Origin of the sequence: Pseudoclavibacter chungangensis (genome assembly GCF_013410545.1) — a bacterium.
In the GTDB taxonomy this organism is placed as follows: domain Bacteria; phylum Actinomycetota; class Actinomycetes; order Actinomycetales; family Microbacteriaceae; genus Pseudoclavibacter; species Pseudoclavibacter chungangensis.
Genome location: NZ_JACCFV010000001.1, coordinates 3,903,425 through 3,985,007 on the forward strand (window position 1 = coordinate 3,903,425; position 81,583 = coordinate 3,985,007).

70 protein-coding genes, 3 tRNA genes and 8 pseudogenes (1 of these 81 only partly in view) are annotated in these 81,583 nt (G+C 70.0%); 47 read left to right on the plus strand and 34 right to left on the minus strand.

From position 1 onward, the window contains the following. The 6 genes from HNR16_RS17330 to HNR16_RS17355 form a co-directional block, all read left to right on the plus strand. Nucleotides 1–255, plus strand: the final stretch of a protein-coding gene (locus tag HNR16_RS17330; protein ID WP_179558335.1) for an LLM class flavin-dependent oxidoreductase. The gene continues 846 nt to the left of window position 1, outside the view; 255 of the gene's 1,101 nt are visible here — the last part of the coding sequence; its start codon lies beyond the left edge, outside the window; its stop codon occupies nucleotides 253–255. Beyond that, nucleotides 252–1,412, plus strand: coding sequence for an LLM class flavin-dependent oxidoreductase (locus HNR16_RS17335; RefSeq protein WP_158041721.1), 1,161 nt, complete (start codon nucleotides 252–254; stop codon nucleotides 1,410–1,412). The genes HNR16_RS17330 and HNR16_RS17335 overlap by 4 nt, the downstream gene beginning before the upstream one ends. 149 nt (nucleotides 1,413–1,561) lie before the next feature. After that, nucleotides 1,562–3,316: an ABC transporter substrate-binding protein gene (locus HNR16_RS17340; protein WP_158041722.1), complete on the plus strand. Its 1,755-nt coding sequence runs from the start codon at nucleotides 1,562–1,564 to the stop codon at nucleotides 3,314–3,316. 43 nt (nucleotides 3,317–3,359) lie between these two features. Then, nucleotides 3,360–4,358, plus strand: a complete 999-nt coding sequence (locus HNR16_RS17345) for an ABC transporter permease (RefSeq protein WP_158041723.1) — start codon at nucleotides 3,360–3,362, stop codon at nucleotides 4,356–4,358. After that, entirely contained in the window at nucleotides 4,355–5,305 is a 951-nt protein-coding gene (locus tag HNR16_RS18475; protein ID WP_158041724.1) for an ABC transporter permease, read from the plus strand. Before HNR16_RS17345 ends, HNR16_RS18475 begins: the two co-directional genes overlap by 4 nt. Further along, complete coding sequence (locus HNR16_RS17355; protein ID WP_179558336.1) at nucleotides 5,302–6,990, plus strand: ATP-binding cassette domain-containing protein; 1,689 nt, start codon at nucleotides 5,302–5,304, stop codon at nucleotides 6,988–6,990. The genes HNR16_RS18475 and HNR16_RS17355 overlap by 4 nt, the downstream gene beginning before the upstream one ends. Here HNR16_RS17355 and HNR16_RS17360 read toward each other — a convergent pair. The 12 genes from HNR16_RS17360 to HNR16_RS17415 form a co-directional block, all read right to left on the minus strand. After that, complete coding sequence (locus HNR16_RS17360) at nucleotides 6,917–8,029, minus strand: DMT family transporter (RefSeq protein WP_338109176.1); 1,113 nt, start codon at nucleotides 8,027–8,029, stop codon at nucleotides 6,917–6,919. The genes HNR16_RS17355 and HNR16_RS17360 overlap by 74 nt on opposite strands. Beyond that, nucleotides 8,026–8,592, minus strand: a complete 567-nt coding sequence (locus HNR16_RS17365; protein WP_158041725.1) for a TetR/AcrR family transcriptional regulator — start codon at nucleotides 8,590–8,592, stop codon at nucleotides 8,026–8,028. Before HNR16_RS17365 ends, HNR16_RS17360 begins: the two co-directional genes overlap by 4 nt. Before the next feature lie 203 nt (nucleotides 8,593–8,795). Further along, complete coding sequence (locus HNR16_RS17370) at nucleotides 8,796–9,377, minus strand: NADPH-dependent FMN reductase (protein WP_158041726.1); 582 nt, start codon at nucleotides 9,375–9,377, stop codon at nucleotides 8,796–8,798. Nucleotides 9,378–9,438: 61 nt separating this feature from the next. Then, nucleotides 9,439–10,620: an MFS transporter gene (locus HNR16_RS17375; protein WP_218868479.1), complete on the minus strand. Its 1,182-nt coding sequence runs from the start codon at nucleotides 10,618–10,620 to the stop codon at nucleotides 9,439–9,441. A 275-nt stretch (nucleotides 10,621–10,895) separates the two neighbouring features. After that, complete coding sequence (locus tag HNR16_RS17380; protein ID WP_179558013.1) at nucleotides 10,896–11,042, minus strand: hypothetical protein; 147 nt, start codon at nucleotides 11,040–11,042, stop codon at nucleotides 10,896–10,898. Continuing rightward, nucleotides 11,039–11,689 carry a LysR family transcriptional regulator gene (locus HNR16_RS17385; protein ID WP_158041728.1) on the minus strand — a complete coding sequence of 217 codons (651 nt, stop codon included), beginning with the start codon at nucleotides 11,687–11,689 and terminating at the stop codon, nucleotides 11,039–11,041. The genes HNR16_RS17380 and HNR16_RS17385 overlap by 4 nt, the downstream gene beginning before the upstream one ends. Before the next feature lie 66 nt (nucleotides 11,690–11,755). After that, nucleotides 11,756–12,094, minus strand: coding sequence for a DUF2004 domain-containing protein (locus HNR16_RS17390; RefSeq protein WP_158041729.1), 339 nt, complete (start codon nucleotides 12,092–12,094; stop codon nucleotides 11,756–11,758). A gap of 399 nt (nucleotides 12,095–12,493) precedes the next feature. After that, entirely contained in the window at nucleotides 12,494–13,108 is a 615-nt protein-coding gene (locus HNR16_RS17395) for a hypothetical protein (protein ID WP_158041730.1), read from the minus strand. Between the two features lie 2 nt (nucleotides 13,109–13,110). After that, nucleotides 13,111–13,680 carry an Asp23/Gls24 family envelope stress response protein gene (locus HNR16_RS17400; RefSeq protein ID WP_158041731.1) on the minus strand — a complete coding sequence of 190 codons (570 nt, stop codon included), beginning with the start codon at nucleotides 13,678–13,680 and terminating at the stop codon, nucleotides 13,111–13,113. Then, the gene (locus HNR16_RS17405) at nucleotides 13,677–14,069 is read right to left on the minus strand and encodes a hypothetical protein (RefSeq protein ID WP_158041732.1); all 393 of its coding nucleotides are present in this window, start codon (nucleotides 14,067–14,069) and stop codon (nucleotides 13,677–13,679) included. Before HNR16_RS17405 ends, HNR16_RS17400 begins: the two co-directional genes overlap by 4 nt. Next, entirely contained in the window at nucleotides 14,069–14,257 is a 189-nt protein-coding gene (locus tag HNR16_RS17410; protein ID WP_158041733.1) for a DUF2273 domain-containing protein, read from the minus strand. Before HNR16_RS17410 ends, HNR16_RS17405 begins: the two co-directional genes overlap by 1 nt. Further along, a complete protein-coding gene (locus HNR16_RS17415) occupies nucleotides 14,254–14,769 on the minus strand; it encodes an Asp23/Gls24 family envelope stress response protein (RefSeq protein ID WP_158041734.1) in 516 nt (171 codons plus the stop codon). Before HNR16_RS17415 ends, HNR16_RS17410 begins: the two co-directional genes overlap by 4 nt. Before the next feature lie 144 nt (nucleotides 14,770–14,913). On the opposite strand from HNR16_RS17415, the gene HNR16_RS17420 reads away from it, so the two are divergent. The 6 genes and pseudogenes from HNR16_RS17420 to HNR16_RS17445 form a co-directional block, all read left to right on the plus strand. Then, the gene (locus tag HNR16_RS17420) at nucleotides 14,914–15,486 is read left to right on the plus strand and encodes an RNA polymerase sigma factor (protein ID WP_225737964.1); all 573 of its coding nucleotides are present in this window, start codon (nucleotides 14,914–14,916) and stop codon (nucleotides 15,484–15,486) included. After that, the gene (locus HNR16_RS17425; protein WP_225737965.1) at nucleotides 15,483–16,091 is read left to right on the plus strand and encodes an Asp23/Gls24 family envelope stress response protein; all 609 of its coding nucleotides are present in this window, start codon (nucleotides 15,483–15,485) and stop codon (nucleotides 16,089–16,091) included. The genes HNR16_RS17420 and HNR16_RS17425 overlap by 4 nt, the downstream gene beginning before the upstream one ends. Next, on the plus strand, nucleotides 16,088–16,396 hold the full coding sequence (locus HNR16_RS17430; protein ID WP_158041736.1) for a hypothetical protein: 309 nt from the start codon (nucleotides 16,088–16,090) through the stop codon (nucleotides 16,394–16,396). The genes HNR16_RS17425 and HNR16_RS17430 overlap by 4 nt, the downstream gene beginning before the upstream one ends. 218 nt (nucleotides 16,397–16,614) lie before the next feature. After that, nucleotides 16,615–17,670 carry a LacI family DNA-binding transcriptional regulator gene (locus tag HNR16_RS17435; protein WP_158041737.1) on the plus strand — a complete coding sequence of 352 codons (1,056 nt, stop codon included), beginning with the start codon at nucleotides 16,615–16,617 and terminating at the stop codon, nucleotides 17,668–17,670. A gap of 610 nt (nucleotides 17,671–18,280) precedes the next feature. Next, nucleotides 18,281–19,270, plus strand: a complete 990-nt coding sequence (locus HNR16_RS17440; RefSeq protein ID WP_158041738.1) for an ABC transporter substrate-binding protein — start codon at nucleotides 18,281–18,283, stop codon at nucleotides 19,268–19,270. Between the two features lie 99 nt (nucleotides 19,271–19,369). Next, a pseudogene (locus HNR16_RS17445) lies at nucleotides 19,370–20,890 on the plus strand (sugar ABC transporter ATP-binding protein); the annotation flags it as partial. Here HNR16_RS17445 and HNR16_RS17920 read toward each other — a convergent pair. Next, nucleotides 20,809–21,048: a hypothetical protein gene (locus HNR16_RS17920; protein ID WP_192498257.1), complete on the minus strand. Its 240-nt coding sequence runs from the start codon at nucleotides 21,046–21,048 to the stop codon at nucleotides 20,809–20,811. The pseudogene HNR16_RS17445 and the gene HNR16_RS17920 overlap by 82 nt on opposite strands. On the opposite strand from HNR16_RS17920, the gene HNR16_RS18480 reads away from it, so the two are divergent. The 4 genes from HNR16_RS18480 to araA are packed head-to-tail and all read left to right on the plus strand — an operon-like array spanning nucleotide 21,036 to nucleotide 27,128. Then, the gene (locus tag HNR16_RS18480; RefSeq protein ID WP_225737966.1) at nucleotides 21,036–23,201 is read left to right on the plus strand and encodes an ABC transporter permease; all 2,166 of its coding nucleotides are present in this window, start codon (nucleotides 21,036–21,038) and stop codon (nucleotides 23,199–23,201) included. The two genes, HNR16_RS17920 and HNR16_RS18480, sit on opposite strands and share 13 nt — an antisense overlap. Next, the gene (locus tag HNR16_RS17460) at nucleotides 23,201–24,013 is read left to right on the plus strand and encodes an L-ribulose-5-phosphate 4-epimerase (RefSeq protein ID WP_158041739.1); all 813 of its coding nucleotides are present in this window, start codon (nucleotides 23,201–23,203) and stop codon (nucleotides 24,011–24,013) included. Before HNR16_RS18480 ends, HNR16_RS17460 begins: the two co-directional genes overlap by 1 nt. Further along, nucleotides 24,010–25,620 (plus strand): xylulokinase, encoded by a 1,611-nt coding sequence (locus HNR16_RS17465; RefSeq protein ID WP_158041740.1) that lies wholly within the window; start codon nucleotides 24,010–24,012, stop codon nucleotides 25,618–25,620. Before HNR16_RS17460 ends, HNR16_RS17465 begins: the two co-directional genes overlap by 4 nt. Then, nucleotides 25,617–27,128 carry an L-arabinose isomerase gene (araA, locus tag HNR16_RS17470; RefSeq protein WP_158041741.1) on the plus strand — a complete coding sequence of 504 codons (1,512 nt, stop codon included), beginning with the start codon at nucleotides 25,617–25,619 and terminating at the stop codon, nucleotides 27,126–27,128. Before HNR16_RS17465 ends, araA begins: the two co-directional genes overlap by 4 nt. 118 nt (nucleotides 27,129–27,246) lie before the next feature. On the opposite strand, the gene HNR16_RS17475 is transcribed toward araA, so the two are convergent. The 6 genes from HNR16_RS17475 to HNR16_RS17500 form a co-directional block, all read right to left on the minus strand. Further along, nucleotides 27,247–27,723: a cysteine hydrolase family protein gene (locus tag HNR16_RS17475; protein WP_158041742.1), complete on the minus strand. Its 477-nt coding sequence runs from the start codon at nucleotides 27,721–27,723 to the stop codon at nucleotides 27,247–27,249. Then, nucleotides 27,723–28,721: an aldo/keto reductase gene (locus HNR16_RS17480; protein WP_158041743.1), complete on the minus strand. Its 999-nt coding sequence runs from the start codon at nucleotides 28,719–28,721 to the stop codon at nucleotides 27,723–27,725. The genes HNR16_RS17475 and HNR16_RS17480 overlap by 1 nt, the downstream gene beginning before the upstream one ends. Then, nucleotides 28,718–29,335 (minus strand): MerR family transcriptional regulator, encoded by a 618-nt coding sequence (locus tag HNR16_RS17485; RefSeq protein WP_218868480.1) that lies wholly within the window; start codon nucleotides 29,333–29,335, stop codon nucleotides 28,718–28,720. Before HNR16_RS17485 ends, HNR16_RS17480 begins: the two co-directional genes overlap by 4 nt. Before the next feature lie 199 nt (nucleotides 29,336–29,534). After that, nucleotides 29,535–29,607, minus strand: a tRNA-Phe gene (locus tag HNR16_RS17490). Between the two features lie 75 nt (nucleotides 29,608–29,682). Further along, nucleotides 29,683–29,756, minus strand: a tRNA-Asp gene (locus HNR16_RS17495). Nucleotides 29,757–29,821: 65 nt separating this feature from the next. Further along, nucleotides 29,822–29,894 (minus strand) — tRNA-Glu (locus HNR16_RS17500). Between the two features lie 624 nt (nucleotides 29,895–30,518). Here HNR16_RS17500 and HNR16_RS17505 point away from each other — a divergent pair. Then, entirely contained in the window at nucleotides 30,519–32,135 is a 1,617-nt protein-coding gene (locus HNR16_RS17505) for a M23 family metallopeptidase (protein ID WP_158041744.1), read from the plus strand. Between the two features lie 110 nt (nucleotides 32,136–32,245). Here the strand turns inward: HNR16_RS17505 and HNR16_RS17510 are convergent, their stop codons facing one another. Then, a complete protein-coding gene (locus HNR16_RS17510) occupies nucleotides 32,246–32,734 on the minus strand; it encodes an inorganic diphosphatase (RefSeq protein ID WP_158041745.1) in 489 nt (162 codons plus the stop codon). A 163-nt stretch (nucleotides 32,735–32,897) separates the two neighbouring features. Here HNR16_RS17510 and HNR16_RS17515 point away from each other — a divergent pair, with 163 nt between their 5' ends. The 4 genes from HNR16_RS17515 to HNR16_RS17530 all read left to right on the plus strand — a co-directional run bounded on the left by HNR16_RS17515 (nucleotide 32,898) and on the right by HNR16_RS17530 (nucleotide 35,270). Beyond that, nucleotides 32,898–33,128, plus strand: coding sequence for a PLDc N-terminal domain-containing protein (locus HNR16_RS17515; RefSeq protein WP_179558337.1), 231 nt, complete (start codon nucleotides 32,898–32,900; stop codon nucleotides 33,126–33,128). A 42-nt stretch (nucleotides 33,129–33,170) separates the two neighbouring features. Next, nucleotides 33,171–34,220 carry a tRNA lysidine(34) synthetase TilS gene (tilS, locus tag HNR16_RS17520; protein WP_218868754.1) on the plus strand — a complete coding sequence of 350 codons (1,050 nt, stop codon included), beginning with the start codon at nucleotides 33,171–33,173 and terminating at the stop codon, nucleotides 34,218–34,220. A gap of 51 nt (nucleotides 34,221–34,271) precedes the next feature. Then, nucleotides 34,272–34,874: a hypoxanthine phosphoribosyltransferase gene (gene hpt, locus HNR16_RS17525; RefSeq protein ID WP_158041748.1), complete on the plus strand. Its 603-nt coding sequence runs from the start codon at nucleotides 34,272–34,274 to the stop codon at nucleotides 34,872–34,874. Between the two features lie 180 nt (nucleotides 34,875–35,054). Then, nucleotides 35,055–35,270: a hypothetical protein gene (locus HNR16_RS17530; protein WP_158041749.1), complete on the plus strand. Its 216-nt coding sequence runs from the start codon at nucleotides 35,055–35,057 to the stop codon at nucleotides 35,268–35,270. A 130-nt stretch (nucleotides 35,271–35,400) separates the two neighbouring features. Here the strand turns inward: HNR16_RS17530 and HNR16_RS17535 are convergent, their stop codons facing one another. Continuing rightward, on the minus strand, nucleotides 35,401–37,047 hold the full coding sequence (locus HNR16_RS17535) for an RNB domain-containing ribonuclease (RefSeq protein ID WP_158041750.1): 1,647 nt from the start codon (nucleotides 37,045–37,047) through the stop codon (nucleotides 35,401–35,403). 151 nt (nucleotides 37,048–37,198) lie between these two features. On the opposite strand from HNR16_RS17535, the gene ftsH reads away from it, so the two are divergent. The 18 genes from ftsH to HNR16_RS17625 all read left to right on the plus strand — a co-directional run bounded on the left by ftsH (nucleotide 37,199) and on the right by HNR16_RS17625 (nucleotide 56,955). Further along, nucleotides 37,199–39,166, plus strand: coding sequence for an ATP-dependent zinc metalloprotease FtsH (gene ftsH, locus HNR16_RS17540; RefSeq protein ID WP_158041751.1), 1,968 nt, complete (start codon nucleotides 37,199–37,201; stop codon nucleotides 39,164–39,166). 28 nt (nucleotides 39,167–39,194) lie between these two features. Continuing rightward, entirely contained in the window at nucleotides 39,195–39,932 is a 738-nt protein-coding gene (folE, locus tag HNR16_RS17545; protein ID WP_158041752.1) for a GTP cyclohydrolase I, read from the plus strand. A 96-nt stretch (nucleotides 39,933–40,028) separates the two neighbouring features. After that, nucleotides 40,029–40,946: a dihydropteroate synthase gene (gene folP / locus HNR16_RS17550; RefSeq protein WP_338109177.1), complete on the plus strand. Its 918-nt coding sequence runs from the start codon at nucleotides 40,029–40,031 to the stop codon at nucleotides 40,944–40,946. Next, nucleotides 40,936–41,589 carry a dihydroneopterin aldolase gene (gene folB, locus HNR16_RS18935; RefSeq protein WP_338109178.1) on the plus strand — a complete coding sequence of 218 codons (654 nt, stop codon included), beginning with the start codon at nucleotides 40,936–40,938 and terminating at the stop codon, nucleotides 41,587–41,589. Before folP ends, folB begins: the two co-directional genes overlap by 11 nt. Next, the gene (gene folK / locus HNR16_RS17560; RefSeq protein WP_158041753.1) at nucleotides 41,586–42,191 is read left to right on the plus strand and encodes a 2-amino-4-hydroxy-6-hydroxymethyldihydropteridine diphosphokinase; all 606 of its coding nucleotides are present in this window, start codon (nucleotides 41,586–41,588) and stop codon (nucleotides 42,189–42,191) included. Before folB ends, folK begins: the two co-directional genes overlap by 4 nt. Beyond that, entirely contained in the window at nucleotides 42,191–42,763 is a 573-nt protein-coding gene (locus HNR16_RS17565; RefSeq protein WP_158041754.1) for a DUF3180 domain-containing protein, read from the plus strand. The genes folK and HNR16_RS17565 overlap by 1 nt, the downstream gene beginning before the upstream one ends. A gap of 99 nt (nucleotides 42,764–42,862) precedes the next feature. Beyond that, nucleotides 42,863–43,339 carry a PH domain-containing protein gene (locus HNR16_RS17570; RefSeq protein ID WP_158041755.1) on the plus strand — a complete coding sequence of 159 codons (477 nt, stop codon included), beginning with the start codon at nucleotides 42,863–42,865 and terminating at the stop codon, nucleotides 43,337–43,339. Beyond that, on the plus strand, nucleotides 43,336–45,318 hold the full coding sequence (locus tag HNR16_RS17575) for a PH domain-containing protein (protein WP_158041756.1): 1,983 nt from the start codon (nucleotides 43,336–43,338) through the stop codon (nucleotides 45,316–45,318). Before HNR16_RS17570 ends, HNR16_RS17575 begins: the two co-directional genes overlap by 4 nt. Then, nucleotides 45,315–45,923 carry a PH domain-containing protein gene (locus HNR16_RS18485; RefSeq protein ID WP_158041757.1) on the plus strand — a complete coding sequence of 203 codons (609 nt, stop codon included), beginning with the start codon at nucleotides 45,315–45,317 and terminating at the stop codon, nucleotides 45,921–45,923. The genes HNR16_RS17575 and HNR16_RS18485 overlap by 4 nt, the downstream gene beginning before the upstream one ends. Next, complete coding sequence (locus HNR16_RS17585) at nucleotides 45,920–46,648, plus strand: Rossmann-like and DUF2520 domain-containing protein (RefSeq protein ID WP_158041758.1); 729 nt, start codon at nucleotides 45,920–45,922, stop codon at nucleotides 46,646–46,648. Before HNR16_RS18485 ends, HNR16_RS17585 begins: the two co-directional genes overlap by 4 nt. Continuing rightward, complete coding sequence (gene panC, locus HNR16_RS17590) at nucleotides 46,645–47,502, plus strand: pantoate--beta-alanine ligase (RefSeq protein WP_158041759.1); 858 nt, start codon at nucleotides 46,645–46,647, stop codon at nucleotides 47,500–47,502. Before HNR16_RS17585 ends, panC begins: the two co-directional genes overlap by 4 nt. A gap of 15 nt (nucleotides 47,503–47,517) precedes the next feature. Next, on the plus strand, nucleotides 47,518–49,020 hold the full coding sequence (lysS, locus tag HNR16_RS17595) for a lysine--tRNA ligase (RefSeq protein WP_158041760.1): 1,503 nt from the start codon (nucleotides 47,518–47,520) through the stop codon (nucleotides 49,018–49,020). 78 nt (nucleotides 49,021–49,098) lie between these two features. Next, complete coding sequence (locus HNR16_RS17600; RefSeq protein WP_158041761.1) at nucleotides 49,099–49,296, plus strand: hypothetical protein; 198 nt, start codon at nucleotides 49,099–49,101, stop codon at nucleotides 49,294–49,296. Nucleotides 49,297–49,329: 33 nt separating this feature from the next. Beyond that, nucleotides 49,330–50,724 carry an MFS transporter gene (locus HNR16_RS17605; protein ID WP_158041762.1) on the plus strand — a complete coding sequence of 465 codons (1,395 nt, stop codon included), beginning with the start codon at nucleotides 49,330–49,332 and terminating at the stop codon, nucleotides 50,722–50,724. Nucleotides 50,725–50,839: 115 nt separating this feature from the next. Next, entirely contained in the window at nucleotides 50,840–51,955 is a 1,116-nt protein-coding gene (locus HNR16_RS17610) for a hypothetical protein (RefSeq protein WP_158041763.1), read from the plus strand. A 142-nt stretch (nucleotides 51,956–52,097) separates the two neighbouring features. Beyond that, nucleotides 52,098–52,355, plus strand: a complete 258-nt coding sequence (locus tag HNR16_RS17615; RefSeq protein WP_158041772.1) for a Clp protease N-terminal domain-containing protein — start codon at nucleotides 52,098–52,100, stop codon at nucleotides 52,353–52,355. 384 nt (nucleotides 52,356–52,739) lie between these two features. Continuing rightward, on the plus strand, nucleotides 52,740–55,307 hold the full coding sequence (locus tag HNR16_RS17620) for an ATP-dependent Clp protease ATP-binding subunit (protein WP_158041773.1): 2,568 nt from the start codon (nucleotides 52,740–52,742) through the stop codon (nucleotides 55,305–55,307). Between the two features lie 475 nt (nucleotides 55,308–55,782). After that, nucleotides 55,783–56,955, plus strand: coding sequence for an EamA family transporter (locus HNR16_RS17625; protein WP_179558338.1), 1,173 nt, complete (start codon nucleotides 55,783–55,785; stop codon nucleotides 56,953–56,955). 16 nt (nucleotides 56,956–56,971) lie between these two features. Here HNR16_RS17625 and HNR16_RS17630 read toward each other — a convergent pair whose 3' ends face one another. Then, nucleotides 56,972–57,178, minus strand: coding sequence for a hypothetical protein (locus HNR16_RS17630; RefSeq protein WP_179558339.1), 207 nt, complete (start codon nucleotides 57,176–57,178; stop codon nucleotides 56,972–56,974). 57 nt (nucleotides 57,179–57,235) lie between these two features. On the opposite strand from HNR16_RS17630, the gene HNR16_RS18490 reads away from it, so the two are divergent. From HNR16_RS18490 to HNR16_RS17650, 4 genes and pseudogenes are all read left to right on the plus strand, one after another. Beyond that, nucleotides 57,236–57,460 (plus strand): alcohol dehydrogenase catalytic domain-containing protein, encoded by a 225-nt coding sequence (locus tag HNR16_RS18490; RefSeq protein WP_420850451.1) that lies wholly within the window; start codon nucleotides 57,236–57,238, stop codon nucleotides 57,458–57,460. 350 nt (nucleotides 57,461–57,810) lie between these two features. Next, complete coding sequence (locus tag HNR16_RS17640) at nucleotides 57,811–58,395, plus strand: FAD-binding protein (protein ID WP_179558341.1); 585 nt, start codon at nucleotides 57,811–57,813, stop codon at nucleotides 58,393–58,395. Between the two features lie 107 nt (nucleotides 58,396–58,502). After that, nucleotides 58,503–59,696, plus strand: a pseudogene (locus tag HNR16_RS17645) (IS3 family transposase). 78 nt (nucleotides 59,697–59,774) lie between these two features. Further along, nucleotides 59,775–60,779, plus strand: coding sequence for a Gfo/Idh/MocA family protein (locus HNR16_RS17650; RefSeq protein WP_158042199.1), 1,005 nt, complete (start codon nucleotides 59,775–59,777; stop codon nucleotides 60,777–60,779). 506 nt (nucleotides 60,780–61,285) lie between these two features. Here the strand turns inward: HNR16_RS17650 and HNR16_RS17655 are convergent. The 3 genes from HNR16_RS17655 to HNR16_RS18495 form a co-directional block, all read right to left on the minus strand. Next, entirely contained in the window at nucleotides 61,286–61,525 is a 240-nt protein-coding gene (locus HNR16_RS17655; RefSeq protein WP_158042198.1) for a hypothetical protein, read from the minus strand. A 438-nt stretch (nucleotides 61,526–61,963) separates the two neighbouring features. Beyond that, entirely contained in the window at nucleotides 61,964–62,434 is a 471-nt protein-coding gene (locus tag HNR16_RS17660; RefSeq protein ID WP_225738013.1) for an IS5 family transposase, read from the minus strand. A gap of 7 nt (nucleotides 62,435–62,441) precedes the next feature. Next, complete coding sequence (locus HNR16_RS18495; protein WP_225738014.1) at nucleotides 62,442–62,603, minus strand: hypothetical protein; 162 nt, start codon at nucleotides 62,601–62,603, stop codon at nucleotides 62,442–62,444. A 70-nt stretch (nucleotides 62,604–62,673) separates the two neighbouring features. Here HNR16_RS18495 and HNR16_RS17665 point away from each other — a divergent pair. Continuing rightward, nucleotides 62,674–62,913: pseudogene (locus HNR16_RS17665) on the plus strand (transposase); the annotation flags it as partial. Between the two features lie 22 nt (nucleotides 62,914–62,935). On the opposite strand, the pseudogene HNR16_RS17670 reads toward HNR16_RS17665, so the two are convergent. After that, a pseudogene (locus HNR16_RS17670) lies at nucleotides 62,936–63,727 on the minus strand (ISL3 family transposase); the annotation flags it as partial. An 84-nt stretch (nucleotides 63,728–63,811) separates the two neighbouring features. On the opposite strand from HNR16_RS17670, the pseudogene HNR16_RS17675 reads away from it, so the two are divergent. Further along, a pseudogene (locus HNR16_RS17675) lies at nucleotides 63,812–64,988 on the plus strand (IS3 family transposase). A gap of 13 nt (nucleotides 64,989–65,001) precedes the next feature. On the opposite strand, the pseudogene HNR16_RS18940 reads toward HNR16_RS17675, so the two are convergent. Together HNR16_RS18940 and HNR16_RS17685 are read right to left on the minus strand one after the other, a co-directional pair. Beyond that, nucleotides 65,002–65,532, minus strand: a pseudogene (locus tag HNR16_RS18940) (helix-turn-helix domain-containing protein); the annotation flags it as partial. 143 nt (nucleotides 65,533–65,675) lie between these two features. After that, nucleotides 65,676–66,995 carry an ISL3 family transposase gene (locus HNR16_RS17685; protein ID WP_420850449.1) on the minus strand — a complete coding sequence of 440 codons (1,320 nt, stop codon included), beginning with the start codon at nucleotides 66,993–66,995 and terminating at the stop codon, nucleotides 65,676–65,678. Nucleotides 66,996–67,226: 231 nt separating this feature from the next. Between HNR16_RS17685 and HNR16_RS17690 the strand changes: the two are divergent. Continuing rightward, nucleotides 67,227–68,246, plus strand: a pseudogene (locus HNR16_RS17690) (ISL3 family transposase); the annotation flags it as partial. 25 nt (nucleotides 68,247–68,271) lie between these two features. Here HNR16_RS17690 and HNR16_RS17695 read toward each other — a convergent pair. Next, complete coding sequence (locus HNR16_RS17695; RefSeq protein ID WP_420850437.1) at nucleotides 68,272–69,591, minus strand: ISL3 family transposase; 1,320 nt, start codon at nucleotides 69,589–69,591, stop codon at nucleotides 68,272–68,274. 111 nt (nucleotides 69,592–69,702) lie between these two features. Between HNR16_RS17695 and HNR16_RS17700 the strand changes: the two are divergent. Then, nucleotides 69,703–70,002, plus strand: a pseudogene (locus HNR16_RS17700) (transposase); the annotation flags it as partial. A 124-nt stretch (nucleotides 70,003–70,126) separates the two neighbouring features. Here HNR16_RS17700 and HNR16_RS17705 read toward each other — a convergent pair. The 5 genes from HNR16_RS17705 to HNR16_RS17725 are packed head-to-tail and all read right to left on the minus strand — an operon-like array spanning nucleotide 70,127 to nucleotide 79,393. Further along, nucleotides 70,127–72,187 carry a DUF262 domain-containing protein gene (locus HNR16_RS17705; protein ID WP_158042166.1) on the minus strand — a complete coding sequence of 687 codons (2,061 nt, stop codon included), beginning with the start codon at nucleotides 72,185–72,187 and terminating at the stop codon, nucleotides 70,127–70,129. Next, nucleotides 72,184–75,408: a type I restriction endonuclease subunit R gene (locus HNR16_RS17710; RefSeq protein ID WP_218868758.1), complete on the minus strand. Its 3,225-nt coding sequence runs from the start codon at nucleotides 75,406–75,408 to the stop codon at nucleotides 72,184–72,186. Before HNR16_RS17710 ends, HNR16_RS17705 begins: the two co-directional genes overlap by 4 nt. A gap of 19 nt (nucleotides 75,409–75,427) precedes the next feature. Next, nucleotides 75,428–76,594 (minus strand): GTPase, encoded by a 1,167-nt coding sequence (locus HNR16_RS17715; RefSeq protein ID WP_158042164.1) that lies wholly within the window; start codon nucleotides 76,592–76,594, stop codon nucleotides 75,428–75,430. 52 nt (nucleotides 76,595–76,646) lie between these two features. Beyond that, nucleotides 76,647–77,834 (minus strand): restriction endonuclease subunit S, encoded by a 1,188-nt coding sequence (locus HNR16_RS17720; RefSeq protein WP_158042163.1) that lies wholly within the window; start codon nucleotides 77,832–77,834, stop codon nucleotides 76,647–76,649. Continuing rightward, nucleotides 77,831–79,393: a class I SAM-dependent DNA methyltransferase gene (locus HNR16_RS17725; RefSeq protein ID WP_158042162.1), complete on the minus strand. Its 1,563-nt coding sequence runs from the start codon at nucleotides 79,391–79,393 to the stop codon at nucleotides 77,831–77,833. The genes HNR16_RS17720 and HNR16_RS17725 overlap by 4 nt, the downstream gene beginning before the upstream one ends. Between the last annotated feature and the right edge of the window lie 2,190 nt (nucleotides 79,394–81,583).

The window sequence follows — 81,583 nt, forward strand, 5'->3', positions numbered from 1 at the left end:
CTGCGCATCGCCGAACGTGGCGCGGTGCACGACACCGCGCTCTGGACCGAGCCGGCGCAGGCGACGGGCGCGATCGGCTCCTCCGCCGCGCTCGTCGGCGGCTATGACACCGTCGCGAGCGCCGTCGCGGCGTACGCCGATCTCGGCATCCGCCGGTTCTCGTTCTCCGCGTACGGCGGGCTCGACGACTACATCGAGATGGGCACGCAACTGTTGCCGCGGATTCGCGCGCTCCTCGACGGGCACGGCGCATGAGCTACCGCGAGCCGTACACCGGGCTCGACGAACGCGATCTCGACGCGCGAAGGGCGATCTTCGACGATCCAGCGCACGCGGCGGTTCGGCGCACGGGCGGCATCCGGCTCGGGTTCCTCACGTTCGTCGGTGGCGAGGCGCAGTCGATCGGTGACGCGCACCGCTCGATCATCCGGTTGTTCCACGAGGCCGAACAGCTCGGCTACAGCGCGGGCATGCTGCGCACGCGGCACTTCCAGCCCTACCTGTCCGGCCCCGTCTCGGTGCTCGCCGCGGCCTCGCAGCACACGAGCACGATGCACCTCGGCACGGCCGTCATCTCGTTCCACAGCCAGGAGCCGATCCGGCTGCTCGAAGAACTCCAGACCCTCGACCTCGTCTCCGGCGAACGGCTCGAGATCGGCATCGCCACCGGGCCCGTCGACCGGCGGATCGCCTCGGGTTGGGAGCGTCGCTACCCCGACCGCGCGAGCATCGACGCCGGTTTCGAGGAGTTCCTCCGGCTCCTCGACGGTGGTGCGCTCGAGGCCGCACCGGATCGCATGCTGCCCGGCGTCGCGTCGGACGAACCGGTCATCGTCCACCCGAGGAGTCCCGGGCTGCGCGAGCGCATCTGGCTCGGGGCGGGGAGTGACGCGAGCGTCGACCGTGCGGCACGACTCGGCCTCAAACTGCAGTTGTCGAACCTCGTCGCCGAGCCCCGGGCGCTCGATCTGCCCGTCGAGATCGCGCAGTACCGGCAGATCGAGCGCTACCTGTCGGCGGTCGCGGGCGGGCGGCGCACGCCACCCGAGACGAGCATCAGTCGCACGGTGCTGCCGCTCACGGGCTCGCGCATCGACGCGAAGACGCGCGAGAACATCGCCGAGTGGGAGAGCTTCCTTCGTCCCGATGCGCCGGGCGAACCGCAGCACGCGTTCAAACTCCGGAGTCGGGTCGCCCACAACGCGATCGGTGACCCGGCGCACGTCGTCGAGTTCCTCCGCACCGATCTCGCGCTCGCGGCGGCCGATGTCGTGCTCGTCCACCTGCCGTCGAACTACCTGCTCGACGAGCAGGTGGCGTTCCTCGCGACGGTCCGGGATCTCGTCGACGAGGCGATCGGCGTCGCGTTCCCCGCCACAGTGTCGGATCGAGCCGCGGAACATGTTTCATGAACTGCGTACAAGAAAGCGTGAATCGGACTAGGCTCGTCGATCGGCACGGACCGTCCGTCGCGCGGTGACGCGGGACGCACGGCCGGACACCGACCAGGGGCGCGCCGGGGAGAACCCCCGTGCGGGCCCAGACGACATGAGGAGCAGCAGTGACCAGAAGCCGGTCCACGGCGTCGGACGCGACGTCCGCCACGAGCACCGACCACCCCGGCGGCCCGAACCGACGCACCCGGCGCCGTGGCCTCGCGGTGGTCGCCACCGCGCTCGCGATCGCGCTCGGCGCGAGCGCCTGCACGTCGACCGGGGCCGACGGCGCAGGCTCGGGCGAGCCGGTCGACGGCGGCACGCTCTCGTTCGCCATCGCGAGCGACCTCGAGGGACTGCTCGACCCGCACTCGAGCCAGTTCGATGCCACGTCGACCGCGCTGCGGAACGTCTTCGACTCGCTCGTCGCGGTCACGCCCGACGGCGAGGTGCACCCGTGGCTCGCGAGCTCGTGGACGATCTCCGAGGACGGGCTCGAGTACGTCTTCCAGCTGCGTGACGACGTCACGTTCCATGACGGCGAGCCGTTCGACGCGGCGGCCGCGGTCGCGAACTTCGACCACATCTTCGCGCCCGAGACGGCGTCGGCGAAGATCGCGAGCGACCTCGGCGGTGACCGCTTCGCGGGCGCCGAGGCCACGGGCGACCACGAGCTGACCATCCGCCTGTCCGAGCCGTTCGCCCCGCTCCTTTCCGCACTCAGCACGACCTACGCGGGCATGTACTCACCCGCCGCGCTCGCGGGACACTCGCAGGACGAGTTACGTGCGGGCGGCGCGGGCATCACGGTCGGGAGCGGGCCCTTCTCGGTCGCCGACCTCCTCGTCGGGCAGGAACTCGCGCTCACGAAGAACCCCGACTACGCGTGGCCGAGCGACATCTCCGCGAACCCCGGCGCCGCGCACCTCGACGGCGTCACGATCCGGTTCATCCCCGAGGAGGCGGGCCGCGTCGGCGCCGTGCAGAGCGGCGAGACGCTCGTCGCGACCGACCTCACCCCGAAGGCCCTCGAGCAGATCGGGCGGGACGCCGTCACGACGCAGCTCACGACCGCGCCCGGCCTGCCCTGGTCGGCGATCCTCAACTGGGACCGCAACGCCCTCCACCCCGAGAGCGGCCCCGGCGTCTTCGCCGATGTGCGCGTCCGGCAGGCGTTCCAACTCGGCATCGACCTCGACGCCGCCGTGCAGGCCGCGTTCGGTGGTGGTCTCGAGCGGCCCTGGAGCATCCTCAGCCCCACCACGCCCAACGCGTACGACCCCGCCGTCGAGGGCACGTGGGCGCACGACCCGGCCCGCGCCGAAGCCCTCCTCGACGAGGCCGGCTGGACCGAGCGCGACGCCGAGGGGTACCGCGTGAAGGACGGGCAGCGGCTGCACATCGACTGGCTCAAGTGGATCGACGGCAACGAGGACAAGGTCGCGCTCGTCAACTTCCTCATCGAGGACCTCAAGCAGATCGGCATCGAACTCGTCTACGAGGAGACCGACGCCTACGCCGACCGTTGGCGCGTCGACGGCGTCAACGTCTACGACTGGGACATCACCGACTGGAGCTTCTCGTCGATCTCCGCCGACGGCGCCCTGCGTAGCCACCTCTCCACCGAGGGGTTCCAGAACGCGAGCCGCGTCGCGGACCCCGAGATCGACCGGCTCCTCGACGAGGCCGTCGCGACGACCGACCCCGCGGAGCAGGCCGCGATCTACGCGAAGATCCAGGAGTGGAACGTGCAGAACGTCGCGATCGTGCCGCTGTTCCCGCTCCAGACCGCGGTCGTCATGGCCCCGAGCGTGCAGGGGGTGCAGTTCGACAGCTTCGGACGCCCCGACTTCCAGGGCGCCTGGATCACCTCGGCATGACGTCGCACGCGTCGCGCCCCTCGGCGACACTCCCGTCGGTCGGGTGAGGGACGTGTGGGTCGTCCGGGCACTCGGCCGCTGGATCTCGCAGGGTGCGCTCGTCATGTGGGGCGCGGTCACGCTCGCGTTCCTCCTGCTGAAGGCCGTGCCGGGCGACCCCGTCGACACGATCCTCGGTACCTCCGCGTCGGTTCCGGCCGAGACGCGGCAGGCGCTGCGGACGGACCTCGGGCTCGACCTGCCGCTGTGGCAGCAGTACCTCGCGGCGCTCGTCCGCCCCCTCACGGGTGACTTCGGGGTGTCGTATCGCGCGCGCCGCCCCGTGCTCGATCTGCTCGCCTCCCACGCCCTCCCCACGCTGTGGCTCACGCTGGCTGCGCTCGCCCTCGCCCTCGGCCTCGCGTACCTGCTTGCCGCCGTCACGCGGCGGGGCGTGTCGCGTCGCGTGGCCGACGTCGTCGAGCTCGTCGCGATCTCGAGCCCGACGTTCTGGATCGCGCTCGCGCTCGCACAGTGGTTCGCCTACCGCCTGAAGTGGCTGCCCGTGACTGGCGGCAACGAGGCGACACGGCTCATCCTGCCCGCGATCGCCCTCGCGATTCCGATGGCCGGGTACTTCGCGCAGCTCCTGCGCGACGGGCTCGACCGCGCCGAGCGGGAACCGTTCGCCGAGACCGCCCGGGCCCGCGGGCTCAGTCGAGGCGGCCTGTTCGCGCGGCACACGCTCCGGCACTCGAGCGCGAGCCTGCTCACCGTCGTCGCGTTCAGCCTCGGCGGCCTGCTCGGCGGCACGGTGCTCGTCGAGAACGTGTTCGCGCGGCAGGGGCTCGGGCGCGTGACGCTCGACGCGATCATCAACCGCGACCTGCCCGTCGTGCTCGCCGTCACGATGCTCTCCGCACTCGTGTTCGTCGTCGTCAACGCGCTCGTCGACCTCATCGCGATGTTCGTCGATCCACGCCTGCGGACGATCGAGGGGCGGCGGCGCTCCGTCCGCGAGGCGGCCGAGACCGTCGACCCCGTGCGGACGGCAGCGGCATGAGCGGCACGAACGGCGTGAACAGCGCGAACGGCGCGAACGGCGCGAACGAGGGCACGCGAACCGGTTCGGCGCGAGCGAACGACGGTCCGGATGCGGGCACGACGGGGACGAAACGTCCGGGACCACCGGCACGTCGTTCGCGCATCCGGCCCGCCGATCTCGGCCTGTGGCTGTGCATCGCGTTCCTCGCCCTCGTACTCACGGCGGTGCTCGCGCCCTCCCTGCTCGCCCCGGGCGACCCGATCGCGGCCGACAGCGGTGCCGTGTTGCTCGCACCGAGCGCCGACCATCCGCTCGGCACCGACGCTTCGGGCCGTGACGTCTACACACGGATCGTGCACGGGGCGCGCGCCTCGCTCGTCGTCGGGGTCACCGCGACCCTCGCGGCGCTCGTCGTCGGTCTCTGCATCGGCCTGATCGCGGGCGCACGACCCGTCGACACGGTCATCGCCCGGGGGACCGACGTGCTCCTCGCCTTCCCGTCGCTGCTCGTCGCGCTCGCGATCGTCGCCGTGTTCGGTGCGGGCATCCAACAGGTGACGCTCGGCATCGCGATCGGCATGATCCCCCTCTACGTGCGCATGGGACGCGTACAGGCGAAGCTCGTGCGCCGCTCCGGCTACATGACCGCCGCGCGCGTGCTCGGTGTGCCCGCGTGGCGCGCCGCGCTCGTCCACATGCTGCCGAACATGGCGGGCCCGCTCGTGCTCATGGCCATGATCGGCTTCGGGAGCGCCGTCTCGGCGGCCGCGGGCCTCAGCTTCCTCGGACTCGGGCTGCAACCGCCCGAACCCGAATGGGGACTCATCATCGGCGAGGGTCGCAACCGGCTCGCCGACGCGTGGTGGGTGAGCACGTTCGCGGGCCTCGCGCTCATCGCGACCGTCGTCGCCGTCACGGTCGTCGGACGGCGCCTGCAATTGCGCTGGGACAGGGGGCGATCGTGATCGAGATCGACGGACTGACGATCCGGTTCGGGCGACGGACGGTCGTCGAGGACATCGGGTTCACGTTGGAGCCGGGCCGGTGCGTCGCGCTCGTCGGGGAATCGGGCGCGGGCAAGAGCCTGAGCGCGCGCGCCGCGATCGGGCTCGTGCCCGAGGAGGCGACGGTGCACGCGACGACCCTGCGCATCGGCGACCGCGAGCTGCGTGCTGCCGACGACCGCGCCTGGCAGCACGTCCGCGGACGCACCGTCGCGCTCGTCACGCAGGACTCGCAGAACGCCCTCGACCCGCTCCGGCGGGTGGGGGACGAGATCGCCGAGCCGCTGCGCATCCACGAGCCCGGCCTCACGGTCGACGAACGTCGCGAACGCGTCCTCGAACTCATGACGCGCGTCGGCATCCCCGCACCCGGGACGCGTGCGCTGCAGTTCCCCGGCGAACTCTCCGGCGGCCTGCGCCAGCGCGCCCTCATCGCCTCGGCGCTCGCGGCGGAGCCGAGCTTCATCATCGCCGACGAGCCCACGACCGCGCTCGACACGATCACGCGACGCCTCGTCCTCGACCTCCTCGCCGCACGTAAGCGGGAGGGGATCGGTCTGCTCGTCGTCAGCCACGACCTCGGCGTCGTCGCGGAGCTCGCCGACGAGGTGCTCGTGCTGCGCGACGGTCGCGTCGTCGAACGCGGTGCGGCCGACGACGTCCTCCGCGCGCCCGCCCACGAGGAGACGCGCGCACTCCTCGCCGCGGTACCCGACGGCAGGCGCATCACGGTCCACGACGTCGCCGATGCGGTGGACGACCCCGCGTCCGGGGCCGACGACACGACGTCCGACACCGAGCCGGTGCTCGTCGCCCGCGGCCTGCGCAAGGGCTACGCGCTCCCCGGCGGCGGGGCGGTCGACGCGGTCGCCGACGTCTACCTCGAACTGCGGCGCGGCACGACCCTCGGCGTCGTCGGCGAGTCCGGCTCGGGCAAGAGCACGCTCGCCCGCCTGCTGCTCGCGATCGAGGAGCCCGACGCGGGCACCGTCCACCTCGGTGGCGAGCCCTGGCTCGGCCGGCTCGGTGCGGCGGACGTCGGCACCGCGACGTCCGGGCGCGGTCAGGGGAGGGGCCGCGTGCGTGCCGTGCGGGAGCGCGATCGGCACCGACGGCGCGGTGCGATCCAGCTCGTTCAGCAGGACGCGTTCGGCAGCTTCGACCCGCGCTGGACGGTGCGTCGGATCGTGCGCGAGTCACCCGCGCGCCCGGACGATCGGCGCATCGACGAGCTGCTCCGGCTCGTCGATCTCGATCCCGCGCTCGGCTCGCGACGGCCCTGGCAACTGTCGGGCGGGCAGCGCCAGCGCGTCGCGATCGCGCGCGCCATCGCCTCGGACCCGAGCGTGCTCGTCGCCGACGAACCCGTCTCGGCGCTCGACGCGACGGTTCAGCGCACCGTGCTGGAGCTGTTCGTCCGACTCCGGGAGCGTCTCGGCGTGGCGATCGTGTTCATCAGCCACGACCTCGGCGTCGTCGAGTCGATCAGCGACGAGATCCTCGTCATGCAGGACGGCGAGGTCGTCGAGCGTGGCCCCGTCGATCGCGTCGTCGGCGCGCCGGAGCACGAGTTCACCCGTCGGCTGCTCGCCGCTCGCTCGACCGAGCTCGGCGTTCCCTCCCGCGTGTGCGTTCCGGGGGAGTGACCGGCGCCCTGCCGCTCGGGGGAGCGGGGCCCGTCGGAATCGTGAGGGTCGAGTGAGTCGGCGGCGATGACGTCGGCGGGGACGAGCCCGCCCCCGGCCCGTCGGCGATGCGGCGGTCGACGGCCTCGTCCGCCGATGTCGCGGCGCGCGAGCCCGGCAGGGGCACCACGAGCACGACGAGCGCGAGGCCGATCACGGCGAGGCCGATCCACGCGACGGGCGCGAGTCGCTCCCCGACGACCGCGACGGCGAGGACCGTCGCGACGGCCGGCTCGGTCAGCGTGATCGTCGTGGCCGTGCTCGCGGGGACGCGCGTGAGGCCGAAGCCGAACAGGAGGTAGCCGCAGAACATCGGCACGAGCGCCATGTATCCGGCGACGAGCAGGAAGTCGCGCGAGCCGACGAGCGGCGCGGCCGTGATGCACAGCACCGGCACGAGCAGCGCGCCGCCCGCGCCGAACACGGCCCCCATCGCCGCGGCACGACCCGCGCCCGCCGCGAGGAGGCGACGCACGCACCACGAGTAGCCCGCGTAGGTGATGCCCGCGACGAGCCCGAGCCCGATGCCGAGCAGGGTCGTGCCGGCGGCCGCCTCGGCGGGGTCGCGCAGTTTCGCGATGCACAGCAGGCCGCTGCCCACGATGCCGAGGGCGGCGGCGATCGTCCAGCGGCGCCCGAGCCTGCGTCGGTCGAGGAACCGTTCGAGCAATCCGGAGGCGAGCGGAGCGGAGGCGAGTGAGACGACCGAGCCGATCGCGACACCGGCCGCGGCCATCGACGCGTAGAACGCGAGCGGGTAGACGGCGACACCGAGCGCCCCGATGAGCACCGTCGCCGCGTTCGCCCGCAGGACGTCGCGCGACGCGCGGAGCGCCGGGATCGCGACGAGCGCCTGCAGCAGGCCGCCGATGCCGAGTGCCGCGGCACCGATCGCGAGCGGCCCCGCGTCCGGTGCGAACGTGGCCGCGGTGCCCGTCGTCCCCCACAGCACGGACGTGACCAGGATCGCACCGGTGCCGACGAGGGCACCCCGCGTCACGAGGCGTCCAGGACGGTCACCGCGAGGCGTCGTGCCGATTCGAGCCGACGCGGATCGCCCTCCAGCCCGGCGCGCTCAACCGCCCCCTCCAGCAGGAGGGCGAGGTGCTCGGCGGTCGCCGCCGCGTCGTCCACCGCTGCCTCGTGGAGGTGCGAGGCGAGGATCGACTCGACCTCCTCCTTGTGGCGTCGCACCGCACGCCTGCCCGCGCTTCCCGTCGATAGCTCGGCCGCGGCGTTCAGCAGGCCGCACCCGCGGAAGCCGCCCGATGCGGCGGCGTGATCGAGGTACGCGTCGAACACGGCGAGCACGCTGGCGGTGGGGGTGGCGGCGCCCGCGAGGCGCGCGCGGTACAGCGCGAGCCACTCCTCGTGCCGGCGGTCGAGGTAGGCCGAGACGAGTTCGTCCTTCGAGGCGAAGTTGTTGTAGAGGCTCATCTTCGCGACACCGGCCTCGCGCGTGATCGTGTCGATGCCCGTCGCGTGGATGCCGCGCTCGTAGAACAAGCGGGCCGCGGCGACGAGGAGGCGCTCGCGGGCGGACGTCGTACCGGGCGTCGTCATGTTCGGTCCCGTCCGTCCCGTGAGGCTGTTTCGATGCTCGCGCCCGATATTAGGTAGATCAGTCTACCTCGACGGCGAAGCGTCAGGTGCGGTGCGGCGAACGCTACGACAGCCTCCGCCTCGCGGCGGTCCCACGACGAACGCCGCACGGGAGCGGACGCCCGCTCGGCGTCCGCTCCCGTTCGGAGCGGAGTGTGCGGTGGTCAGGCTTCCCGGTGGCCGACGTGCAGCACGAGGTGCGCGTGGAACGCCTGGAGCGCCGAACGCAGGAAGTCGCGCGTCGCTTCGTTCGTGATCTCACCCTCGTCGTTGATGAGCCCGTCCGTGTAGCGCAGGAACACCTCGGGCTGCGCGAGCTGCGGCGAGGCGAGGAAGAACAGCGGCGAGCGCAGGTGCTGCTGCGCGAGTGCGGTGCCGATCGAGCCGCGCGACGTCCCGACGACGTAACTCGGCTTGCCGCCCATGGGGGCATCGGTCTTCGGGCGGCTGACCCAGTCGATCGCGTTCTTCAGTACGCCCGGCACCGAGCGGTTGTACTCCGTGGTGACGAACAGGATGCCGTCGGCGGCCGCGATTCGCTCACGGAACTCGGTCGCGGCGGCGGGGTAGCTCGCGCCCTCCTCCTCGTAGTCGCGGTTGTAGAACGGCAGGGGCTCGATCGGGATCTCCCGCAGCTCGAGCCCCACCTCGGGCCCGAGCTTCTCGAGCGCGAGCGCGAGGCGACGGTTGATCGAGGTCTTGGAGATGCTGCCGACGACGGTTCCGACGGCAAAGGTTTCGGGCATGGGGTTCCTTCCGGACATGGGTGTGGACCTGGTGCTGGAGCGAGGGGGCGCGCGGGCGGGATCAACCGCGGTCGCGGGAGAACCGGCCGAGGAACGGCAGCGCGAGGAGTGTGGCGACGCCGATCGCGCCGGCGCACAAGAGGCCCGTGGTCGTGAGGGAGAGCACCTGCGTGAGGAGTCCGGCCGTGACGATCGGCACGGAGATCGCGACGTAGGCGACGAGGAAGAACGAGGTCGTCGCCTCCGTCCGCGACTCGGCGGGCGTGCGCGAGGTGACGGCCCGCATGCCGCCCATGAAGAGACTGCCCTGGCCGATGCCCGCGAGGACGGCCGCCGCGATGAGCACCCACAGGAGCGAGGTGAGCAGCGCGGTCGCCATGAGCGCCATGCCGATCACGAGCGAGATGCAGCCGATCGTGATGAGCGTGCGCTCGCTGCGCGAGCGGAACAGGATCTGTGCGGTCGCGGAGGCGCCGAACAGGAGGAACGCGACGAATCCGATCGTGGCGGGGTCGTGCACGTCGAGCAGTTCGGTCATGAACGCCGGCACGATCGACGTGTAGATGCCGCACGACGCGAAGCCCGTGAGTGCGCCGATCGCCGATGCCCGGAAGACGGGGCGTGCCTCGCGGGGAACGCGGGGCAGCCGGACGACGGGCGCGTCGGGGCGCCGCTCGATCGTCTCGCGCACGACGAACATCGCGAGGCCCGCGATCACGAGCAGCCCCGCGTGCACGATGTACGGCGTGCGCAGGGGTGTCGCCGCCGTCGCCGCGAGGACGCCCGCGAGCAGCACGCCGAGGCCGAGCCCGCCGATGTTCGCGGCCGTCGCGAGCGCGGAGGCGAGCATCGTGCGGCCCTTCGGGGCGTTCTCCATGACCGCGGCCGTGCCGGTCGCGGTGAAGATCCCCGCGGAGACACCCGAGACGATGCGGGCGACGTAGAGCACCCACATGGCGTCCGCCGTGATGAACAGGATCGCCGAGAGGAGCGAGACGACGACCCCCGCGACGAGCACCGGGCGCCGCCCGAACCGGTTGGAGGCCTGCCCGAACAGCACGAGCGCGCCGATGACGCCGACCGCGTAGACGGCGAACAGGATCGTCGTCGTGAGGCTGCCGAAGTGATACTGCGCCTCGTAGGCCGGGTACAGGGGCGTCGGGAGTGTCGTGCCCATCATGACCGTCGTGAAGGCGTACGTCACGGCCGCGAGCGACCAGCCGCTCGGTGCCCGACGATTCATCGGCCCGGTCGCCCCGCTCGTTCCGGTGGAGTCCGGCGTGCGCGTCATCGAGGATCGACCGGACGGGGGACTCGGGGTGTGGACGCGGAACTCACCCGTTCATCATTCGGGATCCGCCGTGCGCCGTCCAACATCGCTTCGCGTTCGCTGCGATCGCGAGCCGCGATCGTTCGCGCCGACGCGTGCCTCGACGAGTTCGACGAACGCGGATGCCGCGGCCGAGCGGCGACCGGGTGCCGACACGAGGCCCGACGGATGCACGGCCTGTGCGTCGGTCAGGTGTCGGATCGCGCGTCCGGGCCGTCCGACGGGTGCCATGCGCGCGCCGCGGCGAGCGGGGCGACGGTCACGCCCAGCCCGCGCGCGGCGAGGCGCATCATGTCCGGGATCTGGCTGAGTTCGAACGCGCGATCGGGGGTCACCCCGGCGCGCGCGAACGCCGCCTCGACGCGCCTCCGGATGCCCGAGCCCGGCGCGAAGTGCACGAACGGGCCAGCGGCCGCGACGTCGCGAGCGCTTCCGGGTCGGTGCCGTCGAGCACACCGTCCGCCGCGGTGACCGCGACGAGCGGTTCGACCGCGAGCGGGACGTAGTCGAGGTCGGCGGGCACCTCGTCGTGCGCGAGCCCGACGATGGCGAGGTCGAGATCGCCGGACGCGACCCGCGCGGTCATGACCTCGGACGGCGCGTCCGTGACGTGCAGTTCGATGCCGGGGTGGGCGTCCCTGAACGTGCCGAGGAGGTCCACGATGTCGAACACGGGTGTCGGGGTCTGCAGCAGGCCGATGAGGAGTGTGCCGCGTTCGAGCCCGGCGAGCGCGTCCATCTCGGCGCGGATCCGCTCCGTCCGCCTGAGCAGGTCGCGGGCGAGCGGTACGAGCGCGGTGCCCGCCTCGGTGAGCGTCACAGAGCGCGAGGTCCGGTGGAAGAGGCGGACGCCGAGGTCGCGTTCGAGGAGCGAGATCTGCTGGCTCAGCGCCGATTGCGCGAGGTGGATGCGCGCGGCCGCGCGCGTGAAGTTGCGGGTCTCGGCGACCTCGAGGAAAGAGCGGAAGAGGCGAAGGTCCATGGGGTCCGGTTCCGGAGACGGTCGATGCGGCCGGGGTGGGCACTCGCCGCCACGCCTCGGGGTGCGTCAGTTCTCGACGGTCACATCGCCCGCCGCGCCGTCGCGGTCGAAGTTCACGACGAGGATCTGCTCGCTCGCGTCGTCGGGGAGGGCGAAGTCGACGGAGTGCCAGATCTCCTCGTCCTCCTCGTCGGTGCGGGCCCAGCCCATCTCGAGACCTGCGACGACGGCCTCGGCGGTCGGTGCGGGCGTGCCGAAGTGTTCGACCCAATAGTCGGCGTCGAGCTCGTCGAGGTGCGAACGCACGAAGCGTGCGACGTCGGCGTCTTCGTCGAGTTCGGCGAGGATGGCGGCGCGGGCCTGTGACTCGTAGGCGGTTGCGGTCGTGTCGAGCTCGTCGGTCATGGTCGCCCTCCGTTCGGCGGCCGGTTCACGCGGAACGGCACGCTGGCTGCGCCGGACGGCGGGTTCGCCGCGGCGCAGCCCATCGTACGAGCACGGCCCGCGACGCCCCGCGAGTCCCACCCGCGACGCCCCGCGAGTCCCGCCCGCGACGCCCCGCGAGTCCCGCCCGCGACGCCCCGCGAGTCCCGCCCGCGACGCCCCGCGCTGGACCCGCGAGTCCCTCCCCGAGCCGCAGCTGCGAGGGCTCCCCGCGACCCTTGTCCGGCGATAGAAAGCCGGGTTGTTGCTACCGGGCCCCGGGCCCGGTAGCAACAACCCGGCCTTTTTCGTGTCGATCTCACTCGTCGTGGCGAAGGACGGGTGTGGTTCGTCCCCCTGGAGTTGCGGCGCGGCGCCGGTTCAGTCGACCCGGCGCTGCTCGCTTGCGAACTTCGTCCGCAAGCTCGAGTGGATCGTGATGATCGCCGGCGCGCCCGGGCCCGTGAGCTTCTCGAGCCCGTCGAGCAACCGGTCGAGCGTGCCGACGACCTCGTCGGGCGGGGTCGACTGCCGTGGCGTGACCGCGACCTGCAGCACCTCCGTCCCGCGCACGTCGCGGAGCCCCACGTGGGATGACAGGATCTCGTCGCGCGACCCGAGCGCCTGCCGCAGCGCATCGGACGAGAACGCGTCCGAGACGACGACCCGGCCCAGCGGATTGTCGTACCCGACACCGCGTTCGCGCGGCCGCGAACTCCTCGTCACGACCCGGATCGGGAGCGCGAGCAGGAGCACCACGAGCACGACGATCACGGCGAACAGCCCGACCTCGAGCCACGTCACGGCCGAGTCGCCGATGCGGGACGCCGACTCGGCAGCGGCGAGCCAATCGCGCGCGGCCGTCGTGCCCTGCGTCCAGAGACGACCGAACTCGGGAACGTACAGCGCGGCGAGCGTGGCCGCCCCGCCGGCGAGCAGCGCGAGTCCGAAGACCCCCACGAGCAGGCGGTTGAGCCCACGGTTCGTGTTGTTCATCGTCACTCCCCCTTCTCTGCGACGCGCACCGAGGTGCGCGGGCGTGGCGTGACGCCGTAGCGCGACAACTCGCCCTCGGCGATCTTCCGCACCACCGCTCGGTCCACGGGCAAACCCGCCTCGGGGCTCACCCGCACGTCGACCGTGCGGTGCCCGACCCCGACGACGACCGAGGACGGTTCGAGCGAGAGCTCCTCCGCCAGGTGCCGAGCGAGTGCCGACGCGATGACGCCGTTGTCGGCGATCACGCCGCGCGTCCCGCACGTGAGCGCGTGACGCGGACGCTTCCCCGGCGTCACCGCCAGGACGACGAACACGAGACCGATCACGACGGCCGCCACGGCGACGCCGGGTACCCACGGTGCGGGTTCGGTGGGCAGTGCCACGATGCCGTCGAGGACCGGTCCGGGCGACCCGAGGAGCGCCGTGCGACCGAGGATGCGGAGCACGAGCTCGACCGCGACCCACACGAGGGCGGCGACGAGCAGCACGACGACGACGGTCATCGCGACGCTCCGCGGCGAGGTCAGCTCCCGGCGGACGACGCGTCGGACGGAACCTTCGGTGCTCATCTGACCCTCCTCCGTGTGCTGACCTTCGCGCCGTCGATGCGGATCTCGACGCGGCCGATGCCCCGTCCGAGGAGCGTCTCGAGGCGGTCACGGAGCTCGATCTGGATCGCCGCGGCCCGCTCGGCGACGGGAACGGCTGCCGCGACGGCGGCCTCGTCGTCGAGATCCGGGACCGGGAACGGCGAGCGGATCTGCAGCGCGAGATCCCCCCGATAGCGCCCGAGTCGGGCCGTCACATCGCCGATGCCGACGCCGATGGCCTCGGCGGACGCCGCTTCGGCGACCCGACGGAGCACACGCTCCTGGACGGTGGTGCGACCGGCGGGCTCGGCCCGGCCGTCCGCCTTCGGGACGGCGTCGGCGGGCGGGACGCCCTGACGCGCGTCCATTACGACGTACGCCGACCGGTGAACGCGTTCACGATCGCACGCAGGTCGAGCTTGCCGGAGGCGAAGCGTCCGACGAGCCCGCCGATGATCGCGAACACGGCCGCGAGGAGGAATCCCCAGAACCCGAACTGGAGCGCGGCGAGGGCGAGGAGGACGCCGACGAGCGTCCCGAAGGCGGTCGTGCTCATGAGACGCGCGACTCGTTGTGGTCGTTGTCGTCGTCGACGTTGGGCAGGTGCACGTCGTCGACGGCGATGTTGACCTCGACGACCTCGAGGCCGACGAGCTGCGTGATCGCGCGGGTGACGGCGGCACGGACCTCGGCCGCGACGGCCTGGATGGGCGCCGGGTACTCCACCACGAGGGTGATGTCGACCGCCGCCTGCGTCTCGCCGACCTCGACCTTGACGCCCTGCGTGAGGTCGGTCGCGTTGATCGCGTCGCGGATCGCGCCGAGGGTCCGTGCGCCGCCGCCGCCGAGGGCGTAGACGCCGTTGACCTCGCGCGCGGCGATGCCGGCGACCTTCGCGACGACCCCCTCGGCGATCGTCGTGCTGCCGGTCCCGTCGGCACGGCTCGCGTCGGTCACGGTGACCCGCGATCCGCGGTCGACCCGGTCGACGCGCGAGGCGGGTGCCGCCGGGGTGTGGGTGCCGGCTTCGACGCCGGCGTTGCTCGTGGTGAGATCCTGCTCGGTCATGATGACTCCCTCAGGTCGTGACGTGGATTCCGACGCGGGACTCAGTGCGGTCCCGCACGGGAGCGTTATGGTCGCTCACACATAAGACGCCCGGAGGGGCGCATTCGTCACGAAGAAGTTTCGGGAGATGTTTCGGGAGGCATCGTGACGTCGACGGACGAGCTCGGAGCGGGCACCGAGGTGCCCGTGAGCGACGCGATCCTCGTCGCTCGTTCTCTCGATCAGGATCCGGATGCGTTCGGGGAACTCGTGCGACGCCACGCCCCGCTCATGCGCGCGTACGTCGCCCGCATCGTCGGCTCGAGGGCCGACGCGGACGACGTCGTGCAGAACGCGTTCATCGTCGCGTGGCGAAAACTCGACACCCTCCGCGACCCGTCGGCCGTGCGCGCGTGGTTCATGCGGATCGCGAGCCACGAGGCGACGACGTTCGTGCGGCGGCGGCCCGTGCCCGTCCCGCTCGACACCGTCGAACCCGTCGCGCCCGCAGCCGCCTCGCCCGACGACTCGGCGATCCGTTCCGCGCAGCTCGAAGCCCTCGCACGGGCCCTCGACTCGTTGCCCGAGACGCAGCGGCGGTGCTGGCTGCTGCGGGAGGGTGCGGGGCTCAGCTACGACGAGATCGGGCAGGAGCTCGGGCTCCCCGCGAGCACCGTGCGCGGGAGTCTCGCGCGGGCACGAACCAGCATCACCGTCCGGATGGAGGAATGGCGATGACCACCGAACAGCCGCAACTCGAGTGCGGCGCGACCCTCGAGGAGCTCAGCGAGTACCTCGAATCGGGTCGGACGCCGAGGGACGAACGCATCGAGTCGTGTCCCGAGTGCCTCAACGCGCTCGACTCGCTCGAGAACGTCTTGAGGCTCTCACAGGAGCTCTTGGAGTCGGATGCGGAGCAACTGCCCGAGCCGTCGCGCGCGTGGTTCGACGACATCCGCGACACGATCGTGCGGGAGTTGCGCCCGGGCCGGGAGCTGCCGCTGCATCACCCGGATCCGCGCGTCGAGCTGTCGATCTCGGAGGGTGCGGTGCACGCGATGCTGCGTGCGACGGGCGATGCGGTCGACGGGGTGTTCGTGGCACGCAGCGACCTCGTCGGCGACGTCGAGACGCCCGGCGCGCCGATCCGCGTCGAATTGACGGCGAGTGTCGTGTGGCCGAGCGACGTGCGGGCGATCACCGAGCGTCTGCGCGCGGCGGTCTTCGCCGCGCTCGAGCAGCACACCGAGCTGCGGGTCGAGGCCGTCGACATCGTGATCGCCGACGTGCACGGCCCGGTGTCACGGCCCGGCGGGTCGATCGTGGAGGAGGGGGAGCGATGACGATTCCGGGAACGCCGCAGGTGCGGCTGGACGAACTGCTCGTGACCGTGCCGGGCGTGGTCGCGGTGTATCCGCAGGCGGGCGTGCGCGCCGTGGTCGCCTCCGTCACATGGCTCGCCGCGACCGTCACGGGACGCGACGTGCGCGAGGAGGACGCGGTCACGCGATCACCCGAGGCCGTGAGCGCGACGATCGCGACGAGCCGGGGCGCGCGCAGCCCCGACGTCGCTCGCGCGGCCGCCGACGCGCTGCTCGCCGCGGCACCGTCGGAGCGCGTGAAGCTCAGGGTCGCTCGCATCACGTGACGCGGCGGCCGCGAGCCGCCGCGAGTTCGCGCAGGCCGATCTCACGCAGGCCGCGTTCCGGGTGGTTCTCGGGGTTCCGGGGCACCCGGAACCCCGAGAACCACCCGGAACGCGGCGAGCGGGGGCTGTGACGTCCTCGCGGGGCGGGCGGTAGCCTGAGCCCGTGACGACGACGTCGTCCCCGACCGAGGCGTCGGTACGAGCGCGGAAGGGGCACCATGCGCACGACCGATGCCGGGGGTCGCGAGGCCGGACGTCGTGAGGGCGGGCGCCCCAGCATCTACGACGTCGCGGAGGTCGCAGGCGTTTCGCACCAGACCGTCTCCCGCGTGCTCAACGGGCACTCGAACATCCGCGAGTCGACGCGTGAGCGCGTGCAGCGCGCGATCGAGGAGGTCGGCTACACGCGCAACTCGATCGCACGCGCCCTCGCGACGAGTCGGACGAAGCGCATCGGGGTGCTCGTCGACAGCGCCGTCGAGTTCGGCCCCGGCAGCACCGTCCGCGGCGTCGAGGCCGCTGCGCGGGCCGCGGGCTACACCGTGACGACCGCCTCCGTCGGCGAGGACGCGCGCAGCGGGGTGGGTGACGGGGTCGAGTACCTCATGACCCAGGGGGTCGAGGCGATGTGCGTCATCGCGCCGCGCTCGTCGTCGCTCGCCGCGCTCCGAGAGAGCTCACCGCGCGTGCCGACGCTCGTCGTCGCGGCGGATGCGGGGGACGGCATCCTCTCCGTCTCGGTCGACCAGCGCAAGGGCGCGAGCGAGGCCGTGCAACACCTCGTCGACCAGGGGCACACACGCATCCGCCACCTCGCGGGCCCGCTCGATTGGCTCGATGCTCGCGAACGCGAACGTGCGTGGCGTTCGACGCTCGAGCGCGCGGGCCTCGAGATCGTCGAACCGGGTGTGGGTGACTGGTCGAGCGACGCAGGCTACCGCTACGCACTCGAGTCGCCCGACCTCGGGACGGGGACGGCCGTGTTCGTCGCGAACGACCAGATGGCGCTCGGGGTCATCCACGGCCTGCACGACCGTGGCCTGCGGGTGCCCGAGGACGTGAGCGTCGTCGGTTTCGACGATCTGCCCGACGCCCGCCACTTCCTGCCACCGCTGACGACCGTCCGGCAGGACTTCCACGCACTCGGCGCGACGATCCTCCGCCTGCTCGTGCGCGCCCTCGAACGCGACGGATCCGTCGACGGGGCGACGACGCCCGCGGAGCTCGTGGTCCGGGAGTCGACGGCGCCGCCGCGGGGGAGTACCCCGGACTGAGGGCGGGGCCGGCCGCGACGCCGGCCTCGGTGGCGGCCCGTCGTGATCGGTCGGGTGGGTGTGTCCCGGGGCGGGGTGGGAGAGGACACGACACTCGTCGTGTTGGTGGATCCGCGGGATGCGTCGGGTGGGGCGTCCTCAGCCGAGGGCAGGGCGGCCGCGACGCGCGTCGACGCGTCGGGCCTGCGTGTCCTGTCGCGCACGTGCACCCCCGACCGAGGCGGGGCACGCCGCAACGCTCGTCGCGACGGCGGGACCCACCGCACGGTGACACCTCCCGCCGACGTCGGAGCCCTCGCCGGCCCCCGGATGCCCGCCGCGCGGTGTCCGGAGCGCGCGACGCCGGTGCCCGCCTTCCTCGGGGCGCGTCTGAGCCGTCGGCTCCCGACGGCTGTGCGGGCCGGTCGGTCGCCCGCTGGTCGCTCGCGGGACCGAGGCGACCGGCGTGACGGCTGCGAGCCGGGGCAAGATTCGAAACGGCTCTTGTTACCGGTAACATCATCGTGGGCAACACGTTCGGTCCTGCGCCGACACCGCGCACACCCTGACCGGTGCCGCGCGGCACGGCCCGTTCGGGCGACACGACCCGAGATCTCAAGGAGGAGATGGCATGGCACACAGGAATCGGATCCGATCGCTCATCGGTCTCGCCGCGGCAGGCGCGATGGCGCTCACACTCGGCGCGTGCGCGAGCGGTGGCGACGGCGGTGGCGGCGACACGATCACCGTCGGATTCGTCGCCGTCGGTCCCGAGGGCAACTGGCGCGCGGCGAACGAGGCGAACATCCAAGAGACGTTCTCGGCCGACGCCGGCTTCGACCTCAAGTACGCACCCGCGGCGAACCTCGACCAGAAGTCGCAGATCGATGCCTTCACGTCGTTCGTCGACGAGGGCGTCGACGTGATCCTGCTCTCGGCAACCGAAGCCACCGGCTGGGAGGATTCGCTCAAGCGCGCGCAGGAGGCGGAGATCCCCCTGGTCCTCATCGACCGCGGTATCGAGCCGGACGACCCGAGCCTCTATGTCACACGAATCGCGCCCGACAACGTCACGGTCGCCGAGTCCGTCGCGACCTGGGCGGTCGACGAGTTCCCGGACGGCGCGAAGTACTTCGTGCTCGAGGGTCCCTCGGGCGTCGGCGTCGTGAACGAGCGCAACCAGGGCTGGGACAACGTCGCCGGTGCGGCGACGAAGCTGGAGAAGGTCGGCTCCCAGACCGCGGACTGGTCGACCGAGGAGGCGAAGAGCGTCTTCGAGACGGTCCTCAAGGACAACGGCAACGACATCCAACTCGTCATCGCCCAGAACGACGAGATGGGCCTCGGGGCCGTGCAGGCCGTCGAGGAGGCAGGACTCGTGCCCGGTGTGGACGTGAAGATCGCGACGATCGACGGGACGACCCCGGCACTCGAGGCACTCGCCGCGGGCAAGCTGAGCTTCGTCGCCGAGTACAACCCGCTGTTCGGCCCGACCGCGCTCGAAGCCGTCCAGCAGGTGCTCGCGGGCGAGACCGTCGAGCCCGACATCACGGTCCCGAGCGTGGTGTTCGCCACCCCCGAGGACGCACAGAAGGCACTCGACGAGGGCCGCGAGTACTGATCCGACACCGACGGCCGGGCGTCGCCGCCCACCGGGTTCCTTCGGCGAGCCCGCACGACCGCGACGCCCGGCCCGTCGGCCCCACACAACGGAGTGATCATGGACGCACGCACGCCCGTCGTCGAGATGACGGGCATCACCATCGCCTTCCCGGGCGTGAAGGCGCTCGACGGTGTCGACTTCCGCCTGCTGCCGGGCGAGGTCCACACCCTCATGGGCGAGAACGGCGCCGGCAAGTCGACGCTCATCAAGGCCCTCACCGGGGTCTACCCGATCGATGCGGGCACGATCTCGGTGCTCGGCGAGCCGCGCAGTTTCCGCACGACCGCCGACGCGCAGGCCGCGGGCATCTCGACCGTGTACCAGGAGGTCAATCTCTGCACGAATCTCGACATCGGCGAGAACCTCATGCTCGGCCACGAGGTGCGCGGCTGGTTCGGCATCGACTGGCGGGCGACCTACGCCGCCGCGAGGGACGTCCTCGAGGGGATGGGCCTCGGGCACCTCGACCCGCGCGCACCGCTGTCGAGCATCTCCATCGCGATGCAGCATCTCGTCGCGATCAGCCGCGCGACGGTGACCGACTCCCGTGTGCTCATCCTCGACGAGCCCACGTCGAGCCTCGACGCGGGCGAGGTCGCGGCACTCTTCGACGTCATGCGCGATCGCCGCGACCGAGGCGTCGCGATCCTCTTCGTCTCACACTTCCTCGATCAGGTGTACGAGATCAGCGACCGCATCACGGTGCTCCGCAACGGCACGTTCGTCGGCGAATACCCGACCGCGGATCTCGACCGGTCGACCCTCATCTCGCTCATGATCGGCAAGGAGCTCGCGGTCCTCGACTCGATCGATCGGGAGGCGAGCGAGCTCGCCGACCACGAGCCGCGGCGCGTGCTCCTCGAGGCGAACGGCATCGCACGGAAGGGGCGCGTCGAGCCGACCGATCTCGTCGTCCGGCGCGGTGAGGTGCTCGGTGTCGCCGGGCTCCTCGGATCGGGCCGCACCGAACTCGCACGGCTCCTCTCCGGAGCCGATCGCGCAGACGCCGGGTCGATCGACATCGACGGGCGGACCGTGACCCTCGCGACACCCGACGCCGGGCTCCGGCACGGCATCGCGTACTCGACCGAGAACCGGCGCGACGAGGGCATCGTCGGCGACCTCACGGTGCGCGAGAACCTCATCCTCGCCGTGCAGGCCAGGCGCGGCTGGGCACGGCCCATCCCGAAGGCCGAGAAGGAACGGATCGTGCAGACCTACATGACCGAACTCGGGGTACGGCCCGCCGACCCCGACCGACCGATCCGCAACCTCTCCGGCGGCAATCAACAGAAGGTGCTGCTCGGCCGCTGGCTCGCGACGGGTCCCGAGCTGCTCATCCTCGACGAGCCCACGCGCGGCATCGACATCGGGGCCAAGGCCGAGATCCAGGAGGCCGTCGTCGAGCTCGCGAAGCAGGGCACCTCCGTCGTCTTCATCTCCTCGGAACTGGAGGAGGTCGTACGGCTGAGCGAGCGGATCGTCGTCATGAAGGATCACCGCAAGATCGGCGAGATCGAGGTGGATGCGACGACGACGGCGCAGTCGATCGTCGACGCGATCGCGTCGGACGGGAGATTGCGGACGGGGACGTGGCCGACGACGGCGGCGAACCCGCCGGACGGATGCCGCGCGACGAGCCGGGCGCCGAGGGCGAGCCTGACGCCGAGGTCGCTTCCGACATCCCCGACGAACGCGGTGACGACGAACGGGAGACGAGCGCATGACGACCCCACCACCCGTGCTCGCGGCTCCGGCGCCACCGAAGCCGCTCGAACGCGGCCGAGATCTGCTCCGGGCGCCGTGGTTCTGGGCCCTCGTCGCGATCGCGCTGCTGCTCGTCGTGAACCTCGTCAAGGATCCCGGCTACCTCGCGCTGTCGATCAACCCGCAGAACGGGAACCTCGTCGGCAACCTCATCGACATCCTGCGCGTGAGCGCACCCGTCATCATGATCGCGGTCGGCATGTCGCTCGTCGTCGCGACGCGGGGCATCGACCTGTCGGTCGGTTCGATCATGGTCGTCTCGGGCGCCGTGTCGATGGAGTTCCTGAAGAGCGCCGCCGCGGCCGACTCGGTCGGTGCGGCACTCGCGGCCGTGGGCCTCGCGCTCCTCGTCAGCACCCTCATCGGTGCCGTCAACGGCGTCCTCATCACGACGCTCGGACTGCAGCCGTTCATCAGCACACTCATCATGATGCTCGCCGGGCGCGGTATCGCGAAGGTCATCACGGCCGGGCAGAACACGAACGCCGCGAACGCACCGTTCCAGTGGATCGCGAACGGCTACGTCGTCGGCCTGCCCGTCGTGTTCCTCCTCGCGGTCGGCATCACCGTGCTCGTCGCGCTCATCGTGCGGCGCTCCGCGTTCGGACTCATGATCGAGGCGATCGGCATCAACCCCGCCGCGAGCCGCATGGCGGGTATCCGCCCCGCGGGGTTCGTCGTCGCGGTCTACACGCTGAGCGGCCTGCTCGCGGGCATCGCCGGCATCTTCGCCGTCGGCTCGGTCATGACCGTCGACATCTCCCGCACGGGGTACCAGCTCGAACTCGACGCGATCCTCGCCGTCGTCATCGGCGGCACCTCGCTCGCCGGCGGACGGTTCTCGATCGGCGGTGCGTTCGTCGGGGCACTGCTCATCGCGACGCTCGACAAGACGATCGTGTTCCTCGGCATCCCGGCCTCGGCGACGCCCGCATTCAAAGGCCGCCGTGATCGTCCTGCTGTGCCTGCTGCAGTCGCAGCGGGTCCGCGCCCTGTTCGCGCGACGCCGAGCGGCGACACCGTCCGTCCCGGGCGTCCCGCCCGCCGAGGGCGTCTCACCCACCACCGAAGGGAGCAGCGCATGACCGCGACACCGATCGCGAGCCGCATTCCCGCGGCACAGCGACTCGTCGAGCGGACGAGGACCGCGTTCCGCTCCAACCCGTCCGTGCTGCCGACGCTCGCGGCCGTCGTCATCACGATCGCGATGATCGTATACGGCGAGATCGCGTACGGCCGCATCCTGCAGTACAACACGCTGTCGAACCTGCTCATCAACAACGCACACGTCATCATCCTCGCGGTCGGCATGACGTTCGTGATCCTCACAGGCGGCATCGACCTCTCGGTCGGCGCGGTCATCGCCGTGTCCTCCGTCGCGGGCGTCATGCTCGCGAACGCCGGCTGGAACCCCTGGCTCGCCGTGCTCGTGATGATCCTCATCGGGACCGCGACCGGCGCGGTGTCCGGCGTCCTCATCCAGTACTTCGATGTGCAACCGTTCATCGCGACGCTCGCGATGATGTTCCTTGGCCGCGGCCTCGCGTCCATCCTCAGCACCGAGCCCCAGCGGCTCGCCGACGACTCCCCGATGCGCGCGCTCGGTGCGCCGATCACGATCATCGACGGGCCGAAGGTGAACGATCTCGTCGTGACGGGCGGTGTCGTCATCGCGGTCGCCCTCGTGCTCGCCGCCCTGTTCGTCCTGCACCGCACGCGCCTCGGGCGCACCGTGTACGCGATCGGCGGGTCGGAGGCGTCGGCGAAGCTTATGGGCCTGCCCGTGCACCGCACGAAGCTCACCGTCTACCTCGTGAGCGGCACGCTCGCGGGCGTCGCCGCCGTGGTCTACACGGCGCGGCTCGGCATCGGGCAGAACATCACGGGCATCGGTTGGGAGCTCGACGCGATCGCCGCGACGGTCATCGGCGGCACCCTGCTCACCGGCGGCGCGGGCTTCGTGCTCGGCTCGGTCGTCGGGGCGATCGTGCTCGGCCTCATGAACGTGCTCATCACGCGCGACGGCACGATCAAGCCGGAGACGGTGACGATCATCACGGGCGGCATCCTGCTCGTGTTCGTGCTGCTCCAGCGTGCGGTGACGCGACGGAAGGACGAATGATGGACGAGCGCACGGACGACGTCGCCGACGGCACCACTACGGACGCGGACCTCGCCGGCGCCCGCCCGGCGGCAGCCGACCGCGACGAGCGCGACCTCGTCGACGACAGAGCCGGGCACGACGACCTGGACGCGCGCATCGACGCGGTGCGGCGCGACGTCGCGGCGTTGCACGCCGAGCTCGTCCGCTACGGCCTCGTCGTGTGGACCGGCGGCAACGTGTCCGGACGCGTTCCGGGCGCCGAGCTGTTCGTCATCAAGCCCTCGGGGGTGTCGTACGACGAACTCGCGCCCGAGAACATGATCGTCTGCGACCTGGACGGCCGGGCCGTGCCCGGATCGCCGGGCAGCGAGCGCAGTCCGTCGAGCGACACAGCGGCGCACGCGTACGTGTACCGGCACATGCCCGAGGTCGGTGGCGTCGTCCACACGCACTCGACGTTCGCGGTCGCCTGGGCGGCGCGCGGCGAGGAGATCCCGTGCGTCATCACGGCGATGGCCGACGAGTTCGGTGGTCCCGTGCCCGTCGGACCGTTCGCGATCATCGGCGACGACTCGATCGGGCGGGGCATCGTCGAGACGCTGTCCGGCCACCGGAGCCGTGCCGTGCTCATGCGCGGCCACGGGCCGTTCACGATCGGTGTGTCGCCGCGCGACGCGGTGAAGGCGGCCGTCATGGTCGAGGACGTCGCGCGCTCCGTGCACCACGCGCTCGAGGCGGGGCCCGTCGAACCGCTCCCCGTCGACGCGATCGACCGGCTGTACGAGCGCTACCAGCACGTGTACGGCCAGGCGGGGGACGAGCGACGATGAGCGCCGCCGATCTCGTCAGCGACGGCCGTGCGACGCTCGGCATCGAGCTCGGCTCGACGCGCATCAAGGCGTGCCTCGTCGGCGAGGATCCGCACGACGTCCTCGCGGTCGGCGTGCACGCGTGGGAGAACGAGTTCGTCGACGGCATCTGGACGTACGCACTCGACGCCGTGCACGAGGGGCTCCGGCTCGCCTACGCGGATCTCGTGCGGGACGTGCAGGGCCGGTACGGGGTCGTCCCCACCGCGTTCGCGGCGATGGGCGTGTCCGCCATGATGCACGGCTACCTCGCGTTCGATACCGCGGGCCGTCAGCTCGTGCCGTTCCGGACGTGGCGCAACACGTCCACGAGGGTCGCGTCCGCGCAACTCGGGGACGCGCTCGGGCTCGACATCCCGCTGCGCTGGTCGATCGCGCACGTCCACCAGGCGGTGCTCGACGAGGAGGCACACGTTCCCGAACTCGACGCCGTCACGACGCTCGCCGGATACGTCCACGAGCGGCTCACGGGGCGCCGAGTGCTCGGGATCGGCGATGCCTCCGGCATGTTCCCGATCGACACCGCGCGCGGCGACTACGACGCCGCGGCGCTCGACGCGTACGAACGCCTCGCGGCGGGCCAGCTGCCGCGACCGCTCCGGCACCTGCTGCCCGAGGTGCTCCCGGCCGGGCGACCCGCGGGCGTCCTCACCGCGGCGGGCGCCGTGCTGCTCGATCCGAGCGGCACGCTGCGGCCCGGCGTCCCACTCTGCCCGCCCGAGGGCGATGCGGGCACGGGCATGGTCGCGACGAACGCGATCACGCCGCGCACCGCGAACGTGAGCGTCGGGACGAGCGTGTTCGCGATGGTCGTCCTCGACCGTCCGCTCACGGCCCGCCACGAGGAACTCGATCTCGTCACGACGCCCGACGGCGAACCCGTTGCGATGGTGCACTGCAACAACGGGGCGAGCGAACTCGCCGCGTGGGTCGGACTGTTCGCGCGCTTCGCATCGGCCGCGGGCCTCGCGCTCGAGCCGGACGTGGCGTTCGCCGTGCTCCTCCGCGAGGCCCTCGACGGGGACGCCGACGCGGGCGGGCTCCTCGCGTACAACCACCTCGCGGGCGAGCCCGTCGTCGGCCTCGACGAGGGGCGCCCGCTGTTCGTGCGGACCCCGGACAGCTCGTTCACCCTCGCGAACACCGTGCGCGCACAGCTGTACGGCGTGTTCGCGGGACTCGCGATCGGCATGCGCGTGCTCACGGACGAGGGCGTCACCCTCGAACGCGTGCTCGCCCACGGCGGGCTGTTCCGCACCGAGGGCGTCGCGCAGCGCACCCTCGCCGCCGCGCTCGAGGCGCCCGTCGCGGTCTCCTCGAACGCCTCCGAGGGCGGCGCATGGGGCATCGCGGTGCTCGCCTCGTATCTCGCCCACGCGCAACGCACATCGTTGCGCGACTACCTCGACGACGTGTTCCGCGCCACCGCGACGAACGTCGTCGACCCCGATGCCGGCGACGCCGCCGGCTTCGGCAGCTATCTCGAGCGGTACCGGGCGGGACTCGCGGTCGAGGCCGCGGCGACGCGTGCGCTGCCGATCACCGACCGACCAAAGGGAGCAGCATGAGCCGCAGTCCACTCACCACCACGCTCGACGGCTACGAGGTGTGGTTCGTCACCGGCAGCCAGAGCCTCTACGGCGAGGAGACGCTGCGGCAGGTGGCCGAGCAATCGCGCACCGTCGTCGAGGGGCTCGCCGAGCTTCCCGTGCGCGTCGTGTGGAAGCCCGTCCTGACCGATCCCGACGCGATCCGGCGCCTCGCCCTCGAGGCGAACGCCGACGACACCGTCATCGGCGTCATCGCCTGGATGCACACGTTCAGCCCCGCGAAGATGTGGATCGCGGGCCTCGAACGGCTCGCGAAGCCGCTGCTCCACCTGCACACGCAGGCCAACGTCGAGCTGCCCTGGGACGAGATCGACTTCGACTTCATGAACCTCAACCAGGCCGCGCACGGCGACCGCGAGTTCGGGTACATCCAGACGCGGCTGGGTGTGCCGCGCAAGACGGTCGTCGGGCACGTACACAACGCCGCCGTGCGCTCGTCGATCGAGACGTGGCAGCGGGCCGCCGCCGGACGCCAGGCCGCGCAGACGCTGAAACTCGCGCGCTTCGGCGACAACATGCGCTTCGTCGCCGTGACCGAGGGCGACAAGACGGAGGCCGAGATCCGCTTCGGCGTGCAGGTCAACACGTGGGGTGTGAACGATCTCGCGGCGGCCGTCGACGCGGCGACGGCCGCCGAGGTCGACGCGCTCGTCGAGGAGTACCTGGACCGCTACGACGTCGCACCCGAGCTGCTCCCCGGTGCCGAGCGGCACGCCTCGCTGCGGGACGGCGCGGCGATCGAACTCGGCCTGCGCTCCTTCCTCGAGGAGGGTGGCTTCGGGGCCTTCACGACGTCGTTCGAGGACCTCGGGGCGCTCCGGCAGCTTCCGGGGCTCGCGGTGCAGCGACTCATGGCCGAGGGGTACGGCTTCGGCGCGGAGGGCGATTGGAAGACCGCGATCCTCGTGCGCGTCGCGAACGTCATGGGTGCCGGCCTGCCGGGCGGCGCGAGCCTCATGGAGGACTACACCTACGACCTCGTCGAGGGCGAGGAGCGCATCCTCGGCGCCCACATGCTGGAGGTCTCGCCGTCGCTCACGACCGCACGGCCCCGCCTCGAGGTGCACCCGCTCGGTATCGGCGGCAAGGACGATCCGGTGCGGCTCGTCTTCACCGCCGATCCGGGCCCGGCTGTCGTCGTCGCGCTGAGCGATCTGCGCGAGCGCTTCCGTCTCGTTGCGAACGTCGTCGAGAACGTCGAGTCGCCGGAACTGCCAAAGCTCCCCGTCGGGCGGGCCGTGTGGCGGCCGGCACCGGATCTTGCGACGTCGGCAGCGTGCTGGCTCACGGCGGGCGCGGCGCACCACACGGTCATGTCGACGGCCGTCGGGATCGAGGCGTTCCAGGACTTCGCGGACATGACGCGCACGGAGCTCGTCGTGATCGACGAGTCGACGACCGTCCGCGGCTTCGCCGACGCGCTCCGTTGGAACCAGGCCTACTGGCGACTGGCCCAGGGCCTGTAACGAGACGCCCTGCAGCGCGCGCCACAGCCGAGCGCGCCGCCGCCGGGTTCCGGGTGGTTCTCGGGGTTCCGGGTGCCCCGGAACCCCGAGAACCACCCGGAACGCGAATGGGCGCGGCTCAGCGCACGTGTGCGCCGAGTGATGTGAGTGCGCGGAGGCCCGCGTCGTGATTCGCCGCGGTGTCGGATCGACAGGCATCGGCGATCACCGTGACCTCGAAGCCCAGTCGGTGCGCCGATCTCGCGGCGTGGAGGACGCCGTGATCGGTGAGCAGGCCCGTCAGCACCACGTGCGCGACGCCCCGAATGCGCAGGTTCGTCTCGAGATCGGGGTCGTCGAACGCATCGCGGCCCGACTTGCTGAGCACGAGCGCGTCCGCCGGCGGCGCGAGCGCGGGGATGAACCGGGCTTCCGCGGACCGCGGGTCACCGCGCTCGCCGCCGTCCGCGTCGAGGTAGCGGAGGCAGAACAGGTGGGCGCCGCGCGCACGCTGCGCGACGCGCACCCGCTCCGCACGGGTGACGACCGCCGGATCGTCGACGAGCGCGACGATCCACCCCTGGAAGTCGATCTCGAGCAGCGCGGTGCCGGGCATCAGTAGCGCGATCCCGCGGCGGCGGGCAGGCCGTCGAGGATCGACAGGTCGTCCGCACCGAGTTCGAGCGTCGTAGCGCCGAGATTCTCGTCGAGTCGTGTGATGCGTGTCGTGCCGGGGATCGGGATGACCTCGGGCCCCCGCGCGAGGACCCACGCGAGCGCCACCTGTGCGGGGGTCGCGCCGTGGCGCTCGGCGATCTCGCGAACCGTCTCGACGAGCCGCAGATTGGTGCGTGCGGCGTCGCCGGTGAAGCGGGGGAGGTGCGCGCGGAAGTCGGAGTCGGGGAGCGTCCCGGGGTCGAGTGCGCCCGTCAGGAAGCCGCGGCCGAGGGGAGAGAACGGGACGAAGATCGCCTCGTGGGCGGCGCACCAGCCCACGAGGTCGCCAGCCGCCGCACCGTCGGAGTTCGTGCCGACCCCGAGCGCATCACGCGTCCACAGCGACAGCTCCGACTGGATCGCGGCGACCGGGTGGATCCCGTGCGCGGTGTCGGCCTGTTCGGTCGTGACCTCACTGAGACCGATGGCGCGCACCTTGCCCGCCCGGACAGCCTCGGCGAGCGTGCCCCAGCTCTCCTCGACGGGCACCTGCGGGTCGATCCGGTGCAGGTAGTACAGGTCGATCACGTCGACGCCGAGCCGGCGGAGACTCGCGTCGACGGCCTCGCGCAGGTGTTTCGGGCGGCCATCGCGCTCGAGCGTCGGACGCCCGTCGACGACGTGCCCGACGAGGCCGCCCTTCGTGGCGATGATCGCCTCGTCACGACGACCGCTGATCGCTCGTCCGACGAGCTCCTCGTTGGTGCCGGCGGCGTAGGCGTCGCTCGTGTCGAGGAGGGTGATGCCGCGGTCGAGGGCGGCGCGGATGACGTCGACGCCGTCGACCGAGTATGCGTCGGCGCGTGATGTGTAGGCCCACGACATGCCCATGCAGCCGAGGCCGATCGGTGCCGTGGTGCGGCCGAGTGCGGGGATGGTTCTGGTGGGGGTGCTCATTCGTGCTCCGTTCCGTGGGTCGTTCCGAGCGTCGTGGCCCGGGGCGCTGCGTGCGCCGTCGCGTTCGTGTGGGAGGTGCCGTCGGTGATCCGGTCGCCGATCGGCTCGGAGGCCCGCTGCGCCTTTCGCTGCGCCGCGGGCACCGGCGCGCCGTCGCAGCCGAGGCCGGCGGCGATGAGTGCGCGGTAGTGGTCGATCTTCGTGTCGAGTGCGTCGACGGCGGCGTCGATCTCGTGCCTGCGCCGCTCGAGCAGTTCGCGTGTGCGTTCGAGGACGGCGATGCGCCGGCCGTGCGTGGTCGCGCCACCGTCGAGGAGGGCGACGAACTCGCGCATCGAGGAGGTCGGCATGCCGGTCGCTCGCAACGACGCGAGCAGACGGACGAGACCCTGTTCGCGGACGTCGTAGCGACGGGTGCCGTTGCTCGAACGGTGCACGCGGGGGAGCATGCCCTCGCGCTCGTACCAGCGGAGTGTGTCGATGCTCAGCCCGGAGCGCACGGCCATCTCGGCGATGCCGATAGGGGCGGTGCCGTCGGTGTCCCGGGAATCGGCGGGGGCCGGTGAACGCCGATGCGTGACGACGGCGGGGCGGCGGGCCGAAGTGATCTCCATGCCGGGCACGTTAGGCGCTGGAGTGCACTCGAGCGCAAGAGCCGCCCGAGTTCCGGGTGGTTTTCGGGGTTCCGGGTGCCCCGCAACCCCGAAAACCACCCGGAACGCTGCTGCGGACCGAGTTGGGGCGGCAGGGCCGCGGGGGTGCGAGAGTGGGGGAGAAACAAGAGAACCCCCGCAGTGGAGTGCGGGGGTTCAGTGGCTCCGACGGGCGTCGATCCCGTGACCTCACGATTTTCAGTCGTGCGCTCTACCAACTGAGCTACAGAGCCGAGAGGGCGAACCCTCCGGGCGAACATGTCGCCTGAAACGGAACGCCCGCTCCGAAGAACGGGCGTTCCGACTCGCGACCCTGACGGGACTTGAACCCGCGACCTCCGCCGTGACAGGGCGGCACGCTAACCAACTGCGCCACAGGGCCTTGCGTATTGAATTGCGACAGTTCACTCTACACGACCCGGCGACCGGATCGTGACCCACCAATCGTGACCCCAACGGGATTCGAACCCGTGTTAGCGCCGTGAAAGGGCGCCGTCCTAGGCCACTAGACGATGGGGCCAAGCGGCTGAGCACTTGACTGCCGAGATGAAAGCATACGGATCCCCGCGCAGATTTCCAAACTCGGCCGTCAGGGGGCCCTTCTTCGGCGTGTCGTGGGTCGAGTGGTTACCGGCGGTGATGCGGATGCGGATGCGGGTGTGGAGGTGGGTCCGGGCTCGGGTCGGGCGTTGGTGTTGGTGATGTCGCCGTCGCCGTCGCCGTCGCCGTCGCCGTCGCCGTCGCCGTCGCAGGTGTCGGTGCTGGTGGCACAGGTGTCAGGTGCCAGGTGCCGGGTGCCGGGTGCCGGGTGCCGGAGTCGAGTCGAGTCGAGCCGAGTGGTCGGGATTGCGATCGGGCCGGTGCTGGGTGTCGGGCATCGGGTCTCCGGGCGGTTCGGGTGTGGCGTGACGGCGCCGCGGGGTGGGGTGTTCGGCGGATGCCGCCTCGACGGGGAAAGTTGTGCCGACTCGGTCGCGGTGTGCCGTGTGTCACTAGGCAAAGCGACACGGAGTTGTTACTGTTTCCAGTGTTGTTTGTGTGACTTGAGTGCATTCGAGTGCCTGGAGTGCTTGAAGACGCCCGTGTTGTGGACGGTGATGGGGCGACGAGCGATCTGCCGATCGCGTCCCGATGAGGAGGAGAGATGGCGTACGCCACGAAGTCGGAGCGGCGCTCCGGGCGCAGGGGGCGCGTGCCCCTCGGGCTCGGCGCACTTGCGGCCGCGGTCCTCGTCGCCACCGGACTCGCTGCCCCGGCCTTCGCCGACGAGACGTACGCCACCTGGGAGGACGTCGTCGCCGCCCAGGGCAACGTCGACCGCGCCCAGGCGCTCATCACCGAGATCCAGAACCAGATCAGCTCCCTCGACGCGGACGTCGCCACCGCGGACGAGGCCTCGCGCGTGGCGGGCGACGCCTACGGCGACGCCATGACGGCGTCGGCCGAGAAGTCCGCCGAAGTGCAGATGCTGCAGCAGCAGGCGGACGAGGCGACGGCCACGGCCGAGGCGTCGGCCGAACAGGCCGGTCGACTCGCTGCCGCGATGGCCACTCGCAGCGGCGGCAACCCCGAGCTCACGCTCCTCAGCCAGCCGCAGAACGCCGACAACCTGCTGTACCAGCTCGGCACGATCTCCAAGCTCTCGGCGCAGACCGACGGGATCTACCAGGAGGCCGTCACCCAGAAGAACACCGCGACGTCGCTCGGCGAGCAGGCGCAGGCCGCCCTCGACGAGCTCCAGGTGCTCGAGACCGATGCGAAGACGAAGTTCGATGCCGCACAACGCACGCAGCTGCAACTCCAGGCGCAGAAGAGCGCGGCGAACACGCAGCGAGCCGAACTCCAGGCGATGCTCGGGCCGCTCACCGAACAGCGGGACGTCACGGCCGCGGACTACCAGAACGGCCAGCGCTTCCAGCAGGAACAGCTCGAGCGCGAGAACCGCGAGCGTGCGGAGGCCGCCGCGGCGGCGCAGGAGAAGGCCTACGAGGAGGCCGTCGCCGACGCCGAGCGCGCCGGTGTCGAGCCGCCGGCCAAGCCGGACATCCAGACCGAGGCGCCGCCGGTGGTCGTGCCGGACGCCCCCCAGGTGGATTCCGACGGGACGCTCGTCGACCCCGAGACGGTGCCCGAGCCCGCCCAGTCCGAGACGCCGACACCGGCCCCGACGACCACCGAGCCGGTCGCCACGGACGCCCCCCAGCCGACCGTGGACCCGGTCCCGGCTCCCCAGCCCAAGCCCAGCATCGACCCGTTCGTACCGCCCACGAAGCCCGACATCGAGGTGGTCCCGGAGCCCACCCCCGAGCCCGAGCCGCAACCGGCAGACGGCGTCGCCGCGGGCTACGCGGGCCCCATCGACAATGCGGTCGTGACCGACGAGTACGGCATGCGCTACCACCCGATCTCCGGCGAGTACCGGATGCACTGGGGCCTCGACCTCGGCGTGAACGGCGGGACGTGCGGCGCGCCGCTCAAGGCGGTGCACGCGGGGACGGTCACGTACGCCGGCTACAACGGCGGCTACGGGAACCACATCGTGCTCGACATCGGCGGTGGCGTCACCGTGTCCTACTCGCACATCATGGAGGGCGGCATCAACGTCGTCGTCGGCCAGTGGGTGAACGCGGGCGACGTGCTCGCCTATGCGGGCACCACCGGTTCGTCGACCGGTTGCCACCTGCACTTCGAGGTCATGAACTTCGGGGAGAACATCGACCCGAAGCCCTGGCTCGCCGGTCTCGGTATCTACTACTACTGACACCGGCCTCCCGGTCGCGACCGTTCTTCCCCGGTGACGGACGCGACCGAACGAAGGGCGTCGCTCCTGCAGGAGCGACGCCCTTCGCGTGCGTTCGGACGATCGTGTCGCTACTCGGCGGGCACGTAGGCCGCGATCGAGGCCTCGACGATCTTCTCGGCGTCCGCGGCCGAACCCCAGCTGTCGACCTTGACCCACTTGCCGGGCTCGAGGTCCTTGTAGTGCTCGAAGAAGTGCTTGAGCTGGTCCTTCGTCGACTGGTCGACGTCGTCGAGATCCTGGATGTGGGCCCAGCGCGGGTCCTTGTAGGGCACGCAGAGGATCTTGTCGTCGCCGCCGGCCTCGTCCGACATGTGCAGGACGCCGACGGGGCGCACCTTCAGCCCGACACCGGGGAACAGCGGGTACTCGAGCAGCACGAGTGCGTCGAGCGGGTCACCGTCGTCGGCGAGCGTGTGCTCGAAGAACCCGTAGTCGACCGGATAGACGAACGGCGTGAACAGGACGCGGTCGAGGTACACGCGACCGGTCTCGTGGTCCACCTCGTACTTGTTCTTGCTCCCTCGCGGGATCTCGATGACGACGTCATAGGTGCCCATTGGGACGCTCCTTGTGGTGGAAAGCCGACCCGGCGCCGACGACGGGGCGCGGGCAGCGAACGAAGCGGTCGACCCCGCACACGGCGTGAGCGACCGCGCGGGCCCTGCGACCCGCGTCATCAGGCTAATGGATGCTCTCGGGGTCCCGTGGCAGTCTGGGGACATGAACGCACACCTCTCGTCGGGCGAGGCCCGCCCCTCCCGCGCCGCTCGCGGATTCCTGCTCGTGTCCGGCACCATTCGTCTCGCGCTCCAGGCCGCGGCGGTCGTGAGCATCGTCCGTCGTCGCCCCGAGGCGATCAACGGTCCGAAGTGGCTGTGGCTGTTGATCAGCTGCATCGGCTTCGCCGGCCCGATCGCATATCTCCTCGGTGGGCGGAAGATCGGCAGGTGAGCCGGATGGAGACGCGTGCTCCGGCCGCCGAAGGCCAGTAGGCTGGTGCCCGTGTCCGACCGTCCTCGCCTCACGCCGCCCGTCGCCGACATCCGTCGTGCCGTCCGCGGTGTCCTCAAGGGCTCGACGGCGCCGGGCGATCTCGTGCTCGTCGCATTGAGCGGCGGCCCCGACTCCCTTGCCCTCGCCGCAGCCACCGCGTTCGAAGCGCCGCGGGCCGGACGCCGCGCGGGTGCCGTGATCATCGACCACGGACTCCAACCGGATTCGGCGGCGGTCGCGGAGCGCGCCGCCTCGCAGGCGCGCGAACTCGGGCTCGACCCGGTCATCGTCGTGCGCGTCACCGTGACCGAGACGGACGGCGAGGGGCCGGAGGCCGCGGCACGCACGGCCCGCTACGAGGCGATCGAGGCGACCCGCAAGGAACTCGGCGCGAGCGCCGTGCTGCTCGGTCACACCCTCGACGACCAGGCCGAGACGGTGCTGCTCGGGCTCGCGCGCGGGTCGGGCGGGAAGAGCCTGCACGGTATGGCGATCGAAACGGGGGCGCTCCTACGCCCGCTCCTCGGGGTCCGTCGGGCCGACACGGTGCAGGCGTGTGCCGACCAGGGACTCGAGCCGTGGATCGATCCGCACAACTCCGACCCCGCGTACACGCGGGTCCGCGTCCGTGAGCGGGTGTTGCCGATGCTCGAGGAGGAACTCGGCCCCGGGATCTCGGAGGCACTCGCGCGCACCGCGACGACGCTCCGCGAGGACTCCGAGACGCTCGACGCCCTCGCGCTCGAGTGGGCGCACGAGGTCGTCTCGACCGACGCGGACGGGCGCATCTCGCTCGATGTCGGCGGCATCGTGACGCAGCCGCCCGCACTTCGTCAGCGCATCTGCCGCATCGTCGCCGAGCAGGGCTTCGGCGTCTCGCTCTCGCGGCGGCACACGATGGCGGTCGCGGCGCTCGCGACGGAGTGGCGGGGCCAGGGGCCGGTCGATCTGCCGGGCATCCGCGTGGAACGTCGTCAGAACCAGATCCTGTTCGGGGCGACCGAGCCGCAGGGGAGCGCGGGCGACGCCGCGGCCGCCGACACCGAATAGCCGAGAACGCAACACCAACCCGAACCCCCCCCCAGGGAAGGAACCCGCTTCGTGCGAGCCGAGGACATCGCGAACGACATCCGAGAGGTACTGCTGCCCGAGGAGCGGATCCGGCAGCGCATCGCCGAGCTGGCACGCGAGATCGAGCAGGACTACGGCGACGACGAGCCGCTGCTCGTGGGTGTGCTGAAGGGCGCCGTCATGGTCGTGTCGGACCTCGCGCGGGAGCTCCGGATCCCCGTCACGATGGACTGGATGGCCGTGTCCTCGTACGGTTCGGGCACCGAGTCGACGGGTGTCGTGCGCATCCTCAAGGACCTCGACACCGATCTGTCGGGCCGGCGGGTGCTCATCGTCGAGGACATCATCGACTCGGGTCTCACCCTCTCGTGGTTGAAGGCGAATCTCGAGTCGCGTGGCCCGGCGTCGGTCGAGATCTGTGCGCTGCTGCGCAAACCCGAGCGGCTCGTGAGCGACGTGCCCGTCCGCTACGTCGGGTTCGACGTGCCGAACGAGTTCGTCATCGGCTACGGGCTCGACTACGACGAGAAGTACCGCCACCTGCGTGACATCGCGGTGATGCAGCCGCACGCCTACGGTGCGTCCTGCCACTGCGGCTCGGCGGACGACGCGGCGACGCCCGCGACACACTGACCTCCGTTTCCGTGCAGGCCGACTCACGATGATCGGGTCGGGTACGCCGGGGCGTGCTCCGTGCGTGGTCGGTGTGCGCGTGCGCGTTCGGTGAGCGCCGAGGTGGGCTCCGGTAGCGTCGATCGCGTCGGTCACGCGCCGGCGTGGACCGTCCCCTGCACGACATCCCGGAGACATCGCATGAAGACCAGTACCCGAGTGCTCGCCGTGACCGCCATCGCCCTCAGCGGATTCGCTCTCGCCGGTTGCGGTGGCGAGTCGGACGACGAGCCCGAGAACTCCTCGAACGTCCAGTGGTCGAACAGCAACCAGGAGGGTGACGACCAGCAGGGGGACGACGAGGGCGACGACGATCAGGGCGACGACGGCCAGGACGACGACGGGCAGGACGACTGATCACGTGGGTCGACGGGGCCATCGGACCCCTGGCCGCCTGACGCGAGTACGGCGCGGACGACTGATCACGTGGGTCGACGGGGCCGCGGTCGGACCCGCGACCGCCTGACGCGAGAACGGCCCCGACGACTCAGTCGGTGACCGCCTCGAAACGGACCGTCCGCGTGGACGCGTCGGCCGTCACGAGACGAGCGCGAACGCGGGAACCCGAGGCGGGTTCGCCGCCGCACGCGGCGATGACGGGTGGATCGAGCACGAAGATCTCGGCGTCGTGCTTCTCCGTGGCGGGCCGGAGCACGGCCGCATCGAACACGTCGCCCACGTGTGGTGCCAGCACGACGGCCTCGGCCTCGTCGAGGCAGGCCGCCTCGACCGCATTGGCGAGGCGTGACGACTCGGTCATCCTCGCGGGGATCTCCGGGAGGGCCGCCACGAGCCCGGGCTCGGGTTCGATGTGCGCCTGTGCGGCGAGACAGAGTTCGATGGCGTAGCGGTCCGCGAGCCGTCGGAGGGGTGCGGTCGCGTGCGCGTACTCCGTCGCGACGCCGGCGTGCCAGCGTGCCGTCGGATCGGGGAGCGTGTGGAACCGGCGGCTCGCCGCGCTACCGGAGCCGTTCGTCGCGCTGCCGGAGCCGTTCGTCGCGCTGCCGGAGCCGTTCGTCGCGCTGCCGGAGCCGTTCGCCGCGCTGCCGGAGCCGTTGGTCGTGCTGCCCGGTTCGTCGGCCGCGCCGTGCGGTGGGTTCGCCGGTGTGTCCGGGGCGTCCGCCGGTATGCCCTGGGAGCCCGTCGGGCCGTCGTCGTCCCTGACGTCGCGCGCGTCGAAGGCGAGGTAGCCGGATCCGCGGAGCAGCTTGGTGGCCGCCGACATGAGCGCGAGCGTGCGCACGTCGGCGTCGTCGAGCGACGCCAGGAAAGCGCCCGGCGACACGTTCGGCGGCCAGCTCAGCCCGAGCGCTGCCGCGGCCGCGCGGAATGCGGCGTCGGCCTTGGCATCCGCCGCCGGAAGGGTGCGGAGGATGCCGATGCGGGCCTCGATCATGATCGACGCCGCGGCCTGCCCGGTCACGAGCGAGCACTCGGCGTTCCACGCGTCGACGACCGTGCGGGGCTCGAGTCGGAGCTGCCAGCCCGATCCGTCGTTCGTGAGGTCCTGTGCCGGCAGGCGCAGCTCGACGGCGCCGCGCTCGATCGCGAGCCGCTGCCGGGCCGCCCCGAACGCGGGGAGCGCCGCGATCGCGGCCGGTACCTCGCTGCCCTCGTCGAACGCCCGCTGGACGTGCTCGTACTCGAGCTGCGCGCGCGAACGCACGACCGCGCGCTCGACCGTGCGCCGCCGGACGACGCCGTGTTCGTCCGTCTCGATCGTCCACAGCGCGCAGGGACGGTCCTGCTCGGGCAACAGGCTCGCCGCGCCCTCGGAGAGCGAGCGCGGGTGCAGTGGCACGCTCCCGTCCGGGACGTAGACGGTCTGGCCGCGCCGCCTCGCCTCGAGGTCGAGCGCCGAATCCGGTACGACGAACGCGCCGACGTCGGCGATCGCGTAGTGGAGAAGGAAGCCGTCCGATGTGCGCTCGAGGTGCACGGCCTGATCGAGGTCGCGGGATCCGGGCGGGTCGATCGTCACGAACGGGATGTCGCGCGCGTCGCGTCGGTCGGCGGCGAACCGGTCCGTCGCCTCGGCGGCCTCGCGCTCGACCTCCGCCGGGAACGCATCAGGGAGTTCGAACTCACGGCGTACCCCGTCGAACTGCAGGCCCTCGGCGTTGACTCCTCGCACCCGCTCACCCTAGCCCGCCGAGTCCGCGCCGACAGCGAACACGCGTCTGCGCAGGGAGGGGCTCCGGTACGCTCGACCCGACCACACGCGCGCGTGCCGGCGCAGCGGTTTCGACCCACCGGAAGGCTTCGAGTTCGCGACTCGCTCGTCCATGAAAAATCTCGCCAAGATCTTCAAGAACCCTCTCGTCATCGTCGCGCTCGCGGTGCTCGTGATCGGTATCGGATTCAGCTTCGTGAACGGCCAGGGCGTCCGAACGGTCACGACCGAGGAGGGCCTGACCCTCATCACCCAGGGACGCGCCGACGAGGTGAAGATCGTCGACGGTGAGAACCGCGTCGATGTGAAGCTCACGGAGCCCGACGCCGAGTACGGCCAGAACGTGCAGTTCTACTTCGTGCAGGCGCGCGCCGACGCGGTGGTCGACGCCGTCAACACGGCTGCACCGGCCGGCGGGTTCGACGACGAGGTGCCGCAGCCGAGCTGGTTCATGTCGGCGATCTCGATCCTCCTGCCGCTCCTGCTCATCGGCTTCTTCATCTGGATCATGTTCTCCGGCATGGCGGGTGGCGGCGGCGGTCGCATCATGCAGTTCGGCAAGTCGCGCGCGAAGCTCGTCTCCAAGGAGTCGCCGCAGGTGACGTTCGCCGACGTCGCGGGCGCCGACGAGGCGCTCGAGGAGTTGCAGGAGATCAAGGAGTTCCTCAAGGAGCCCGACAAGTTCCTCGCCGTCGGCGCGAAGATCCCGAAGGGCGTCCTGCTCTACGGCCCTCCCGGAACGGGAAAGACGCTCCTCGCGAAGGCCGTCGCGGGCGAGGCCGGGGTCCCCTTCTACTCCATCTCGGGCTCCGACTTCGTCGAGATGTTCGTCGGTGTCGGTGCGAGCCGCGTGCGCGACCTGTTCGAGCAGGCGAAGCAGAACTCGCCCGCCATCATCTTCGTCGACGAGATCGACGCCGTCGGCCGCCACCGCGGCGTGGGTGTCGGCGGCGGCAACGACGAGCGCGAACAGACCCTCAACCAGCTGCTCGTCGAGATGGACGGCTTCGACTCCACGACGAACGTCATCCTCATCGCGGCGACGAACCGCCCCGACGTGCTCGACCCCGCACTGCTGCGTCCCGGCCGGTTCGACCGTCAGATCGGCGTCGACGCTCCCGATCTGCAGGGCCGCAAGCGCATCCTCGAGGTGCACGCGAAGGGCAAGCCGCTCTCGCCGGACGTCGACCTCGCGGTCATCGCCCGGAAGACGCCGGGGTTCACGGGCGCCGATCTCGCGAACGTCCTCAACGAGGCCGCGCTGCTCACGGCGCGCTCCGACGCGCAGATCATCGACAACCGCGCGCTCGACGAGGCCGTCGACCGCGTCATCGCCGGGCCGCAGCGACGGAGCCGCGTCATGAACGATCAGGAGAAGCTCATCACCGCGTACCACGAGGGCGGCCACGCCCTCGCGGCGGCCGCGATGCGCCACACCGATCCCGTGACGAAGATCACGATCCTGCCGCGCGGTCGCGCGCTCGGCTACACGATGGTGCTGCCGCTCGAGGACAAGTACTCGGTGACCCGCAACGAACTGCTCGACCAGCTCGCGTACGCCATGGGCGGCCGCGTCGCGGAGGAGATCGTGTTCCACGATCCGACGACGGGCGCCTCGAACGACATCGAGAAGGCCACGAAGACGGCGCGGAAGATGGTGACCGAGTACGGCATGACCTCGTCGGTCGGCTCCGTGAAGCTCGGCGACTCGTCGAGCGAGCAGGTCTACGGCCAGCAGACCGGCGCCACGCGCAACTACTCCGAGAAGGTCGCGGAGGACATCGATCGCGAGGTGCGCGGCTTCATCGAGCAGGCGCACGACGAGGCCTGGACGGTGCTCAACGAGAACCGCGACATCCTCGACCAGCTCGCGCGCGAGCTCCTCGAACACGAGACGCTCGATCACGTCCGACTCGAGCAGATCTTCGCCGACGTCCGCAAGCTCCCCGAGCGGCCGACGTGGCTCTCGAGCCCCGAGCGTCCCGTCTCGGAGCTGCCCCCCGTGTCGCTCAAGCCGAGCCACCCGGTCGACGAGATCGGCCGCGAGGGCGGCGCGCTCGGCGACTACGACAAGTCGTAGCGGTACCCACACGGACGGGGGAGCGAGCATGGGCGACGGGACGGACGCGGGCGCGTCGATCGACGGGCCCGCGGTCGAGGCCGCGGTCGCCGCGTTCCTGCGGGCGATCGGGGAGGACCCGACACGCCAGGGGCTCGCACGGACACCCGCACGCGTCGCGGAGGCGTCGCGCGAACTGCTCGGCGGCATCGGCGTCGACCCGGTGCCCGCGCTCCGGGCCGGACGATTCGCGATCCCCCTCGTGCCCGACGGCACGTACCCGGTCGCGTCGGGCACGACGCAGCCCGCCGCGGACGCGTCGGGCGACGTGCCGCTGACCGGTCCCGACCAGCCCGTCCTCCTCCGCGGCGCACGATTCCGTTCGATGTGCGAGCACCATCTGCTGCCGTTCACGGGCACGATCAGCCTCGCGTACGTGCCGGGCGACGACATCGTCGGCTTCGGCCGGCTGCACGATCTCGTCGAGACCGTCACGACGCGCCTCACGTTGCAGGAACGCATCGGGGATGACATCGTCGACGCCCTCATGGCCGGACTCGACGCGCGCGGCGCGCTCGCCGTCATCGACGCCGTCCACGGCTGCGTGTCGCTGCGCGGATCACGACAGGAACACGGTGACGCCGTGACCGTCGCGGCGCGCGGCGTCCTCGCCCGGCCCGAGTCGAGGCACGAGGTGATGGCGCTCATCGCGGCCGGCCCGGTTCCGGCGGGCGCGGACGCGACGAGCGACGGCACGCGGGTTCGCGGGCGGTTCCGGCCCTCGTGACCGCGGACGCGTCGCGCGCGCGAGCCACACGTCGTCCGGCCGGTGCCCTCGACGGGCACGGCTCCGTGAGCGCCCGCACGGTACCGTAGGAGGCACATGAACGCCGCACCGAGCGAGACCCTGGACGCCGCGTCGCACCCGAACGAGCGAGCGGACGATCAGGCGCGTGCCGCCCGGCACCACACGCGCCCGCACATCATGGGGATCCTCAACGTCACGCCAGACTCGTTCTCCGACGGGGGCGCGTTCGAGCGGGACGATCGGACGGAACGCACGCGAGCGGCGGTCCGCGCGGCGGAACGTCTCGCGGCCGACGGCGCGACGATCGTCGACGTCGGTGGCGAGTCCACCCGCCCCGGAGCGCGTCGCGTGCCGCAGGGCGAGGAGGCGCAGCGCGTCGTCCCCGTCGTCCGGGCGCTCGCCGAGCGGGGCATCGCGGTGAGCGTCGACACCATGAACGCGACGACCGCGGCCGCGGCCCTCGACGCCGGCGCGACCTGGATCAACGACGTGTCCGGCGGGCGGGCGGACGAGGCGATGCTGCCGCTCGTCGCCGACCGGGACACACCCTTCGTGCTGAGCCACTGGCGAGGGCACTCGATCGGCATGAACGCACTCGCCGACTACGCCGATCCGGCGCGCGAGATCCTCGACGAACTCGCTCGCGCCCGCGACGCCGCCGTCGCGGCGGGGCTCGCCGCCGAGCGCATCGTGCTCGACCCCGGACTCGGGTTCGCGAAGCGCGCCGCCGACAACTGGGCGGTGTTGCACGCGCTGCCCTCGTTCGTCGCACTGGGGCACCCGCTGCTCGTCGGGGCCTCCCGCAAACGATTCACGGCCGACCTGCTCGCCGCGGACGCGCCCGTCACGGACCGCGACCTGCCGACGGCCATCATTTCCGCACTGTGCGCCCGCGAGGGCGTCTGGGGCCTCCGCGTCCACGACGCGGCCGTGACGCGCATCGCGCTCGACGTCGTCGACGCGTGGACGAGAGGAGCCGATCATGTCGATTGAGAGCGACCACGCGGCCGCGGCACCCGACCGGTCGGGCGAGCCCGTGCCCGACGCCGCCGCCACGCAGCGGAGCGCGCGACGCGGCCGACCCGACACGCACCCCGCGACCGCGGCCGTCCGCCTCATGCCGTCGAGGCCGGGCCCCGCGGCACACCCCGCACTGCCGCAGCCCCAACTGGACGTCATCCACATCCACCGGCTGCACGTCCGAGGGTTCCACGGCGTCCACGACCACGAGCGCGCCGAGGGACAGGACTTCTACATCGATGCCGATGTCTGGATTGACACGCGGGCCGCCGCCGCGAGCGACGACGTCGCCGACACCCTGCACTACGGGCACCTCATGATCGCCCTCGCCGACATCGCGGGCGGCGAGCCCGTCGACCTGCTCGAGACGCTCGCGGAACGACTCGCCGCCGTGACGCTCGCCTTCGCCGGGCCGCAGGCGGTCCGTATCACGGTGCACAAGCCACAGGCACCCGTCAATCTCGACTTCGAGGACGTCACGGTCTCGATCCTCCGGTTCCGGCCCGACGACGACGGCCCGGTCTCGACGGCGACGGGCGTCGGGACACCCGATCAGGACGCGCGCGTCGGCGATCCGGAGGCACACGGCGACGACAGGAACGGGGAACCGACATGAGCGGCGAACGACGGCGAGCGGTCATCGCGCTCGGCGGCAACATGGGCGACCGGACCGAGATCCTCCGGCGGGGCATGTCCGACATCGACGAACTCGACGGCACGCGCGTCGTCATCGCCTCGAGCCTCTACGAGACGCCCGCACTCACGATGCACGGGATCGACGAGACCGTGCGGCCCTACCTCAATGCCGTCGTCATCGTCACGACCGACCGGAACCCGCACGAACTGCTCTCCCTCCTCCAGACGATCGAGGACCGTCACGGCCGACGCCGGGGCGAGCGGTGGGGGAGTCGCACGCTCGATCTCGACATCATCAGCATGGACGGCATCGAGCTCGCGACCGAGACGCTCGAGATCCCGCACCCCGCCGCCTGGCAACGGGCGTTCGTCCTCGCCCCCTGGCACGAGATCGATCCCGACGCGCAGATCCCGGGCCGGGGCAGCGTCGAACAGCTGCTGTCGGTCGCGACCGATCGCGTGCTGCTCTACGCCGAATCGGGCCTCGGGGCCCGAGGGCGCGAGGGCGTCTCGACCGACCGCGGGCTCCCGCTGCGCTGTCCCACGGAGGGCGGCGACGCGGGCACCGCCACGGAGCGCTGATGCGTCGTACGTCGCCCGGCGTCCTCGCCCTGCTCGCCTTCATCGTCGCCGTCTCGACGTGGACGTTGGAGACGTGGCTCGTGTCAAGTGGCCGCGCCATGTTCACGCCACCGATCACCCTCGCGATCACGCTCGTCGTCCTCGCGATCGTGCTGCTCGTGCTCGCGTGGCCGATTCGTCGCTACACGGGTGAACTCGGTTCGACGCCGCGCGAGGGACGCGCCACGGACGCGACGGAGGAGGAACACGCGGAGCGCAGCGACGCGGAGCAGCGCCGCGCCGAAGCTGCGGGTCGACGACGCGTCGACCCGCAGCACGCCGTCCGCGTGCTCGCCCTCGCGAAGGCGTCGTCGCTCACGGCATCGGTCCTCGGCGGACTCGCGCTCGCCGTCGTGGTCTTCGTCGTGACGCGACCCGTCGTCGCCGCCGGGAGCACCGTCGACGCGCTCGCCTCGCTCGTCGGAGCGATCGTGCTGCTCGTCGCTGGACTCCTCGCCGAGTCGTGGTGCGCACTGCCGCCCGACGACGGTGCGCACGGGACCCGGCCGCAGCGCGCCGCGCCGACGGCCTGAGACACCGCACGCGGCTCGGCGTCCGCGGCACCCCCTACGCTTGGGGGAGTGGGCGGAACGAGCCGCCCGCGCGAACCACCGGAGCAGAGGGGCGGATCCGTGCTCGATCACCCGGACATCCGATGGCGGCGGGTCTCACCTCGATACGTCGTCGTGACGCTGCTCGGTGACGTGATCTGGGCGGTGGTCTTCGTGGCCGCGGCCGTGGTCGCGTTCACGGTGGGCGAGCTGCCGTGGGTCGCGGGCGGCCTCGCCGTGCTTGCGCTCGGATCGCTCGTCGGCGCGCTCCTCGCCCTCCGGCGGGCTCGGTCGATCGGGTACGCGCTGCGCGACGACGACCTCCTCTTCCGGCGTGGTCTGCTCGTCAGCCGCATGGTCGCCGTGCCTTACGGGCGCCTGCAACTCGTGACGGTCCAGTCCGGTCCCATCGCCCGGCTCCTCGGCTTCGCGTCGCTGCGCGTCGTGACGGCGACGGCGGCCACGGGCGTGGTCCTCCCCGGCATCGTCGCGGCCGAGGCCGCCGACGTGCGCGACCGTCTCATCGCGCTCGCCGAACGACGGCGGGTCGCCGCGTGAGCGGGGACGCCCCGCAGCCCGTCCCGGGCGGCGCGCCGACGACACCGTCGGCCGACGGCGGCGGCTGGCGCCGGCTGCACCCCGCCTCGCCGCTCCTCCGTGGCGGGCTCGTCGCCGTCATCGTCCTCGGCTGGGTGCTCTCGCAGACGTGGAACCGACTCCTCGACTTCCTCACGAGCGGGGCGTGGCGGGGCGAACCGCTCGACCTCACCGATCCGTCGGCCGACTGGATGCAGGACGTGACCGGCATCCCGATCCTCGTGCTCGTCGGTGCGGGCATCGTGGTCGTCGCGCTCCTCGTCGTTCTCGCCTTCTACCTGCAGTGGCGCATGCTCACGTATCGCGTGACCGACGACGTGGTCGAACTCCGTGAGGGGCTCATCCGGCGCCGCCACCGGCAGGCGCGGCTCGACCGCATCCAGTCGATCAACGTCGTGCGCCCCGCACTCGCGCGGCTCTTCGGCGCCGTCGTCCTCGACATCGAGGGGGCCGGCGACGGCACCGGCATCAAGCTGCAGTACGTGCGTGCGAGCGAGGCCGACGAGCTCCGCGCGGAGATCCTCGAACGTGCGTCCGGTGCTCGTGTGCGGAGCAGCGCGGCGCGTCCCGCACCCCTCGCCGACGGTGATGAGGGCGCGCGCGACACCGCAACCGGCGGCGGCACCGGGGCAATCGGGGGCGACCTGACGCCGACCGCGCACGCGCCTGCCCGCGGGTCCCTCTCCGACCTCATCTCCTCGCGCGTCGACGATCTCGTCCACGCGGACGACATCGCGAACGAGCCCAGCACCCTCGTGCAATTGAGCAAGGGCCGACTCGTCGGTACCGTCCTCGTCGATCTCGTCGTCACCGCGTTCTTCGTCGGGCTCGTGGTCGTGTTCGTCGTCGCCGTCCCGATGGCGATCGCGCGGATCGTCCTCGGTCCCGAGAGCGACCTCGCGGTGCCGTCGTGGCTGCCGTTCGTCCTGCTCGGATTCCTGCCGCCCCTCTTCTTCGTGTGCATCGGTTCGATCGCGGGTCGCCTCATCCCGTTCCTGCGGTACGACATCCACGGCACCGTCGACGGGGTCCGTCTCGTCCGCGGCCTGTTCACCACCACGACCGAGACGCTGCCGCCGGGTCGTATCCATGCGATCGAGGTGCGTCAGCCGCTCCTCTGGCGGCCGTTCGGCTGGTGGGAGGTTCGCGTGACGCGTGCGGGCGGCCAGGCGCCGGCGGCGCAGTCGAGCGGACAGCGTCAGGCGCAGTTGCGCAACGTCGTGCTGCCCGTCGGCACGCGCGACGACGTGCAGCGCGTCATCGCCCTGTTCCTGCCGACCCGGGTCGGCGCGGGCGCCGAACGCATGATCGACGACGGACTCGTGAAGCCCGCCCAGGGTGACGGCTACGTGCCGGCCCCACGCCGTGCACGCTGGACGCACCCCTTCTCGTTCCGCCGCATCGGGCACGTGCTCGCGACGGACGTCTTCGCAGTCCGGACCGGTGCGCTCACGCGACGGCTCGCGATCGTCCCGCTCGAACGGGTGCAGTCGATCCGCGCCGTGCAGGGACCGATCCAGAACTGGTTCCGGCTGGCTGCGGTCGCTCCCGACACGGTCGCGGGCGTCGTCGACACGCGCGTCCCGGCGGTCGACGCGAGGCAGGCGGTGCAGCTCCTCGACCGACTCGCCGCCGCCGCGATCGCGGCCGCGGCCCACGATTCGTCGCACCGGTGGGCCGAGCTCTCGGCCCGCTCCGCTGTCGTCTCCGCCCGTCTCCGGATCGCCGACGCCGCGGAGCGTGGCGTCGCGCCGGATCGTCGCTCGGTCGCGATCATGGCGGCAGCCGACGAGTTCCGCGCCACGCGGGACGGGCGGACGGCGTCGGACGCCACACCGCCGCCCGCGGGCCCCGTTCCGTGGCCCGACGTGCACGGCGGTCCGGTGCAGGGTGGCCCTGCACACGAGCGGCCGGCGAACGGCGAGGGAGGGACGACATGAGCGACGGAACCGGCGCCGGTGACGCCACGGCCCCGCGGCGGCCCGACGGTGGCGAGCCGGGGTTCGAGGTTCGTGCTGCATCGCGGCGCGGGCCCGACAGCAGACCCGGCGGTGGCACGGCCCCGTCGGGAGGCACGTTCGGGGACGACGGGGCCTGGCAGCGGGTCTCCCGGAAGTACGTGATCGTCGAACTCGTGCCCGCGCTCGTGCTGAGCGCCGTGCTCGCGGCCGCCGTGGCGTTCCTCATCGCGATCGACGTTCCCTGGGGGGCCGCGATCGCGGGCTTCGCGCTCTTCTGGTGCCTGCTCGGTGCCGTCCTCGCGGTGCCGACCGCCCGGGCGATCGGCTACCGCCTGCGCGACGACGACCTCGTGTTCCGCCGAGGTCTCGTGTGGCGGAGCGAGGTCGCCGTCCCGTACGGTCGCATGCAGCTCGTCGACATCCGCCAGGGGCCGCTCGAACGCGTCCTCGGGCTCGCATCACTCAGGCTCGTCACGGCGGCACCCGCCGGGACCGTCGTCGTCGTCGGATTCACGCGCGAACAGATCGAATCGCTGCGAGCCGGGCTCGTGGAGCTCGCCGAGTCGCGACGGGCCGGGCTGTGAGCGCACGCGACGGCCGCCTCGGCGTCGGGGTCATCGGTCGTGGCCGCCTCGGTCCCGTCCTCGCGGCGGGACTCGCGGGCGCCGGGCACGCGATCGTCGGCGTCGAGGCGGCGGAGGGCGCGGAGCGGGACCGCGTCGAGGCACTCCTGCCGAACGTGACGATCGCGACCGCGGCGCAGCTCGTCGAGCGGAGCGAACTCCTCATCATCGACGTCGACGATCCGCGCTCGCTCGAACCGCTCGTCGACGCCCTCACGGCGGACCGCGCGTGGGTCGCGGGGCAGCTCGTCATGCACACCGAGGCGGGGTTCGGCACGGCCCTGCTCGGGCACGCACTCGACCAGGGCGTCATCCCGCTCTCGGTGCACCCCGCGATCGACGTGACCGGTTCGTCCCTCGACCTACAGCGGCTCCGCGAGGCGTGGTGCGCGGTGACGGCCCCGCGCCCCGTGCTCCCCATCGCACAGGCCCTCGTGGTCGAGCTCGGCGCCGAGCCCGTCGTGATCGCCGAGGAGGACCGCCCACGCTACGCCGAGGCGATCGCGACCGCGACCGACTTCACGCACTCGATCGTGCGGCAGGCGACCGGGATCCTCGCCGAGATCGGCGTCGCGGAGCCCGGCTTCGTCCTGTCGAGCCTCGTCCGTTCGGCCGCCGACAACGCGCTCGCCGACGCGAACCCCGTCGTGGTCGAACCCCCCACCGATCCGGAGGACCCCGAATGACCGTCGTGTTGCACACGATCGACGAGGCACGCGCGTTCGTCGCCGAGGCGCGCTCGCGCGGGCAGCTCGGGCTCGTGCCGACGATGGGGGCACTGCACGACGGCCACCTCTCGCTCGTCCGGCTCGTCGCCGAGCGGGTCGAGACCGTCGTCGTGTCGATCTTCGTCAACCCCATGCAGTTCGGGCCGAACGAGGACCTCGAGCGCTACCCGCGCACGTTCGACGACGACCTCGCGAAGCTCGAGGCATCGGGCGTCGCGGCCGTGTTCGCACCGTCGGCGGCCGAGATGTACCCGCGTGGCCTCGGGCAGACCCGCGTCGTGGCCGGCCCCGCGGGGAGCATCCTCGAGGGGGAGCGTCGCCCCGGCCACTTCGACGGCGTGCTGACGGTCGTCGCGAAGCTCTTCGGCATCGTGCGGCCCGACATCGCGGTCTTCGGCCGCAAGGACGCCCAACAGCTGCACCTCATCGAACGCATGGCCGATGACCTCGACCTCGGCATCGAGATCCTCGGCGCACCGATCCTCCGCGCGGACGACGGCGTGGCCCTCTCCAGCCGCAACGTGTTCCTCGCGCCCGACGAACGGGCCGCGGCGCGTTCCCTCCCGCGCGCGCTCGAGGCGGCGGCCGAGGCGGGGGCGCGCGGTGGCCGTTCGGCCGCGCTCGCGGCGGGCCGCGCGGTTCTCGACGGCGAGCCGCTCGTTACACTTGACTACCTGGAGATCGTCGATCCCGACGACTTCGCGCCCGTCGACGACACCCGCCGCGGCACGGTCCTCGTGCTCGTGGCCGCACGCGTCGGAGCGACGCGGCTCATCGACAACACGTCCGTCGATCTGGACGTCACCACCTGAGTGCAAGGAGCACGCATGTCCGCCGAGCCCACCACGGCCAACGACACCGCAGGCGACGAGCTGTCGGAGCAGGAGCAGGTTCGACTCGACAAGCGGGCGCGGCTCATCGAGGCGGGCGTCTCGCCGTACCCCGTCACGCTCCCCGTCACCCACACGATCGCGGAGGTGCGCGCGGCGTACCCCGAGCTCGAGGCGGACACGCAGACGGGCGACGTCGTCGGTGTCGCAGGCCGCGTCGTGCACCTTCGCAACACGGGCAAGCTCTGCTTCGCGGCGCTGCAGTCGGGTGACGGCGAGCGCATCCAGGTGATGCTCTCGCTCGCCGTCATCGGCCAGGACGAGCTCGACCGCTGGAAGGAGTTCGTCGACCTCGGCGACCACGTCTTCGCGTCCGGCGAGGTGATCTCCTCGCGGCGCGGCGAGCTGAGCATCATGGCGACCGAGTGGCGCATGGCGTCGAAGGCGTTGCGTCCGCTGCCGAACCTGCACACCGAGCTGAGCGAGGAGGGGCGCGTGCGGCAGCGGTACCTCGACCTCATCGCACGACCCGTGGCGCGCGAGGTCGTCCGGACGCGCGCGCTCACGAACGCGTCGCTCCGCGCGACGTTCGCGTCGCACGACTTCATCGAGGTCGAGACGCCGATGCTCCAGACGATGCACGGCGGGGCCGCGGCCCGCCCGTTCTCGACCCACTCGAACGCGTTCGACACCGAGCTCTTCCTCCGCATCGCGCCCGAGCTGTACCTCAAGCGCGCCGTCGTCGGCGGGCTCGAGCGGGTGTTCGAGATCAACCGGAACTTCCGCAACGAGGGGGCCGACTCCACGCACAGCCCCGAGTTCGCGATGCTCGAGGCGTACCAGGCGTACGGCGACTACAACTCGATCGCCGATCTCACGCAGGAGCTCGTGCAGAACGCCGCACTCGCCGTGTCGGGTTCGCACGTGGTCACATGGGCCGACGGCACCGAGTTCGATCTCGGCGGCGAGTGGGCACGCATCTCGATGTACCCGTCGCTCTCGGAGGCCGCGGGCGTCGAGATCACGCCCGACACACCGCTCGCCGAGCTGCAGGCGCTCGCCGACCGGGTCGACGTCGAGGTCGCGCTGCCCACCCACGGCAAGCTCGTCGAGGAGCTGTGGGAGCACTTCGTGAAGCCCGGGCTGAGCGCGCCGACCTTCGTGCTCGACTTCCCGATCGAGACCTCGCCGCTCACGGCGAACCACCGCTCGATCGCCGGTGTCGTCGAGAAGTGGGACCTCTACGTGCGCGGCTTCGAGCTCGCGACGGGGTACTCCGAGCTCGTCGACCCCGTCGAGCAACGGCGACGCTTCGTCGAGCAGGCGACGCTCGCCGCGCGCGGTGACGACGAGGCGATGCGACTCGACGAGGAGTTCCTCGCGGCCCTCGAACACGCGATGCCGCCCTCGGGCGGTATGGGGATGGGCATCGACCGCCTGCTCATGTCGCTCACGGGGCTCGGGATCCGCGAGACGATCCTCTTCCCGCTCGTCAAGTGAACCGACCGCCCGACCGCCGCGCGCGCCCGGAAGCTCCCGGTGCGCGCACGGCGGGCGGCGCGTAGACTCGACCGCACTATGGACTTCCTCGCGAACGCCGTGTGGTCGGTCACGCCGACCATCCTCATCGGTCTCCTCTTCTGGGGGATCCTGCGCGGCGTGATCACCGCCGACCGGCAGGAGCGACGTGCGCTCGCCTCGGTCGAACGCGAGGAGCGCAAACGCCTCGGGCTCCCCGATCCGGGTAGCGAGAGCGAGAACGACACCACGGCCTGAGACCCTCCGTCCGGGCACGACGGAGACGGGACGATGGCGAAGCGGCCGCGGACGCGCCTCGGTGCGCCGTTCGCGTGGCTGCTCGGCGCGGGCGGCTCGAGCAACCTCGTCGACGGCCTGCTCCTCGCGGCCGGTCCGCTCATGGTCGCGCAACTCACCGCCGACCCGTTCTTCGTGGCCCTCGCCGTCGTCGCGCAACAGATCCCGTGGCTCCTGTTCGGCCTCCTGGCCGGGGTCATCGCCGACCGCCGCTCGCGCGTCGGCATCATCGCGATCGGGAGCGCCGCGCGGGCGCTCACCCTGTTCGCGGTCGCCGCGTTCCTCCTGACCGGCGCGATGTCGCTCCCCGTCCTGTACGCGGCACTCTTCCTCATCGGCACGACCGAAGCGTTCATGGACAACGCGTGGTCGAGCCTCGTGCCCGATGTCGTCCCCAGTGAGCACCTCGGGGTCGCGAACGCGCGGTCGTCCGGCGTCATGACGCTCACGAACCAGCTGCTCGGGCCGGCGATCGGCGGGCTCCTGTTCGCGATCGGCGCGGCGGTCCCGTACGGCGGTGCCGCACTGCTGTCGGCTGCCGCGGTCGTTCTCGTGCTGCGGGTGCGTGTCGCCCCGAGCCCGCGACCGGGGAACGACACGGAGCCGGCGGTCGACCTCGAACGTCCGTCGACCGGTGTGATCCCCGTGACCGTCGCGCCCGTCGAAACCGATCCCGACGGGACGGACGACGCCGTCCGCGCTGCGCAGCACGACGGGCCCGGGGCGACGCCGAGCGAGCGCGCCGGCCTCGTCCGGACGGTGCTCGACGACATCGCCGAGGGTGCCCGCTGGCTGTGGGCACACGCGCCCGTTCGTGTGCTGGCCCTCGTCATCTTCTTCTTCAACATCACCTTCGGGATGACCTGGAGCATGCTCGTGCTCTGGTCGACCGAACGCCTCGGCCTCGGTCCGGAGGGATACGGCGCCCTGCTCGCGGTATCCGCCGTCGGTGGCATGCTCGCGGCGGCGGGGTTCCCCAGACTTGAACGAAGCATGCCGTACGGACGGATCATCCGGATCGCGCTCGTCCTCGAGACGCTCCTGCACGTCGCGATCGCGGTGACGACGAACGCGATCGTCGCGTTCGTGATCGTGTTCGTGTTCGGCGTCTACGCGACGTCCTGGGGTGCCCTCGCGAACACGATCCGGGGTCGGCTCGTGCCCACGCACGTGCGCGGCCGCGTCACCTCCGTCTACCTCCTCGGCGTGGTGGGCGGGATGGCCGGTGGTGCGTTGCTCGGCGGCCTCATCGGCCAGGGCTTCGGCGTCGTCGCGCCGATGTGGGTCGCGGGTGCGCTCAACGTGGTGCTGCTCGCGTTCTTCTGGCGCTGGCTGCATCTCATCGGCGCCGCTGGCCAGCACACGCGCTCGCCGGATGCGTCGGGCTGACGGGGCCGGACACGATGACGGCGTTCGGGCTTCCCACAGGGTTTTCGCGAACGAGGCCCCTAGCTTTTGTCGAGCGCAACGCAACGCGCGCAGTCGACGGAAGGAAGATCATCGGATGCGTCCTGTCGTCAGCGCACTCTTCGTCGCGGCCGCCGTCACGGCGCTCGCGGGGTGTGCGGCCGTTCCGGGCGTGGCGTCGGCACAGTCCGACGAGATCACGTCGTTCGGTGACGCGATCGAGGACATGCCCGGCGTCGACTCCGTGACGTTCGACGAGCTCGACCAGAGCGGCATGCTGGACCTCACGGTCGTTCTCGCGGACGAGGTCTCCGCCGACGAGGTCGCCGACGTCGGCATCGCGGCATCGCATTTCCGCCTCCAGGCGCTCCCGCCGGGTGTGTACACGGGCGACATCGAGATCCGGCACGGCGATTCGAGTTACAGCTACTTCGCGGCCGGCAACAACGAGACGACGCTTCGCGATCAATTGCGCTATTGGGTGGGCCTCTTCGACTCCGGCATCGAGTCGGCCGTCGTCCGGGCCTACACACCACCGATGCAATCGAGCCCGGCACCGGAATCCGCGTCGGGCGGCCCGGTGATCGTGAGCGTCCCGATCGGTCGCTACGTCGGGCTGCGGCTCGCGGACGGGCCCGGTGCGGCGGAGCCGCTCGCGCAGATGGACGCGGTCAGGGGCGTCGAGGATCCGGGGGCATCGAGCGGCCAGTGGCGCATCGAGGGCCTCGCCCCGCAGGTCATCGCGGAGTTCCTGCAGGGGCCGATCCCGGCCCCGGACGCGGTCGAGCTCGCGAGCGCCGTCGCCGACGCGGTCCCGCGGCTGGGTGAACGAGGGTCCCTGCGCATCACCGAGGACAGATCCGACGGGGCCCTGAGCACGTCGGTCGAGATCACGACCTTCGACGACACGCTCGAGGGCGCTTCCCCGGCCGAGGCCGAGGCGCGGTTCCGCGAGCTGGAGGTGTGGACCCGGCTGCCCGGGCTCCTCACGGCGCTCGCCGGGTCGGGCGGCGACTTCGACGTCTCGGTCGTCTCGAACACGCTCGCGGACGCCGGGAACTTCCACCTCGCGGTCGGCGTGTACGACTGCACCTTCGCGGGTGACGCCGAATGGAGCGGGCTGAGCGACGACCTCAATGCGGCCTGGATCCGCGCGACCGGTGCGAGCGACGAGGCGGGCGCCAGGCAGGCCTGCGCGGCCATCGCGAATTGATCCGTCGCTCGACCGCGCTCGTCCCGGCGGAGCAACACGCCGCGGACGGGCATCCGATCCGCTGGCATACCGGGAATCCGGCTCACGTGCCCCGCCCGTGCGCACCGCGGCGGGTTCGTGGCCGCGACGGAGAAAGGCCGTGATGCTCGGACGATTCACCGGTCGAGCGCGCCGAGGTGACGGTCGAGCACCCGCCTTCACCGAACGAGCACGCCGCGTGATCGTCCTCGCCCAGGACGAGGCGAGCGCGTGCGGGCACGAGTTCATCGGCACCGAGCACATCCTCCTCGGTCTCGTCCGCGAGGGCGGGGGCGTCGCCGCGCAGGTGCTCGTGCGGCTCGGCGCCGACCTCGACCGGGTGCGCGGTCGGGTCGCCTCCGACTCCGGCGAGCGGACCTGAGCCACGAGCCGGGGGCCACGCGGTGCTCGAGCTGTTCGCCCACCACGTCGCGCAGCCCGGCCGACCGCGAGCGTCCCGGCCTGTCGTGACGCTCGAGCGTGCCCCTGGACGGACCCGAGACGGCGGCACGGCTCGTGTCGATCCGGCCGATCGATCCACGGTGTCCGACGCCGGACCCGCCCGCGACGAACCCGCTCCAGGAGATGACGGGGCGCTCCGCCCCACCCCGCTGCCCGATGTCGCGCACGGGGTGTGCAGGGGCCTCGGACGAGGTCACGCCGACGGCGAACAGGTGCCCGCCCGGGAGGGGGCACGGTTACGCTCGGATGACCGCGATCCCTCGTCCGACACGTGTAGTGGCTCGTGGCAGCTGAAGGAGACATGATGTTCGAACGCTTCACCGACCGAGCACGCCGCGTGATCGTCCTCGCCCAGGAAGAGGCGAAGATGCTCAACCACAACTACATCGGCACCGAGCACATCCTCCTCGGTCTCATCCACGAGGGCGAAGGGGTCGCCGCGAAGGCGCTCGAGTCGCTCGACATCTCGCTCGACGCGGTGCGCGAGCAGGTGCAGGACATCATCGGGCAGGGCCAGCAGCGGCCGACGGGGCACATCCCGTTCACGCCGCGCGCCAAGAAGGTGCTCGAGCTGTCGCTGCGCGAGGCCCTCCAGCTGGGCCACAACTACATCGGCACCGAGCACATCCTCCTCGGCCTCATCCGCGAGGGCGAGGGCGTCGCCGCCCAGGTGCTCGTGAAGCTCGGCGCCGACCTCAACCGCGTGCGCCAGCAGGTCATCCAGCTGCTCTCGGGCTTCCAGGGCAAGGAGCAGGTCGCCGCGGGTCCCGGCGAGCAGACGCAGGCCGCGAACCAGGGCTCGGCCGTGCTCGACCAGTTCGGCCGCAACCTCACGCAGGCCGCCCGCGAGGGCAAGCTCGACCCGGTCATCGGCCGCGAGAAGCAGATCGAGCGCGTCATGCAGATCCTCTCGCGCCGCTCGAAGAACAACCCCGTCCTGATCGGTGAGCCCGGCGTCGGCAAGACCGCCGTCGTCGAGGGCCTCGCGCAGGCGATCGTCGCGGGCCTCGTGCCCGAGACGCTCAAGGACAAGCAGGTCTACTCGCTCGACCTCGGCTCGCTCATCGCCGGCTCGCGCTACCGCGGTGACTTCGAGGAGCGCCTCAAGAAGGTCACGAAGGAGATCCGCACGCGCGGTGACATCATCGTCTTCATCGACGAGATCCACACGCTCGTCGGTGCCGGTGCGGCCGAGGGCGCGATCGACGCGGCCTCGATCCTGAAGCCGCTCCTCGCGCGCGGCGAGCTCCAGACGATCGGTGCCACGACGCTCGACGAGTACAAGAAGCACTTCGAGAAGGACGCCGCGCTCGAGCGCCGCTTCCAGCCGATCCAGGTCGAAGAGCCGTCGATCCCGCACACGATCAACATCCTCAAGGGGCTGCGCGACAAGTACGAGGCGTTCCACAAGGTCTCGATCACCGACGAGGCGATCGTCGCGGCGGCGAACCTCGCCGACCGCTACGTGTCGGACCGCTTCCTGCCGGACAAGGCGATCGACCTCCTCGACGAGGCCGGTGCACGCCTGCGCCTGTCGGTCCTGTCGTCGCCGCCGCAGTTGCGCGAGCTCGACGACAAGATCGCGAAGGTCCGTGCCGAGAAGGAGGACGCGATCGAGCTGCAGGACTTCGAGGGCGCCGCGCGACTGCGCGACGACGAGAAGAACCTGCTCGCCGAGCGCGTGCGCCTCGAGAAGCAGTGGCGTTCGGGTGACGTCGCGGCCATGGGCACGGTCGACGCCGGGCTCATCGCCGAGGTGCTCTCGCAGGCCACGGGCATCCCCGTGTTCAAGCTCACGGAGGAGGAGACGGCTCGTCTCGTCTTCATGGAGGACGCACTGCACCAGCGCGTCATCGGTCAGGACGAGGCCATCAAGGGCCTGTCCAAGACGATCCGCCGCACGCGTGCGGGCCTCAAGGACCCGAACCGCCCCTCGGGCTCGTTCATCTTCGCCGGTCCCACGGGCGTCGGCAAGACGGAGCTCGCGAAGGCGCTCGCGGAATTCCTGTTCGACGACGAGTCGGCGCTCATCTCGCTCGACATGTCGGAGTTCGGTGAGAAGCACACGGTCTCGCGACTGTTCGGTGCCCCTCCCGGGTTCGTCGGCTTCGAGGAGGGTGGCCAGCTCACCGAGAAGGTGCGCCGTAAGCCGTTCTCGGTCGTGCTGTTCGACGAGATCGAGAAGGCGCACCCGGACATCTTCAACTCGCTCCTGCAGGTGCTCGAGGAGGGTCGACTGACCGACGGTCAGGGTCGCGTCGTCGACTTCAAGAACACGGTCATCATCATGACGACGAACCTCGGTACGAAGGACATCGCGGGTGGCCCCGTCGGCTTCCAGGTCGAGGGCGACACGACGACGTCGTACGAGCGCATGAAGGCGAAGGTGAACGAGGAGCTGAAGAAGCACTTCAAGCCCGAGTTCCTGAACCGTGTGGACGACACGATCGTGTTCCCGCAGCTGTCCACGAAGGAGCTGCTGCAGATCGTCGACCTGTTCGTGAAGCGCCTCGCGGACCGCATGCTCGACCGCGACATGACGGTGGAGCTGTCGGAGGACGCGAAGCTCGCGCTCATCAAGGTCGGGTTCGACCCGGCGCTCGGTGCGCGGCCGCTGCGTCGCGCGATGCAGCACGAGGTCGAGGACCTGCTGTCGGAGAAGATCCTGCGCGCGGAGCTCGTCGCGGGCGACCACGTGAAGGTCGATCACGACGGCACGGAGTTTACGTTCGAGGTCACGCAGCGGCCGACGATCTCCTCGGCGCCGGGCAGCGCATCGCTGTCGAAGTCGGTCTCGCCCGCCGGGGCGAGCGCTGGCGTCGACTCGGTCGCGGACGGCGTCGCGAACCAGTCGGAGGCCGACGCGTCCTGATCGCGCGCTCGAACGAGGGAGGGGCTCACCGGATGGTGAGCCCCTCCGTCGTTCCCGCGCCGCCGGGTGTCGCGTCACGTGTCGGGCGGCGCCGTCGGCCGGGGTGCGTCGGCTGGCGGGCGTGTCGCTGGCCGGGGCGCGTCACCTGTCGGGCGGCACCGTTGCCGGGGCACGTCACCTGTCGGGCGGCACCGCTGCCGGGGCGCGTCGGCTGTCGGGCTGCATTGTGCGCGTGGGGTGTCGTGTGCGGTCGGTTGTCGTCGCCCGTCGAGCCACGGAGCGCGGCATGCACGATCCAGCCGGGTTGTTGCTACCGGGCCCGCGGCCCGGTAGCAACAACCCGGCTGGATGCGGCGAGTACGGTGGTCCGGTGCGCAATGACGGCATCGGCGACGGCAGCGGCGAGGGTGGTCCGGGTTCGGGTTCGGGCTCGGACCCCGGGTGTCGTGAGTCGCATTCGGATTCCGTAGCGGGCGTGGATCCGGTGTCGGGCGTTCCCGGTTCGGGGTCGGGGCCTGGCCCGGAGGTCGGGGGAGCGGGAGGCGACGGCAACCGTTCGGCGTCGGGCACGGGCACCGGGGGACGGCGCATTGCGCTGATCGGCATCGGGCTCGGGCTGGTCTCGTCGATCAGCTACGCGACCGTCAACGCGCTGCTGCGCTCCGTCGCCGGCGAGGTCGACCCGTTCACGGGCGCACTCATCCGCCAGCTCCCGCTCGTGGGCGCGCTCGCACTCCTTGCGCTCGTCCTGCGTCCGCGCGCGATGCGGCCCCGGGCTCCCGAGTTCATCGGCCCGAAACTCGCACTGACGCTCCTCGCGGGCGGCGTCGTCAGCCTCTTCGTCGGCAATGCACTGCTCTTCTGGGCGCTCGACTGGGTCGGCCTCGGCATCGCGACCGCCGCCTACCTCGGCGGTCTCCTCCTCGGCAGCGCCCTCATCGGCCGCGTGTTCCTCGGCGAACGGCCCGCGCGCGGCGAGCTCGTCGGCATCGCGTTCATCGTCGTCGGACTCGTCGTGACCGCCGTCTCGGCGCAGGGTGCGGCCGGTCGCGGGGACGGTGCCGGTCCGGGCATCGCCGTGCTCGGATTCGTCTTCGCCGTCGTCACGGGTGTCTGCTACGCGACGTCGAACTCGCTCGCGCGCGTCTCGCAGCAGGTGCCCGGACGCTTCGTCGTGACGCTCTCGCTCATCACGCTCGGCGGTGTGCTCGGCCTCGTGCTGTTCATCACGATCCTCCACGGCGGCAAGCTGCCCGAGGCCTTCACCGAGCTGACCGGCCGGCAGGCGCTCGTCCTCGTGCTCGCGGGGTGCGCGAACGGCGTCGCGCTCGTGAGCATCACGGTCGCGGTGCGCTACACCACCGTCACGACGGTCTCGATGCTCAACGCGCTCGTCATCGTGTTCGGTGTGCTGTTCGGCAGGTGGTTCTTCGCCGAACCGATCACCGCGACGCTCGTGATCGGGAGCGCATGCATCCTCGCGGGCGTGGTGATCGGACAGATCCGGTGGCGGCGGCGGGAGTGGCGCGGGCGTCGTCGTCCGGACCGGCGCACCCCGGCGGCCGTGTCACCGCTCGACGAGGCCGGGATCGTGGGGTGTCGTCGCCGGCGGGGCGATCGTGGAGCTGCCGGGCGCGGGGTGCGCTGATGCCGCACGGCAACGGTCAGGCACCGCTCGGCAGCCGCGACTCGAGATGCGGGGGCCATCCGGTGCAGGCCTCGGCGAGATACGTGAGGCCTACCTCCGACTCGACCACGCTCCGCAACTCGCCGAGCTGCCGCAGGCGGTCGAACGCGTTGACGTCGGCGGTCTCGTGCAGCATGCCCGTCATCCACAACGAGAAGTTCTGCGGCTTCCAGATGCGCTGCAACGCGGGTCGGCATACGTGTCGACGATTCGTTCGTCGCTCTCGTTCGGTGACCCTCCCGTGCCGACACCCGGCCCCGGGGCGGCGGTCGTGCGGACACATGCCGTGAGCCTCTACGGCACGGATCTGCACATCCACGAAGACGGCTTCCCGACCGATTTGCCGCTCGTCCAGGGGCACGAGATCGCGGGGGTCGTCGTGATCCGCGACGACGCGGGCACCGTTCGGGTGGGCGAGCGCGTCACGGTCGCCCCGCTCGTGTCGAGCGGCGAGTGCCGGGCCTGACGGGGTGGGCGCGGCAACGTGTGCCCGCACCTTTCGGTGCGCGGCGTCGCGCGGGGCCGATGCCGGAGCGAGCGTTGTGGTGGACGAGAAGGCCGACCGCATCGGGGGAACGACGAGCGCCGGGGCGGGGCCATCTGGTCTCCGGCGACATGTGCCGGCCCGGAAGCGGGGTTCGCGGACAGCGCGTCGGCGGGCGCCGCCTACCTGACCGCCGGCTCCGGTCACGTCAAGGACCCCGCACCGATCGAGTGGTACGTCGCGCAAGGCGAGTGAGGCGATCGACGATCTCACGACGCGCACTCGGGTGCCGTTGACGGCGCTCGCGAGACCCGACTACCGGGCCGACTGGGGTGGCGCGGCGCTGGGCGGACGCAGTCTCGACAACGGCGCCTTCGACCCGTCCGAGTTTCCCCGGGCCGGCGGACGCGTTGCGGCCGTCGTCGTACTTCCCGCCGCTGAGCATGGCCGAACACGACGACCCTAACGGCCGCGCACCCGCCCCGGAACTGATCGCCGAACGCAAGGAGCGCAGTGTAGGCAGTTCGCTCGTCGCTTCGCTCGTCGCTTCGCTCGTCGCTTCGCTCGTCGCGTCCGCGTTCCATCGTGGCGTCAGGATCATCGCGGCCGCCCGGGCGACGGGCCTGTCCCACGTGGACGAGGGGTTGGTCATCGACGTCGGCAGCTCCCGCGTGCACGCCCTTTCGTTCGTGCTCGCGACGGGTGGATTCGAACGGAATCCGCGACTGCCCGACGCTTTCCTCGCGTTCCCCGTCACGCCGATCAGCTCCCCGTCGAACGAGGGGGACGGCTTGGAGCTGGCACTCGTGGCGGGTGCTTGTGTGGCCGACATGACCGCCATCTTGTGCCCGTGCCGAGGCCGCCGGATCGCGTGTACGACGGTCGGACGTGCGGACGCAAAGGCAACGTCGAGATGACACTGCCCGATTCGATCGTCGTGAACGCCGCGGGGGAGGGGACTGCTGCATGGGTAGGTGACATCTGATCTGGCTTGCCCGAGGGGATGGCCTGGAAGGATGGCATCGTGCCAAAGCCCTATCCCACCGAGTTCCGTGACGACGTCGTGCGCGTCGCGCGCAACCGCGAGCCCGGAGTGACGATCGAGCAGATCGCGAAAGACTTCGGGGTCCACCCGATGACGCTGCAGAAGTGGTTGCGTCGCGCCGACATCGACGAGGGCGCGAAGCCCGGCCAGTCGCGGTCCGAGGCGGTCGAGATCCGGGAGCTGAAGAAGCGGAACCGGTTGCTCGAGCAGGAGAACGAGGTTCTTCGGCGGGCGGCGGCGTATCTGTCGCAGGCGAACCTGCCGGGAAAAGGTGGTACCCGCTCGTGACGGAGCTCGCCGCTGACGGGATCCCCGTCGTGGTGACGTGTCGGGTTCTCAAGCTCTCCCGCCAGCCCTACTACCGGTGGCTGGCCGACCCCATCACTGAAAGCGAGGTGGTGGAGGCGTATCGCGCGAACGCGCTGTTCGACGCGCATCGCGAGGACCCCGAGTTCGGGCATCGGCTCCTCGCGGACGAGGCACGCGACGCCGGCGAGGCGATGTCGGATCGGACCGCATGGCGGATCGCCTCCATGAACGGGTGGTTCAGCGCGTTCGGCAAGCCCAAGCGGGGTAGGAGCCGCCGGCCCGGCCCGCCGGTTCACGACGACCTCTGCGCCGTGGTCGATGAGGACGGTCGGACCCGGCATGTGTTCGCCGCGGACGCGCCGAACCAGCTCTGGCTGACGGACATCACCGAGCACAAGACCGTGGAGGGCAAGCTCTACCTCTGCGCGATCAAGGACGTCTACTCCGGCCGGATCGTCGGATACTCGATCGACTCGAGAATGAAGTCGCGGCTGGCCGTTCAGGCGCTCGAGAACGCCGTCCAGGTGCGCGGCGACGTCGCCGGCTGCGTGGTCCATTCGGACAGGGGATCTCAATTCCGAAGCAGGAAGATGCTCCGCGCTCTGGCCCGCCACCGCATGGTCGGGTCCATGGGCAAAGTCGGCTCCAGCGGAGACAACGCCGCGATGGAAAGCTTCTTCGCGTTGCTGCAGAAGGAACGTCCTCGACCGCCGCTCCTGGACCACACGCGAACAGCTGCGGATCGCGATAGTGACCTGGATCGAGCGGACCTACCACCGCCGACGCCGTCAAGCCCGCCTGGGCCGTTTGACGCCCATCGAGTTCGAGACCATCATGAACACGACCGACGCACTGGCGGCGTGACTACAACCTGTCACCTATCCATGCAGCAGACCCGAGCGCTTCGTCAACGAGGCACTCGCGTACCAGGACACCTCGTGGATGTTCGTCGACACGGACCCTCGGACGGGCGGCAGCGAAGCGCACCGGCATGGCTCGCGTTCGAGCACGCGTTCGCGCAGCGATACCCGATCGTGGGTTTCTCGCCGGGCGCGGCCCCGATCGGGCGGTCAGCACCGACTCGTTCGGCGAGTTGGCGGATTCATTGGACATCGACGCGGCACGCCTGGAAGCGACCGTGGCGACATTGAACGCGGACGCGGTCCCTGGACGCGACAAACGATTCCGGCGTGGCGACAGCCCACAGAACCGGTTCCTCGGGGACGCCTCGAACGAGCCGAATCCGTGCCTCGCGCCATTGACGGTGCCGCCGTTCTCGGCCGTGCCGATCCATGTCGGCGTGCTCGGGACGAGGTAGGTGTCGGGATCCTCGGTGCGGGGCCCATCGGCCGGACGCATGCGGAGACGGTGACGGCGACGGCGGGCTTCGCACGCACCGCGGTGACGGATCCGTTCGATGGCGGCAGGGTGCTCGCCGAGGCGTTCGGCGTCCGGCATCACCTCGACCACCACGAGCTGCCGACGGCGAACACGGTGGACGCGGTCATCATCGCTGCGCCCAAACAGTTCCACGTCCCGATGGCGCTCGAGTTCGTGGCGGCGAGCATCCCGGTGCTCGTCGAGAAGCTGGTGGCGACGTCGCTCGAGGAGGCGCTCGCGCTCGTCGAAGCGTCGGAGCGCTCGGGCGTTCCCGGCCTCGGCCACCATCGCCGCCACTATCCGGTGCCGCGACGTGCAAAGCAGCTCACCGAGGCAGGACGGCTGAGGCCGTTCGTCGTGGTCGACGTCACCTACTTCCTGTCGAAGCCTGTCGAGTGCTTCGACATCGCCCGGCGCCGGACGGCCGCGAGCGGTGGGGCGTTCCTCAGCAACCTGATCCGCGAGATCGACCTGCTTCGATATCTCGTCCGCGAGATCACGGATGTCACGGCGCTCGCGTCGGCGGCAACGAGCGGGGGTTCGGCGTCGAGGACACGGGCACACTGACGTTCGTGTTCGAGAACGGCGCACTGGGCTCGCCCCATCATCACGGAAACGGCGGCCGGCCCGTGGAACTGGGATCTCACCGCAGACGATTCGGGACGTCTCCCCGCTCACCAGGTGGAATCGCATCGCATCGGGAGGGGCGAGGCGTCACTCACGCTGCCGACGCTGGACGAATGGATGCACGCGGGGGAGGGGGCTGGGTGGAGCCCATGGAGGCGCGGCGCGTGCAGTGGACGGTGACGAGCGCCTACGTCGAGCAGTTGCGGTCACTTCGGCGACGTGATCGCCAGCCGCGCGGAACCGCTCGTGAGTGCGCTCGAGGGGGCAACCGACCTGGCCACCGTGGAGTTCGTGGCCGAGGCGGTCATGATGCGGAGGGTGACGGCCGTCGCGGCGCTGAACGCGCGGGGGCTGAGTCCCGCCGACGGCGGATGTGCCGTGTCCCCCACGGGGACACGGCACATCGCTGCGCTCTGTCGGTTGTCGGTTGTCGGTTGCCTGGCGTCTCAGAGCTCGAGCTCGTCGTGGTCCGCTTCGCTCGACGAGGCCGCAGTGCGGCTCTCGAGAATCTTCGCGAGGGTCGTTGCCCTCCGCTCGTGCTTCTCTGCATCGCTGAGCAGCTCGTCGACGTCCGCCGGCGCGTACGGCGGACCAGGCAGTCCGCGAAGGCGTGCTTTCGCCACATGCTTGGAGAGCGGCGGCATGAGGTGGTGAATGGCCTCGTCCTCGCTGATGCGTCGCTTCATCGGAACCTCCGTCGTTGTCCGGGGTCCGGATGACCCCGCTGCGGAAAGGCTCCGTTTCGACACTGAGTAAAAATGCGAGTTCCGCCCGCGCGCGCGTCGTCGCGAATGGCTACAATCAACCAATCAACCAATCAACCAAGTACGTGGTTGACGCGTTGCTCGGATTCCCGATTCACAGCTTCGTGAATCCGCCGCGGTGACGAGGGGCAGCGGCCTCCCATGCCGAAAGCGCGGTCCCTTCGAAGCCATCGCGGGCGCTTCGCAGATGAGCGGGTGGTCGGGTAGCGCGTTGGTGCCGGGTGGGGGCGAGGACTTCCGATGATGGAAGTGCTCACACTGCGCATCCGCAGGAAGACCTTGACCTGCAGCTCGCTACCTCCGCGACCACTGACCTGACGGTGTTCTGTCGTCTCGATGAACTGGGCCTCGGTTGTGTTGCTAAACCCATTGGAGGGTCGCGGCGAGGCAGATCGCGGAGTGGTAGTTGCGGGCGGTCTTGTCTGAGCGCATCGTGATGCCGCGCCATTGCTTGAGCTTGTTGAAGCACCATTCGACGACGTTGCGGCACTTGTAGCGTTCTCGCTGCCCGCGCCCGAAGTGGATCGGTCGGCCGGGCCGCTTGAGACGGTGGGCGATCTGATCATCACGTTCGGGAATCTCGGCGACGATGCCGCGCTCGCGCAGCCAGGCGCGATTCGCTTTCGACGGGTACCCCGTGTCTACCAGCAACCGGTCCGGCCGTGACCTCGGCCTGCCGGTTCGCCCGGGGACACGGATTTCGCAGAGCACGTCGATGAGCATGCTCGTGTCCGCCGCCTGGCCTGGCGTCAACAGGAAGGCCAGCGCTCTGGCCTTCCCGTCGCAGACCAGGTGGTTCTTGGTGGTCAGCCCACCGCGGGAGCGACCGATCGCGTGGTCAAAAGGCTCCGCCCCGAACTTCTTGCAGTTCGACCTGGCCCCCTGTGTCCCGACGCAGGGTCGCCCCGTGCTGGTGCACGCGCACGATCGTCGAATCGATCGACGCGACCCAGTCCAGCTCGCCACGCTGATGCGCGAGGGAGTCGACCTTCTCGAGCACCCGCGCCCAGACACCCTGCTCGGACCAGCGGTTGAAGTTCTTGTAGATCGTGTTCCAGTTCCTCCGCGACGGAGTGCAGATCGCGACGCTGGACCCGTTCGCTGGATACAAGAAGGCCCTCGACGACGAACTCGACGACGCGACCGCGGCCCTCGACGCGTTCCATGTGGTCAAGCTTGGCACCGCCGCGGTCGACGAGGTCCGCCGCCGCGTCCAGCAGGATCTTCACGGGCATCGTGGGCGCAAGGGTGATCCGCTCTACGCGATCCGCAACATCCTCCGCACCGGACGGGAGAAGCTCACTGATCGGGCTCTTCGGACATCCGGTGGGGTCATGGGGTGAGGCCGCCGGCGGCGAGGAGCATGCGGAGTCGGTAGTTGTGGCGGTTGCGGTAGCCGCGGGCGAGGCGACGGTGGAGCTCGATGATCCCGTTCACTGCCTCGGTGCCCCCGTTCGATGAGCGCCCGGTGGTGAAGTATGCCAGGAACGCGGCTCGCCAGCGTCGGAGGGTGCGGCCCAGGCGTGCGATCTCTGGGATCGGGCAGGTATGGAACGAGTCGACGACCTTCTGGGCGATCCGCCGCCCGGCGGCGAGGTCCTTCTGGTGGTAGGTGGAGCGGAGTTGTTGCGCGCACTGCCACGCGATGAACACCTCGTCGTGCGCGGGGTCGGCTTCGATCGCCGCAGTCAGCCGCGTGCGCTGGCGGTCGGTGAGGTTCTCCGCTCCCGCGCGGAGGATGGTCTGGATCCCGTAGAGCGGGTCGCTCTTACGGCCCCGGTGGCCGAGGGTGTCTTGCTGGACGCGCCTGCGGACCTCGTCGACGGCGGCGGTGCCGAGCTTCACAACGTGGAACGCGTCGAGCACCGCGACGGCGTCCTGCAGCTTGTCGTCGATCGCGGTCTTGTAGCCGGCGAACGGATCCAACGCCGCGACCTTCACGCCTCGGCGGAACGCGTCGCCGCGCTCGGCGAGCCAGGACGCGTAGGCCTTCCCCGACCGGCCGGGCACGAGGTCCAGCAGCCTCGCCCGCGTGTTCCCGTGGTTGTCGCGGGTGAGGTCGACCATCCCGGTCAGCTCCTTCGGTCCACGCTTGCGAGGGTCTGTGTGATGCCAGACATGCTCGTGGGCTGACCCCGTTTTGTAGGTCCAGTCGTTATGTGAGTGGTCCTGTCGCCCGAGGGTTCGGGCAGGGAGACTGGTCAGATCATGACGAATAGCAGGAAGCGCCACACCCCGGAGCAGGTCGTCCGAAAGCTTGGGCAGGCCGACAGAATGCTCGCCGACGGCGCCGACGGCGCCGACGGCGCCGACGGCGCGGACGTCGCGGCGGTGTGTCGGGAGCTCGGCGTGTCCGAGCAGACGTACTACCGGTGGCGGAACCAGTATGGCGGCCTGAAGGCCGACGACGCGAAGCGGCTCAAGGAGCTCGAGAAGCAGAACGCCACTCTGAAGCGACTGCTGGCCGAAGCGGAGCTGGAGAAGGCCGCGCTCAAGGAGTTGGCTGAGGGAAACTTCTAGGCCCGGGTAGGCGCCGCGCCGCCGTCGCTCACCTGATCAGGACACTGCAGGTGAGCGAGCGGATGGCGTGCCGGCTGGCCGGGCTGAGCAGGTCCGCGTACCGTCGCCCGCTCAAGGGCGACACGACCGCCGACCCGGACAGGGCGTTGCGGGACTGGCTGCGCGGTACGCAAAGAAGCACCCGCGGTGGGGATACCGCAGGGCCTACCACGACGCTCGCGGCGAGGGGTGGGCCGTGAATCACAAGAAGATCCAGCGGCTCTGGCGCGAGGAAGGCCTCCGTGTCCCCCAGCGGCGGCGGCGCAAACGCGTCGGATCCTCGACCGTTGACGCCCCGGCAGCGGTCGCCCCGAATCTCGTGTGGGCGGTGGACTTCCAGTTCGATGCCGACGAGCAGGGCCGCCCGATCAAGATCTGCTCCATCGTCGACGAGCACACCCGTGAATGCATCGGAGGGCTTGTCGAGCGGTCGATCACCGCGGACCGACTCACTGCCCACCTCGAGGACCTCGCCGCCGTCCGCGGCGCGCCCGCGGTGCTCAGATCAGACAACGGCCCGGAGTTCATCAGCGACGCGATGGCCGACTGGGCCGGCACCCGCACCGGCCTGTTCTACATTCCGCCCGGCTCGCCCTGGCACAACGGGTATCTCGAGTCGTTCAACAGCAGGCTCCGCGACGAGTGCCTGAACATCAACAGCTTCTACTCGCTGCTGCACGCCCAGGTCGTGATCGGCGACTGGAAGACCGAGTACAACCACGACCGCCGACACTCATCGCTCGGATACCTCGCACCGGTCGACTACGCTCGGCAATGCACCCATCAACTGGAAACCGACGACTCGCACAGCGACCGGACCGAATGAGGGGGGCGGCCCACTCGTCGACTCCGAGCGTGGTCACGCCATCGAACCTGGTCTCGTCCGCGGCGAGCTTCTCCAGTTCCGGTTCGACGGCCCGCCACACCGTCTTCCACGATGTCCCGAGCTGCCGGGCCAGTCCCGCGATGGTCGCGTGCTCGCGACGCAGCTGCCCGATCGCCCACGCGACAGCGCGGGTAGTGATCGAGCCGCGCGGCGCGACCAGTCCAGGGACCTGCTCGACGAACGTCTTCCGCGGGCAGTCGGCATCGCCGCAGCGCCAGACCCGCTGCCGCCACACGATCCGCACCCGCGTCGCTGCGGGCACGTCATGCAACACCCGTCGGCGGCGCCCCCGACCGGCCGCGACGACCCCGCACGACGGGCAACCGGTCGGAGACGGCGGGCTCGAGACCGTGACGACGAGCAGCCCCGAGCGGCGGTCGGCGTGCTCGACATGGACACCGTCCAGGCCCAGGAGCAAGTCGCAGCGGGAACACGGGCAGGCGGCAGAGCGCGCGTCAGCGCACCCCGAACTATGGTGAGACACGTCGAGGTCCTCGTCATGGAACAGCAGTTGGCGCTACTGATCCTCGGGGACCTCGACCCCTACCCACCGACCATCACCCGGCGAGCCTCACCCCCACCGGATGTCCGAAGAGCCTTAGCGGCTCTTCGGACATCCGGTGGGGGTCATGGGGTGAGTCCGCCGGCGGCGAGGAGCATGCGGAGTCGGTAGTTGTGACGGTTGCGGAACCCTCTGGCGAGGCGGCGGTGGAGCTCGATGATCCCGTTGACGGCCTCGGTGCCGCCGTTCGATGATCGTCCGGTCGTGAAGTAGGCCAGGAACGCTGCCTGCCAACGGCGGAGGGTGCGGCCGAGGCGGGCGATCTCGGGGATCGGGCAGGTGTGGAATGTGTCGACGACCTTCTCGGCGATCCGCCGCCCCTCGACGAGGTCCTTCTGGTGGTAGGCGGAACGCAGTTGCTGGGCGCACTGCCATGCGACGAACACCTCGTCGTGCGCGGGGTCGGCCTCGATCGCTGCCGCGAGCCTGGTCCGCTGCTTCTCGGTGAGGTTCTCGGCGCCGGCGCGGAGGATGGTCTGGATCCCGTAGAGCGGGTCGCCGGTCCGACCGCGATGCCCGAGGGTGTCTTGCTGGACGCGGCGGCGGACCTCGTCCACAGCGGCGGTGCCGAGCTTGACGACGTGGAACGCGTCCAGCACGGCCGTGGCGTCTTCGAGCTTGTCGTCGATCGCGGTCTTGTAGCCGGCGAACGGGTCAAGAGCTGCGACCTGCACGTTCTTCCGGAACGCTTCGCCGCGGTCTGCGAGCCAGGACGCGTAGGCCTTCCCGGAGCGGCCGGGCACGAGGTCGAGCAGTCTGGCCCGCGTCTTTCCGGTGCTGTCGCGGCTGAGATCGACCATCCCGGTCAGTTCCTTCGGGCCGCGCTTTCGGGGGTCGACGTGATGCCAGATGTGCTCATCGACGCCGAGGGTGGTGACGTTCTCGAACCGGGACTCGTCCTCAGCCAGTTTGACCAGCTCGGGCTCGACGGCCCGCCACACCGTCTTCCACGACGTTCCGAGCTGACGGGCGATACCGTGCACGGTGGCGTGCTCGCGGCGCAGCTGCCCGATCGCCCAGCCGACGGCGCGCGTGGTGATCGACCCGCGCCGGGCCACCAGACCCGGGAGCTGCTCCACGAACGTCCGTCGCACGCATCCCACCTCGTCGCACCGCCAGACCCGCTGCCGCCACACGATCCGCACCCGCGTCACGCCGGGCACATCATGAAGCACCCGTCGGCGACGTCCGCGGCCGGTCGCGACGACCCCGCACGACGGGCAGCCGGTCGGTGCCGCCGGGCTCGAGACGGTCACGATCAGCAGCCCGTCACGGCGGTCAACGTCCTCGACATGGACCCCATCGAGGCCGAGCAGCAAGTCGCAGCGGGAACACGGGCAGGCGGCGGAGCACGCGTCAGCGCACCCCGAACTATCGTGAGACACGTCGAGGTCCTCGGTTGGAGCAGCAGTTGGCGCTACTGATCCTCGGGGACCTCGACCCCTACCCGCCGACCATCACCCGGCGAGCCTCACCCCCACCGAATGTCCGAAGAGCCCCTTTAGCGGCTCATCGCAATCGAGGGTGTAGTGGCGGGTAGCGCGTCGCTACCCGGGTAGGGGTCGAGGTCTTCCGACGATGGAGGTTCCTACGCCTTCCAGCCGAAAGACCTCGACGTGCTCCACGCTACCTTTGTCCCTGCTGACCTGTCCGCGTTCTGTGGTCTCGATGAACTCGGGCTTGTCGCGATGCGGCAGGTAGTCGAGCCGGATCGGGCGGTCATCGAGTGCCGGGTGATCGAGCCAGACGACTGGTGCTCCCGCTGCGGGGCCGAGGGCATCCCGCGCGGGAGCGTGGTTCGGAGGCTTGCGCATGTGCCGTTCGGGATGCGTCCGACCACGCTCCTGGTGCGGGTGCGCCGCTACCGGTGCTCGGGCTGCGGTCGCCTCTGGCGGCAGGACCTGACGATGGCGGCCGAGCCCAGATCGAAGCTGTCGCGTGGCGCGCTGGCCTGGGCGCTGACCGCGCTCGTGGTCGACCACCTCACCGTCGCGCGGGTCGCGGATAATCTCGGCGTCGGCTGGCACACCGCGAACACCGCGGTCCTTGCCGAGGGCCGCCGTCGCCTCATCGATGACCCGACCCGGCTCGATGGCGTCACGGTGATCGGTGTCGATGAGCACGCTTGGCGACACACCCGGCTCGGTGATCGGTTCGTGACCGTGGTCATCGACCTGACGCCGGTGCGCGACGGGACGGGCCCATCGCGGCTGCTGGACATGGTCGAAGGTCGTTCGAAAGCCGTGTTCGCTGCCTGGCTGGCGCAGCAGTCGCCAGGCTTCCGCGCCGGGATCGAGGTGGTCGCGATGGACGGGTTCTCCGGGTTCAAGACCGCCGCAGCCGAAGAGCTCCCCGACGCCATCCCGGTGATGGACCCGTTCCACGTCGTCCGGCTCGCCGGCGACGCGCTCGACCGGACGAGGCAGCGTGTTCAGCAGGACACGCTCGGGCACCGTGGTCATGCCGGTGACCCGCTCTACGGCGTTCGGCGCACCCTCCACACCGGCGCAAGCTTCCTCACCGAGAAGCAGACCGCACGGCTCGACGCGGTGTTCGCCATCGAGGAGCACGTCGAAGTCGAAGCGAGCTGGGGCATCTACCAACGCATCGTCGCTGCCTACCGCGAACCCGATAAGAGGCTCTTCGGACATTCGGTGGGGGTCATGGGGTGAGTCCGCCGGCGGCGAGGAGCATGCGGAGCCGGTAGTTGTCGCGGTTGCGGAAGCCGCGGGCGAGGCGGCGGTGGAGCTCGATGATCCCGTTCACGGCCTCAGTGCCGCCGTTCGATGATCGTCCGGTCGTGAAGTAGGCCAGGAACGCTGCCTGCCAACGGCGGAGGGTGCGGCCGAGGCGGGCGATCTCGGGGATCGGGCAGGTGTGGAATGTGTCGACGACCTTCTCGGCGATCCGCCGCCCCTCGACGAGGTCCTTCTGGTGGTAGGCGGAACGCAGTTGCTGGGCGCACTGCCATGCGACGAACACCTCGTCGTGCGCGGGGTCGGCCTCGATCGCTGCCGCGAGCCTGGTCCGCTGCTTCTCGGTGAGGTTCTCGGCGCCGGCGCGGAGGATGGTCTGGATCCCGTAGAGCGGGTCGCCGGTCCGACCGCGATGCCCGAGGGTGTCTTGCTGGACGCGGCGGCGGACCTCGTCCACAGCGGCGGTGCCGAGCTTGACGACGTGGAACGCGTCCAGCACGGCCGTGGCGTCTTCGAGCTTGTCGTCGATCGCGGTCTTGTAGCCGGCGAACGGGTCAAGAGCTGCGACCTGCACGTTCTTCCGGAACGCTTCGCCGCGGTCTGCGAGCCAGGACGCGTAGGCCTTCCCGGAGCGGCCGGGCACGAGGTCGAGCAGCCTGGCCCGCGTCTTTCCGGTGCTGTCGCGGCTGAGATCGACCATCCCGGTCAGTTCCTTCGGGCCGCGCTTTCGGGGGTCGACGTGATGCCAGATGTGCTCATCGACGCCGAGGGTGGTGACGTTCTCGAACCGGGACTCGTCCTCAGCCAGTTTGACCAGCTCGGGCTCGACGGCCCGCCACACCGTCTTCCACGACGTTCCGAGCTGACGGGCGATACCGTGCACGGTGGCGTGCTCGCGGCGCAGCTGCCCGATCGCCCAGCCGACGGCGCGCGTGGTGATCGACCCGCGCCGGGCCACCAGACCCGGGAGCTGCTCCACGAACGTCCGTCGCACGCATCCCACCTCGTCGCACCGCCAGACCCGCTGCCGCCACACGATCCGCACCCGCGTCACGCCGGGCACATCATGAAGCACCCGTCGGCGACGTCCGCGGCCGGTCGCGACGACCCCGCACGACGGGCAGCCGGTCGGTGCCGCCGGGCTCGAGACGGTCACGATCAGCAGCCCGTCACGGCGGTCAACGTCCTCGACATGGACCCCATCGAGGCCGAGCAGCAAGTCGCAGCGGGAACACGGGCAGGCGGCGGAGCACGCGTCAGCGCACCCCGAACTATCGTGAGACACGTCGAGGTCCTCGGTTGGAGCAGCAGTTGGCGCTACTGATCCTCGGGGACCTCGACCCCTACCCGCCGACCATCACCCGGCGAGCCTCACCCCCACCGAATGTCCGAAGAGCCCGATAAGACCAAGGGGAAGGAGATGATGCGGCAGGTGATCGATGCTGTCAGCAGCGGCGTCCCGGCCGCTCTCACAGAGATCCGCCGCCTCGGCCGGACATTGAAACAGCGCGCCACCGACGTGCTCGCGTTCTTCGCCCGACCCGGCACCAGCAACGGCCCGACCGAGGCGATCAACGGCCGCCTCGAACATCTCCGCGGCTCCGCCCTGGGCTTCCGGAACCTCACCAACTACATCGCCCGGAGCCTACTCGAGACCGGCGGCTTCAGACCGCTGCTACACCCTCGATTGCGATGAGCCCCTTTAGCAACACGCCCTAAGCGCCTGCCACTCCGGCATCCGAATCACCGCATCGCCAGGATGCTGCCCCGAGGACGGGAGCGTCAGGCGGCTCGCGCGGGTGAGACGCGCTCGTTTCGGCCTACTCCGAGTTCCCCTCGTTCAAGGTCCGAAGATCGTCGACGGTGAGCTGCTGCTCGAGGTCGGCCACGTCACCTTCGAATCGCACTCCCTCGCTCATCAATACGTCCTTCGGGTTGCGAGTGTCCGTTGGATCCGTCCACCTGAATCCATCAGCGACGTGTCCATTCCAGGAGAGAACGCGATAGGCATGCGGGCAGCCATGATGCTGTTGGAGATGTCCCGCGAGGGCTTGGGCGCTCGTGCCGACGACTTCCGCAAGCAGGTAATAGCTGGTCCAACGTCCGGCGGGAAGATTCTCGAGGATGGTATGAAGCTCCGACCAGTCGAACCGCCGCCCCGCTTCGAAGTCGTGACGATAGTTGGTCAGGATTATGGGTTCGATGATCGGTCGGGGCCAGATTTCCACCGCGTTCAACGCCAGTCGGTGAGCTCGGTCGCGGATTTGATTCTCGCCCCATTCGGGGAGCTGTCCGAGTCCCCGGTTCAGGCGGAGGGGGCTCTCCCTGAACCCGCCCTGCATGTCGCGCTTTTGCTCGAACGGACGGTCTGAGTACTCCGGGTTGTAGCCGGTGAGTGTGAGATTTCCGAGCGTATGGAGGAAGCGCTTGTGGACTGCCTGCCAGTCGACGCCAAGCGCTTCTTGCCACGTGCTGTTCGCGTTTTGTGGCATGATGTGTTCGATTGTGTACTCTGCGACTGACACGCGTTCTTTGCGACCGTGGTTCTCGAGCCTGTCGAGAAGATATGTGCGACGCTGGAAGCTATAGATGTCCGAAGTGGTGAGGGCCTCGATGAACTCCTCGTCGGTCGGGAAGCGTCTGTAGTCGGGGAACGTGAGGAGCCGAGCCGCAATGCTTTCTGCGTACCTCGCGTCGTCGATGATCGTCGTGATCGTCGCCATCGTGTTGTTGAGGCTGTTGGTCGGGATTCGACAGGCGGCGCGGCGGAACACGTATGAAATGACGGTGTCGAGAATCTCGATGAACTGATCTCGATCGAGAATGCCGGCCGCGTAGTCCGCGTAGAGTCGGAGTTGTAGCGGATATGCGACATCGGTGAGCTCGTCAAGATCCGTGAAGCGGTGTGCGAGATCCGTGTCCTGCTCCTGGCCGAGCGCCATTGCCGCATACCAGCGGGCGTATCGCGCGAGGTCGTCGACCAATGATGCGCGCGTGACGCCCAATGCAAACTGCTGGGACGCGTAAGCTTTGAACGCATCGTAGATGTCGGCGCGCCGAGGAATCGTGCCGCTCGTGACGGTGAGGAAGTGGCGCACGAACTGATCGAATCGCGATGGCTCGTTGCGGAACAGTGTCTCCATGGGGAACCATTGCGACTCGTACAGCCGCTCCTGCTCCGTGGGCGGAAGATCCATGAGTACGAAGTTCCGAATGAGGTCAGCCTGCGAGAGTTTCTTGCCGGTCGCATTCATCGACTCGAACACGAGCTGGGGGTCGTCGCTTCCTCGAGTGAGCTTCACGTCGACGACCACGAGTTTGTCGAGGCCGGAGCAGATCGTTGCGAGCTCTTCGGGTGTTGCTTCCCGGAGCTTCTCGACGAAGAACGTGAAGTTCGTGAATACTCGCGAGTCCGTGGAGCGAGTCGCACCGTGCCTGATCACGTCCTTGAGCGCTTCTTTGTCGGCCTGTGTCAGAATCAGTTTGAAGTAGGCGTCGCCCGATTCATACTCATTGGTGAGGTAGATGCCTCGGATCTTGCGTGGCGAGAAGCCGTCGATCGGCTCCTGTTGGTCGTCGGGTAGCTCGTCGAGGCGGGCCGCAAGTGCCGCGAGCAGGAGGGTGACGGTCGTGACGCGCTGTTGGCCATCGATAATGAGGTCGGGCTCGCGAGAGGTTCGTGTTCCCTCGTCGCTCTCGATATACACGATGGAGCCCGTGAAATGATTCGCCAGCCGTTCGGGACTTCCAGCGCGCTCGATGTCATCCCAAAGCTGTTCGCATTCCGTCAGATCCCACGAGTACACGCGTTGGTAGATCGGGACGACGAAGCGATGCGCCTTCTTGAGCAATTCCATCAGGTTGGTATCGACAGCTTTCATGGAGTCACTCCCTTGGTGTTGGCGATGTGCGAGTCGAACTCGACTCGCGGCCGTTCGTTGGCGAACCGCGGTGCCAGCGACTCCATCTGGTCCATGACCTGCATGATCGCCTCCGGCTGCTTGTCGGGTGGGTATTTGTACTTCACGAGAAGGCGTTTGATCGATGCCCGGAGCTTTGCTCGCACGTCGTCGCGGATGGTCCAGTCGGTGCGAACGTCCCGGCGCATCACGGCGACGAGCTCGCGGGCGATCTGGGCGAGGACGTCTTTGCCCTGCATGTCCAGCGCCGACTGATTCGTCGCGACGGCGTCGTAGAACGCGAGTTCGTCAGTCGAGAGTGGGGGAGTGAAGTGCGATCCTCGGGACGATTCGGCGGCGACTTCCTTTGCGAGCTCCACGAGTTCGGCGATGATTTCCGCGGAGGTCAGCTGCTGGTTCGTGTAGCGGTTCATGATCTCGGCGATCCGTTCCGAGAACGTCCGCTGGCGCGTGAGGTTGCCGCGCGTGGCCGTGACACCGACATCCGTGAGCGACTTGCGCAGCGCTTCGATCGCGAGATGCGCGTTGGGGGCGCATTGGGCTTTGGCGAGGTAGTCGGGTCCAAGGTCGTCGAGTGTCAGGCGCGGCAGGCCTGCGGCATCGTAGATGTCGACCACGTCGCTGGGCGCGATGGCGTCGGCGACGAGGCCGCCGAGCAGTCGTGAAACCTCGTCTGGGATCGGCTCGTCGCGCGCCTGGCGGTCGGCGGCGTCGAACTTCGCCATCCAGACGCGCACTTCCTCATAGAACGCGATCTCCTCATGGAGTTCGACGAGACCGTCGCGCCCCGACGCGAGGGCCCAGGCTCTGGCCAGCCGTCCGGTCGCGGCACGGTATCTCGACGCGAGCCGCTCGGCGCCCAACTCTTCCGCGTTGAGCGGGTTCGATGCGTCACGGAGGTGGTTCGTTGCCATCGTGGCCGCGGTGCGCCACGCGCGTGAGCCGCCCTGGGCGACGACGGCGCGCCACTCGCAGCCCACGAGCATTTCGCGGATCTGCGCCGTCAGCTCGGCCGCAATCGCCACTGCTTCGTCGACGTCGCGACCGATCGGTCTGTTCTCTTGATCGGTGACGGTGTACTCCGAAAGCGCCTTCGCAAGGTTGTCGGCCAGCGGCGCATAGGCGACGAGCAGACCGTCTTGCTTCCCTCGGAACGTGCGATTCACCCGGGCGAGCGTCTGCATGAGCAGCGCGCCCTTGAGAGGCCGGTCGAGGTACAGGGTGTGCAGTGGGGGAGCGTCGAACCCGGTCAGCATCATGTCTTTGACGATCACGAGTTCGAGCTCGTCGGAGGCATCCTTCAGCCGTGCCTTGATGGCCTTATTCTCGGACTCACGCCGCACGTGATCGCTCACCGGCGGGGCGTCCGAAGCGACCCCCGAATACACGACCTTGATGCGGCCCCGGCCGAGTGCATCCGAGTGCCAGTCGGGCCGTAGGGAGATGACCGCCGAGTAGAGGCGTGCGCAGATTTCGCGGGTCCCTCCGACGATGAGCGCCTTGCCTGGCGATCCGAGGAACGGTTGCATCCGCTCGCGCCGTTCTTCCCAGTGCTGCACGAGATCGGCAGCGAGTGTCTCGATGCGCTCGGGCGCACCGTAGACGGCGTTCACGACGGCGACGGATGCTTCGAGTCGGGCGCGTTCGGTGTCGTCGAGCCCGAGCGTGACTTCGTCGGCGGCCCGGTCGATGTCGTCTTCGCTCGCGTCCGCGGCGAACGAGACCTTGATGAGTCGGGGTTCGAAGTACACGGGGACGGTGGCGCCATCGTCCACGGCTCGCGTCAGGTCGTAGATGTCGATGTAGTCGCCGAACACTGCTCGGGTGTCGCGCTCGGCGAACGAGATCGGGGTGCCGGTGAACGCGATGAGGGTCGCGTTCGGCAATGCGTCGCGGAGGTGCCGTGCGTAGCCATTGAGGTCGTCATAGTGACTGCGGTGTGCTTCGTCGACGACGACGATGACGTTGCGTCGGTCGGTGAGGAGTGGATGCTGCGTTCCCGACTGCTTCTCGTGCTCGGTCAGCCCGAACTTCTGGAGCGTCGTGAAGTAGATGCCGCCCGTCACCCGGTTGCCGAGCTCGTCGCGCAGCTGGGCACGTTCGCGTACCTGCGTGGGCATTTCTGCGAGCAGCAGGCTCTGCGCGAAGGTCTGGAAGAGTTGCCCATCGAGTTCGGTGCGGTCGGTGACGACGATCACGGTGGGGTTCTTGAGTAGGGGATGGCGCGAGACGAGGTTCGCGTAGAGTTCCATCTCCATCGACTTGCCGGAGCCCTGCGTGTGCCAGATGACGCCGGCCTTGCCGCTGGTCTGCACGGCCTGCACGGTACTGCCGACGGCCTTCGTCACTGCGAAGTACTGGTGCGGCTTTGCGATGCGCTTGGTCAGTCCATCGGCATTCTCGTCGAATGCGGTGAAGTTGCGCACGAGTTGCAGGAAGCGCTCGGGGTTGAAGAGCCCGTTGAGTGCATCGTCGATGGGTTCGACCGACATTCCGTGTTCGACTCGCGGCTGTGCGAGCGGGTCGCCATCGTCGTCGACGTTCCAGGGGGCGAAGTGGTTGAGCGGGGTGAAGGGTGTGCCGTACTTTGCGTCGAGGCCGTCGCTCGCGAGCGTGAACACGCAGAAGCGGAACGCCATCGGAAACTCGCGCAGGTAGGTCTGGAGCTGTGCGTGCGCCGGCGCGACACCTGAGGCTTCGGAGCCTGCACGCTTCAGCTCGATGACGACCAGCGGCATTCCGTTGACGAACAGGACGATGTCGAATCGGCGGTGGTGGTCGCCCTGTCTGATAGTGACCTGGTTGACGGCGAGCCAGTCGTTGTCGAGCACGGAGCCGAGCAGCCGCAGCCGCAGATTCTGTTCGAGGCCGTCGCTGTCGATGTAGCTCAGTGGATAACCACTGACCAGGTACTGGTGGATGCGGTAGTTCTCGGTGATCGCGTCCTGTGAGGTGGGCGCGGCTATTTCGGCGATCGCCTGCTGCAGGTACTCGGCGGGGACTCCGGGGTTGAGGCGGCGAAGCGCGGCGAGCAGGCGCGGGCGTATGAGCGGGTCATCCCAGGTGTCGCGTTCGCCGCTCCCGGGGGCGATGGATTCGCCGGGGAGCGGTCGCCAGTCGAGAGGCTCGGCGAGGGTGTCGAGCGCGTCCCGCTCCCATGCTGCTTCGGACATGGGGTTCATGGCTTCCATGTCTTCGTGGTCACTTCTTGGCGATGCGCTGTTCGGCCATTTTGCGCATGACGTCGAGGAATCCGGGCACGAAGTCGCCCCAGACATTGTCGATCGCGTCGAGATCGATCTTGCCGGTGTACACCTGCTCGCACAGGCGCATCCAGCCTTCTCCTGTTGCACCGGTGAGGGCGGCTGCGACGCCCGCATTGATGACATTGCCGGCACCGGGAATGAGGGCGAGCAGGCCACCCGCGAGCGCGCGCCCGGTGAATTGCACGCCGAGCTGGGCGAGTGCACCCGCCGAGAGCATCGTCTTGATCTCGAGGTCGTAGATGACCGCGATTCGCCCCATCATTCCGAGCTGGAGCGGCGCCAGAACGGCAGCATTCGCAACGGGAACGGGGACCGCGGCGACACCGGCGGCTGCCGCCGCGGCCACGACAACCACTTTGCGGGCCATCTCTCGTTTCCAGGGGAGGTTGAGTCGCTGGGCGATGCGAAACGCATCCTTCTCGTTGTCCGGCGAGAGTTCGAGGGTCTCCGAGACGAGCTCACCGAGGCCGTGCCCCTTGGCCTTCCCGTGACGGTCGAGGGTGGAGGTCAGCAGGAAACGTTGGAACGGGACGTCGATCGGCTGCGCGGCGTTCTCGTCGACCGGGTTGCGGAGCCAATCGCAGAACTCTTGCGCGCTGAAGCTCGGGGTCCGTTTGCCGGTAACGGGGTTCGTGATCCAGTCGACCTTCGTCAGCACGACGATGACGGGGAGCCCTCTGCGATCGAGCTCTCGAATGACGTCGATCTCCGGTTGCTGCAGCCGGCCGGCGTGGGCGTTGACGCAGTACCACACCACCGAGATCTGCTCGATCGCAGGCCGTGCGGCGATCGTGTCGAGGCTTTCTTCCAGCAGCTGGAGGGGAAGCTTTGCGCCGAGCTCGAACCCTTCGAGGTCCCAGATGCCGAGCGAGTCGTCGTGATAGTAGTTCGCTCCGCGGGTCACGGGCAGCCCCGTACCGACCTTGGCGATGTCGCGCTCGAACACCGCATTCACCAGCGACGACTTGCCGACGCCCGTCCCGCCGAGTATCGCCAGGTTGAACCGGCCATAGCGGGACTTTGCTCCAGTGGTCGCTTCGAAGAATGGGCGCTTTTCGAGCTCCGGAGTGGAGTCTTCGGGGTGTTGAGGTTCGATAGACATGTCGTTTGGCCTTTCGGGATGGGGGATTCGAAGTCAATTGTGGCGAACGTGATCAGGCGCCTGCAGCGGAGGCCGCGGCCTCCGCGTCGCGCACGCGCAGCTTGCCCGACATGAGCTGGGGCAGCAGCGCGTCGCGGGTCGCGGCGAGGGTGCGGTTCTCGGCGAGTGCTGCCAGCGCTGCCCCGTGTAGTGCTTCAGCCGTTGACGCAAACATGGTCAGAGCATAATCTGACGGAACACGCACTCGGAGACGTTTGAAGTTCCCACGGCTGAGCTCGAGGAATGTGGCCCCGTTGGCCCACGATAGGAATTCGCTTCGCCGGTCATCCATCTCATGGAATAGCCACCATCTCATTCTGGCATCTCGGGGTTCGACAACGATGAAGCCCTGGTTTAGCGCGGTGGGAACGATGTTGATGGCGACTGCTCCAATTGTGGCGCGTGAGGTTAAGAGAATCGCGCCGGGAGCGAATAGCTTTGAACTGCAGGCATTCAGGCCCGCGGGTGTGAGGGTCCTTGATGTGGAGTCTAAATATGGACCCGCAAGGGTGGTAATATCGGTTGGGGTTGCCCAACGGATTTCGCCATCCCAGAATTTGGCGTTCTTTGTGCTAGGTGTTCCCCCGCCGCTGATGACTGCAAGATCCGCGAACGTGGCGCCCCAATGTGCGTCTCGGACTACTAGCGCAAACTCCGACGAAGCCAACTCTATTGCAGAGGCGGCGAGGGCGGTGTTGGCCGCGATCTTGTCGTCGAGCGCGCCCAGCACCTCGGCGATCGCCTGCTGCTCGGGGATAGGTGGGAAGTCCAGACGGATTTGCGCAATGTCCTTAACGTTCAGGCTGCTGAAGACAGCACCCACGTTCATGAGTCGATCAACCTCGGACCACCACTGGGGACTGCGGACAGCCCAGCGAAGGAAATTCTGATCATCTTGCGTTCCGTTGGTTCGAAGCAGAACGAGGTTTTCCCCAATTGCGCAGCGTAGCCCGTCGGGTATCGGTGCTGTATCTCCGACGCGCCCACGGCGTGTGACCAGTATGTCGCCCCCAATTGGAGTGGTGCGACGATTCCACTTAATGAGGTCAGTCTCTGAGATCCTGCGCGCCTTATCGACAATCACCCTGCCGTCATGGATGTCAGGAATGGTGATGTATGGGAACCCCGAAATTTGTGCTGCTGGTGTTCTGTGCTCACAGTCAAGGACGGAAACCCCGAAGTTCGAGAGTGTTTGGGTCATGAAACCCGCTCCAGCTGTTCCCGCACTATCGCGGCAAGACGTGCCGACTCGGTGAATTGCGCCTCAAGCTCTGTCCGAAGTCGCGCGAGCTTTTCCTCGATCGGCTCGCCGTAATCTTCAGCCTCGGGCGCGCCGACATACCGCCCAGGCGTCAGCGCATAGTCCGCGGCCTTGATCTCGGCGAGCGAGGCCGAGTAGCAGAAGCCCGGGACATCCGCGTACTCGCCGAGCGCTGCGCTCGAATCGACGCCCCGCCACGCATGGAAGGTACCTGCGATCTTTGCGATGTCGTCCTCCGACAGTGCCCGCTCGGCGCGGTCGACCATGTGACCGAGGTTGCGCGCGTCGATGAAGAGCACCTCGCCGGCCCGAGCGCCCTTGTCCTTTGCGAAGAACCAGACGCACACCGGAATGCCGGTCGAGCGGAACAGCTGCGTCGGCAGCGCGACCATGCACGACACCAAGTCGGCCTCGACGATCTCGGCACGGATCTTGCCCTCACCGCCAGAGTTCGACGCCATCGAGCCGTTCGCCATCACCACACCGGCCTGCCCCCCGAGGGCGAGCTTCGAGAGGATGTGCTGGATCCACGCGTAGTTCGCGTTACCGGCCGGCGGAACACCGAAGCGCCAGCGCGGATCCTCCTCGTTGCGAGCCCAGTCCTTGATGTTGAACGGCGGGTTCGCCATCACGAAATCTGCTTGCAGATCGGGGTGCAGATCGCGGGCGAAGGTGTCGCCCCAACGCGGGCCAAGATTGCCCGAGAGCCCGTGGATAGCGAGGTTCATCTTCGCCATCCGCCACGTGCGCTCGTTGAGCTCCTGCCCATAGACGGAGATGTCGCTGCCCTCGCCGTGGTGGGCGTCGAGGAACTTCTCGGCCTGCACGAACATGCCGCCCGAACCACACGCCGGGTCGTACACACGCCCCCGTGTCGGCTGCAACACCTCGACGAGCACGCGCACGACACCCGCAGGCGTATAGAACTCGCCACCCCGCTTGCCCTCGGCGGCGGCGAATTTCTCGAGGAAGTACTCGTACACCTCACCGAGCAGGTCGCGTGCGCGGCGACCGTCGGCGCCGCTCTGCCCCTGGGCCGTGAAGCGTGCCGAGTTGAAGAGGTCGACGAGTTCACCCAAGCGACGCCGGTCGACGTTGTCGCGGTTGAAGATGCGGGGGAGTGTGCCCGAGAGCTGCGGGTTCGCCCGCATGACGGCATCCATCGCCCCGTCGATCAGCAGGCCGAGCGACCTCTCCACGCCATCCACCGACGCGCCCTTCGCGTTCTCGGCGAGGAACCCCCACCGAGCCTTCGCAGGAACCCAGAACACGCCGCGGCCCGTGTACTCGTCGGTGTCGTCGATGAGCTCGGCGATCTGCTCAGCGTCGTACCCATCGGCGGCGAGCTCGGTGCGGATGCCCGCTCGCCGCTCGTCGAACGCATCCGACACGTACTTCAAGAAGACGAGCCCGAGAATGACATCTTTGTACTGCGAGGCATCCATCGATCCGCGCAGTTTGTCGGCGGCCTTCCAGAGCGTGTCTTTCAGCTCCTTCATCGTTGACGGCGCCTGCGGGGCGGCTTTCGTGGCGCGGGGCATGTCGATCCTTACTGAGTGGATGCCGCGGGGAGGACCGCGGCATCGGGGTGTTCGGGGACGTGGGGGTTGGGGGTGAGAGCCACTGCTCCAGCGGCGACACCGCTCGCGAGGAGCTCCGCGTACCGATCGAGTTTGGCAGCTCGGTCGAGGAGTGCGTCGCGCCGCGCAGCGATCTCGGCCAACGCCCCCGAAGAGGAGTGATCGCTCGCGGGGAAACGCGTCGGAGCAGCCATCGGTTCCACGCGCCTGGCCCGGCGGCTTGCCCGATGATGTCGATCGCGATGAGTTCGGGAACGAGCCCACCAGCGTCACCAGCCGTGACGCGCAGCACGCGTGCGGTATACCCGACGATCTTCGAGCCCTCGACATCGACCCACGCGGCAGCGGTCGGGCCTGTACGGAAGATCACGTCGCCCGGCTGTGTGAGGGCTGCTGACGGGTGCAGCGTCGCGAACGCGAACTGATCAACACGGGTGCTGCCGATTGTGCCCGGATCGTCGAGATCGGCGGCTGACACCACGATCAATCCCTCAGTGCCGTGCAGGGTCGAGTCGAGCCGTGTTCCCGGCACCACTCGCAGATGGCCGTCGCGGACCGCGTCGGCGACCGCCACCGAGGAGCGGGGCGAATCAGTAGCGGGGATGACTCGAAGTGGTTCGATGTCGCCGCGCACCGCATCGGCGGTCGTATCGAGCAAGGCCGGAAGCTCGTGCGCATCCCGCGGAACGCGTTGCGTTGCGGGCGAGGGCATCGAACCAAGGATCGAGCCGCCGCGCGCCAACAGGGTCGACGTGCGCACGGGCCGGGCGAAGCGGAACGCGTGCGCACGCACCTCGCCCCGCGTGCCGAGGCTCGCGAGCAGATCGGAGACGAGGTCCGCTCGTGCGGCACTCGTGAGGGCGACGTCGGTGAGGTCCGCGACCAGCGTGAATCGCTCGCTGATCGTGACCTGCGCCATCGGCGCACCCAGCACCCAGAGGGCCAGCGCTTCTCGCGGGGTGCTCTCAACGAGGCCAGGGGTGAGGCGCGCGACGCCACGAATTCGCCCAGTACGCAGGATGTCACTCCGGACGAGTTCTGCCGCCGGGTCGAGGCCGTCGACCATCGCTCGTGCCGGGCCGATCACGACAGCTGAATCCAGCGCGCCCATTCCCAGCGCGACGTCGTCGATCGCGCGAAGCATGGCTACAGCATCGTCACCACGACCGGCCGGCACCCGAGCCACCACAACCGACCGGGATGCTTCGCGCGCGTCCGGGGCCGACAACCAGCGGCCGTCCGTGACCAGTCTGCGTCGCGAGCGGCGGGCGTCCGCTCCAACGGGCAGCGAGAGCTCGGCCTCGTCGCCGAGTTCTTCGGCGAGTGCTGCGGTCAGCTCAGCATCGTGTGGGTCGAGCACCGCCGTCACATCGTCACCACCGTCAGTGGCGTGCAGTACGAGCGCGCGGGTCGCCTCAGCGACGAGCTCGATCACGTCGTCCGCCAGATGGCCGTCGGAGCCCGCCGGGCGCAGAGAAGTCGCGCGACGTCGAGCGACGAGCGCAAGTGCGCCCGATGGGGAGTATGCGGCATCGATCAGGAGCTCGGCGTAGCTCAGCCAGTCCGCGCCGCGCTCGGCGTGCGCCTCGAGTTCCGAGCGAACGTAGTCGTCCTGCGGGTCGGTGTCTGCCGCGACCGTCCGCAAGGTCGCGGGGGAGAGGTCGACGAGTGCACCGCGCTGCGAATAGAGCGTGATGAGGGCTTCGATCTCAGCGACGGACTGTCGGTGCGAGAAGGAGAACCCGGGCGGCGTGGCCGCGGCCGCAGCGTCCGCCCGCGCCTCTCGATTGTTGCCATGCTCAGTGCGCGTGAGCCACTCGGCAACTTGTGCCGCGTCGAACAGCATTCGCCCGCCGCGCTCGTCAACGGCGCACGGAAACGGGACCGCAGCCGCCGCGAAGCGCGTGCGCCACATCGACACGACGGGTCGCTGCACCTCGGCCAGCCGGGCAATGCCGGCCAGGTCGATGAGGAGCGACGGATTCGAGGTCATGCAGGCAGCGTACCGAGTGCACGATCGAATCGGTGTACGACGATGATAAGCGGGGTTATCAGCACGACGCGCGCATCGGTGTGCCGGGAGGCGTCACGATCTCCCCATGAACAACA

Bases quoted from the DNA above. Each gene is read 5' to 3' on its own strand.
- HNR16_RS17460 (WP_158041739.1), top strand. From the start codon at position 23,201: ATGGACGAGCGCACGGACGACGTCGCCGACGGCACCACTACGGACGCG.
- HNR16_RS17390 (WP_158041729.1), bottom strand. From the start codon at position 12,094: ATGACCGACGAGCTCGACACGACCGCAACCGCCTACGAGTCACAGGCC.
- HNR16_RS17365 (WP_158041725.1), bottom strand. From the start codon at position 8,592: ATGACGACGCCCGGTACGACGTCCGCCCGCGAGCGCCTCCTCGTCGCC.
- HNR16_RS17480 (WP_158041743.1), bottom strand. From the start codon at position 28,721: ATGAGCACCCCCACCAGAACCATCCCCGCACTCGGCCGCACCACGGCA.
- HNR16_RS17505 (WP_158041744.1), top strand. From the start codon at position 30,519: ATGGCGTACGCCACGAAGTCGGAGCGGCGCTCCGGGCGCAGGGGGCGC.
- HNR16_RS17515 (WP_179558337.1), top strand. From the start codon at position 32,898: ATGAACGCACACCTCTCGTCGGGCGAGGCCCGCCCCTCCCGCGCCGCT.
- panC (WP_158041759.1), top strand. From the start codon at position 46,645: ATGACCGTCGTGTTGCACACGATCGACGAGGCACGCGCGTTCGTCGCC.
- HNR16_RS18475 (WP_158041724.1), top strand. From the start codon at position 4,355: ATGAGCGGCACGAACGGCGTGAACAGCGCGAACGGCGCGAACGGCGCG.
- HNR16_RS17415 (WP_158041734.1), bottom strand. From the start codon at position 14,769: ATGACCGAGCAGGATCTCACCACGAGCAACGCCGGCGTCGAAGCCGGC.
- HNR16_RS17465 (WP_158041740.1), top strand. From the start codon at position 24,010: ATGAGCGCCGCCGATCTCGTCAGCGACGGCCGTGCGACGCTCGGCATC.
- HNR16_RS17475 (WP_158041742.1), bottom strand. From the start codon at position 27,723: ATGCCCGGCACCGCGCTGCTCGAGATCGACTTCCAGGGGTGGATCGTC.
- HNR16_RS18480 (WP_225737966.1), top strand. From the start codon at position 21,036: ATGACGACCCCACCACCCGTGCTCGCGGCTCCGGCGCCACCGAAGCCG.
- HNR16_RS17605 (WP_158041762.1), top strand. From the start codon at position 49,330: ATGGCGAAGCGGCCGCGGACGCGCCTCGGTGCGCCGTTCGCGTGGCTG.
- HNR16_RS17485 (WP_218868480.1), bottom strand. From the start codon at position 29,335: ATGGAGATCACTTCGGCCCGCCGCCCCGCCGTCGTCACGCATCGGCGT.
- HNR16_RS17430 (WP_158041736.1), top strand. From the start codon at position 16,088: ATGACGATTCCGGGAACGCCGCAGGTGCGGCTGGACGAACTGCTCGTG.
- HNR16_RS17405 (WP_158041732.1), bottom strand. From the start codon at position 14,069: ATGGACGCGCGTCAGGGCGTCCCGCCCGCCGACGCCGTCCCGAAGGCG.
- HNR16_RS17615 (WP_158041772.1), top strand. From the start codon at position 52,098: ATGCTCGGACGATTCACCGGTCGAGCGCGCCGAGGTGACGGTCGAGCA.
- HNR16_RS17565 (WP_158041754.1), top strand. From the start codon at position 42,191: ATGCGTCGTACGTCGCCCGGCGTCCTCGCCCTGCTCGCCTTCATCGTC.
- HNR16_RS17725 (WP_158042162.1), bottom strand. From the start codon at position 79,393: ATGAAGGAGCTGAAAGACACGCTCTGGAAGGCCGCCGACAAACTGCGC.
- HNR16_RS17655 (WP_158042198.1), bottom strand. From the start codon at position 61,525: ATGAAGCGACGCATCAGCGAGGACGAGGCCATTCACCACCTCATGCCG.
- HNR16_RS17370 (WP_158041726.1), bottom strand. From the start codon at position 9,377: ATGCCCGAAACCTTTGCCGTCGGAACCGTCGTCGGCAGCATCTCCAAG.
- HNR16_RS17610 (WP_158041763.1), top strand. From the start codon at position 50,840: ATGCGTCCTGTCGTCAGCGCACTCTTCGTCGCGGCCGCCGTCACGGCG.
- folP (WP_338109177.1), top strand. From the start codon at position 40,029: ATGAACGCCGCACCGAGCGAGACCCTGGACGCCGCGTCGCACCCGAAC.
- folE (WP_158041752.1), top strand. From the start codon at position 39,195: ATGGGCGACGGGACGGACGCGGGCGCGTCGATCGACGGGCCCGCGGTC.
- HNR16_RS17715 (WP_158042164.1), bottom strand. From the start codon at position 76,594: ATGTCTATCGAACCTCAACACCCCGAAGACTCCACTCCGGAGCTCGAA.
- HNR16_RS17620 (WP_158041773.1), top strand. From the start codon at position 52,740: ATGTTCGAACGCTTCACCGACCGAGCACGCCGCGTGATCGTCCTCGCC.
- HNR16_RS17710 (WP_218868758.1), bottom strand. From the start codon at position 75,408: ATGAACCCCATGTCCGAAGCAGCATGGGAGCGGGACGCGCTCGACACC.
- HNR16_RS17600 (WP_158041761.1), top strand. From the start codon at position 49,099: ATGGACTTCCTCGCGAACGCCGTGTGGTCGGTCACGCCGACCATCCTC.
- HNR16_RS17650 (WP_158042199.1), top strand. From the start codon at position 59,775: ATGTTCGTCGACACGGACCCTCGGACGGGCGGCAGCGAAGCGCACCGG.
- HNR16_RS17440 (WP_158041738.1), top strand. From the start codon at position 18,281: ATGGCACACAGGAATCGGATCCGATCGCTCATCGGTCTCGCCGCGGCA.
- HNR16_RS17395 (WP_158041730.1), bottom strand. From the start codon at position 13,108: ATGAACAACACGAACCGTGGGCTCAACCGCCTGCTCGTGGGGGTCTTC.
- HNR16_RS17435 (WP_158041737.1), top strand. From the start codon at position 16,615: ATGCGCACGACCGATGCCGGGGGTCGCGAGGCCGGACGTCGTGAGGGC.
- HNR16_RS18485 (WP_158041757.1), top strand. From the start codon at position 45,315: ATGAGCGACGGAACCGGCGCCGGTGACGCCACGGCCCCGCGGCGGCCC.
- HNR16_RS17705 (WP_158042166.1), bottom strand. From the start codon at position 72,187: ATGAAAGCTGTCGATACCAACCTGATGGAATTGCTCAAGAAGGCGCAT.
- araA (WP_158041741.1), top strand. From the start codon at position 25,617: ATGAGCCGCAGTCCACTCACCACCACGCTCGACGGCTACGAGGTGTGG.
- HNR16_RS17375 (WP_218868479.1), bottom strand. From the start codon at position 10,620: ATGAATCGTCGGGCACCGAGCGGCTGGTCGCTCGCGGCCGTGACGTAC.
- ftsH (WP_158041751.1), top strand. From the start codon at position 37,199: ATGAAAAATCTCGCCAAGATCTTCAAGAACCCTCTCGTCATCGTCGCG.
- HNR16_RS17410 (WP_158041733.1), bottom strand. From the start codon at position 14,257: ATGAGCACGACCGCCTTCGGGACGCTCGTCGGCGTCCTCCTCGCCCTC.
- HNR16_RS17385 (WP_158041728.1), bottom strand. From the start codon at position 11,689: ATGGACCTTCGCCTCTTCCGCTCTTTCCTCGAGGTCGCCGAGACCCGC.
- HNR16_RS17720 (WP_158042163.1), bottom strand. From the start codon at position 77,834: ATGACCCAAACACTCTCGAACTTCGGGGTTTCCGTCCTTGACTGTGAG.
- lysS (WP_158041760.1), top strand. From the start codon at position 47,518: ATGTCCGCCGAGCCCACCACGGCCAACGACACCGCAGGCGACGAGCTG.
- folB (WP_338109178.1), top strand. From the start codon at position 40,936: ATGTCGATTGAGAGCGACCACGCGGCCGCGGCACCCGACCGGTCGGGC.
- HNR16_RS17425 (WP_225737965.1), top strand. From the start codon at position 15,483: ATGACCACCGAACAGCCGCAACTCGAGTGCGGCGCGACCCTCGAGGAG.
- HNR16_RS17400 (WP_158041731.1), bottom strand. From the start codon at position 13,680: ATGAGCACCGAAGGTTCCGTCCGACGCGTCGTCCGCCGGGAGCTGACC.
- HNR16_RS17530 (WP_158041749.1), top strand. From the start codon at position 35,055: ATGAAGACCAGTACCCGAGTGCTCGCCGTGACCGCCATCGCCCTCAGC.
- folK (WP_158041753.1), top strand. From the start codon at position 41,586: ATGAGCGGCGAACGACGGCGAGCGGTCATCGCGCTCGGCGGCAACATG.
- HNR16_RS17510 (WP_158041745.1), bottom strand. From the start codon at position 32,734: ATGGGCACCTATGACGTCGTCATCGAGATCCCGCGAGGGAGCAAGAAC.
- HNR16_RS17335 (WP_158041721.1), top strand. From the start codon at position 252: ATGAGCTACCGCGAGCCGTACACCGGGCTCGACGAACGCGATCTCGAC.